Origin of the sequence: Zhongshania aliphaticivorans (assembly GCF_902705855.1) — a bacterium.
Classification (GTDB): Bacteria; Pseudomonadota; Gammaproteobacteria; order Pseudomonadales; family Spongiibacteraceae; genus Spongiibacter; species Spongiibacter aliphaticivorans_B.
Window position 1 is genome coordinate 122,844 of record NZ_CACSIJ010000015.1, and the last position, 115,343, is coordinate 238,186.

A 115,343-nucleotide genomic window follows, 5' to 3' on the forward strand; every position below is an offset into this window, starting at 1 on the left:
CCAAAGACGACATCGCCGGCCTCAGCGGTGACAAATGGATGGATTTCTTATACCAAAGCTGCGGCGACAAACCGGCATTTAGCGACACAACGTTAACAGCAATGTTAGCCGCAGCTTACCAGCCGCCTAACGATACCCTCCCTCGCGATGTACTCATTGCCGAAAGTAAGAACTGGATACGTCGTCACCGGAGTCGCCATGTTTGAGTTTCAATGGCCATTAATTTTTTTACTCGTGCCGCTGCCATTACTGGTGCGCTGGCTGTCAAAGCCCCAAAGCCAACACAGTGCCGCCGCATTGCGAGTACCTTTTTTTGCGCAGCTTCGCAGCCTTAGCGGCGAGCATAGCGGGCCAAATCGCAGCGGCAGTTTTTTCAATCTTATTTTACTATGCTTAGTGTGGTTGACACTGCTTGCCGGTGCCGCAAGACCAACTTGGATCGGCGAACCCGTCGCTATGCCCACTACCGGCAGAGATCTCATGCTCGCGGTCGACATTTCCGGTTCCATGAACCAAGAAGACATGGTCATTAAAGACCAAGGTTTGCCACGTATTGCCGTGGTAAAAGCAGTCGTCAATGAATTTGTTCGCCAACGCCAAGGCGACAAACTTGGCTTAATTTTATTTGGCTCTAACGCCTATATTCAATCGCCACTGTCTTTCGATTTAGATACCCTCAGCACCTTAATGAATGAAGCCCAAGTCGGTTTTGCTGGCAAACAAACCGCGATTGGCGACGCAATTGGCTTTGCCATTAAACGCCTTCGTCAACGCCCCGAAAATAGCCGCGTATTGATCTTACTCACTGACGGTGCCGACACCGCTAGCACCTTAAAACCATTAAAAGCAGCGGAGCTTGCCGCCGCTGAAAAAATTAAAATTTACACCATCGGCGTTGGCGCCACCGAAATGAAAGTTCCCGGTATTTTCGGCAGCAACTTTGGCGCCCGTACCGTCAATCCCTCCGCCGATCTTGACGAGGGCACTCTAGAAACCATCGCCACTAAAACCGGCGGCGAATATTTCCGCGCCCGCAATCCGGCCGAGCTGCAAGCAGCCTACGATGCAATTGCAGCACTGGAACCGGTAGAGCAAGAACAGGAAATGCTACGCCCAGAACGCTCCCTGCTGCACTGGCCATTACTACTCGCAGGCGCACTCATGTTGATATTGGCTCTGAGCCGCAACTGGCCCTTTGGCGGCGGCAACGCGAGTGAGGTGTCTGCATGAATATTGCCGGTATCGAACTCCACTGGATTCGCCCCGAGCTGTTGTGGACAGGTATTCCGCTTGTTATTTGTGCGCTTCTGCTTACCCGCCAAGGCTTTCAACAACGCAGCTGGCAAAAACACATTGACCCCAGCCTGCTACCTTATTTATTAGACGGTAAACCCAGCGGTAAGCCCCGCCGGTCTGCGCTGATGTTATTACTTGCCGCCGTACTAACATGGCTGGCCCTGCTCGGCCCAGCATGGGAGAAAGTCCCCTCGCCGCTGCATAAAAACACAGAAGGTTTAGTCGTCGTATTAGACCTATCGCCGTCAATGTTGGCTGAAGACATTCAACCTTCACGTATTCGGCAGGCGCGGTTTAAATTGCGAGATATTTTGCACTCCCGCCGCGACGGTCAAACCGGCCTTGTCGTTTTTGCCGGCGACGCCTTTGTAGTGACCCCCTTAACTGACGATGTGAACACCCTGCTAACCCTCATTCCTGGGCTTAACCCCAGCATGATGCCTATGCCCGGCAGCAACCCGCTTGCCGGCATTAGTCTTGCAAAAGAATTGCTAGATAATAGCGGCGGCAATGGCAGCATTCTGCTCATTAGCGACGGCATCAACAAACAACAACTAAGCAATTTAAAAGATGTGCTTAGCGACATCGACTACCCGCTGTCGGTGCTTGCAGTTGGCAGCGCCGACGGCGCGCCGATTCCACTGCCCGGTGGCGGCTTTGCCCGAGACAATAGCGGCAATATTATTGTGCCGAGCCTCACCATCAGTGAGTTGCAAGAATTGGCCTCGGCGGGTAAAGGCAAATACCGCGAACTCAGCCTTGATGACAGCGACATCAATGCGCTGGCGCTAGATACCGCATCGAGCTTGAACAATAGCGACACCGAAGATCGCAGCGAACGTCATTACGATCAATGGAAAGACGCCGGCCCATGGCTGGTATTGCTACTGCTTCCCCTTGCGCTATTCGGTTTTCGTAAAAGCTGGCTGCCCAGTCTATTGCCCTTGCTGCTCCCTGCCTTATTTGCGGTTCAGCCAAATACAGCCAACGCGTTTGAGTTTAATGATCTTTGGCAAACACCAGACCAACAAGCCGCCGCATTAATGCCAACAGATCCGCAGGCCGCCGCCGACAAATTTGAAGATCCAATGTGGAAAGCAGCTGCACAATACCGAGCAGGTGACTTTGCCGCAGCAGCAGAGTCTTATAGCCAATTTGATAGCGCCGACGCCGATTACAATCGCGGCAATGCGCTTGCCAAGGCGAATAAACTAGACGAAGCCATCGCTGCCTACGAGTCAGCTTTGCAAAAAGATCCTACGCTGAGTGACGCCAGAAAAAATAAAAAAATTCTTGAGGATGCAAAAAAATCCCAGGAGCAACAGCAGCAATCTGGCGATGACAAGGAAAATCAAAGCGGCGACCAGAGTCAGCAAAATCAGGACTCTCAAAACAATGAGTCACAGAGCGAGCAATCGCAGGATCAACAATCGCAAGATCAACAGTCCCAAGACCAGCAATCTCAAAACCAGAATGAGCAATCCCAGCAAGAAGACTCACAAAACCAAGAGCAATCAGATTCTCAAGAAAATCAAAATGCCGATCAAGATAGCTCGCAATCTGACGACAATCAGCAAAGCGAGGCTAACGAGGGCGAATCTGAGCAAGGCGACACAGAGCCGGAGAGCGAGCAAACGCAGGCTGAAAAAGAAGCCGCCGAACAGCGCGACGCCAAATTAGCCGAAGACTACGCGCGCCAAGCCGCTGAACAAAATGAAGCTATGCAAAAGGCAATGCAAGAAAAACAAGATGCCAAACAGCAAGACGGCGACACCAACGAACAAGCTACTGCCGTTATGCCAAGCGATGAACCGCTTAGTGAAGAAGATCAGGCCCGTGAACAATGGCTACGCAAAATTCCTGACAACCCAGGCAATCTGCTACGCAATAAATTCCGCTATCAACATCAGCAGCGAAGTGAACAACAAGGTACTAATGAAGACTATGCACCCTATTAATAACTCTGTTGATCGACCATTTAACGGGAGTGCCGTAATGGCAAATAAATCCCATAGCGTATTTGCTCACTTCACTACCCTGCTTGCGGTGCTCGTATTACTGATAGGCCAAATAAGCAGTGCACACGCAGAGACAAATGTGCGCGCCACCGTCGATCGCAATCAAGTTTCAAGTGAAGAATCTTTTACCCTTTCACTCAATGCAGACAGCATATTATTTTCTGGCGAACCCGATGTAACTGCACTCGAAAATGATTTTCATATTATTAATCGCCAACAGAGCAGTCGCACCAACATTATCAATGGCAAAGTAAATAGCAGCCGCCAGTGGGACTACACCCTAGTACCTAAGCGGGAAGGCATCCTGACCATCCCCGAATTGCCTATGGGTAAATACAAAACTCGCCCCATCACTATGACCGTGAGTAAGGCCGCGAAAGCCCAACAGTCCGGCAATGAAAGCCTTTACATGGAGTCCGACGTCACCCCGCGCACGGCTTATGTACAAGAAGAATTGCAATACACCGTAAAAATATTCACTTCCGTAAACATTTTGGACGCCTCGCTAGACGCCCCAGAACTAGATAACGCGGTGATCGAAGCCGACGGCGAAGAACGCTATCAAACCTTGATTAATGGCCGCTACTTTCAAGTAATTGAACGGCGCTATTCCATCTACCCGCAAACCAGCGGCACCCTCACTATTCCGGCCCTCACCTTACAAGCACGGGTTGAAGGGTATCGTCCGTCTATGCTCGACCCAGGCCGCTTAGTAGTAAAACGCAGCGGTGAACACCGCGTTAAAGTATTACCACCACCAACAGAGTTTAAGGGCTCGGTATGGCTGCCAGCCAAAGAGATCGCATTGGAAGAAAGCTGGAGTAAAAACCCAGACTCATTAAAAGTGGGCGATTCAATTACCCGCACCGTTAGTATTCAAGCCGAAGGGCTTCTCGGTTCACAGCTTCCTGCGCTGCCCACTATTACTTTAAACAATGCCAAGCTCTACCCAGATCAGGCAAAAATAGAAAAAGGCGACGACAAATCCCAGTGGACGGGCATTCGCAGCGAATCGCTGGCAATTATCCCGACTCGCGCAGGTGAGTTTGTATTACCAGAAGTTCGCATAGCGTGGTGGAACACCGACAGCAATAAGGCCGAGTTTGCAGTGTTACCTGAGCGCAAATTTACCGTTGCACCCGCTGTAGCCAACGGCGGCGACACACAAATTACCGCGATTGATTCACCTACCCTAAACGACACGGTGCAGCAAAGTGACGCCGTACTTAGTAGCGAACCAATAGCCAATAAACCCACTCAAGGGCCAAGTAGTGAGCTTGCCAATAATTCAGCGCTATGGGGAGTTATCGCCGTACTGGTACTCAGTAATATTGGCTTCGCCATAGCATGGTGGCGTGGACGGCATCGGATTTTAGCGGCCCCTGCAACACCGTCGAAAGACGACAACAACGAACAAAAAGCTTTTAAGTCTTTAGAAAAAAGCCTAAAAACCAAAGCTGATCACAACGAGTTACGTGCTGCCTTAAGCTACTGGGGACTCTGCTATTTTAAGCGTACGATGACATTGAGCGACTTGGGCAATGCTATTCCCGAATTAAGCCACTTCTGCCAACAGCTAGATGCACATTTGTATTCTGGACAGGGCTTTGCCATCGACGCCAGCGCGGTACTAGATGTACTGAAAAAATATCGCAGTAGTACCGGTAAGGAAAAGCCAGCGCAGCCCGCACTGGCACCGCTGTATCAACGTTAAATCTAAACCTGCCAGCGACTAACTACTTCGTCGCTGGTACTTCCTTATGTTTAAGTACCAAGACCCCGCCTAATACCACGCAGGCAATCCCTACAAGCGTTATCGTGTCGGGAATATGATCCCACACCAGCCAATCCAACAAGCCACTAAACACCACCCCAAAATAACTGATTGGCGCCAAAGCCGCCGCCGACACATAGCGGTAGGCCAAGGTATACATAACAAAACTTAAATAGATCACAACACCCATATACAACAAACCAGGCCAGGCGGACGTTGGTATCGGACTATAATTCCAAAGAAAAAATGGCAGGCTAAACAGCAAAGAAATACTAAAATAATAAAATAGAATACGACTTTGAGGTTCGTGTTGCGCCAATACTCGGGTGCTCACCATCGATATAGCCAACCCCAAACCTGACAGCAACGCCAGTAAATGCCATAAGCTTAGGCCCTCAAAATCCGGTTTAAGCACCAAAACTATGCCAACAAACCCAACGACAAGCGGTGGCCATGTTTCCTTGCGTACACGTTGACTAAACCACAAGAAAAGAATGAGAGGCACCATCAAGGGCGCAGATGAGCGTAGCAAGGTAGCTTCTACCAAAGTAATTTTACTAAGCGCGAGGTAATACAAGTAGAAACACGCGCAACCGCTCACACCCCGCACCAGATGCCATCGCGGACGTGACGTTGCTAAGCCTGAACGACCCGCCCGCAGAATCGACGGCAAGGAAAACAAAAAACTAATACCGTATTGCACAAGCACAATAGTGGAGACATGAACCTCCTGCGACACGTGCTTTCCCACCGCTGCTACCGTGCTTGAAAAGAACACCGTCACCAGAGACAGCAATAAGCCCATCAGTAATTGCTTTCTTTCTAGTGTTAATGGCAAGACAGTCACTCTCAATAGCGTAAATTCGAGGCAAAGTTCAGGCGTACCGCCATTGCTTTGCGCCGCGACACTATAATGAGCCTAATTGACATTGGCTAGTAAGTAAGCAAAAAATCAGAACAGGAGGGCGCAGATCCAAACCCCTTTACCGTAGCAAAGAGGCCGGACCTAACGGGGTCTAGCAGTTACTTCTTATCGGCGCCACATTTAGCTTCGCCGCACTTACCTTCTTTAGCTGCTTTGTCTGCTCCGCATTTCGCTTCGCCGCACTTACCTTCTTTTGCTGCTTTATCTGCGCCGCATTTCGCTTCGCCACACTTACCTTCAGTCGTTTTTTTCTCAGCACCACACTTCGCTTCGCCGCACTTTCCTTCTGCGTCTTTTGCGTAATCAGCAAGCTGATAGCCGCTGCTCATTACTTTCGCCGCAAAGGGGTTGGTATCTGCAACGGCAACGGAAGCCATTGAAGACGCTAGCATGGCCGCACCGAGGGCCGTCATCGCAGTATTTTTCATTGTGTCATCACCTTATTTATAAATTAAAAGATCAAATTGGCCGCTTTAGTGCGACGCTGCCTATAAGAGAATCAACAATCCAAACTGTTACATCACATAGAAAATAAATTTATTCCGCGTGATGTGTAACAAGATTTATCGCCACACGTCTTACAAGCATGAACATGCACCACGATTACCGTCAGCAAAGGGCAGTAGCGCAATCGTGACCTCTATACGGAGTAAACTCTATGGTAGATTTTTTCAATAAAATTCGTGGCATCCAGAATGCCCTTGGTCGGCTAGCGGAGCCCATTGACGGCCTACCGTCACTGGCGCTGCGCCTATATTTAGTACCGGTATTCTGGATGGCCGGCAGCAGTAAAGTGATGCATTTTTCTGATACCGTTGAATGGTTTGGTAATAGCGACTGGGGCCTTGGTTTGCCCTTCCCCTATCTAATGGCCTTTATGGCAACAGCGGCGGAGCTCGGCGGCGCCGTGTTGTTGTTACTGGGTTTGGCGACCCGCTGGATTTCTATTCCACTGGCGGTAACCATGATTGTTGCAGCGACCACTGTACATTGGCATAACGGCTGGCAAGCCATCGCCGACGCCAGCGCGCCCTTTGCGAATGAGCGCGTCGTCGATTCTGTTGAAAAGCTATCCGCCGCCCGCTCCCTATTGGAAGCCCACGGCAACTACGATTGGCTAAGCTCCAGCGGCAATTTTGTGGTGCTAAACAACGGGATTGAATTTGCCGTCACTTACTTAATTATGTTGTTGGCACTGGTGATGATGGGTGGCGGTAGATTTGTCAGTGCGGATTATTGGCTGAATCGCGCCTTAGCCAAGGCCAAATAAGCAATTAATTTGGACGCCAGTGCAGTGAATAGTTGCCTACAGGCAGGAGGATCAGGGACACTAAGTGCTTAATCATAGTTTGGATTAATCTGTGTCACTGCCCGTCGACGATCAACAGCTTATCGCCCGCCTAAAAGCGGGCGATAATTTGGCATTTAAAGCGCTTATTAGCAGCTACCATCAAAAGCTGCTCATCGTGGCGAGGGCCATCGCTGGTGACGTATTTGCAGAGGATGTCACCCAAGAAGCGTGGGCATCGATCTACAAAGCTATTGGCAAATTTGAAGGTCGTTCCAGTCTGTCTACGTGGATGATTCAGATTGTGAGCAATGAGGCAAAGTCGAGACTGCGCCGCGAAAAGCGTCACAGCAGTTTTGGCGACATCGACGAGGTGCGTCCAGAAATTGATTCGGAGTGTTTTAACAACAACGGCCACTGGGTGAACCCACCCTCGCACTGGGATATTAATACACCGGAACTGATGCTTCAGGAGGATCAATTAAGACACTGTATTGAACACACTTTGACGGTATTACCTGAGAACCAAAAAGCAGTATTTTTACTACGTGATGTTGAGCAAACCAGTTTGGATGAAATTGCCGACCTGCTGACGCTCAGCGAAGCCAATGTTCGAGTGATTCTGCACCGTGCGCGATTGCAACTTATGAAAATCATCAATCATTATCAGGAGACCGGAGAATGCTGAACTGCAAGCAATTTACCGATCTAGCCAGCGACCATATCGACCTCCAGCACACTGGTTGGAAGCGTGTTGAGATTCGTTTGCACCTGATGCTTTGTCGCCACTGCCGACGCTTTAATCGCCACCTCAACCGCAGCAGCCAAACTGGTGCGGCTATTGCTCAACAAATTTGGCACAGCGAAACAGCGGAGAGCGAGGCAATTTTTTCGAAAATTATTCAGTCACCGCCAAGTGACAAAACCCCGTAAAACCAACCCAAGAGTCGACACTAGGCAGCAGGCAAATACACTCTGAATTCAGCGCCTGCGCCTTCGTCACCAAGCAGCTTCACTCGACCTTCGTACTCGTCAAGAATACGCCGACAAATTGCCAAGCCTATGCCGTTACCCTCGTACTCCTGCTCATTATGCAGACGTTCAAAGACCCCAAAAATACGGTTGCTATACTGCCGCGCGATGCCAATGCCATTGTCTCGAATATAAAAGCCGACCTCACCACTGTCACAGTCAGCAAGACTACCAACCTCAATTTTAGGCTGCTCTTGATCACGACTAAATTTAATCGCATTTTCTAGCAACTCCGATATCAACTTACTCAAATGTCCAATTGGCACCCTAGCCATGGCATTAAATGTATCGTGCTGCAGAGCGACATTGTACTTTTTCAGTTCGGTTTCGTTTTGTGAAATCGCTTGCTCTAGGGCCTCGTCAAGTGATGCCGGAGTGACATCGGCGACGGTTTGCAGCAGAGAGTATTCACGCAAGTCATCAATCATCGACGTGGTGCGTTTCGCCGATGCCACCATCATGATCAGCCATTTTTCTTCATCTTCGGCCAATCGATCGTTTAAGCGGTCAGCCAATAACTCACCAAATACGGCAATGGAACGCAACGGTTCTTTAATATCCCGCGAAGTAACCATCGCGTACTGCTCCAAAGCGGTGTTTGATCGCTCCAACGAGGCATGATTCTGCTCCAATAGGGTTTTCATTACTCGCGTTTCTGCAAGTTCCTCAGTACGTTCGTCCACTACTTGGCGCAGATCGCGGGACAAACGTTCTACCTCAGCGCGCTGTTTAATATTGTCCGCCACCTCGTCGCGTAGCTTCTGATTCAAATCCAGTAATTGCTGATTGCTAGGTATCGCCAAAGCCTTTGGAATCAATGGCCACACCGCGATAGCCGTGCCGACCGAGGCAATTGCAGTAATTAATTTCACTATGCCGCTTAGCCAATAAGCACCGTGCCAAACATTAAAAATATTGATCAGGTGTGTCGCGCCGCAGGCAAAAATAAAAATCGCAAACATCACGAACATAAAATTAAATTTTAAGTCTTCTCGTTTACGAACCAGATACACCAAGGCAACAGGAATGGTGAAGTAGGCAATCGTAATGAGCACATCGCTGGTGACATGCAAACGGACTAAGTCATCATTCCACAAATAACAATGCCCATGTGGTGGCATTTCTGGGCCCAACAAGAAGTTCATAAAATCTGACATGTCATCAATCCATTGTTCTGTACACGAGTATTCGTGTCGCCTTCGAGTCTATGGCCTGCAAATCCAAATACACCGTTATAACAAGCCTAGCGGCATTACAACATTGTGTATTCCACTTAGCTTAGCTCTATGACTCACTACAGCAACTACTGTCTTGCTCTGGGTATTTTGCCGTTACGTCTTTATACGCCGACTGGATTTGTGACAAATCACTAGAAAAATCACCACTAGGAAGGTACTCGGGAGCCAGCACGACGGTTTTTTTGGCGTAATCCAGCTGTGCGGCCACAATCGGAACGTCAGCACCAACGGCAATGTGGTAAAAGCCGCCTTTCCACTCAGCGACTTTGCTCCGCGTACCCTCTGGCGCGATTATCAACACCATGTCATCGGTTTCATTAAACAAGCCCACCATCTGAGCAACAAAATTGTGATGACTACCACGCTCCACTGCCACACCGCCAAGCCAGCGTAACAGACGCCCTTGCAGGCCATTAAACAAGCTGTGTTTAGCCATAAATCGCGCCTGCCGGCCTAGAGCAGCACCAATGACAACCATCAGAAAAAAATCCCAATTACTGGTGTGTGGCGCAACAATCATGACGTATTTACGCGCCGCGGGTTGCTGACGTGCAAACCGCCACCCCCTCACTATAAACAAGCCCCCCACTGCACCTCGCACTAATTTGAGTAACAATGGGTGATGACAAATGGTTTTCCGCTGAGATACAGACATCACAGATACTCACGAATTTTTATTCTATTTACTGCGCCACTGTTTTGATGAGTTAGCAAGCAACGGCCGCGTCTTATTATTCCAGAAGATATTACACAAAAGATAGGCAATGCGCTTGCCGCCCCTGCTCTGCTCCACTATTCTGAAAAAATAACAACAAACGAATGAGTCCACTCTTGCAAATACGCCCGCACCACTTATTTAGTCTGCTCCTGCTTGCTGCGCAAGCCAACATTTCAACCGCCACCGAGCTTGCGCCCCCAGATGATGGCAGACTGCAGGTTCTGCACAGCCGCTACGCAGCTTTTCCAGCGCATAACCACTATTCAGACACATCCCTACAGGGCGATGGCTACGCTTTTATAAATGACAACGACGAGCTAATCGATACCCTTAAAAATATTTATGACGAAGGATTGGCGCTGCAAGGACGATCTCGAGGCCTATTAGTCATCCCAGGGGACGAAGTCGCGCTGGTGGAACAATTAAAAAATGCGGCAAATGACAAAACCAGCTTTGCCGCCGGCGGGCACTTTGCTTTACTCACCAAACATAAGAATTGGATTATTGTCGGCGGTTCAGAATTTACTGGCAGCGGTCGTTTTATCTACGATGAGGACGACGCCACCCGCTTACGATTTGCCACTGTTGTAGGCCTGTTTTCCTTTGGCCAACTACAATCCCATATGGACGTTTCTGCACTGTGGACTAACTACCTCGGTGTTAATCACCGCTTCAATTTTGAAGCCATGCCCAACACGCGTTTTGGCATTACCACCAAAATCCAGAACATCAGCGTTATCGAACGCAGTATTTCAGTTTCAGAATACGAAGAAGGTAAACTTTTTGACCGCAGCAGAGACGTCGAAAACAATATTCAACTCAACGCCGACTTAGGTATTGAACATCACCTAGGTCCTTGGACGCTTGGCCTACAAATTGACGATATATACCAGCAGAACATAAAAGGCGTCGAGGGCACACGCTACCAACAACGCAGCCGTATCAGTAGTAATATCATTTATACCAATAGCTGGAATAGCTTACGACTAAGCGCAGACCTCACACCGCAAAAGGGCTTTGGCGAACTTTCATCACGCCGACATTATGAGTTAAGCACCACGCTACCCGTAAGCAATAGAGTTGATATTCTGCTCGGATACCAGTGGTTTGACAGTGAAAATGATTCAAACTTGCCATCAGCGGGACTCCGCTACCGTCTCGGCGAGCTACTTAGAATCGACGCGCAATTTAGCTACGCGGGACCACGGGAGTTTGGCGGCGGCGTTAGTCTACAACTTCCGCTTTAGCCGCCTTCCTCGCTAGTGATCATCTTAAGTCGTTTTGTTTGGAATAAACGACATGGCGTGTTCACTGATAGCGGTAATAGTCAGCGACGGATTTACTCCCAAATTTGACGATAAGGTAGAGCCGTCGCACACCAGCATATTCTTATAGCCAAACACCCTACTTTGCACATCCACAACACCATCATCAGCACTGCGCCCCATCCCTGCGCCGCCCATACAATGAGCCGTCGCAGGAATATTAAATAACACCTCGGTAATCAAACTGCCCGCCATACCACCCAAGCGACGGGCCGCCTTTAAGGCAAATTCACTGGCCTCAGGAATATGCGCTGGAATTTTGGGGCCGACGCTCACCATGCCTTTATTAAAAGGCCAATACCAGCGGCGCTTATAAAGCATATCGATATGCCCATCCAAGGTTTGCATGCATAGCAAAATAATTGTCTGCTTAGCTAATCCAAAGGGAATTAATGCGCCCAGCGCCTTCTTAGGATTGCGCAGCAATAAACGGATCATGGTGGCGATCCAATTAAATATCCGACGCCAATCTGTATGCCCGCGCACCATCGCGGTAACCAACAAGCCCATCGCATCAGAACCACGGGGATAGCGCGTTGCCTCTATATGTGTTTTTTCATCAAGATAAATACCTGAACCAATCGCAATACCTTGATCCATATTGTCGACCATCGGTAAGCGCACACCAATCAAAGACTCTGCATTGGTTCTCACTCGACGACCCAATTGTGAGGAAATATTGGGGAGTGAGTTTTTATCTCTAAGTTTAAATAGCAAGGCCTGCGTTCCCAAAGACGAGCCCGCAAATACCACTGCTTTTACACGCCAACGGCGCTTTTTGCGAAACAAAAAAGACGTGCTACTTACCGTAGTCACTTCATAACCGTCTTCGCCATCCGCCTTACCATTTAAAGGTACAACGTCCACCACGCGGGTTTCGGCATGAACATCTGCACCCTGTTTTTCAGCCAAATATAAATAATTTTTATCAAGGCTGTTTTTTGCGTTGTAGCGACAACCCACCATGCAACCGCCACAAGCGATACAGCTATTACGGTCAGGACCCTCACCATCAAAATAGGGATCAGGATAAGATTTTCCCTGTACCTCGCCCTCGTCGCCAAAAAACACCCCAACTTGAGTTTTATAAAAGGTATCACCGCAGCCCCAATCTTCTGCGGCTTCTTTCAAAAGCTCATCTGCTGGGCCTAGAATACGATTCTCGGTCACCCCAAGCATTTTTTGCGCAGTAGCGTAATGCGCTGGCATATCTGCAGGCCAATCTTTTAAGCCCGCCCAACTCCCCTGCTGCCAAATTTCTGGCTTTGGCACTAACAAGGTATTTGCGTAAGTAATCGAGCCACCACCCACGGCGTTGCCGTGCAATACCAGCACATGTTTAAACCAGCTGATGTTAAAAAAGCCTTTAAGACCCAGCATCGGCTTCCACAACCAGCGATGAAAAGACCAGTTAGATCGAGGGTAGGTTTCTGCGCTCCAGCGTTTACCCATTTCCATTACCGCAACGCTATATCCCTTTTGCGTCAGACGATAGGCAGACACCGAGCCACCAAAGCCAGAGCCCACAACCAGATAATCGACATCGTATTCCACGTTCAGCACACCTCTACCGCTCGCAATTCAAGCCATCTAATTTGACAACACGTCATGTCACTTTACATCTGACATCAACTCATGTCAAAATTTCCAAATGCCAACATCCATCAAAAAATCCCGCAACGAATTCGACAAAAGCCCGCGCCGCTACCGAGGCAGCAGTGGCGACCAACGTCGCAATGAACGCTATGAGCAATTACTTAGCGCCGGCCTCAGTGTTATTGGCAGCCAAGGTTATGCTGCCGCTAGCGTTCGCAGTATTTGCGCAGAAGCAGGCTTAACCGAACGCTATTTTTACGAATCTTTCGCTAATCGCGAGGCGCTTTTAGCCGAGGTGTACAAAACGCAAACCCGCTTTTTGAAAGACCGAATGCTAGCTGCCTTTGAAAAATCTGAACGCAATAGCGCCGCATTTTCCCGAGCAGGTTTGCAGGCTTTTTTCGACACCCTGCACCAAAACCCCGATGTAGCGCGACTATTATTGTTCGAAATTTTGGGCGTTAGCGACACCATCGATTTGCTTTACTATGAAGCGATGGAAGAATTTGCAGTATTGATAAGAACCCTAACGGAATCCTTAGACTTGGCTGATATTTCAGGTATTCCCAACCAAGACATGATTTACGCAGGATTAGTCGGCGCCGTTTTACAAATCGCGCGCCGCTGGGCCTTAACCAATTATAGAGAACCTGTGTCCAGCGTTGTCGAAAGCGGCTTATTTTTATTTAGTGCCGCCACCAACTACACAGCGAATAACACCCCCTAAGCGGCGCTATTCGCGTACCAATCGCGCACCGACAGTTTCTAACACTTCTTTGTATTTTTGCCACTCGGGCATAGCTTCTGTCATTAAGGCGTAGAATCGCGGACTGTGATTAAATTCTTGCAGATGGCAAAGCTCATGAACAATCACGTAATCAATACACTGCAAATCGGCCTTTATCAGGTGCGTATTTAAGCAAATACGCCCATCCGCAGAACAACTTCCCCAGCGAGATCGCATACGCCTTAAACGAAGCTCAGGCACATCTGTCACCCACGGCAAGCGCGCCGACCAAAACCGTAGCCGCTGTGTAAATAGCTGTTGAGCCTGCCGTAAATACCACTGCTGCACAGCACGGGCTACTTGACTGGCATCGGCAACATCGCCACTAACAGACAAGGTATCATCGCCAAGTACTACATTTACTCGACCACCACCGGTGCAAACCCGCAGCGTTAGGGGCTGCCCTAAGTAATCGTGGTATTCGCCTGACTCATAACGCGGCGCAGTACCCTGCTGCTCTAACAATAACCTCTGGCGCTCGTAAATCCAGTCGCGGTTACGCCTTAACATCGCATCAACATCTGCATTTGGTGTTGCGAACGGTGCCCTTAACACCGCCCCCGCAGGGCCAACCTGCAGCGTCAGCTTGCGACGTCGCCGACGGCTGCGAATGATCGTCACAGGAATAGATTGATCGCGGCACAGCAGGTATTGCTGGCTGCGCAATTCTGTTACCGGCTTTGACTTTTTCGCTTTAAACATAGCAACCACTAAGCACAGCCAAGGTGCTCAATTTAGTCGCCACAATCACAAACATCTTATTGATGCACCGGAAATTCGCAGCTAAAAATAGCCCCACCATCGGGATTAGGCTGATAACGAATATCACCGCCGTGGGCCTGCATAATGGATTTAGACACCGATAAACCGATGCCCATGCCGCCTTCTTTCGAAGTCACAAAGGGGCTAAATAATTGCTCTTCAATCTCGGGCGCCAGCCCCGCGCCAAAATCTTTAACACGGAAATACACCATTCCCGCGTCTAGGTAGGTACTCACTTCCACCGCATGACTCTGCCCGGTATTGGCTGTCGACTCCATCGCATTGCGAATTAAATTCAAGGCGACTTGCTGCAACTGCACTTCATCGGCGAAAATTTTCGGAAGGCTCTCTGCCACGTCCAGCTCAATTGGTATTGCATTAACCCGAGAATCGACCTCGGCAAGTGCTAGCACATCGACAAGCACTTCGTTTATTTGTAACACTTCGCGCCCACCCGACGGCTTTTTAACGTAGCTGCGCATACGCTGAATAACCGCCGCCGCACGCTCAGCTTGTACCGCAATTTTAGACAATACTTCGTCCATTTTTTGTCGACGATCTTCCGGTAAATCAGCCAGCAGCCGCTGAGCTACCCGCGCATAATTTGTCACTGCAGTAAGCGGTTGATTTACTTCGTGAGCGATTCCCGCCGCCATTTCACCACCAGTACTTAGGCGTTCAATGTGGGCTAAGTGTTGGCGCTGGGTATCCATCTCCTCTCGGGCTTGCTCAAGGGCAAACTGGTCTTTTAACCATTCGCTAATGTCTCGCAATACCAATACTGCACCACCCTCTTTGCGCGGTGAGCCGCTCAAAGCTACGGGGGCAACATGCCCCGAGCGAGTACTAATACTAACGTGATCTTTACGAAGGCCAACTCCACCCTCACAGAGCAGCGAAAAAGATTGGCTAAGTGGTGCATCGTTGGGGAATAAATTCAGTTGTGAGAACAGCTCACCAATGCTGTCTGCAGCGGCCCACCCCGTAATCGCCGCCGCCTGTGCGTTCATAGAGGTAATTCGACCGGTAACATCCAAGCCAACAATACCTTCATCCACGGCATTTAAAATCTGCTGGTTCTCGTCTTCTAATTCCGTATTACGGCGGGCGAGCGCGCGCTCTAAACGCTGGATTTTAATGTGAGTTCGAACCCGTGCAAGCACTTCGTCGGTCTGAAATGGCTTGGCAATATAGTCCACACCACCGATAGCCAAGCCGTGAACTTTAGACTGGCTGTCGGTTAAAGCCGATAAAAAGATAACCGCAATATCCGCTGTTTCTGGATCTGCTTTAAGACGCTCACAAACTTCAAAGCCATCCATTCCTGGCATCATGACATCAAGTAAAATTAATGCCGGACGCGCGCGCTTTGCAGTATAAAGTGCGGCCTCACCATCTCGCGCGGCAAGTAATCGGTAGCCACTGCCTTCCAATGTTTTAAATAAGACTTGTAAATTTGTTGGATTATCATCAACCAACAAAACTTGTTCGCTACCGCGATCAGGCATCATTCACGCTAACCTCATGTGTTGCTTGAACGACGAGCCGAGCAAGTTTATCGAAATCAAATTCACTGAGGTAATCTTCGGCCTCACTAATAAAACCATCGCAATCTGGATTGTGTTGACGCAGCTGGCACAGTAGTTCTCGCAGTCCAGTAACGTCGCCAAGATTCACGGCCTCTTGCAACGCTAGCAAATCTTGTTCATTGGGTAACACCACATCCTGTAATCGGCTAGTCACCATCGCGACCGGCGCAACCACTTCTACGGTGTTTTTCGCCTGAACCCCGCAGGTAGACGCAACTACTTTTAATAAATCACCAATGCTGATCGGCTTGGGTAAAAATCCATCGCAGCCGACCTGCACAGCTTCTTCCATCATCTCTTCATCGGTTGTCGCGGAGGCCATAATAATCGCGACCTCACTCATGCCCATATCTTGCTTAATCACCCGCGTCGCTTCCATGCCATCCATGTCTGGCATACGCAAATCCATCAACACTAATTTCGCCGTGCGCTCTTTAAGTAGCTCAATGACCTCAAGACCATTTGCGGCCTCGCGCACATCGCTACTCACGTCCTCTAACATACTTAATAGAACATGACGGTTTACGGCGACATCATCCGCAACAATGATCGCTGGATCTGGTTCAACGCCCGCCAATAACTGCGGAGCCAAGTCGGCTTTATCTGCTGGGCGCTCTACGGGAAGAACATCTGAATTTATTTCCAGCAAAGGCACATCGAAATAGAAGCAGCTACCGCGACCAAATTCGCTACTAAGGTTTAAACTTCCGCCCATTGCTTCAACCAAGCGCCGACAAATAGACAAACCTAAACCGGTGCCCTTACCGTCCTGAGGATTCACTTGACGGAAGGGTTCAAACACATCGCGTAGCTTTTCGTTCGGAATCCCCATACCACTGTCGGTCACCGAAAACAGTAATTGCTTGGTTTCAAAATCAGCCTGAAGTTTTAACACCACCTTGCCAACGCTGGTAAATTTCACCGCATTGTCGAGTAAATTTACCAACACCTGCCGCAGCTTCACCTCATCAACTTGCACTTGTTCAGGTAGGTTTGTAGCCCGATCAACAATAAATTCAAGACCTTTAGACTGCGCCCTATGGGCAACAATATCGCTAACATTCGACACAATATCGTCGAGCTTATTAGGCCGACATACGATATCGATATTGCCACTTTCGATCTTGGCCAAATCCAGCACATCGTTAATCAAGGTAAGCAAATGCTTGCCGCAACTTTCTATTGCTCGCAAATACTCCTGGCTGCCCGCGGGGATACCGGTGTCGCGCTGCAGAAGCTGGGCATAACCCAACACCCCATTTAAGGGCGTGCGCAACTCATGGCTCACACTGGACAAAAATTGGCTTTTAGCATGCAGAGCATCTTCCGCAGCGATACGCGCATTCACTAACTCTTGCTCAATTCGTTTGCGATCCGTTACGTCGGTCATAATACCCATCGCACGAATCGGCTTATCGTTTTGATNGTTTTCAACCACGTCGCCACGGCTATAAATCCAGCGGAAATTACCCGCGCGATCCTTAACCCGAAACTCGACACTATTGCCCGTTGCCATTCCCAGCCAACTGTCCACCGCTGAGGCAATGATTTGCAAATCATCAGCGAAGGCAATATTTTTAAAAGCTCCAACGGGATAAGGTTTGACGGGGACGTCGTAACCCAACATCCGAAAGAAGCTCTCCCCAACGGTAACAAGGCCGGTCTGCAAGTCTAAATCCCACAGATGGTTTTGTGCCGCATCTAGCGCCAGTTGGAAACGACGTTCGCTTAGTTTTAAAGCGCGTTCGGTTTCGGTGCGTTTTGCTACCATAAAATTCGCGTCTTCAGCTAGGCGCTGAAATTCCGCAAAAGGTAGGCGCTTAATATCTATCGCCGTGGAACGTTTACTCGCGTCGGCAAAAAACTGCTGGAATATATGGAAGCCTGCAGCACTGCGCCTCGCCAACCAACGCGCCGCGATGGTTGAGAAAATCATTAAAATGAAAGCAATAATCACAATAAAACGGATATGCTCTTTGACCCGCTCTTGTAAAGCAGCGCGCTCGTCACTTAATTTATCGTTGAGTTCATCCAAGAATACACCCGAACCCAACACCCAACCCCAGGGTTCAAAGCGGCGAATATACGAAATAACGGGTTTCTTCTCACCGTCGCGATCAAGCCAATTAAGCTCAGTAAACAAGCTGTGTTCTTCACCGCCGACTCGCGTACTCACATCGACAATATCCGGCATTAACAAGCCGACATTACTGGGGTCGTATGCATTAACCAATTGCCGACCGTCTTTATCAACCACAAATAATATGGAGTTATCAGGATCGATGGGGACAGCTGCAATTCGCTCAATAACTTCGCGCTTAAGCCGGTTAAGTTCATCGCTCAAAAAAATACTCGCGCCAATATAAATACTCAGCGGTTTGTAATAGTAAACAAAGCTAAAATTACGTTCGGTAGCAACGTCACTGCTAGGATCGGTAAACCGGTATTCAAGAAAGTCGTATTTTTTATCTTGTAATGCGGCCCGAATCTGCGATGAAAACGCGTTAACCGTCGCTGTATCGGTCATTCGCGCTTCGGCGGCAGGGTTCATCGGCGGCAGCAAAGCCTGCCCACTGCTATCAAATAAGAAGAAAAAACCTTTGTTATTTAAAAAACGTAGCGACGCCATGGTCGCCCGCAGACGGGTTAATTGATCGGTTTTGCTCTCGCCAACAAACTCTTTGCGAGTGTCTTCTATTAGCGATATACCCACCGCGACCTGCTGTCGCAAATCATTGTATATCTGCCGGTTTAGCTGGGTATGTTTAAAATCTAAATACTCAACGGCCTTGCCAACTTCTCGGCGCAATAGCTCCCTGCGTGACTCAACATAGGTGTCTCGCCATGCTTCACTCTGCTGAGTGTAGCGCTCGTATTCTTTTGCAATCCAGATATAGCCGAATATCGCCAAAGGAATCGCAGACAATGCGACTAGGCTAAGGAGATAAATCTGTACTAAACTGCGCTTAGTTCGCATGCGCAACCCTTGTTGTTGTATAGCAATCGCTTTGTTGCGTTGCAGCTTATTAGGCAGAAGCTTATCCAGTCTTGGTGCTTCCCGCCAGTATCAATCAATTTATTCACTACTTAGGCATGCCCATAGTTTGTCATTTCATGGTAGCCTGAATACATTATAAAACGGTAACGGCAAGGACGTAATAATGACTATTGAAGCGACAGTGTACCTCGTTGAAGACGACGAAGCCGTGCGAGACTCACTGCAGATGGTATTGGAATCCGTTGGCCACAAAGTAGTTAGCTACTCCCGCGCCGACTCTTTTCTAGAGGATTACACCACCGAGATGGCCGGCTGCATGGTGTTAGACATTCGTATGCCAGGCATGAACGGCATGGAATTGCAGCGCCAACTTAATTCTCGCAACTCTATATTGCCTATTATTTTTGTGACCGGACACGGTGACGTGCCGATGGCAGTAGACGCCATGCAGCGAGGCGCGGTGGACTTTGTACAAAAGCCCTATCGCGAAGAAGAGCTGCTTGGCAAAATCCAGCAGGCTATTGCCGCCGACGCTGAAAACCGCGCCGACCTTGAAGAAAAGCATAAAATTCGCGCCAAATTAGCAGATCTAACGCCGCGTGAAAGTCAGGTTATGGAGTTAATGATTGAAGGTAAGGCCAATAAGGTTATTGCCTACGATCTTGATATCAGCCAGCGCACGGTAGAAATTCACCGTGCCCGCGTAATGGAAAAAATGGGTGTACGTTCATTAGCCCACTTGGTGCGTATGGTAATGGCTGCAGAAGACAGTAGCAGCAACTAAGCTCACTGACTGCCCAGCAAGGCGTCCATCGCCTGCAGGGCAGTCATCAAACCGTTCACCGGCAACTGTAAACCACTAAAATACTCTTCCGCCATCGGCGCAATCCCGCTAGCACGCGGTAAATCTTGCTGCTGATCTAGCAGAAACTGCATTCTGGGAATAAAGATAAACTGCAGCCACTGTGCAAAATTCAAGGTATCGATGGCAAAAGGCTGCTCGCTTCGCAGTGCTTCTGGCGGCGGCGATTCGGCCTGCCAACATCCTATTCGGCGCAGCTCTGCTTCAATATCCATTAAAGTCGCCGCTACTTCGTGATTCTCAGCCATCATCTCTACTATTACATTCCAAGCTTATTCTATGATCTGTCGATAGGGCGGCATCGACGCTAGCATTTTCCGGCCGTAGTGCCGAGTCACAATTCGTCTGTCTAAAATAGTAATTCGTCCAACATCAGATTCGCTGCGCAGTAAACGTCCGCTGGCCTGAATCAATTTTACCGCCGCATCTGGCACGGTAATATCCATAAAGGGATTGCCATTGTTGCGGCTAATCCACTCTGCCAATGCTTCTTCTACCGGATCTTCTGGCACCGCAAAGGGAATTTTGGCGATAAGGACATGGGAGCAATACTTGCCGGGTAAATCTACCCCTTCGGCAAAGCTCGCCAAACCGAAAATCACACTTCCTTCTCCGCCATCTAGGCGCTTGCGGTGCTGGCTGAGGATCTCGTGTTTTGGCAGATCGTCCTGCGCCAAGATACGGCTCTGCCACTGTGCCGGCATGGCTTCGCGAACTGCACGCAGTTGCTTGCGAGACGAAAACAATACCAAATTACCTTCAGAGGGCGACATCAACTCCGGCAACATCTCTATTAACGCGGCGGTGTGGGCCTCAGCATCACCCGCGTCGCAGTTCATGGCCGGTATATATAATTCACCCGCCTCGGCGTGAGCAAAGGGACTGGGCACCACCTCAAAGCTAGCATCAGTGTCGAGCCCCGCGCGCATACTAAAACGATTAAAGCTACCCAAGGCCGTCAAGGTCGCCGAGGTGAGCACCGCCGCATAACAACGCGACCACAGCGCCGACTTAAGCGCATTGGCGGCCAATATCGGGCTAGCATTTAATTCGATATCGAATAAGCCCTGCCCAGTTTCGACCAAGGCCATCCAGCGCGCATTTGGCGGCTTTTCTTTACTAGCGTCACTGGCGTAGGAGCGCCACAGCGCAACGGCGTTTTCCGCCCGAAAACGGGTAGATGACACAGTTGTTAACCACTGCTCCATTACCTCGCGGCTCGCTAGCAGCTGATTGCTGTCTAAGCTATCTTGCAAGGTATCGATAATGCGTTCAGCCTGCTGAATAATCCCGCTAAAGCCTTCGGCCATACTTCTAGCATGGGCGGCTAAGTCATCTGGCACAATACCGTCGGGGAAGCGCACACTCTTTGTTCCCTGCCGCTCTTCAGCGCCGTCTAATAAGTCTTCCAGTAAGGGCCGCAACGGAGCCAAACCACGTCGCACTGCAATAAGCTGAGCCAGTAAGCTCTCAAGCTGTCCCCGTGCCGTCATGTCCATCGCAGGCACTGCGATCATGGCGGTCAAGGCGCGCTCTATTTGCTCCATCCAGCGTTCAGTCGCCGCAAGACGGAAATTCGCACTGAAATGGTTTATGACTTTATCGGGCAGGTGATGAGCTTCATCAAATATATAGATGCACTCCTCCGGCGGCGGCAGTATAGCGCCGCCACCTAGGGCGAGGTCGGCCAGCACCAAGTCGTGATTCGCCACGATAACATCCGCTTGAGTCAGTGATTCGCGAGCCTTAAAAAAACTACATTGTTTAACGTGACTGCAGCGCCGCCCAGTGCACTGGGCATGATCGGTCGTGACCCGCGTCCACTTATCATCGGCAATCACCGTATCCCAGTCGTCACGGTCACCCGCCCACTTTCCGGTCGCCATTTTCTGCGCAAAATCGGTATACAAAGACAGGCTTTCAGCGTCGGGGGCCGCCATGTGCTCGTCGATATACAGCGGCAACACCTTAGCGTCTGCCCCCGACAATAATTGATCTAATTTAGATAAACAGATATAGCGCCGGCGGCCCTTAGACAAGCTAACAGTAAATTGCAGCCCGCTATTAGTAAGAATATCCGGCAGATCGCGGTAAATTATTTGCTCTTGGAGAGCCACAGTTGCGGTAGAAATAACGAGGGTTTTGTTAGTCTGCTGCGCAATCGGAATCGCCGCTACCGCATAGGCCAAGGTTTTACCCGTGCCTGTGCCGGCTTCCACCACACAGAGATGATCGCCACCACCACGCTGAAACTCTTGATTACGCTTTACACCGCCCAGCACTCTCGCAATATGGGCAATCATCAAGCGCTGACCGTAGCGAGGACGCAGCTGTTTTACATCTAGGAATTGTCGATATGCGTCCTGAATCGCTTTTTTCAGTGCATCTGTGAGCACTTAAACCGCCTCGTCGACGGCCCGCAGATCGCGACTACGCAACTGATTTCTCACGGGGTTAGCGTATATCTCCATCGCCTTAACGCGGAATTCCTGAGGCATTTTTGCAAAACGCTTTTCAAATTCGGCGACATCGGCATCGGTGATTTTTGGCACCTGCAGCTCGCGCCAGCGGTCATCGTTGTAAAGGCGCTTATAGGCGAGCACATTGCTGGCATGCAGACGATATTGATCAATAATTGCGTTATCCAGCACCGCCGCCACCGCTGAAGCGTCGGCAAACTCACCCTTTAGCGGTGCACCAAAACTAACGTGAACATCGCCCTTATTGCCCAAAACGCCGACGGCGATACTTTTTAAATCTTCGTGTTCGGCTTTTAAATACGCGCCATCGCGCTCTACATGCACTAGCTCTTGGGCCTTAGCGGCATCTAAGGGATCCCATTCGTAAGAAATAGACACCGGCACAATATTTAGCTTGTTGATATAGTCAGAGAAGCTCTCGTCTGGCTTTTGCTGCGCCATACCGATCATTTTTATCACCGCCGCCTCGGTGGCATCGTTGCCATCTTTAGCGCGGCCTTCACGCTGGGCTATCCAAATAGAACTGCGCTCTTCTAATAAAGAGAATCGAATATAGTTTGCCAATTGCCTAAATGCGGCCAGCATCTGGCGAGGGCCACGGGCTGAGCGACGCACAATAAAGCTTTTATTTAAGCGCATTAGGTCTGCAGCGAAGGGCTTTGACAGCAAATTGTCGCCAATGGCGATCCGCACAGTATCCCGTTCGTGATGATACAAGGCATAGTTAACAAAGGCGGGATCGAGGGCGATATCACGGTGGTTGCTAATAAATAAATAGGCCGCGTCCGAACCAAGCACATCTAGGCCCGACACATTAAAGCTACAGGTATGATCCTCGATCATCGCATCCATATAGCGTTTAATGATTAACTGAAAGTCCGCCACGCTGCTGACGCCCTTTAACTCGCGACGTAAATACCAAGTGATAAAGGGGCGAACCAACCACGGTAAATAGCGGTTTAGCTTGGGAATACGCAGATTGGCGACCACATTTAATAACTCGGGGTCGACCAGCAACTTGCCTAAAACCGGCACGACTTCATCGTCGTGGTATGGCCGGATCTCAGCGAAGTCATCCATCGGATTTTGCTCTCTACAATATGAAGGGGCGTACAATAAAGGATTCAAGCGCAGTCGTCATCTGCCTAGCGCAATCACCCGCTACTAAATACTCAATTTGTCGGTAAAACGCTCTTATTCGGGGCTCACACCCCCTCTCTCGCAAGCCCCAATCCTGCACCCCACCCCGTACCCAGCTTAGCTTTCAAGGTAAAAGCACTGGACTCTCGAGCTAATCCAATGCACAATTTAGTAAGCATGATTACATTTCGTATATGAACATAATTCTTAAATCTGAAGCAGGGAAAAATATGCCAATTAAATCAAGCACTAAAGGCCATGCCGTAGATAAACAAACGGCAGCTTTCTTCGATTTTGACGGCACCCTGATCGCCGGTTATTCCGCTTTTTATCTGCTAAAAGAGCAAATTAAACGCAAGCTCCTCGGGCGCCATCAGATCACCGAGGTCATTTTGGGCTTAGTGAATTACCGCGCTCACCTAATCGACGCCGATGAACTAATGAGTATTGGCAGCTCTCACCTCAAAGGCATGCTAGAAAGTGATTTTGCTGACCTAGGTAAACAGGTATACGAAAAGAACATTTTTAAACTGATATACCCTGAAGCCCGCGCACTAATCGAAAAGCATCGCCAGCAAGGTCACCAGATTGTCATTGTGTCCTCCGCCAGCCAGTACCAACTTACCGATGCCGCCAAGGAGCTGGGCATTGACCACATTCTATGCACCCAATACCAAGTAAAAGACGGCAGCTTCACCGGCGAAGTGATTTCCCCGGTGTGCTGGGGTGACGGAAAAGTACGGGCGGCAAACAATTTTGCCGCCGAACACGGTATCGACCTAGATCAAAGCTACTTTTATTCCGACAGCGATGAAGACCTTCCGCTGCTAGAAGCCGTCGGCCATCCCAGGCCGCTCAACCCCAATAAGCGCCTTACTAAAATTGCTAAAAAGAATAACTGGCCTTGCCAAACTTTCGGCAGCAGAAGCCGCGGCTTAAGCAAAACATTGCGCAGCGTTGGCGTATATACCTCACTCATCAGCGCCTATTTCGGCGGACTGGGTGTATCTAAGCTGAGCGGTTCGAGTATTACTGGTCGCAATTTTATGGTGTCGTCGTTTTCAGACTTTGTCTGCGCGCTGATCCAAATGGAGCTAAAGGTTCGCAATCCAGAACATATGGCGAATAGCGGCCCAGCGGTGGTGATATTCAATCATCAAAGCCAAGCCGATGGCTTCATTATTATGAAGCTGTTGCGCGACAATTTTGCAGGCATCGGCAAAAAGGAGTTCGGCAAATTCCGCCTGCTGGCCAATGCTTACGAATTTGCGGGCATCATTCCCATTGACCGCTCAGACAGCAAAAACACTATCGATCTCATGAAGCCATTGGTCGACACCTTGCAGATCGAAGGGCGCAGTGTCGCCATTGCCCCCGAAGGCACTCGCTCCAGCTCGATGAAACCGGGACCGTTCAAGAAAGGCGCTTTTCATTTAGCCATTGATGCCGGCGTACCGATTCTGCCCGTGGTTATTCACAACACCGCAGATGTTCAAGCCAAGGGCGATTTTCTATTTCACCCAGCGACGGTCACCGTCGAGATTTTACCCGCTGTGAATACCACCACGTGGCGTAAAGAGACTCTCGACGCGCACATCAATGAGGTGCGTAATCAATTCCTTACTGCCCTTGGGTTTCCGGCAGAGAACACTGTCGGCACAAAATCTGCTACACAAGAAATAGCCGCAAAAGCCAATGTCACGGCGGCAAAGCCTAAGCCCCGCACAAAAAAGGCCGCGCCGAAAAATAGCAGCGCTAAGGCGAGCGACAGCAGCACATCGCAAACTGACAAACAAACACAATAATTCATCACAGGGGTAAGCCGCGCCATGACTCAGTTAAAACCGCAGGACTCGCAGTTCTTATACATGGAAACAGCAAACAACCTGTCGAATGCGACCATGATCTGCGTGTATTCACCGCCCGCCGATGCCGAAAATTTTGACTGTTTTCTATCGATAAAAGAACATATTCAAAGTCGTTTACACGTCAGCCCTATTTTTACTCGCAAGCTCAAGCGGCTGCCGCTAAATCTGGACTATCCCTACTGGATTGACGACAACTATTTCGATATCGACAGCCATCTGTTCAATGCCAGCCTACCCACCCCCGGCAATTGGCAGCAGCTATGCGATCTGGCCGCAAGTATTCACTCCCGACCGATGGATATGAATCGCCCCTTGTGGGAAATCCATATTGTCAATAAACTCAATAATATTGACGAAACCGAATGCGCAGACGTACCCCCTGGCAGCTTTGCACTCATTACCAAAATCCATCACGTTGCCATTGACGGAACCTCAGCAATGCGTTTTTTCCAAGCGCTTAGCGATATTGACCCATACGGCACTCCCGCAGCAGATATCAGCAATATACAGGGAATACACGATGACGAACCCACAGTAGGAAAAATGCTGTACAACGCAATTCACAACCACATTCGTTCACCGCTGCAATTTATGAATACCGCAGCGCGCAGTATTCCAAGCATTGCACCCAGTGTAATGAAGTCGCTAATCAGCAAAGACAAGTCCGAGCGCAATACCGTCGTTCATAGCCGCTTTAACGGCGCTGTTGCACCGCAAAAGAACTTCTCGGCATGCAGCTTCCAACTGACAGACTTAAAATCTCTGCAAACACTGGTGCCCGAAAGCAAACTAAACGATGTGGTACTCGCCATTTGCAGCGGCGCCCTGCACCACTACTTACTTGCCCACCAAGACCTGCCAGCCACCCCGTTAATTGCTTGGGTGCCAATTAATGCCCGCACGCCAAAATCAGACAGCAGCAAAACCGACGGCAATGAAATTACCGCCATGTCGGCCAATTTATACACCCATATTGCCGACCCGGTAGCGCGCTTTAGCGCTATTACCAAGGCGACGAGATTATCGAAAGAAGCCAAATCTGGCGTTTCTGCCCGCTTAATGACCGACCTCAGCAAACACATGCCCGGCGCAACCATGGCACTTGCCAGCAAACTAATTCTGGCCACCAATGTGACGGCAAAGCTTTGTAATCTCGCGGTTTCTAATGTACCTGGCCCGCAGATCCCCCTGTACATAAAGGGCGCGCAATGCGTGCACCAATACGGTATGGTTCCATTAGCAGACGCCATGGGCTTATTTGTTGTCACCCTTAGCTATAACGGTAAAATGTCCTTCAGCATTACCAGTTCTGACAATATCATTCCCGACCTGCCATTTTTTACAGAGTGCCTATCGCTGGCCTTTAATGAATTAAGAGACCTAACAAACACCCCTTCAGCAAATGCTGACCGGAGCAAATAAGTAATGGCTAGACGTAAAGACGTTATCGATCACGAATTAGACCACGCGGAAACCTACGAGCAATGGAAAGCTGCAGCGATTTGCAGCGACGAAAAAACAGGGCTCGATTATTGGAAAAACGTTGATCGCAGTGGCCTATACGATTTCAAATCTATTCGCCAACGTCTAGAGCGGCTACGAGAACTACGGGCAAAGTCAGACAACCAAGGGCTTCTTTTTGCCCTTAATGAAGGCATACACGGCAATATGGGCGGCATGGGCCGCTCGATTCTCTACAAAAAGGCCCGCTTTGGCACCAAAAGCCTTATCGTCGAATACATCGAAGAAATCGGGTCGGCATTACTGCATTTGGCCAGCGACAAAGCTGACGATATTTCCTTAGAAGAAAAGTTTGAATTTTTCCAGCGCGCCAGCCACTGCTTTGGTCGCTCTGCACTTATGCTGAGTGGTTCTGGCACGCTCTTATACTTCCATCTCGGGGTTGTAAAAGCCCTGTGGGAACAGCAACTGCTACCGCCCATCATGTCAGGTTCCAGCGGCGGCGCTTTAATTTCTGCACTGGTGGGCACTCACTCACGTGCAGACTTAGCAAAAATTTTCGCACCAGAATACATCCGCTTTGAGGTAGAAAAAGAAGGCGGCATTCTTGCCGGTCTCAATATGTTTAAACGCGCCGCCATATCACCTGACGCGGTGGTAAAACTTTACGAGCGCTTAATTCCCGACCTGACATTCCAGGAGGCCTACCACCTTACCGGGCTACAAATTAATGTTTCGGTCGCACCGGCAGAGAAACATCAATCATCGCGCTTGCTCAATGCGGTTGCATCACCCAACGTCATGATCCGAGAAGCCGTCATGGCATCCTGCGCCTTTCCCGGCGCCTTCCCGGCAGTCACCCTAGCGGCCAAAAACCAGCGCGGCGAACGTCAGGCCTATCTCGCTTCGCGAAAATGGATAGACGGCTCGGTCAGCGACGACATGCCGATAAAGCGCGTCGCTCGCCTCTACGGCGTCAACCATTTCATCGTCAGCCAAACCAATCCTATTGCCCTGCCCTTTGTAACCGAATCAAAAGAGCAACATGGCTGGGGTATTATTAAGCACGCAATGCGTAACACGACCCGAGAGTGGCTGCTTGCCGGCACCAAACTCATAGCCAAACCTGTTGGACTCAATCCAACCTTGAGTAAAGTCGTCAATATGACCAGCTCTGTATTAGCGCAAACCTATACCGGCGACATCAACATTCTGCCTCCACGGCGCCTGCACAGCCCCATTGGTTTGCTGTCGGGCCGCAGTACCGAAGAGATCATGAATATGATTCGTGACGGTGAGCGTGCCTGCTGGCCGCATATAGAAACCATTCGCCTACAAACCAGCGTCAGCCATGTTCTAGACCGTATTTTGCGTGACATGGAACTGCGTTTGATTGCAGACTCACAACAAACCCGAACCGATGTTGCAATGGAAGCTAATAAATGACACACCAGCAAAGTACCTTAAGCAGCAACTCCGGTTGCCGTATCTACACTCAAAACTGGCAGCCGACTGGCACGCCAAAAGCGGTTTTAATATTGGTACATGGGCTCGCTGAGCACAGCAATCGCTATGTAGACATAGCAAATTATTTTACCGAACAAGGCTATGCGGTTTACGCCTTAGATCATGAAGGCCACGGTCACTCGCAGGGATTACGCGGCTATATAAATCGCTTCGACGATTTTTTAAGCACACTAGATCAATACTGCAACAAAATTGCCGAACTACACCCAGACCGCAAATTGTTTTTGGTGGGTCACAGTATGGGCGGCGTTATTTCAAGCGCCTATTTGTTAGAACACCAACAAAAGCTCGCTGGCTGCATATTGTCTGGGGCCGCACTGGCTACCGGCGATGTAGTTAGCCCTATTCAAAAAGCTGTGCTAAATACGCTTTCAAAAGTTTTACCGAAATTACCTGTTCTACAATTAGAAGCCAATGACGTTTGCCACGATCCTGCAGTCGTCGCAGCTTACAAAAATGACCCACTAGTCTTCAACGGGAAAATTAGGGCGCGACTGATAAGTGAAATTTTAAGCACAGCAGATCGCGTACTAAAAAATGCCGCCAGCATTTCTCTACCGATGCTTATCCTTCACGGTGGTGATGATAAGATGGCGTCGCCCACTGGCTCAGAAAAATTATACGCAGCTATCTCTTCAAACGATAAAACCCTGAACATTTACCCAGGCCTTTATCACGAAATTTTTCTCGAACCCGAAAAATTCGAAATCTATGCCACGATCCAAGCGTGGATTGAACAAAAAATATAATGACAAATGCGATATATAATTAGTTAGTATGTAATCTATACGAATGAAGTAATAAAAAAATCTATAACAATTTTCATAGTGGCATTCAGCGGTATCGCACTAAAGGAATAGCACAATGCAAGACACTCGTACCAACCCTTGGCCAGAAACTATCTCTGGCCCCGTAGTATTCATTGTCGACAGTATCAATCGCACTGAAAAACGCCTTTTAATAGATGCCATCCGCAAAAACCAACCCAAGGGTTCTACCTACCACGTTGTGCACAGGCAATTACGGCAAGTGAAGCAGAGCAGCTCACGCACCAACACTCAATTGCTTGAGCTTACAAAATCAAATGACAACCCTTACTTTGTACCGATACGAGTGTGCTGGCAAACCCGCGACGCTCAAGACATGAAAGGTGTGTCGCTGCGTGACTTAATCACCGGCAACCGCGAATACCCAGGCTGGATTCAACAACAGATTAGACTTCGTCAAGGCGGTGACAATCACAGCATTACCATCGGCAAGGGTGCTAGCTTAGAACAACTAAAAGAGAGTTGCAGCCTACATGCCGGCAAGCACGGCGGCACAGAAAATCTGATTAAATTTATTGATCGCTCAGCATTTTTGGCTCTCGAAAAAATTGAGCGCCAAACCAAAGGCGCGCGCTACAAAATTCCACAACTGCTTACCGACGAAGTTATACGCAAACCCTCGGTGATCAAAGCCTTAACAGAGCTAAGCCAGTCCACAGGCCGCTCTATGGACAGTCTGATCAAAGAAGCCAAGCTTTGCCTAGAAGAAATGTCGGCAAAACCGACCACGTTAGGCACCGATCTTTTCGCCGCACTTGGCCGGTTCATGTATACCCGAGGCTTCGACAAAAACATCGATTATGCCGACGGTGACATCGAGCGTATTCGCAAACTACTTGCTGAAAAGCCCGTCGCATTTTTATTTACACACAAATCTCATATCGATGGCTTTCTACTGATGACCATCTTTCACGACCAAAATTTAACGCCACTGCACTTGTTCGGTGGCATCAATATGAATATGCCAGGTGTAGGCCCACTAATGCGGAGATCTGGTGCGATCTTCATTCGACGCAGCTTCCAAAACGATGCAGTCTACAAAGTAGTATTTAAAAACTATATCGACTATTTAGGTGAAAAGCGCTTCCCATTGATGTGGGCACTAGAAGGCACTCGCTCCCGCACAGGTAAGCTCATGCCGCCACGCTACGGCCTGATCAACTATGTAGTGAGCGCCTATATGCGTGACGACGCTCCGGACTTAATACTCATGCCGGTGTCTATCACCTACGATCAAGTCCCCGAAGTGGCCGATTACGACGCGCTGCAAGCAGGCGGTAAAAAGCGCCCCGAGTCAGCCTCTTGGTTTATGGAATACGTGAGTGGCCTAAAAAACCCCCACGGCAAAATTCATGTGCGGTTTGGCGAAGGTGTACCTATCAGCGAACATCTGGATCGCAGCAGTCCAACACCGCAAACCCGAGACATTCAAAAAATTGCCTTTGAACTCGCGGTAGACACCAACAACGTCACCCCGATAACGGTTAACTCGCTCATCTGTTATGTCATTCTTGAGCACGGCCACAAGGCGATAACCTTTAGTGAGATGCATACCGACATTCAAGAGCTCATGCAGCTTATTAATATGCTGGGATTTTCCACCACCACTGACGTACAAAACCTTGACGAAGCTGGTATTAGAAAGTGCCTACTAGAGCTAGATACTACCGGCGTTATAAATACATTTAACGACGGCATTGAATCTGTTTACATGCTGCCGACCGACGCAGGACGCACAGCGGCTTATTATCGCAATGGCTTAATTCACTTTTTTATTACCAGCGCCATTGCCGATCTGGCTCTACTCGCCGTTAGCGAAACCGGTGACGATGCCATTGCCCAGTTCCATAACGAAGCACTGAAATTGCGCGACATGTTCAAGTACGAATTTTTCTTTGAAGGCTCAAGTGCCTTTATTGTACTACTGGAACGTGAGCTTGATCAGCGCGCGCCCAACTGGCGTGAGAGCGTTACCCAAGGCGCGAAAGCAACCCGTAAATTGCTCACAGGCATTGCACCTATATTGGGTCATGGCACGCTACGGCCCTTTATCGAGGCCTATCTTGTACTGGCGCGAGCTTTGCGCATGCAAGCCGTGGGGGAAATTAGTGATCAAAAACAACTCATCGACCACGCTCTAACGCTCGGCAAGCAACGGGTACTGCAAAAACGTATTCACTGCGAAGAATCGGTCTCCGGCAGTTATTTTGAAAATGCCATTAAAATTGCCGAAAACCAAGACCTGCTAAAAGCCGGTGACGACGCAGTGGCTGGACGCCAGCGCTGGTTAGAAGAACTAAGAGCCATTTCTGCCAACGTGCGGTTTTTGGCGTCTATATCTGATGCAAAGCGTTTGGCGCTGCGTACTCAGCTAGAGAAATAAGCTAATCCGACATTAACCGCAGTGCCGAAAGGCGCGGCGGTTTCTATCGTGGGTGTGGGCGGCGATGGCTTCAAAATTTTGCAGCAGCACTTCAGGTCCCCGGGCAGGCATCGCGCATTGGCTGCAGGCTAACAGCGACTTAGCATTTATTTCAACGCTATCAATAATCTCAAAAATACCTTCGCTGTATTCACGACCAGCATCGGACATATCCAGCGGTGGCGCGCCGATATAATCGATTTTAATTTTGCCTTTACTCACTTTGTAATGGGCAAAGCCAATCCCGACAAAACTCGCCTCTGACCAAATTTGGGTGCCGTCATCATCCAATAAACGAATCGACGCACCTCCAGTGCCCACCATCATTTGCACATAGCCCAGCGGATTTGGAAGTCCCAAGAACATCGGCGCCGAACGCTGGTAGATGTGATCATGACCAACAATAACAAGATCCACACCGTAGCGAAGGAATATATTTTCTTCTAAAGCCACCAGCGTGAAATTCGCCGGACTACGATCAAGCTGATCAGTCCATATCGTGAAATGCTGCATCACAATAATAAAATCTATTTCACCACGTAGACGACGAAAAGCGGCATTGGCAAGATCAACCTCAATATTCAGAAGCTCTTCTGGCAGCGTACCATCGCCGATTAAGGCACCAGCGGTAGTCACCAAAAAGTGCACGCGATTAAAATCGAAGGAATAAAAGGTGCTACCCGGATCGTTAGGCCCAAACGAAGACGTTAAAGGTTTGGGCGGATGGCTAAAACGATTTTTAAAGGTCTCGCCGCCAAAGTCTTTTTCCTCATGATTTCCTGGCGCCGCCATGGTAAGACGACGTGCCAATAGCGGCTGCATTTGCTCAAACCACACATCCCATATTTGCTGATCGCCATTGGCATACGACAAATCCCCCGCCAACATCAGTAAATCCGCCGGCGTCCGCATCACTTCTTCCGTTACTAATTTCGGGAGTTCGCCAATGCCGTGGTCGCCAAAGTGAATAAAGCTCCACTCATCACGCGGGCTTGGCATCACAACGTAAACCGCTGACCAGCCGCCCTCGTCAGAACCAACTCGGTAACGCAAGGGACGGTCAGGGTCGATACCCACGGCACTAGCGCGATGCGTAAAACTGTCGATACCCGTCGTTTCAGATGTGCTCGCCTCAACGCTAAACTCAAAGGCGTCGTCTTGAATCGAAAACTCATCCAGCCCCACATCAAATGACGAGAATTCCAGCCACGATACCGGCGCATCTCCACCGTCGGTAAACCATGTGATTGTTCGAGAGCTGTGGCTATCTCCCATAAAACTGCTGTGCAAACCACGCGGCATCATTGGACCAAGCACCTCAGTGTCGGGCATCGGTTCCGGCTGCGGAATAGGTTCCGGCATTGGCTCTGGCGTAATAAGCGCACCGTCAGTACTACGACTGCTCCCGCCCCCACAGGCAGTTAAGGCTAAACCCGCAACGCTTCCCGCCACAAAGCGTCGGCGTGTTAATGGCCGTAAAGGAGACGGGCGTGAAGTTGGATCGCGAGGTAAAGACATAGAGAACTCCGGAATTTATGCTCGCCAGAGTCTATGCCCACCCTATTAAGAAATGATGACACAACTGAAAACCTAAAAATACTGCGTAGATGACCCCATAAGATTCCGCGCTTGTTTATATCGGCACTGGAACAGCCACTTAAGAATGATAACGCAATGTATTGCGGAGTTAAGACTTAGAAAACCAAAGCTACCGGAGGAAACTATTTTTCATAATGGTAACGACAAGAAATAACAGTAAGCTGATTATCGTCCACCGCATAAACTAAGCGATTGCTATCATCAATACGCCGCGACCAAAAACCGACTAAATTTTCCTTTAGAGGCTCAGGCTTGCCAATACCTTCAAACGGAGATCGCTGCGTATCCTGAATAAGCCTATTGATACGCTTTAATGTTTTCTTGTCTTGAGTTTGCCAGTACAAGTAATCCGACCATGCCGCTCTAGTCCATGAAAGTACTTCAATCACTAGTCAGCTCATGCTGGCTTATTTTACCAGCCCGATATTGTTTAATGGATTTTGAAAGATGGGATGCATTAGCGGGACTCTTCAGTAAATGAACCGTTTCCATAAGACCATTAAACTGATCCAAAGACATTACAACCGCATCCTCAGAGTCCCGGCGAGTAATAATAGTGTAGTCAGCATCACTAACCACCTGATCTAAAACACTTTTTAACTTACTCCGAGCATCTGAAAAGCTAATAACTCTCATGGATCATCACCTTACTTGTACAGCAAATAGGTCAAGTATAACTTGTACGGTAATTTGTGCAAGTAGCGCACTAATTCGGAATGACGGCCTGCAACTGTTGATGGCTATTGCGCTGCCGCAATCGGGCGGCCGAGTTTTGGGTAAAACGATCATATGAAACGACGCTGCCGAGCCAAAGTCGCCCCCGCTGATCACAAGCTAATTCAGTTACGTAGCCAACTTTAGAGTGAAGCTACAATTAACACTATTGCCTAACGAGCTACAATTCCACGCAGTCGCATCAACATTTTTATTATATAAACTGAGGCTGTGGGTAACAGCCTTGCCAATATGTCTTGCGCACGGCCGTCACTGATAAATATGCGGGCGACATTTTTTTGTACGCCACGTAAAATGATCTTTGCTGCATCGGCAGGGTGGGTTCCACGTTGTAATTCTTCGTGAAATTGTTGGGTGCCGCTATTGTGATGATCTGCATTGAGGGTGATGTTGGTTGCTACCGCGCCGGGATGTACTGTGTGTAGTGTTACATTGCGGATGCCGCGAATGTGATGTTCTGCGCGCAGGCTGTCGGTAAAGCCCCGTACGGCAAATTTGGTGGTGCAATACGGCACGAGATACGGCAGCGCAAGAATACCTTGTGAGCTTGAAAGATTTACAATGGCGGCCTCTGGCCGAGTCCGTAAATGCGGATAACAACGCTGGGTGGTGTGAATGACGCCCCAGTAATTGATGTTGGTAATTTTTTCAAAGTCTTGCTCACTCGCTTCGCCAAAAGTGAGGTCGCCAAGGGCAATACCGGCGTTATTAATCAGCAGGTCGATGCAGCTAAAGCGAGCAAGCACATTGTCGATAAAGGCGTTAATAGCCAGTTTGTTGCCCATATCAACCGTTTCGCTGTAAAACTCTGCGCCCAGCGCCGTTAATTTTTCTTCTGTGGTATTTAACTTAGTGATATCGCAAAAGGCGATTTTGGCACCTTGACGCGCAAGCTCCATGACCAAGTGATGACCAATACCGTCGCCACCCCCGCCCGTCACGATGGCGACTTTATCTTTAAATGTTTTCATGCCCGATCTCTTATTTGATAGAAGCTGGATTTAATGATGTTTATTCAAAAACGCGAGCACATCGTCTGCGCTCTTACTCGGCGCTTCTAACATGGGCATGTGACCAAGCTCTGGATAGGTAATGAGTTCGGCATTCGGTATACCGCTCTGCCACACCGCTGCGGAGCTAATATGCAGCAGACGATCACGTTCGCCCCATAATATGAGTATGGGCACGTGGATTTCACTCAGATGCTCATCCAAAAAATCGGTATTGTGGAAGTCATTGAATATGCGGGTAAGTGACTCGCGACGAACAATATAGTCATCCGCCATATAGTCTAAAATCATTCTTGGCAGCCACGGTGGCTGGGCCATGGTCATGCCATAAAATTCAATAAATTCTTCACGACTACGAATTTCAAAAGGGTTGCGGCCCGAGGCCAGCATTTTGGCCATGTCACTTTCTTGCGGCGCAACAACACCGGCGGCATCAATCAGTACGGCGCTCTGCACGCGGTCTGGATTATGCAAAGCCAATTGCGCACTGATGAAACCGCCCATGGAATTACCCACAATATGAGCGCGCTGAATACCCAATACGTCCATCGCTTCTACCACCCGCTGCGCCTGACTCACGGTGTCGTATTTTATTGCAGGATCAAAGGCAGTTTCGCCGTGGCCAGGCAGATCAAGAATCAAGACCCGATACTTATCAGTGAAATGGCTGGCAAAGCGCATCCACACGGTTTTTTCTGAGCTATAGCCGTGAATCATAAGCACGGTTTCGTCGGCCGTTTGCGGGCCACCCTGCCAGCTCATCATGCGGCTATCGCTAATCTCGACTTCAGCGCGGTGTAAGCCATAAATACGTGTTTCAATACCGCTAACCAAGTGCAGCACGTCACCACCAATACGCGGGTAAGTAACCCCAGCCCAAATGGCGAAACTAGCAGCCAACGCGATAGCAACAATTAGGTACTTCTTCATCCTGCATTCCTTTCTTTAATCGGTGTAGTAAGAGGTTTACTAATAGTTGGCTGCAGCGGATAGTCGCTGCGGTCGATCACGTCGCGCATATCCCACCAAATAATTTTATTTAGCAGGCGCAGGGGTACAAAGTTCGCGCCGAACCACGTTTTAAATGAGTCTTTACCGTATACAATTTTCGGCGTGCCACGACGTATACCGCGAATCACGTGGCGCACAATTGCCTCCGGCGGGGTTGACAGATATTTGTCCGAGAAGGCTTGGTGCTGAGGCACATTGGCAATATTGGTCGCAATGCCACCCGGATGCACAAGGTGCACGCTGATTGGACTATCGAGTAACTCAACCATTAACGCTTCGGTAAAGCCGCGCACGGCAAATTTCGCTGCGCTGTAATCACTGTTATTTGGTGGGCCGATCAAACCAAAAACACTAGACACATTCACCACCGCGCCCTCGCCGTTCTCGATCAGCTGTGGCAAGAACACCTGGGTGCCGTGCACCACGCCATAAAAATTGATGCCCATAACCCGCTCGATTGAAGAGAGTGGCGTCGCCCACACCGGTTTGCCATCACCCGACACGCCGGCATTATTTATAATGACATGAGCATTGCCGAGCGCATTTTTTACATCGGCAGCAAATGTTTCCATTGCCGAGCGATCTGCAACATCGAAGGTAGCACTGTATATTTCGGTAGAACCGTTCTTCCGCACCATCTTAACGGTTTCAGAAAGCCCCTTGCTGTCGTAGTCATTCAGTGCCAGCCTTGCACCTAGCTTCGCAAATTCTAGGGCATAAGCACGCCCCATACCCGAACCAGCCCCCGTTATAACAATGAGCTTATTATTAAAATTCTTCATGTTAATGGCCTTAGCTAAACAAATGGTGCTTCGTCTTAAAGCGGCTGGCTAGCCTGCGAAACGTAAAGCTGAAGCCGGGGAACATGGCGATAACGTGGCCACTTTTGCTTTGATACCAACTGGTGCATCCGCCCGCTTTCCATACGGTTTTTTCCATTTCAGAGTGGACCATTTGAGTGTATTCATCTTCGGCGTCGGCACGGACTTCGATGGCTTGCTTACCGGATTTTTCAAGCTGCTGAATGCTGTTAGTGATGTATTTAATTTGCGACTCAATAACAAAAATCGCCGAGGTGTGACCAATGCCGGTATTTGGCCCGGTGACGATAAAGAGGTTGGGAAAACTGGGAATCGTCGTACCGAGGTAAGCCCGTGGAAATTCCTCCCAAACATTGGCTAGGCGCTTATTGCCTTTGCCCATTACGGGATAGGAGATCACGCCATCGGTGGCGTCATAGCCGGTAGACCAGATAATGAGATCAACATCAACTTGCTGCCCCTGCGCGGTGAGAATACCGGCCTCGTTTATGGCGGCTATACCGTCTTGCTTGTCATGCAAACTGACATTGGACCGAGACAAGGCAGGATACAAGGTGCTTGATAAAATGACGCGCTTACAGCCAATAGTGAAATCTGGGGTAAGCTTTTCACGCAGTACTGGGTCTGGCACCTGCTTTTTAAGGTGCTTCAAGGCCACCCGTCCGGCAGCGAGATTTAGCATCAGCTTAGAATACTTAAAACCGATCACACGAGTTTCAAGGCCCCAATAAATCGACCAGCGCAGCGCTTTATAAAACGGCTTAATACCAAGCAACTTACGCTGGAAAGATGAAAACTTACGGTCTGGCCGTGGTAACACCCAGTGCGGACTGCGCTGAAAAACGTGCAGCTCGGCGACATCCCCCGCAATAGCGGGAATAACCTGCGCGGCACTTGCTCCACTGCCAATAATCGCGACGCGTTTACCGTGATAGTCGTATGAATGATCCCAGCCGTTGGTGTGAAAGCTTTTTCCTTTGAAGGTATCGCTACCGGGAAAGTGAGGAATAACTGGCGTGCTCAGCGGGCCAGAGGCATTGATCAAGATTTGCGCCTCAAACGTCCCCGCGGCGTCGGTCTCTACAATCCAACGCTTGTCAGCCTCATTCCAGATCACCTGCTTCACATTGGCATTTAGCGTGGTTTTTTCACGCAAGCCATGTTTATCAATCACGTCGTTGGTGTATTGCTGTAGCTCTTCCTGTTCTACAAACATCTGCGACCACGCGCGGGGCTCGGACGAAATTGAATACAGCGGTGACTGCACATCTACCGCTGCACCGGGGTAACTATTTTGACACCACGTGCCACCCATAAAATCACGACGTTCGAGAAGTCGGATGTCCGTAATGCCCTGCTCCTGCAGGCGGATTGCCGCGCACTGACCGCCAATTCCGCTGCCAATAATGACAACCCGATAACACTGCCTAGTTTGCATGTATTAACTCTCCCGTGAGGGCTTTAGAATTTTTTATGTGATGACAAGCGACATCACTTTACTTCTGATGACACTTGTCGTCAAATACTAATATGCAAAAAATTGAACAAAACAACACATCAGGGCGAACCTACGGGGGCGAAAGCGCAGCCGAACGGCTGTCGCGGCAACGCCAGACCTTTATGGATGCCGGTTTAGAGCTCTTTGGCACTGTTGGCTACCGTGCCACCACAGTAAGAACGCTGTGCAAGCAAGCGGGACTGACTGATCGCTATTTTTACAAAACCTTCAGCGACACCGAAGATTTATTAGCGGCGGTCTATACCGAGTCGCTAGACCAAATCCAAGCCGAGGTAGTGGCCGCCATCAATACCGCAGCCAACCAACAATTAACAGCTGGCCAAATCGACGCTGGGCTTGAGGCATTTTTTAGTGCATTTGAAAACTCACGGATGGCGCGTGTGTGCTGGCTGGAAGTACTAGGCGTTAGCCCGCGCATCGACGCGCTATACACCCACCGCACTCAGCAGTTTGCCGAATTATTATTAGTTCTTGGTAGAGCCATGCAACCAAACTGGTCTATCGCAGAAGAGGAAACCCGTATCACGGGCATTGCTTTGGTCGGCGCCATCAGTCAGTCGGCGCTGCAATGGCTATTGGATGACTACCGCTCACCGAGAGCAATGCTGGTGAGCGCCAATGCTCGCTTAATTAGAGGGCTTATCAACACGCTCCCGCATTAGGCGCTGTATAGGGCTGCGGTTTTGTCGCTACAGCCCTAAGAAACATACCGAAGAAAGCGGCTTAAAAAATAACTTTAAAATCCACACCATAGGTTAATGGGTCAACAACACCAACATGGTAGGTACCAATATCAGTCCCTGTTAAACCACCGGGTTGCGACACCCGATCATTGCCCAGTAAATTTTTGCCCCACAATGCCATTTCATAGCCGCCACCTGGGGTATTCCACGCCACCCGTGCATTCAGCAATTGTGTATCGTCGCCATAACCGTTAACGGTATTAAAGAATGCTTGATGGTCTTCATTACCCGACTCGGTGTTTTCCTCATAAATATAATCAACATGAAATAACAACAAGCCGTAATTAATCTCTGGAGACCAATCCATCGTCAGGGTGTATTCCTGTGGCGACGACACATTGAGCTGATCAGCAACAATAAATTCTCCCTGCGCGTTGTAGTAGGCCTCTCGACTAGATTCCTGCTCCCGATAGGTATAAATAAGGCCGAAGCGCAGATTGTCACTTGCCAACCAATCAGCCGTTAGCTCTATGCCTTGAATATCTTCATCGGTATTGATAACTGTCGGCACCGCGCCATTACTCTCTGGGGTGCGCGACTCGATGGCTTCTTGCCGATCGTCAATAATCATTTTAAATAGGGCGACTTGGGTGCGAACGCGGGTGTCGAAAAAATCACCTTTAACACCAAATTCAAAATTGCTCACCACTTCTGGGTCTAGCGGCGCTTCGCGGGTGCCGGTATTTAATGAATCATAGCCGCCAGATTTATAACCGGTGGAATAACTCAAGAATGTCATCGCACCTTCTGTGATCTGATAATTTGCAACGACACGTCCGGTAATTTTATCCCAGCTTTCGGAAGCTGTTTCTAGCCCCTCGGAGTTAAAAAAGAAGTTCTCACCCAATGCCTGTGAGACTACAAAATCAGCTAGCGGCGCATCCCAGCTAAAAGACTTTTTGTCGTTGCTATAACGTAAACCGGTAATCACATTCAGGCGGTCGGTAATGGGAAAATCAAGGTCTGTAAAAAAGCCGTAGCTTTCAAAATCACCTTCGTTGGTCATGGTTTCGGTTACGTAATTGCCTGCCACCACACCGCCCAACAAGGTATTTAGTAAACCTTGAGGAATGCTCGCCATACCCGAGGCCAGCTCTAGCACCGTGCCATAGCCAAAGGTTAAAGCGGTTTGCTGGTAGGTGTCTTCCTTGCTGTAATTCGCGCCGAATACCGCGTCTACCCAATCTAGCGCAACATTAAATTGCATCTCGAAATAGGCGATATCTGAATCTTCAATATTATTGGTATCAACGTAGACCGACTCATCGGAGGTCGCATCTTCGTCCTGTAAATTATAAGTTTCGAAAGCGCGATAACTGCCGATCAAGGTCATGGTAGTTGCGTCGCTTAACTCATACCATAGCTTGCCGGTAAATCCCTGCATGTCTCTGGTTTCGCCGCCGCCAATCGCATCGGTCTCTAATTTTCGATCTGTCGGGTCGGGGTAATTTGAGAAATTCTCGCTAATACTAAGACGCGCCTGCGGGCCATTATCAACGCGATCAATATCGTAGGCGAACTGCATGCTCAATCTATCGCTGGCTTCCCAGCGTAGGGCCAAACGCGCAAATTGATTATCTTGCTCGCCGGGGTCAGGGCTAGCTGTACCTTTATTGTCGATAACCGCATCGCGCTGGTTGTGCAGCAAATTCACTCGCAGGGCTAGAGTGTCACTAAGCGGGACATTCCCCATGCCTTCGACACGAAACAAGTTGTAACTTCCCAACTTTGCCATTACAAAACCTTCGGTCTCTTCAAGGCTTGGCGCATTAGGAATAAAACTCACCACCCCCGCCGCCGCGTTGCGACCAAACAAGGTGCCCTGTGGGCCTTTTAAAACTTCTACACGCTCCATATCAGAAAACGGCACGGTAATCGCAGCACGCGGTAAATAAACACCATCTAAAAAAGTTGCAACCGAAGGGTCGCCTCCGGTACTGATATTTGAGCTATCGATACCACGAATCACAAACGAAGATTGGGTAGTACCGCCGCCCCGCACACCGTCACCTACCTTCAAGCCTGGGATATACGCTTGAATATCTTCCATATTCAGAGCGCCGGTATTTTCCAAATCCTGATTGGTAAAGGTGTCCACCGTGACCGGCACCGTCATCGCACTTTGTTCACGCTTTTGGGCGGTAACCACCACCTCCTCTAGCGCCAAGTTCTTCGCCGCGTAGGCCGAAGGTGCGCCTAGTACCGCAAGACCAACCGCGTAAGCTATGCGATTTCTATTCATGGATTTCATGCCCCCCCCTCTCTCGCAAACACTCGTAAACGCCTAATGCACCACACAGCGCATTAGGCGCTTTAATAAAATTTATTTGGTGACGTTCAACATAAATTCAGCGACTTCACGGCGTAAATCAGGTGATAAATGCCCCTGTGGTGGCATCGCTGGGTAATCTGTTCTTACCTTATGCGGTGCGGCAATATAGTCAGCAATCCCCTGCGGGTCATTGCGATACAAAGCCTGCACCGTTAGTGTTGGCGGGCCAATCATGCGCATATTGTAGGCGTGGCAGCCAGCACATATACCTTGGTAAAGTAATTTAGTGCGATTCTCTGTTGTCACAACTTCATTCGGAGCGCCACCCGGAATACGCATAGTTGTGATATCTGCCGTGTCTTTGCGCTCGCACTCGCTCCACTTTTTTACACCGAAGCTGGTGTAACGTTCACGATTAATAATGCAGTTATCTGGCTCTTGGGCAGAACCCAAGTTAGCGAGAATGTCTGGGCCGCTGCGACTAAACTGAGTCAGCATCAACGCCTTTACGTCCGCCACCGGATCGGCGCCGTTATCAAACATTAAGTTGTCTAGGAACACCATGCGATCTGGATTGGGCTCTGACTCTGGATCGCTAGAAATATCCGTAATAAACGCCAAATCAGTCACGACGATACCGGCGGTTTTATTACCTGACACAATATTGCCTTCCACCACCACGTCATCCGCAGCCATGACTACAATGCCAATACCTGCCGGAACCTTTGAAACAATGGAGCCAGGCGCACCAAAATTCGCAGTGTTGTTATTCACTACAAAGTTATTACGCAGGATGACATCAAAGGTGGTTTTGATCGGTAGGCCTGGGGTAATAAACACCAATAAACCCGCGGTATTATCGTGGGCATAGTTGTTCTCGACCAAGGCGTGACGGGTGTTTTCAATTTCGATACCGGCGACGTTATCGAAGACTTCGTTATGACGAACATCGACGTTGTCACACATGCCAACATAGATCGCTGCGTCTTCTATACCGCTTAATACGTTGTATTCAATGAGGCCATTTTTACCAAACTGGGGGAAGATTCCGTACACGCCGGTGTCGATGACTCGGTTGTAGCGAATCACAAAATTATTGCCGGCCTGCCCCATAATGGCATTGCCTTTATAGTGGGTGATGGTTAACCACTCCACGGTAAAATCATTACCGGAATACAAGATGGCATCATTGCGCTTGCCCTCGCCTTCCATCACCGGCCATTCGCCATCCTGAACAACACCGCGAATAGTAATGCCGTCTTTATCGACATACACACTTTCTTTATAAGTGCCGGGATAAACCAAAATGACATCACCCGTCTCGGCTTTATTCACCGCGCCCTGAATAGATTCGCCGTCTTTTACCGAGATTTCAGCCGCCATCAAACTCGGCGCGGCCACTAATAGGCTAAGCCACAACAGCCCTAGGGGGATTATTTTTGTCATTGTTGCGCTCCTTTATGTCCAGAGTCTGGATGGTTAATGCGTCAATATTTGGGTCGCCACCGGCGTTAAGCCAGAGGGCACTTTTGCCGGTAGAACCGGCATAAAACTTTGATCAGTTAAGGTCTTTAAAAATGCGACTAATAAATCTAATTCATGATCCGTCAGATCCGGCTCCCAGATATGCCAGTGCAAACTCAAATGCTCGCCCTTTGGCACAGCATGACCACGTCCGCCGGTATAAAACGCGACGGTTTCTCGCAGGGTTTTAAAACGGCCGGAATGCATATACGGCGCCGTTAATTCTATATTCCTCAGGGTCGGCACTCTAAAGCCACCGCGCTGCGAGGCGTCGCCGGTAATGGCTTGTACTCCAGGGTCTAAGGCCGCGCCCTCCGGCTCTGGCGTACCAATCACCGCAATTTGCTGATTGGTAAATGCCGGCGGGGTATGACATTCCGCACAGCGGGCCACAAAGGATCGAAATACATTCATGCCCTCAATTTCTGGCTGGGTAAGTACCTCGTGAAAGCCATTAGCGTATAAATCGTAGCGGCTACCTAAAGACACCAGCGATGATTGGAACGCCGCCAAGGCGGTGTAAACCTGCCCTAAGCTCAGCGGCTCATCATTAAAGGCCTGTTTAAATAATTCCTCATAATTGGCATTGTCTTGCAAACTTTTAAGCAGTTGGGCTGGGGTATTTGCCATTTCTTCTTGAGAAAATAGTGGCCCCTTCATTTGCTCTTCTAAAGACTTCGCCCGCGCATCCCAAAATAATTCTCGCAAAAAACCCACATTCCACAGCGTGGGCGCCGAACGATGCATGGCCTCACCGTGGCGACCAACACTGCCCGCCAAGCCATCAGTAAAACCCCGCGCAGGTTGATGACAGGATGAACAAGCCATATCCCCATCTACCGACAGCAGGGGATCAAAAAACAATAGACGACCAAGATCGATTTGCTGGGCAGTAAAGCCCTCTCGCAATGGCGGCATGCCCGTTTTTAAGCCGCCAACACCAGACTCCTGCAAGGAGGCGTAGCCACTGTAAAAACTTTGTAAATAACAGCCACCGTCGCGCGAATGGAATCCTGCAGGACAAATATCACTCAAGCGCCATTCAGCATCGGCAGCCAGCGGCAACGCCATTCCAATTACCCACAACAGCAGTGGGCGTAATCGTCGCTGCATCGTTAATCTGCCAAAGATTGGATATAGGCAATCACGTCTTTAGCGATTTCGTCGTCTGGTAGCGTCTTGCCCATCATGCCCATTTGATATCCGTAACGATCTGACTCATCCGCGCCACGAAGCCCGTCGCGGAAGTGGTTAAACTGTTTCAGTAAATACCAGTCCTCGACGCCGGCCAAGGCTGGCGCTTGAAGCTTCTCATTACCTTCGGCGGCGGGGCCATGGCAAGCACCGCACAAATTCGAGTAATAATCAGCACCTCGTTTAACATTCCCTTCCAGCGTTTTAGCTGCGGGCTTGGCTTTAAAACTAGCGATATGGCCAACAACCGCTTTAACAGCATTGTCGTCGGGCAAGGTTTTTGCGATCACCTGCATTTGTGCGCCGTAGCCATCTTTAGGGTCGTTACCACGTAGGCCACTTCTAAAGCCAAGTAGCTGGCGCTCTAAATACCAATCTTGCTGATTGACCAGTGACGGCGCATTTAAGGCCGCATTGCCCTCGCCCTCAGCACCATGACAAGCAGCGCAAGCTGCATACAGCGCTTTGCCGTCTGCCGCCGTCGAATGCTGCAAAGCCTGTAGTGCTTCTGCGGCCGCTTTTTCGCTACTCACATCTGGCGCGTTATCATTACTACACGCCACCAGCATTACACTTAGCAATAGCACCAATCGTTTCATTCTGACGATCCTTTTTCTGTTCTGTTTAATCAAAATTCTAGACCCAAAATCACCGCAACGGCGCCTTGCTCATCTAAGTATCTTAAACGCGAGACACCCGTAATGGCAGGTTATGTTTTTGTAACCTATCGAACAAAAGCACATTAAGCAATATATTAAAAATGGCAGATTACCGGAATTTTACGAATTTTGACGTCATTATTATTGTTGTTCGACTCATTTACCGCAAACACATTATTTGCACCAAAAGTGTCATTAGCTCATTGAATAGCGAATTTATTATGTTGTCAATGACAACACCAATCTTGTGCACGGCCTTGTTAATTTTTGACAGCTGATCATCGCGACGCCACAGAAAATACGAACTTCCGAGACATACCTATAATAGCGCATGCCGCCAACACCTCCCTCCTCGCACCAAAATCAAGGCAAAAAAAACGGCACCAAAAATGTGCCGTTTCTATAAAAACCGATATTAAGTCATAATTAATATCAGGGGTTTTCAGTATAAAGTACAAACTCACCACTGCCGCTATACGACTTAACCCGCCAGCGATATGTACCCGCACTTCCATTGTAAGTAATCGTCTCATCGGCGCTCAGAGATTCGCCCGCCGCCACTACCGACCAGCTTTGGAAAAGGAAGCCGCCGAATTTTTCCAAATACAAATCGAAATCGACACCGTCTGGCCCCTCCAAGAAGCCACGGAACTGACCGCCGCTGCTGCTAAATCCAGCGCTGTTAGGCGTATATTGCTGGGCATTCGCGCCGCTCAAGGTGCCGCTGGTCTGCTCACACTCAGGACAAGGACCACTGCCCGGCAATGTGACCTTCACAGTATTTACGTTCACTGTTTTCTGACCTGTCGTATCTGTTACCGACAACGCCACAGTGTACGTTCCCGAGCTATCAAACTCATGGCTCAGCGTCACACCACTTGCAGAGTCACCATCACCAAAGTCCCATTGATAGCTTGCAATACCGTTATCATCACGCGAATTAGAACCGTCAAAACTGCAGATCAAATCTGCGCAACTGTAGGTAAACGCCGCGCTGGGTGGAAAATCACTTGGCGTTCCGCCATTGGACTCCGACACCTGCAGCAGCAAATTTGGTGATCCTGTACCAATACTACTTAATTTACCCTCCACCCCTTCACTTACAAGCTGCGCGGCCACCGTAGCGGGACTAGCCGCAGGATTTTGACCCAAGATTAATGCGGCTGCGCCGGCGACATGCGGAGATGCCATCGATGTGCCGTTAAGCACGGCGGTATCACTATTGCTCTGATACCACGCTGAAGTAATTCCCGAACCGGGTGCAAAAATATCGACACAAGCACCTTTATTTGAATACGACGCGCGACTGTCGTTTGAGCTTATAGCCCCCACGGTAATAGCTTCCCCAACGCGGTTTGGCGAGCCTGAACACGCATCAATATTGTCGTTGCCCGCAGCCACCACAAACGTAACACCGGCCGAAATCGCGGCGCGAACTGCCTGATCTAAAGCCGTACTAGCGCTACCACCTAGGCTTATATTGGCGACAGCAGGTTTTATGTGATTGCCCGCCAGCCAATCAATACCGGCGATAACTGCAGAATTACTGCCTGACCCGCCACAGCCCAATACTCGAACCGGATGCACAGTCGCCGCTTTTGCCACACCCCATTTACTGCCCGCCGCAGTACCAGCTACGTGGGTACCGTGGCCATTGCAGTCATCTACGTTGGCAGGATCAACACTGCCAAATAAAAAACCACTCGACACAAAATTTCGGCCGTTACCGACTCGCCCGCTAAATTCTTGATGACTGGTACGTAAGCCGGTATCGACAACATATATATGCACGCCACTGCCGTCGCTGCCGTACTGATAGCTGCCATCTAAGGGCAGGTTAGGCTGGTCGATTCTGTCTAGCCCCCACGTTGCGCCAGTTTGTGTAGCCGCAATGGCGACCGTGCGGTCTTGCTCAACCAATGATACCAAGGGGTTTTGCGCCAGTAGCGCCGCTGCCTCAGGGCTAAGTTCTGCAACAAAACCGCGTAATACATGCTCAAAACTACCTAGCAAGACACCGCCGACATTGCCAAGCAGATCGTTGATCACATCTCCCAGTGGCAAAAGAGATAACAGTGGTATCTCTAATTTATTGAGCAAAACAATATATTGCCCTTCTATCGGCTCGCCGACGCTAAGGGCGTCAGACACCGAACTCTCTATAGCCGTGACTTGCAGGTCGTCGTTATCTATCGCTTCGGCAACGCCGCCGCCACTTCCACCACCACATGCTGACAAGGTCGCCAACATCACACCACCGAGCAACATCCGCCCACGCATCGCTAACACCATACCTTCGCCACCTTTAAATAATGTCGTTATCTTATTTTCGATTTTTAAATTCTGCCTAAAATGCAGCCAGCCGCTATTAAAGCCCATCACCGCGACTTCCAAACATAAGGGAAAATGCGCAAACAAATAGTCATCAAAACCTACCAACCATTTCTCTATTTTTATGTTTTAGCTACCAACGAGCATAGTGGTCCTCGGCAAAACCCCAGCAATTTTCGATAGCAATTAGCTCATCGGCCACGCGAATTTGCCCCTCAAGCACACCGAAGTGCTGCGTAAAATTAGAGGCTATAAGCAACGCATTAATTTTCTCTTTGCGCCGCCCCATGGGAGTAAATTGCAAATCGACAATGCCATCGGCAGATTGCATACGCCACGCGCTGTCGGGTCGGTAGCGATCAAACTGAAAATTCACCATATCTATTTTTATAAGCTTGCCGTCCAACCACAGCGCATTCTCAGTAAAACCAGTCTCATTCACGCCGGCAGCAAGGTTTAGCCCCAATCGACGGCCATCACCCAAGGTGGCCGACATACTTCCCCAGTTCCAAAAAGTTTCGCCACGCATATAGCCCGCCGTCCAGTCGACGGAGGCCAGCGCCTTGATCCCGCGCAAGTCATAACTTTTGCCAGCCCATGCAACACTGCCCTCACAGAACATGGCTGCGGTTTTACGGGTGTACACCCAGCCCTGATATCCGGCACGGCTGCATATTGCCAGCGGCGCCGCGCTGGACTCGTCAATATCTGCGCTAATCTGCACGCCGGATTGCAGCGACACCCTAAGCTGCCGACGCCCGCTTTTTACCTCGATTGAAATCGTATTCTTACCACTACGAAAATACGCCGCGCCATCATCTGGCCGCTGGTCTATTACGGTGTTACGAGCAAATGGCTGCAGAAAACTATACTCATCAAAGGCCTTTGTTTGCGGATCATATAAATAGACAAAAGCATTACTCACCAACTTCAAATCGACAATCGCCACACCCACAATGAGCTGTGGGCTAACTAGGGCGACAAATTGAAATTGATTAAATTTAAAGCGCTTAGCAAGGCCGCCTAATTTACGATCCATTGGTGAGCGCAGGTCATAGTCCAAATAATTGATCTGCGCCACGCCCTGCTCAAATAGACCAAACGTCGGCTGGCCGTCTGGGCCAATTAAGGTCGCTTTGTGATCCATATCACTGCTCTCATTATTTCAACCTTTGCACGCTAATTATTTTGCCCTGTGGTGGCGCCGTCTCCGGCACCAACTTCTGACTATAACCGCACATAGGCCTACACATTGGTAAACAAGTGTTCGCATTCTGTGACAACACAAAGACGGGGTCAAACGATCAAAACCAAAGATGTGACCCAACAAACATTGCGACACACATTACCCTAAGGCACACTTAGTCGCGTTTTGCTGCGCCAAGCGCTGCGCAAATTCATTCGTATAGCGGTAGAGAAAGCATGACTGACACCACACCAGCCGCCAGCCTTGACGATTTTATGCAAACCGATCACGACCGCCAATGCTACGCCCCTGCGGTGTTAGTGAGTGCAAACTTCAACAACTTTCAGTTTGAACCTGCACTTTACGACCAGCATTCGGTGTACTGCCCTCCAGCAATGGTTAAAGCCAGTCGCAAGCGCCAAGCTGAGTATTTCGCCGGACGTTATTTAGCCGCCAAGGCAATGGCAAGCCACGACATACACAACGTCAAACTCATTGCCGATGCCAACCGTTGCCCGCTGTGGCCAAGTACGCTAGTGGGAAGCATTACCCACACCAATAACTACGCAGCCTGTATTACCGCCAATAAAGCTGACATTTCCGCCATTGGTATCGACGCCCAAGACATTCTGAATGAGGAACGAGCGGAACGCCTGCAATCGCGGATTATCGACAGCGCTGAAGCGCGCTTAATTTCCCAAAATAATCTTTCGCCAGCATTGGGCCTAAGCCTGTGTTTTTCTGCCAAAGAGGCCATTTACAAAGCACTTTACCCCCGCATACAGCAATATTTTGGTTTTAACGCCGCAAAACTACACAGTATCGACACCGCGGCCAACACATTTAGCTTTCGTTTCGACCCCGCTTTGTGGGTACTACACAATGATAGAAACCTGCTGACACTTCGCTACCAGATCAACGAGCAACGGGTCCAAACCTGCTTAATATTGCCCGCTATGCAAAAATAAGCGCGCAATTGCCCATTATGGCCAATCAGAGTACGAAGAACGTGAAAAACAGTTGAACAATCGTGGCGATCCCTTACTCTAAGCCCCAATAGTTTTTACTTCAGATTTTCAGCGACGAACCGCGCAGCGTAAACACTATTCAGCGCGGCCTTGTCACCACTCCAATGTTAGGAAAGTAGCTTGCCACTTTTAAAATCCGTAGACAGTAAATCCTCTGCAGCATCCGTCGCTTTTCGCCTGAAAGGAGGCTTATTCCCCCTCACACTATTAGAAATTGCACATTATAATTGCGCGGAATTTGAGCAGCAGCTACAAAGCAAAGCCGCCGAGGCCCCGGTCTTTTTCCAACAAACGCCGGTCGTACTCAGTTTTGAAGAATTTAATGGCGATATTGGCGCGTTGCCACTAAGCGAGCTAGTCGCGATCTGTAAGTCCCACGGCCTACTGCCGGTGGCCTTACGTAATAGCAATACCGCGCTGCAGGCCCAAGCCAAACTTCTTGATTTAGCTATTATGCCCGTTGGCCGAGTAAAAGCCGCGCCAGAAGAGCAAGCTCCGGTAGCAGAAGAAGCCCCGCAAACAGCAGTACCGGTCACAGAGCAGCCCGCCGAGTTTAGCCATAGCCCCAGCCGCATTGTGACCACGCCGATTCGCTCAGGCCAGCAAGTTTACGCCCCTGGCGGCGACCTCATTATCATGGCCTCGGTATCTGCGGGTGCTGAAGTCCTCGCCGACGGCAATATCCATATCTACGGCGCACTGCGCGGTCGTGCACTAGCCGGCGTTCGCGGCGACACCTCAGCCCGTATTTTTTGCCAGAGTTTAGAGGCCGAGCTGGTTTCTATCGCTGGAAACTTTAAAGTAGATGAAGACCTTCGCAACAACCATTGGAAAGCCGCTGTTCAGGCAAGCCTCGACGAGCAAACTCTCTACATTACACCGCTCGTCTAAAGCAGACTGAACCACATTCATTAACACGCACCACGACCAAAAAAGGATTAGAGCCTTGGCCAAAATAATTGTAGTCACCTCAGGAAAAGGCGGTGTGGGTAAAACCACTACCAGCGCCGCCATTAGTAGCGGCATCGCCATGCGCGGCCATAAAACCGTCGTTATCGATTTTGATATTGGCTTGCGTAACCTAGACATCATCATGAACTGCGAACGCCGTGTGGTGTATGACTTTGTTAACGTCATTAATGGTGAAGCCAATCTTCGTCAGGCCTTAATTAAAGATAAGCGCGCAGAGAATCTCTATATTTTACCGGCCTCACAAACCCGTGATAAAGATGCACTCACCGTAGAGGGTGTAGAACGCATTTTAAATGAACTAGCTGCCGATGGTTTTGAGTACATTATTTGTGACTCACCCGCCGGCATTGAACACGGCGCCTTTATGGCAATGTACTTTGCGGACTTGGCCATTGTGGTTGCCAACCCAGAGGTGTCTTCGGTACGCGATTCTGACCGCATACTGGGCATACTCCAAAGCAAATCACGCCGCGCTGAAAAAGGCGAACGAGTTGAAGAATGCTTGCTGCTTACGCGTTACAACCCCGAGCGCGTTGCCAAAGGTGAAATGCTCGGCGTGACCGACGTGGAAGAAATTCTTGCCACTAAACTGCTTGGCGTTATCCCTGAGTCAGAAACGGTACTCAAGGCGTCTAACCAAGGTATTCCGGTCATTCACGACACCGAAAGCCCAGCAGGCCAAGCCTACTCCGACGCAGTTAGTCGCCTGCTAGGCGAAGAAGTTGAGCACCGGTTTATGAGCGTAGAGCAGAAAGGACTGTTTCAACGCCTGTTTCGGAGGAGCGCATGAGCATCTTCGATTATTTCCGCACTGCTAAAAAAGACACCGCATCGATTGCAAAAGAACGCCTGCAAATTATTGTGGCTCACGAACGCAATCAACGAAACAAACCAGACTATTTGCCGAAGCTACAGCAAGAATTATTAGAAGTTATTCGGAAATACGTTGACGTCGATCAGGATCAAGTTGAAGTTCAGCTCGACAATAACGGTAACTGCTCAGTACTAGAACTGAATATCACCCTACCCGAGCGCGCCTAATCTGGTATAGGCCGAAGACAGTGTCTTCGGCCTTTTTCATTGCACTCAAATCTAGGTATCACTTCTCAATAGGCCAGTCGCGCATTGCGTCGATTTCCGGTGGATTATTCTCCAACACAAATCGCATCGACTCTGCCAACACGCGCTGACGTGTGCTTTCTCGTGACAAAAAGTGGTCGGCACCATCAATTTCTATAAATTCATAGGGCTTTTTAGCTGAGCGTAATTTCTTCGCCATGCGTTCACTTTGCACTATCTCTACAACGGTATCGTCGCTGCCGTGAATTAACATAATGGGCGCGTCGGCACGCTTCGCCAACACATAGGGTGAAATTTCGTCCAGACTGTCATCACCCGTCCCCGTTACACCCATAAATTCTCTCCAATAGCGCAATGAATTACGCTTCCTATCAAATTCTTTATCACGTAAAAATAAGCTTAGATCTGTCACCGGCGCAATCGCCACTGCGCAGCGGTAAATACCCTGCTGAACCGTCACTCCTGCCAGCGCCGCATAGCCACCGTAACTGCCGCCCACAATACATGCTCGATTAGGGTCAATCACGCCCTCTGCCGCCAAGGCGGCTAGGCCGTCTGAAAGGTCGGTTTGCATTTTACGTCCCCACTCACCGAAACCTGCATTGCGGAATTTGTTTCCGTAACCTTTCGAGCCTCTAAAGTTAGGTTGCAAAACAGCGTATCCACGGCTTGCAAAGGCCTGCGCCAACCAATCAAACTGAGGGTAGTCTCGCGCTTCTGGGCCACCGTGGGGCAACACCACTAACGGTAAATTCTTGGCGCCACGGTGTGGCGGCAGGGTCAACACTGCGGGAATATCCAAGCCATCAGCAGCCTTGTAATGCCACATTTTCACCGGCCCGATTTGATCCGCTTTAATCCCAGGGTAGCGCCAACCAATTTCAACTGCGTCGCCAGAGGCGATATCAACCAGCCACCATGTACCGGCATCCGTTGCGCCATCGGTTCGTACAATCATACGGCCAAGGTCGTCTGTCATAGATTCAAAATGTACATTCAAATTAGGAAAGGCCTTGCGCGTCCCCCTGACCCTCGCTTCTAAATGGTCATCTATCATTTGCAATTGCGGCTGATCGCCGCTGACAACAAAACCGGCCAGCAAACCCGTCGCACCATTAAATATATATCGTTCAATCCCCAAATCAGGATACAACTCAAGCGGCTCAGCGCTGCCATCTAGTGGCATTTCCAGTAAGTGGCCAAGACCATTTTTGTCGTGGCTCACAAACAGTATTGTTCCCTCTGCTCTTCCCTGACCGATAACGCTATTTCTCCCAAATGGATCTTTAGATTTATATAGCCGGTCACCCCGCTTACCAGCGTATAGCTCCCAATCAGTACGCACATTATCGTGGGTTTCCCGTGCAATGATCTTAGGCCCGGCACCCACTGCCCAGCCACTGCCATCTTTACGCCCCGCGGCCAATAATTTCAATTTACGGGAATCTAGATCAATACAGCGTACCTCAATTTCAAAACCAGAGATCCACACAGAACCCGAGCGCATACTTGTCTTAAGCGGCAAAGTATTTACACACTGCAGCCACCCATCATCTGACTTGATCGGCATATACAAGCCAAATGCCGCGTTTAGCACCTTGCTAGATTTCGCCAAGGGCCAAAACACGTCTTTGGTTTTGGTATCGATAACGGCAATATTCTGAAATTCGTATTTATAACCGTAGACCATCCCCAAGTTCTGAGTGGAGCTAGTGATTAATATGACGTAGCGCTCCCCCGCCCAATACAGGTCTCGCGCTTTAATATCACCCAAACCAATTTTTAGCCTGAGGGTTTTTCCAGCTTCACCTACCACTAATAAACGTCGGTCATCCACTGATGCAACCATCGCCAACTGTTTGCCAGACTCCGAGAGAGCAGTGATATCAATTGTGGGTAAATGACCGTAACGGCGCAGGTCTGGCAGCTGATATGGCGCGGCGGTAACGGCGCCCCTGCTCGCGACCTCCTGAGCATAGGCCGCAAAGGATAAAAAGAATAACAAGCCAGCTAGTAAAAATTTATTTTTCATCATCCATGAATCTAAAAACACGCCCCAACACCTCTTCGCTACTCGAAAAACCGATGGCCATAAGCCAATATTCGAGGATACACTTTATGATCACGCAACCAAAGTTGATACTCAAATAACTCTTTGTGGGAGACGCCTTCGCGTAAGCACGACGACTACCTTGGGGAGAATTTTACGTTGCGATAATGGCAATATTACTACGCGGATAAACTTACCCCCATGACCTATGCCATGTCGATCAAAGATATCTTCAGCCTGCTAGCCGTCGCGCTCACTTTTATCGGTTTTGCGCCGTATATTCACGCCATTAATAAAGGGACGACGAGGCCCCATGTATTCTCCTGGATTATTTGGGGGCTAACGACGAGTGTGGTTTTCTTTGCTCAGCTAAGTGCCGAAGGCGGGCGTGGGGTGATTGCTATTGGCGTTTCTGGCGCGATTACCTTATATATTGCGGCACTTGCCTATCGCCATAAAGCAGATGTCACCATCACCAAAAGCGACTGGCTGTTTTTATTACTAGCGCTGTCGTCGCTACCAGCGTGGTATTTTGCAGCAGACCCCAGCATTGCCGTCATTATTCTCACCACGGTAGATTTACTCGGCTTTGGGCCTACCTTGCGCAAAGCGTATCTACACCCCTTTGAAGAAAATCTCAGCTTCTTCGCCCTTTTCACAGTGCGCAACGGCTTGGTGATTATCGCACTAAGCCACTACTCCCTCGCTACCGTGTTATTCCCACTTGCCGTTGGGATAAGCTGCCTATTATTGATAGTATTACTGCTGGTACGCCGACGTAGCGTAGCGACCACATAAGACATAGCCGTTGATCATTCGTTAATATCTGCTGTCCAACATTGCAATGTAAAATCCTAATCAAAGAGCCGTTTATGTATTCTCGTTTTATTCTCGCACTGATATTGATTCTGCCAACTCTCAGCTTCGCCGCCGACTGTGAAGACACCTACATTTTTAATGAAAAACTGCTCAGCACCGCCGTTACGCAACTCGTCAAAAATTATGGTAGCGACGCCACCAAACAAACCATTGCTAGCTGCGAAAGTGGGCCAGGAACACGCAGCATAAAGTTGAATGCCCACGAGCAAGACGAATACTTCACTTACTACCGTATGGTTAATTGCGTAATGGGAAATGCAGCCAGCGAAGTCAGTTGCGAAAGCAATGAAGGAAGACGCATTAAATATCGCGACACAACGATTGATACCGATAAAGCCACTGACGACAAAGAATTTAACGACAAACAAACTACAAACTATATAGCCGCATTGGACTGCTTTCATCAAGGCCTGCAGACTGGTACGGTTAAAGCTCGCAAATACAATCGCTTGCTAGACAGCACTTTAGATATTCCGCTGGCAGTCAATAGCGAAATAAACTCCATCAAAATTCTGCCTGGCTTTAAGCGTTATATCGTCAACGCCACGCCGGAGCGCTCACGGTTTAGTATTGAATTAGACAAGGAATACGGTTGCTTTATAGAGCCACTGAAGTAAGGTTTTAGTGTTGCCGCGCTAAATAGCGATCTAGCTGATTTGCAAAAGCCTGCTTGTCTGCCGAGCTATAAGCCGCTGCGCCGCCGCTATGTACCCCCGACGAGCGCATGGTATCCATAAAATCACGCATCATCAGCCTCCCTCGCACATTGTCGGCAGTCAGCAACTCTCCTCGTGGGCTCAGGGCCAACGCACCCTTCGCTATTACCTCTGCCGCCAAAGGAATGTCGCTGGTAATCACCAAATCACCCTGCATTGCCCTACGTACAATTTCATTATCTGCCACATCAAAACCACTGCTCACCTGTACCGCAGTGATATTCGGCAAGGGCGGCACACGCAACATTTGATTTGCGATGAGGGTCAACGTCACCTTGGTACGTGTTGCCGCCTTAAACAGAATTTCCCTTACCACCACCGGACACGCGTCCGCATCTACCCAAATCGTCACCGCCGCCCCACCATTCTCGCCACGCTTCAAACCTACATTGTATCTGTAAGGGATGCTAAATACTTAGCGCTACGCTCTAATCCCTCAATTCTCGCCCTAGGGAAAGTACGAATATCAGCCACCCCACCAACTCGCCTAGGATAAAGAGCTTAAAAGGAAAGTTGCGAGCGCATTCAAATGCAAAGAGTAAGTGCATGAACCACTTCATTGCGCGTTTAAAAAAGAAAAATGCACACAGTGAGTTGGTCGACGACCAACACAAAACATCACTTCGTCCCGACTTTAGTAAAATACAGTGGCTGCAAAAATCAATTTTACTCGCTTCCGCAATCATCATTATCGCTGGCAGTGTCTATATCGACCAAGTCAATAATCGCAACTTTAAAACCCACGCCCGCGACCTAACCGACAATGCCCTAAAAATTATTGCCGCGCGCCTTGAGGGAAATATATTAGGAAATTTACAAACCGCTAAAGCGATGGTATCTGCAATATATTCAAATCCCGCCCTTGACCAAGCAGGCTTTGAAAAATTTGCTAAACCATTATTCGATGGCAGCGCCCAACTAAGAAATATTAGCGCCACGCAAGACCTTACCCTGCAATATATGTACCCTATCGATGGCAATGAAAGTGCCATCGGCTTTGATTACCATAAACGCCCAGATCAATTAAAAGATCTACTCCGCGCCCGCCAAACTCAAGAAACCATTATTTCTGGTCCTTTTGAACTCATTCAAGGCGGCCAAGGTCTCATTGCCCGTATTCCGGTCACCCTAGACAGCCGAACGCAAGAAGCACCCGAATTGTGGGGAACCGTATCAGCGGTCATCGACTTACAACGCCTATATGAAGCCAGCGGCCTACTCAAAACCGAAGAAAATCTAAATATTGCCATTCGTAAAATTAGCGCAGACTCATCAAGCGTTTTCTTCGGCAATACAGATTCCTTTTCAAAAGCGCTCAACCCCGTCACAACTAAGATCGCCATGCCATCAGGCGAAGAATGGGAGCTTGCCGCCATCCCTCAACATGGCTGGCCAACGCTAGCCGGTAATGCCAGTACCATTCGACTCTACTTGTGTTTGGCTACGCTAATAATTTACTCAATGATTATTGTTATTTCACTGCAGATAAATCGTCGCCAACGCAATACGCTACTTCTGCAAAGCTTATTTGATTTATCCCCTATCGGCATTGCGCTCAGCGATTTTAATAGAGGTAATTTTCTTCAAGTAAATGACACCCTACTAGCAAGTACTGGATATACTCGCGATGAATTCACTGCCCTAAATTACTGGCAGCTAGGCGCAAGAAGCAGAGATGAAGCCGAGCAATATCAGCTGCGAGCTTTACAAAAAACGGGGCGCTACGGCCCCTATGAAAGAAACTATATACGTAAAGATGGCAATGAATTTCCGGTCAGGCTTAGTGGGTTATTAATCAAAGACGGATCCGGAAGGTCTTTCGTGTGGTCTATTATTGAAGATATTTCTGCGCAGAAAAAAACCGCAGAAATTATGCAGCGTCAACAATCACTTATGCGCTCAATGGGAGCTCAAGCACGCGTCGGTGCTTGGGAGTATATTGTTAATGCCGACAAAATGTACTGGTCAGAAATGACGAGAAAAATATTTAAGGTAAACGACAATTTCTCACCAACAAATGAAAGTATTAAGGAATTTTATTACACAAGCGATTCCCAACAGCGTCTCGACAAAGCCATTACAGAGGCAAAGGAAGACGGCGTCCCCTTCAGTGAAGAAATTAGAATCAGAACCGCCAATGGCCGGGAAACTTGGATACACATCACAGGGCAAGCTGAATTCCATAAAGACCGTTGCATTAGAGTTTATGGTTCAGTACAAGATATCGACAGCAGACGCAAAGTACGAGACGAGCTGATCGCCGCCAAGGAGACCGCCGAGGCTGCAGTGCATGCCAAAAGTGAATTTTTAGCCGTAATGAGCCATGAAATCCGCACGCCAATGAATGGGGTTTTAGGCATGCTAAATTTACTAGACGGCTCTCCGCTGAATGAGGATCAGAAAAAGAAAATACATATCGCCAAAACTAGCGCACAATCGCTGCTTAGTTTAATTAACGATATTCTCGATTTTTCTAAAGTCGACGCCGGAAAACTCGAGCTCGAAAATATTGTATTTAATATCCGAAAATTATTCGACGATATTGCTGCCAGCCAAGCTCTGTACGCCCACGAAAAAGGCCTTGAGCTAATTATTGACCAAACCGCGATCAAACAAACATGGGTGTCTGGCGACCCAGCTCGTCTACGCCAAATTGTGATCAATTTACTCGCAAATGCCATAAAATTTACGCTTAAAGGTAATATCATTCTGCGGGCAGGCTTACGCACCAGGAACGGGAAACTCATTTTAAGCTGCGCCATTACCGATACCGGCATTGGCATTCNAAACAGTGATATAAAACAGTTGTTTTCTCCTTTTACCCAAATCGACGCCAGCACCACTCGGAAATACGGTGGTTCAGGATTGGGCTTGTCTATATGTAAAAATCTGTGTGAACTTATGGGCGGAAACATTTCAGTTGCGAGCACTTATCAGGAAGGCAGCACATTCACTTTCACCGTTTGCCTACAAGATGCAAGCAGCCTTGACCACAAGGAGCAATTACTACCCAACGCCAGTAATCGACAGATCTTTATTGTTGATCAAAATGCAGAATTCAGAGCATCCCTTAGCCGTCAACTACAATTATGGGGGGCAAAAGTCGATACAATAATAGATCCCGAAAATCTCTTTAGTGAAACGCTCATTACCAAAATGGACTCGATTACGTCGAGCCTCATTATTTTTGACATTGGCCATCAAGACGCACAAGCCACAAACAATTTATGTAAGCGCCTTCGCCAACACAAAAGTTTTAACCAGTCCGTCATCGCCCTAACAAGCAACAATCACTTAACCACCAACGATAATTTAAATCTGAGTGACGTTAATGGCTTCTTCTTAAAACCACTATCTCACAGCGATATCACGTCTATACTTGCGTTGCAGACACGCGACACCGTCACGCAAAAAGAAAAGTCAAATAACATCATTAAACCTGAAGCTAACTCATACCCCACAGTCGAAAATACATTTAGCAAGTGCAAAGCTCTACTCGTTGAAGATAATCCTGTTAATCAAGAAGTGGGGCGCTGCACCCTAGATGAGATAGGGTTCAAAAACGACGTCGCTGCAAACGGGAAATTAGCATTGGAAATGCTAAAAGCCAATAACAGTGAGCAATACACTCTTATATTACTAGATTGCCAAATGCCGGAGATGGACGGCTACCAAGTGTGTAAAAGTATTAGAAATGGTCACGCCGGTGAAATTTATCGTAACATCCCCATCATTGCCTTAACCGCAAATGCGATGACGGGAGATAAAGAAAAATGTATTAGCGCCGGCATGAACGACTATCTTCCCAAACCGTTCACACCAACGGATTTAATTGCCAAGCTACAACACTGGCTACCACTTAAGCCAAACACAGTCGCTCAGACCGCTACAAAACCTATTGAAAATAGCAAGTCTGAAACTGAGACACCAATATGGATCAGCGCCAAAGCGCTAGAGAGCGCCATGGGGCGACCCGAGGTGCTCGAAAAATTACTCCAACTTTTCTGCGCACAAATAAACGAACAAGTTGACGCTCTAGATAAGGCCTTTATGACGTCGGATACTGTCGCTATCACGTCGATAGCCCACGCTGTAAAAGGCAGCTCGGGACAACTGCACGGCATGCAATTAAACCACTGCGCAAGAAATCTTGAACAAGCGGGAATTACCAACAACCAAATAGAAGTTAAAAAGCTTTATGGCGAGTTTAAGATTCATTGCCAAGATCTTAAAGATTGCTTTGAAAAGTACCTTACCAAGCGAGACAATATCGCAAACAACACTAAACTCGCCTAACAATCTCTCACCCATGCAGAGTCAATATTTGTTATCAACACCCTTTCAACGTCAATAAGTGATAAAAACCACTGCGACAATATGCCTCACGCCAAAATCTGATTTAACTGATAAATTCTCTGCGTTTTTCAACAAGGAGAAGAAATGTGCGACCATCATCAAAAGTAAAATATGGACTTATAGGAACTGCAGCCTTGTTTACTAGCGCAACTCAAGCCCATGTATCAGTTGTTTCTAGCACCGCCTATGCAAATAGCTACTATCAAGTCATTTTATCAATCCCGCACGGTTGTGATGGTGCCGACACCGAGCGAGTCGAGGTTGAAATTCCCTCTACAATGGTGTCTGTTAAGCCGCTTATCGATTTTAACAGCGCGAATATTCCTGTTGGTATTGAGGCTGAACAAGTCAACGGCGAAGTAAGTAAACTAATTTTTAATCGCGATAACGCCGCTGAAACGGATAACACCATTTATACAGTGAGCTTTCGAGGCAAGCTAAGTGATGCTCCATTTACCACCCAATATTTCCCTACCACCCAGTACTGTGTTGGCGGCGGTGTTGCGGCATGGACTGGCACCAATGGTGGCCATAATCATGACAGTAGCGCTGAAAGCACTGAGCTACCCGCACCATCAGTGTTTGTCTACCCAACTCGACACTTAGGCTGGAATCAATATACGGCGCCAGATCACCTTCACGATATGGGCATATTCAAAGATGCTGAAATTGTCTGGAAAGGCGGCGCAGGCTACAGCGCGAACCCAGTTACCATGGAGTTGATTGAGGCGGATGAAGACAGCTCAAGTCTGAGTGAAATTCATCCCGATGAAAGCTTTTGGGTGAAGTACTAATGTACCGCATATTACTTTCAGCCGTCATCACACTAGGGCTAATTGGCTGCGGCGGCTCCTCTGGTAAACCTGCTACTCGTCATGGTGGCGAAACACCGGAGCCAAGTATATTAAGCCAACTAGGCCTTTCGCCAAGCTCAGCTTCACTAGCTAAACCTACCGATGGACTAGCCTTGCTTCGTCCTCCAGCCAGCTAGGATTGAGCCAAATTTAATAGAACAAGCCCTCGTTTTACGCAGGCTTTATAGCCTGCTACCGAGACAGCCACTCCAAAAATGGGTGGCCAAAATGAATCGCCGCTATGGTCAGCACAAACCATAGCGCAGCAACAAATCCTCCCACCCTAAAGCAGTCACTACTATTACTAATTGCACTATATTCATAATCAAGCGTATTTACTCGTAATTGAAATTCATTACGGTGAATTGCATTCCCGTTTTTGACACTCTGATATTGCTCTAAGCTCTCAACAATATTACTCAATTCTGCGCTATCACCTACCGCCTTAGCAGCCGTCAAATCGCAAATTCGTTCGTGAAGACTAGACAGCCTACGTCGTATCATATCTTTGCGATGTTTAGGCCATACTACGGTAGCCCAATGAATAAGCCACTTACGTAAATTATCTCGTCGTATCGCATGGCTTAGCTCGTGTAACAATATCATACGCACCTGCTGCGCACTGAGGTCATTGAGCAGTCCTTGGGATAGATAAACAATGGGGCGCAAAAGCCCAGCACACCATGCAAGATGCTCCTTGCTATCAACTATGCGATATGAGGTAGAGCTTGTTACAGATAGCTGGCTCAAGGCAAGAAGTTGTCGCCGGCCACGAAATAATTGCGCGGCCATTAGAATAAAAATACCTGTTACAAATGTAATAGTAGCGGCGATAGTTACCACACCCTCAACGGTGTTGGTATGCATGTATAGAACATGAGGTTCACAAATTACATCATGACAATGATCGGCAATTAACGGAAATGCCAAGGCAGGCAATGATAGTATTACCAAGCTAATAGTCGCTGACGCTGGCGCAATGAGCCCGTAAATAAATGTGAATAGAGCGGCGTGATTGGTTTTTGCCTTGCTTGATGAGTAAACAAGAAAAGGGTAAGCCCCCGCAAGTATCCATGACAATAAAACCGCCATAATTGTCCAGGCAAAGAGCCCGTTCGCTAAAGAAATTAAAACATCAATCATCATTATCGGCAGGTACTTTTTGAATGGCATCTCTCATTTCAGTGGCGAATGACTCAGGTGCCTCTTGATCTATAAATGACATAAAACCAGAAATCATCGGCGCCATTTTACCATCGCCAATCTGCTCAGAGATCTCTCCTAACAATTGACTAATAATACCGCTCTGACTCACTACCGCATGATAAAGATAAAAACGTCCTGATTTTTCTCTCGCAATAAGCTGCTTTCTATTCAAGCGCTCCAACGTGCTTTGCATGGTGCTCAGGCTAATGTCGTCATGGCTGATCTCGCTCAGTACCGCTTGGGCAGAAAGCGGCGCGCCACGCCAGAGTATTTTCATCACCTCGAGCTCTCGCGCACCAAGTGTTGGGGGCTTTCGCCTTAAACCTCGCTGTTGCAGCAACCGACTAACGCCGTCGCGAATGTTTTTCATAAAGCCGATCCCTTATCGGTTTTTGAATAGGGCTGCAGAATACAGCATGGTTAGCTAACGGTCTGTTCTACGTGGCTTTTAATAATAAGGATTAGATAAAGAGATGAAAACATCAAATTGGCTTCTGCTGATGCTACTCAGCAATCAGGTACTTGCGGCAGAGGGCGATATTGAAACAGTCATCGTAGAGGGCAGACTAATTAACCTCGTCGGCGAGGCGGTATCGGCATCTGAGGGAATTGTAGGGCAAAAAGAAATTGCACTGCGACCTCTGCTACGTACTGGGGAAGTAATGGAATTAGTGCCTGGCATGGTCGTTACCCAGCACAGTGGCACCGGCAAAGCCAACCAGTACTTTTTGCGCGGCTTCAATTTAGACCATGGCTCAGACTTTGCCACCTCTATCGACGGCATGCCGGTCAATATGCGAACCCACGGTCACGGTCAGGGCTATACTGATCTCAACTTTCTCATCCCCGAAGCTATCTCACAACTCGCCTATAAAAAGGGCGCGTACTATGCGGACATAGGCGATTTCAGTGGCGCTGGCAGTGCCCAAATTACCACCGCAAACACCTTAGAACGCGGCCTTGTTGAGGCGACCTTCGGCGAAGACAACTACTCTCGACTGCTAGCAATGAACAGCGTGCAATCTAGCGCAGGCACAACACTCTTTGCACTTGAAGCGAATCGCTATGACGGGCCATGGTCAGATATTAAAGAAGACGTAGACAAGCTTAATCTATTGCTAAAGCAGACTGTGGCTTTGTCGGATGGCCAACTCAGCCTTGCGTTAATGGCCTATGATAATTCGTGGAACAGCGCCGACCAAATACCCTCAAGAGCTGTACAGCAAGGTATTATCGACGAATTGGGCTCTATCGACGACACCGTTGGAGGCCAATCCAGCCGCTATAGCGTGAATGTGAATTGGCAACAAGCAGGCTGGCAGGGCTCGGCCTACCTTATCGATTACGATTTAAACCTGTGGTCCAACTTCACCTATTTTTTGGATGACGAAGTGAATGGTGACCAATTTGAACAAGTAGATGATCGCCGCATTTATGGCGGACAACTTAGCTATATTGCAGCAAGTGAGCTAGCTGGACGAGCTATGACAAATCGCCTTGGCGTAGAATTGCGAGTCGACGACATCGACGAAGTCGGGCTTTACCATACCCAGGCGCGAAGCCGACTAGGAACAATACGCAGCGACCAAGTAGACGAACTCAGCGCCGGATTGTTTTGGGAAAACCGAGTAACGTGGAGTAGCCAGCTGCGTAGCGTTATTGGCGTTCGCTACGATTACTACGACTTTGAGGTCGATGATCGCGCAGGTATCAATACCAATGGCGTCAACCTCGCCCCGAATAGTGGTAGCGCAAATGACGACCTGTCGTCCGTAAAAGCAAGTTTGGTATATACCTTTAATGATGAATGGGAAGGTTATGTTTCTGCCGGCCAAGGATTTCATTCCAACGATGCGCGCGGTACCACCATTCAGATCGACCCCAGTGATGGCGGTGCGGTCAATTCGGTAGACCCCTTAGTGCGCTCGCTAGGTTATGAAGTGGGTGTTCGTGGTTTTATCAGTGACCGTATTAACACCTCTGTCGCTCTGTGGCGGCTAGAACTGGATAGCGAATTATTGTTCGTCGGCGATGCTGGCAACACTGAGGCGGCTCGAGGGTCTGAGCGCCAAGGTATAGAACTGACCAGCTACTACCACTTTTCTGAGCAATTCAGCCTTGATATTGAATACGCCTACACCGATACCCAATTTAGCGACTCCGCCCCAGAAGGAAATCATATTCCTGGCGCGATTGAGCATGTATTTCAAGCGGGCTTGAATGCGGACTTTAACAACGGCTGGTTCGGTAGTCTTAGGCTGCGGTATTTCGGCGAGCGACCTTTGGTTGAAGATGCCTCAGTAAAATCTGATCCCAGCGCTATTTGGAATTTACGAGTAGGTTACCGTGTCGCAGACTGGACCCTCAAAGCTGACGTATTAAATTTAAGCGACAGCAATGATCACGACATTGATTACTACTATGGTTCACGCTTAGCCAGTGAACCAACAACCATCGCCAGCGACGACACTCACTATCATGTCATTGAACCACGAACGGTTCGGCTATCTGTGGGCTATGCGTTTTAAATTCGCCAAGAAAATAGGAATGTGCATTGCGCAAAACCGTCTGCGTAGGTTTACTACGTCACTCTCGAATCTCAATAAAATGTAGCACATCTTGATTTTGTAGTGGCGTTGAAGGTTTATTACACGCATTGCAGTCTCCACAAGCACCGTTGGCATTGNGTGATTTTAATTGTTGAACAAGCCCCGTAAAGAGCTGATATTTTGCCAAGCGATGTAATATTTTGTCACAGCGATTAGGCGAGTAATAACGAACTGTTCGCCACAGGCTTATAACAGTCAGCGATCCGATGATAAAAAATTGCAGTATTGTAAATGCCATAAATCACCTCATCCAAACAGCAGTATGCCAATATGGTAGGCAGAGAAAGATGCGATATAAGCAAGCCCAAATAAATACACAATAGCAAAAGCCATTACTCGCCAAGAATTGGTTTCTTTGCGAATCACCACCAAGGTAGAGATACACTGGGGGGCAAAAACAAACCACGCCAGTAATGACAACGCAGTGGGTAAACTCCATTGTTGCGCGATTAGCTGACCAAGCTGTTGACTAACAGCCTCTTCAGTCCCCGACATGGCATACACCGTACCGAGCGCTGAAACCGCCACTTCCCGCGCTGCCATACCAGGAATTAAGGCGATTGAAATCTGCCAAGTAAAACCAATAGGCTCAAATATAAATGCGAGCAGCTGCCCTAGCTGACCGGCAAAACTGTAATTAATGACCGGGCCGCTAAATCCCTCCGGCGCCGCCGGGAACGTACAAAGTAACCAAAGCAATACCGTTAACGACAAAATAATACCGCCCACCCTGCGCAAAAATATTTGTGCTCGCTGCAGCAAGCCGATGGCGATGTCCCTAGGGTTGGGCAAACGATATGCCGGCAACTCCATCAATAGTGCGTGCTCATTTTTATCTCGGCGCACGGCTTTCATCACATAGGCAACCAACAAGGCACTGATAATTCCCGCAAAATACAGTGCAAATAGCACCAAGCCCTGCAAATTGAATAAGCCGGCAATCTGCTGCTGAGGAATAAAAGCAGCAATTAATAAGGTGTATACCGGCAACCTTGCCGAGCAGGTCATCAGCGGAGCAACCAGAATAGTTGTTAGGCGGTCTCTGGGATCTTGAATACTGCGCGTAGCCATAATACCAGGGATGGCACAGGCAAAACTTGATAACAATGGAATAAACGCGCGACCGGTGAGCCCTGCACGGAACATCAATTTATCGAGTAGATAAGCTGCCCTAGGGAGATACCCCGACTCTTCTAATAGTAAAATAAATAAAAACAAAATTAAGATTTGCGGCAAAAAAATCAAGACATTCCCTAAACCCGCAATAATGCCATCGTTAACAAGACTAAACAGTGCGGAATCTTTTGGAATAGATGCCGTAAGCAACTTGCCGACGGCTTCTATCACAAAGCTAATACCGTCCATCAACGGTGCTGCCCACGCGAACACCGCCTGAAACATAAAAAATAATACGCCTGCCAACACAAGCATACCGAGAACGGGGTGTAACAGCAGTGAATCTAACTGATCATCTAAATTGCGATGTTGCCGTGTATGGGTAACGCAGCGATCCAATATCGTTTGCACTCGTTGATAGCGCGCTTCTGGATCGGGGTAATCGAGTGGCGCACGTTACCCAAGCTTGTTGCTGTAACTGCTCACGCAATGCCATAGCACCTTGCTGTTGCACGGCAATGGTTTCAACTACGGGCATGCCCATCTCTTCAGACAGGCTAGCAATATCTATATGTAGACCTTGACGTCGCGCGCTGTCCATCATATTTACGGCGACAATCATCGGCAGGCCGAGAACCGTTAACTCTAGTGCAAACCGTAAATGCAAACGTAAATTAGTGGCGTCCACAACACAAATAATGGCTTCGGGCTGAGGCTCGCCTCGGTACTCCCCCCGCAACACATCTCGTGTTACAGCTTCGTCGGGGCTGGTGGAGTCGAGACTGTACGCCCCAGGCAGGTCAAGAATTTGTACGCTAGTCTGACTGTCGATAGGACACAGACCCTCTTTGCGCTCCACGGTCACACCCGCGTAGTTCGCAACTTTTTGCCTGCTACCCGTTAGTAAATTAAACAGCGCCGTTTTACCGCAATTGGGATTACCAACCAGCGCAATACGATGCATCTTTGGCTGTGCGCGGCTCATTTATTTTCCACCACCTGAATTCGCTGTGCTTCTTCTTTTCGCAATGCGAAACGAGTATTGCCGACCCGCACAACCAAGGGGTTTCCCCCCCAAAGGCCTTTAGCAATGACACGCACATTTGCACCCGCGACAAAACCAAGCTCGCGAATACGCAACGCGATGGGGTCGTCCGAGCTACTGTTTATAACAGCCTGCACGGTAGCGTGGCCGCCTTTAGGCAGTTCGGACAGGTTCATAACTCACTCAGATGGAAATGATAATTAGTCGCATTATACTCGCTTAAGGAGCTTATCTCCACGCCAACTTGAATGTCGTGGCAAGTTAATTGACGTAGCTCAAGACCGAGCTATTGGAAAATTCCGCGCAACACAAAACCCGCAACCCAGCGCTGCTGATCAATATTGCCAAAGGCCTCATCTACCCACTCCGTGCGAAGCGTCAGATTAGAATTGTAATGAAAGCGGTAACTGACCGTTGTCCGCTTAGGATCAATGCCCTGGGGATTATCTAAGCTGGTCGCACGCCCTACTAATATGGCGGCAGAACCGCTCAAGCTATTGTCTAATGACAAGCTTTCATAACGAGAGCTAGCCTCATGGCGACCGCGCCGCCACGTAACGCCTAACTGAGTCGATTGATATTCGCTATTCAGCGATGCTTGACGTTGCGAATCGACAACTACGCCATCGTTCTCTAACTGTGTAATGCTAAGGTCGAGCTGTAGAGTGTCTTGATGGCCGACGGCAATATCCAGCTGCGCGTCTAACCCACCGGCTAAAATGTCACCAGAAAAATAGGCGTCATTGCTACTGACCACCACGTTGCCGTGGCTATGCCCGCCAAAGTAGCGGGTGTCTCTACGTTTTTCTGCCTCGGCACTAAGCAGCCAACCGCCTAGTGTGAATTTAAGGCTGCGGTATTTACCGCTATACCGAGCGAAAACATCGCCGGCATGGCCGTTGTCGGCAAGCCAGCTATCACCCCGCCAAAGCTCTGCGCCGTAATGCCATGCGCCGCTTTGTAGGCTGCCACGAATACCTGTATCGACTAGACTGCGGCCCCAAAAAATGTCTCCGCTTAAGCTTGCTTCGCTATACGCATCTTGGCTGGCGTGCCAATTCGCATGGGGAGCGAATGCCGCAAACATTTTCCCCACCTCCAGTCGCAGCTTGCTGTCGTCGAATCGCCACTGATACATATACCAGTAATGGGCAAATTTAAATTCTGTTTCGCCGTGACCACCATGCGCTTCTGCGCTGAGCTGAATGCCGTTGTCGGGACTAAAAGCATAGCGATAATCCGCCGTTGCATCATCTAATGCGGCATCGTCTTCCACGGGTAGCGCTTCGCCCCCCATTAAAGCGCCAGGAATTTGCCAATCACTATTTGGCGCCACATAGTTTTTGTCGCGATAGCTATAAGACAAATATACCGCCAATCCCGTTTCGATTAAGGGAGTGTCGTCAGTGTTAAGCTCATGACCAAAAGCCGCTTGACTGAGTGCCAAAGCAACAAGAAAGAATGTGTAATTCTTCATTACTTAATTTTCCCAAGGATTAGCAAAGCGAGGATTGTTGATGAGCTCAAAATCCGTGAGACTTTCCAAAAAGGCAATCAGGTTTTGAATATCGTCTTCGCTAATGTCAAAACCAGACACAAAGCCATCGCGAAACGGGTTTGCTCTCCCATCCCCTGTATTCGGCCCATTACTGATATTACGACCTCCCGCTGCGTAGGTGCGAATAACCTCCTCAAGCGTCGCTATACTGCCGTCGTGCATATACGGCGCAGTAAGGGCTACATTGCGCAAACTCGGCGCTTTGAATCTACCCATGTCGCTAGCTTTACCCGTAATTTCAATAATCCCTTGGCTTATTTCAGGGTAAGCACCTTGGTCGTCAAGATTGTAAAGACCCGTATTATGGAAAGGCGTGTCAACAAATAACTGGCTGCTATCGGCAGTGGCATCAGTAAAGTTATACCCACCGTGGCAGTGGAAGCACTCCAAATCCTCACTAAAAAACAATTCTCTCCCTTTGAGCGCCGCATTTGAGATTACATTCGCCTCACCATTCTCGTAGCGATCAGTGTCACTACTAAAGGAGTTGATGCCGCGCACAAACGTCGCCAGGGCTTTAACAATAATATTAAAGTTCAGCACGTCGTTATCACCACCACTATCTAACTCACCAACGAGTTGTTGATATATGGGGTCGGCGTCTAGCTCGGCCAATACAGCGTTTTTGTTATCTTCGTTAAGGCCTTGCTCAACAGGAAACTCACCAAATAACGGCACTAAAATTTGCTGTTCTAATGTGACTAACGCCGGATTCGCCCATGTGTAAGTGGTGTTAAACGCCACATTTACCAAGCTTTGGGCATTGCGTGGATGCAGCTCGCCAGTGGAGCCAATAGAGCGTTCCAAGGACTCGGCAAACGCCATATTTTGATGATGGCAAGACTCGCATGACTGGCTACCATTGCCGGACAACCGCTGTTCGTAAAACAAGTGGCGACCTAGTTCAAACATCGCTTCATTAACCGGGTTCTCGCTAGGAACAATCGGCAAAGGAATATGCGCAGGAAGATTCCAGTCAAACTGACGCTCAGCTGAGCTGCCACCAGTTTGATATCGGGTTTCACTACCGCCGCCACATGCAGACAATCCTGAAACGAAAATGGCCGCAAACGCGGCCAAAGCAAAATATTTTGTCATACTATGCTCTAAAGTGACTCAACGCTAAACACGGTTTGGCCTTCGGTTGGATCGCTATTGTCGCCAAGGCCCATACCGAGTGCGTCAAAAATAGCTGGACAATCTAAATCTGTCGGGCCAGACATACACCCAGGCGCACCACCTTGATCGCTCATTAATGCACTATTCTCAACAAGCTTGCCGTAATCAATAACAATCTGTTGATTAGCAATATCGCTAATATCTAATTCAATAGTCGGGCGGTTATTTGCACTACAACTCACGGTTTCACCAGTTTGCGGATTTCCCTCGCAACCGGTGCTGCCTAAATGAATATTCCATGTTGTAGTTGTTGAATTATCCGGCTTTATCACACCGCCATCTGGGGCGACATCCATACGTAAATGCTTGTAACCAGACTGCCACGACCAAAACAGATCCGTACGATTTAACGGCGTCACTGCAGCAGATGCGTCCTCGTGATTCAATTCGCTAGGCACGCCAACGGTGAAACGTATACGATCTACATTTATGAGTTCGCCTTGCACACTGCCTATAAGCTTATTATTAATCGGCTTCGCAGTATCACTCCCACAGCTATCCAGCTTGTCTTGATAATCCAACAACGCCACACCACTGCTCTGCCAATCGTTATCGTCCAGTGTAAATGGCAGCTCTGTGCCATCGCTATTAATCAACACAACATTATGAATATACAAAGCAAAGCCACGAATAGTTCCTGATGCGGAATCACTACCTAAGCCACTAAGCTGCGCACCGCATTTTATTTCAGTGCCATTGGCACGCGCAGTAAAAGGAATACTGATCTCACTTGTCGCCGCACCGGTTCCGCCACCGCCGCTTGAACCGCCACCACAAGCCAAAATCGCCAATGATGTAGAGGTAATCAATCCTAGCTTTGCTAATAAATTCATTTATGTGCCCTCAGAAAGTCGTCGCTATATTAGCTGCAATACTACGCGGCGAGAATGCGACTATTTGTCGCAGCTAGCCTTGCAACGAATAGAAAGCGTGATTTCATCGCAAGATTAAGACTCGAAAATTATCTAACTAGAGCGCAGTAAAGAGCTTAAGGAGCATTTTTAAATCGATTACACTGAGCTCCATGAACTTCTCACACAGCGCACTGCAGCTCAACGCCCTATTGAAACAGCACCAAGCGCTGTGGCGTTACAACGCCTATAACAATATTACTGCGCGCTCATTTGACGACTACCCGGAACTACTCACTTTTTTGTTTGGCCTTACCGATGACAAACTTAACCACCTACAGTCAAATGATCGAGATTTACTGACTGCGTTAGCACCCTATTTTCCACCCGCCACTGAGCTACTCCACCTTATCTCACTCACCCCGTCACCAGAACATCATGCATGTGAACCACCAGCGGGTATTCCCGGCAGGAAGTGGCAGCAAATCCAAGCATTTATAAACGCGCACCCGCTGTCCGAATTCTCAGATCAGCAAGAAGAACCAACACGCCCTGCGCGTATCAATAACACGCCATTGATTGAATGGTGTAGTGGCAAAGGCTATTTGAGCGAAGCCTTAACGATGCGTTACGGACTAGACGCCACCGGCCTAGAAATCGACGAAGCGCTAGTATCAGAGGGTAATCAGCGGGCAGAAAACACCAAACTCAAACGCAAGGTCGTCATCTGTGACGTACTGAGCGATAAGGTATTTGCCTACCTAAACCCATCAATGCAAGTACTGGCACTGCATGCCTGCGGCGCTCTTCACCAACGACTATTAACAACTGCCGTAGCCAGCAACAGCCGACGCCTCAGCTTTTCACCGTGCTGTTACCATCGCTTTAACGACGGCAAATATCACAATCTCTCGCCACAAATGCAAAACAGCGGCCTTCGCTTTAGCAACGACGATTTGCGCACCGCAGTAAGACAAACCCATACCGCGCGCGCCGGTGAAACCGCAGCTCGAAGACAATTACAAGCGCGTTATTTAGCCTTGCGTGTGATACTAGATAAGCAGGGTATTTCCGCCAACACGCCCCTACCCTCAACGGCACAGCACTGGAGCAAAGCCAGTTTTGGTGATTGGTTAGCTACCGTGCTTAAGCTCAAGCCGCTAAGCATTAATATCCCCAGCCATCTTGCTGACTATGAAAAAGTAGGCTGGCAATTACTGAAAACCGCAGAGCGTATTGATCTTGTTCGCATGGCGTTTCGGCGCGCCATCGAATTGCACTGCGTCTTAGACAGTGTGCTGTTTCTACAAGAACACCAATATCACTGCACCCTCAGCGAATTTTGCTCTACCTCACTCACTCCTAGAAACCTGTTAATTCAAGCCGAGAAAGCATAGGCATTTTGAGCCAACCAGTAATTGTCATACGTAAACCTGTAATGTATTTCACCCCACGCGCCAATCAGGGATAATGCCCGCTTTAGCCCCACCGCCATCGAGATTCCAATATGACTCTGCAACGCCTCCGCCTAGCCAAAAACGAAGACAAACGTCTGCGCAGCGGTCATCTTTGGATTTACAGCAATGAAATCGACAGTAATGCCACTCCGCTGCGCAATTTTGCCGCCGGTGAGCACGTTATCGTAGAAAATCAGCAAGGCAAGGACCTTGGCCTAGCCTACGTGAACCCACAGTCACTAATTTGCGCTCGACTATTAAGCAATGACGAGCGCGCCATCGATGTTAACTTTTTCAAAAAACGCATCAAGTCGGCACTCGCGCTGCGTGAAACACTTTATGAGCACCCCTGCTACCGTTTAATTTACGGCGAAAGCGATTTACTACCCGGTCTCGTTGTTGACCGCTTTGGTGATCATTTATCTGTGCAGCTTAACACCGCCGGCATGGATGCCATGCGCGACATTATTATTGAAGCCTTGGTACGTATGCTACAACCGCAATCGATTCTACTGCGCAACGATTCGCCAGTTCGCAAATTAGAAGGCTTGGAGCTAGAAGTGGTTACCGCCTATGGCGAGGTACCCGATGAAGTTGAGCTTATTGAAAATGGCGTACGCTTTTTAGCGCCGTTGGCGGCAGGCCAAAAAACCGGCTGGTTCTACGACCAACGCCCCAACCGTGAATGGCTGCGTGCCCTTGCCCCAGGTAAGCGCGTACTCGACGTTTTTAGTTATGTGGGCAGCTTTGGCGTGCAGGCTGCAGTCTTTGGTGCAAGCGATGTATGGTGCGCTGACATATCCGAAACCGCATTAGATATGGTGCATAAGAACGCCGAGCTCAATGGCGTCGCCGACAAACTCAGTACCGTTCAAGGTGATGCCTTCACCACACTTAAGTCTCTAAAAGAAGCCGACGAGCGCTTCGATATCATTATTGTAGATCCGCCGGCATTTATAAAACGCAAAAAAGATCAGAAGGAAGGGATTCTGGCTTACCGCCGTATCAATGAGATGGCGATGCGTCTACTAAACCACGATGGGTTTCTCATCTCTGGTTCATGTTCAATGCATATGCCGCGGGAAGAAATGCTAGATTTAGTGCGCGCGTCTGCTCGCCATATTGATCGTCATGCGCAAATTCTTGCAGAAGGTATGCAGGGGGCCGACCACCCAGTACATTCAGCAATACCGGAAACCCGCTATCTGAAAGCTGTGTTAAGTCGAATTTCCCGCGTGTAATTACAGAGGTTCTACTAGCCTAAATTTAGAGCGGAACGCTACGATTATCTGGCCGTAAATATACTAACTACGGCCTTCTTTTTTGCGACGTTTGACTTCATACATGTGCTGATCAGCATGTTTAAGCAATGCTTCATGATCTCGTCCATGCATCGGATAAATTGACCAACCAATGCTCGCCCTCAAAGTATAGCTACTCTCGTTCAGCGACATGGGTTCCTGAATAATAGCCTCAAAACGCTGCTCGCCACACTTTGCATCATCTTCTGTTTTCATGTCGCGACTAATAACGCAAAACTCATCACCGCCGATACGGGCCACCGTATCAGTGGCTCGCGTCCGATGACGCAGCCTACGAGAAAATATCTCTAAAATTTGATCGCCAAAATGATGCCCATAATCATCATTTGCCTTTTTAAAATCATTAAGATCGATGAAAAAAAGGCAAAATGAATCGCCGCTTTTCTCATATTTATTAATTTCCGACTTTAATATTTCTAGGAAATGGCGTCGATTGATCACGCCAGTATGTGCGTCGTGATTTGCCAAGTAATGATATTCGCGCCTCTCTTTGAGCAAATTCTGCCGCAAGGTCTTAGAGGTACCTTCATAGTAAAATGCTACAAAAGCAATAAAGACGTGAGTCGTTAAAATGCTGACATAAAATCCGAGACTGTCATCCACACTTGGCATTGTCTTCTTCATTTCAAAACCAAGTTGCGGAGCATAAAATAATAAAGACCATGTCACAAATGCTAAAACACCCCAAATTTTTCCTGCAAAAGAATCAATACTGAGTGTCGCAATGACCGGAATAATAATAAGACATATCGACGCCGGCGATAAAATCCCACCGGTCATTACCGCCAGATAAATTAATGCCAACCCTACAAATGAAATAAAAATGTTAGTAGCTAGAACGCGCTGATCTAGGGCTCGCAGGACGTAAATTGACAACAAGGCACCCAAGCCTACAAATACAAACAACACCCTTACGATGTGTAAGCCTTGATCTCCGTGAGGAAGAAAATAACTAGCTACAATTACAATCGCTGCGAGGCAAACCATCGCACTAAGAATTAAACCCGCTGTAAAGCGATGGCGATATAACTTCGCATCGCCCTCGCTGTAAGTTTTAGAGTGCAAGGGGTCAATAATGGAAAATATATTGGATCGCCGAAATTTAGTCATCCTAACCTTAGTATTCCTCTTGCTATGGCCGCTAACGATACAATATGTACGCGGCGCATGGTTTCCCTAGCAGTCACTCAACATCCTTGTCTTTTATACATACCTGAGTGTACATTCTATGCATCTGCTATCTTATAACTCAAACACAAATTATGAGGCAGCAGCAACACACCCGCAACGAATTCGAATGTTAATAAGGCAGCCTATTCAACTACCTCACACCTTCATTTATTTGAAATCCGCCGCGCTATGCCTCTCTAGGACACGCTCCGCTTCCGGCCCCCACGCTTTATTCACCCTGCGCCCGCGCCTAACAGCCGGCCGCTCCGAAATCTGATTAGCCCAGCGCAGCACATTTGTATACGTGGCAACATCAAGAAACTCAGCTGCGTCGTAGAGAAGTCCCTGCACAAGTGCGCCATACCAAGGGAACGTAGTAATATCCGCAATGGTATAGTCATCACCACATAGATAAGTGTTATGCGACAAATGTTTATTTAGCACGTCTAATTGCCGCTTCACCTCCATACTATAACGGTCAATAGGGTACTGATATTTTTCTGGCGCGTAAGCATAAAAATGCCCAAAACCACCACCCAAAAACGGCGCACTACCCTGCTGCCACATTAGCCATGATTGACAAGCCGCGCGCGTGACAGCGTCTTTAGGATAAAGGGCATCAAACTTCTCAGCCAAATACAGCACGATCGCCGCCGACTCAAAAATACGAATAGGTGGGTTGACGCTACGATCTTGCAAGGCAGGAATCTTGGAATTGGGGTTAATATCCACAAAGCCACTACCGAACTGCTCACCTTCACCAATATTGATGGTGTAAGCGTCATACTCTGCCGCGCTAATACCCAGCTCCAACAGCTCTTCTAACATCACGGTGACTTTCACGCCGTTTGGTGTTGCCAATGAATGCAGTTGTAAATGGTGCTTACCTACCGGCAGCGCCTTGTCATGGGTTACACCCGATATCGGCCGATTAATATTGCTGAATTTACCACCACTTTGATTATCCCACTTCCACACCGTTGGCGGCGTATAGCTATTCGAATCTGACATTAATAAGCACTCCTGATATTTCAACATTAACTCAATTAATAGGCTGCAATCTGCTCGCACCCAAGCATCACTAAGACGCCGCTTGGCTACGGCTGTTACATTTTCAGCTAAGCCTTGCGATAGACACCGCACAACATATCATCACTCCGCCGCACTAGCCGCAGGCAAAACCTCAAGCGCTTTATTTTTCCGCCAAAACCCCTGATGAATTGCCAGCGCCAATAGAATGAGTCCGGCTCCCACCAACATTGCCACAGAAACAACTTCATCTGCCAGCATAACACCCAAGAGTATTGCCATAATTGGGGTGATAAACGGAATCAGCGATACCGTCTCCACCGCCATATGTTTCAGTATCGAATAATAGGCAACAAATCCGACTAAGGACGCAAAAAGCGACAGGTATAACAACGACCCCAGCGACAGCGGACTAATATGGACAGGCTCGATCCCGAATATAAACACCCAGCTCAAGCCCAGCCCCGGCAATGCGAAGGCCATCGCGCCTAAAGCCTGTTCTAAGGGATCTACCGACATAGTCGCATTGAGCTTTTTCACCCACAGTGCACTCGCCGAGAACAATATATTTGATAGCAACATAAGGCCAACACCGATATAGCTCTCGCCCGTCACCGTCACGTCGTCCAGCACAATACAAACCAAGCCCAAACTTGCCAGCACTATCGCAAACACCTTACGCGGTTGTAATAGGCTCTCACCGAGAATAGGTCTTGCAAGCACCGCGGTAAAAAAGGGCGTCAAACCAAACAACAGGGCTATCAAGCCCGAAGACAAGTATCCCGCCGCGAAGTAGACCAAGGCCATATTTGGAAACAGGCTGATCGAAGCTGCAAAATACAATTTCCAATGACGACGAATGGACAGCCCCGCAAAACCGCCAAGCGTACAAATAACACTACCCACTGCAAACGCCAGCGCAATCCGCAGGGTAAGACCCGCAATAGGCGCGAGGGAATCGCCGCCCAGCTTTATAGCCAGTGGCGTGGTGGCCCAAATAAATATGACCAACACATAGGTCAACCGTACAAGCATGATCGTCTACCTGAATACTTGCCGAGACAGTTATCTGTGGTCTTTAACGAAAAAGGCCGCAGAGGGTGGGTCTGCGGCCTTTGAGAAATTTTGCGTTTTTACATCAATGCATCATTTTTCTGCCGCGCGCCACACCACCCAGCGCAATGCGATATTGCGTTTGGCTGCGGCAAACATGACAGAACAAATAGAATACATAGTAATTAGCTTTTCATTTTTAAACGTGAATACCGCTCGACTATAGGAGAAGAGCAAGTCACTGCGCAAGCTTTTCTTAAGCAAAAAAATCGGTATAAATCGGCAAGCCAGAAATTCTAGTACCGGAAACAGCACTACGCAGGCCGAAAAATACGCCTCAGGTTAGCTTTATCTCGGTCCACTAAATTATATTAAAGGTCTTCAAGACGGTTAGCCGAATGCGCCATTAACATTAATTGATGTTCTTCCAACTCCACTAGCTGTTCCAGCATATCGGCCGCAGGTGTCGCGCCGCAGCGGCTTAGTAGATGGCTAAACAGCGCAATCAATTGTCCATGAATTTCCCGCACCTCATCCATGAGTTCAATTGCACTAAAGCTCGCCCAGCGCTCATCTTTAGTTGACGTATCCGGCAAAGGTTGTTGATTCAAAAACTCAGTACACCACGTACCCAATGCATTATCGCTCTCCACATGATCAAAAGCCGCCACCGTTTTAGCAAGCTGACGCTCATGATCGGCAATATAACCACTAAGCATTTTGGCGCGTTCATCCGTAGATGACGCTACGCTAGCTTCAATAAAACCAGCTAAGTTACTATGAAATTTACTTGACCACGCAACGACGTCACCAATTGTTTCAATATTCATATTCGCTTCCCTCTTGATTGCTAATTCGTCGTTCAATGAGTATTGCTGCTAATTGTGACAGGCAAATATGCCCAGATACTCACCAGAATTATTTATGCGCAGCTAAGATCCGCTGATAAGCAGAGAGCCAGTGTTTTTCAGGAGGGATAATTTTTTTGATAGGTCGCAGGCCCCATGGCCTCAATCTGCAGATCAATCATTTTGTAAAATGCCTGCAGAATGGCTGAATAGTCTTGCTCCGGCGACACACCATTAAGCACCGCTACCGCCGCCTCAATAGTCGACAAGCCATCCTCTCTTGGCGATTTTCTGATTTTATATTGCGAGGCCATTTCTGGCTGAATCGCCATACACGGCAACTCGCTCAGCCACGGATTCAAGTGTATCAACCGCGCAACCTTGCGCCACGTGCCATCTAACAAAATAATATTTTTGAAATTTCTACATATTACTTGTTCAATCGTGAGTGCATCTTCAGAGGGAAAGACCAACAAAGTATCTTCTCGCCATGCTGCGCCAAAAAGTTCATCTGGGTCAAAGTGCTCACCCACAACACGAACGGCCCCTTCAATCGATTTTTCCAATATTGGTGCCGAAGACAATGCGTGTTTGGCTTCTTTTACATCTTGTAAAATAACTATTCGATAGGGGCAACTCATTGTCACTATCACATCACATAAGCAGGTTTTTAAGGGTCGCTCGCAGCGCGAGCACACAGCGCGCTTTACCATGCCGCAGATCCATTTATCTTAGACGAAATAAAAAGACGAATACTGAGAGACAAACCTAAGACGGACACTATTTTTTCCGCGCGGCTTTTTTAGCTTTCTTTGCGGGCTTAGCTGGCTCTGGTCGTTCCGCCGCGCGTTCAATCCAGAACAGAGCGTCCAAGTAATTGACGTAGCGATTTAAATATTGCGGTGACAAATCGCGCATCGCGGTTAGCGATTTTAATGCCAGCATCTGCGGGTTTAGCGGCCCTGGACTTTCTGGCCCTTGCTGAATGGCTATTTCAACCCGCCTTTCTATAGCGCGGCGTTGCTGAAACACCTGCATTTTTTGACTGGCTTTTAAAGGCTTTTGGCCTGTTGCTGTCACTTCTTGATCTTGCCCAGCCAAAGCGTCAACAGAATACACCGCAGCCGCCAAGCTCTGGTTTTCTTGTTCCTGTAACTGACGCTCTAAGGTCGATGCCGTCGAATTAAAAGCAGGTTGTTTTTGATCTAATACTTGCCGCAATTCAAGGAGCTTGGCAACAGTGCTTTCATATCTGTCGGCAGTTTTAAGCGCTACCTTCTTTTCAGCGGATTGTTGATCAGCACAGTAGGCACTCAAGGCCGCATTGGCTTTGTTCTGCAGAATATCTTGTACCGGCGCGCGAGCATGCGCGGCCCGCTCAAGCAGAGACTCAATAAACCGAAAACGAGCGGGATCAAAGCGATGTGCATTCGCTTCTCGCAAGGCCGTTAAATCTTGCTGTAGCTCCGGCAGCATCGCCTACGGCACCTGTGCTTCTGAGTTTTGTACACGCGGCACCGGCGCCATTTCTACCCGTCGATTTTGCGAGCGACTATCGCTATCACTGTTTTCTATCACCGGTTGCTGGGCGCCAAAAGCAGCGGCAAACACCATATCGGCAGGCATGCCCTCGTCGATCAGTGCCCGGGTAACGGTAAGCGCACGCTGTGCAGACAGCTCCCAATTGTCACGGAAGTGTAAATTGCCTTTTTGAATCGGCAGATCATCGGTAAAACCACTCACCATGAGCAGCTGCTCGTTGTCGCCAAGATAGACTTGCAGCGGCGCCCTTAAGGTATGTAATAACTCACGGCCTTCGTCCTGCAACTCGGCAGAATTCAATGAGAATAAAACGCTACCGCTAATACCAATTTTACCGTCGCGCAAGGTAACTCTGCCGGCAGCTAAAGGATCAGCAAGCGCTTCCTCTAAAGCCTGACGACGCTGCTCCGCCACCTCACGCTTTTGTATTTCTTTTTCTAAGCTTTGCGACAACTCAAGCTGAAAGCCCAAGGCCCACACCAGTAACAAAACAAACACGCCAACAAGGCCGGTCATCAGGTCGCCGAAGATGGCCCAAATTGGCGGCTCTTGATCTAAGCCATTATCTATTTCAGATATGCTCACGCCTGCGCTTCCTCGTTGGCCGCAACTGCGCCATTACTTAAAGTTTGCAGCTGATTGATTATCTCTTGGTGGGCCAACATATTGTGGTCAATAATTTCCCGCGCTTGCGCAACATAGTATGCCATTTGCTCGTCGCTGCGTTCACCGCTGCCCTGCAAGCCCGCTTCAACTTTTAAGAGCGTATCGATCAGCCCGCCATTGGCGTCACTAAACTGCGTCACCGCTGTTGCAAAGGCATCGCCCAAGCTCGCCAGCTCGGCGCTACTGCCTTCAAAGTGGGCCACAATATCGGATAACTTGCTTGACTCTTTCTCTACATTGTCACCAAAACGCTGACTGATATCGGCGAGTAAACCCGATGAATTATTTAGAATAGTTTCCACCGCTTCGCGCTGCCCTGCTGCCGAGCTTTGCAACGACTCAGACAAGCCATTCAGCTGAATCATCAACTCGCGACGTTCGTCTAATAAGCTGTTATCACGCTCAATATTCTCGTTCATTTCTGCGCGTAATTTGGTCATTATTTCCGCTGCGATACGCGGGGTTTCAGACGCGGATTCAATCAAGCGTCCCATGGGCTCCTCAAGCGCATTCGCCAAACCTGCTAAATGTTCAGCCACCGCCGCTTGCAGTTCGTCTAAACGATTCACCGCCGCATCACCGCGCTGCTCTTCCAACACCTGCAAGCTTTGCAACTCTGTCTTTATCGCGGCGGTCATATCGCCCATTCGCTGCTGATAGCTTGCCAGCCAATCACTTTCGTTTTGAGTGCGCGCTACGACCAGCTCTTCTGAGGCTGATAACAACTTGGTAAATTCGGCCATTACCTCCTGTGTGCCAGTGCGAGCGTTAACACTTAATGCTTCGGCATTGCTGCGCAGTAAATCGGCGCTTTGATCAAATACCGCTGACCAGTTAGCTAAGCGCTCCTGCTCGGCAGACTGCTGCCTTGCCACCCAGTCTTCGCTGACGGTGCTAAAGCTGCCAACCAAAGACTGCGAGCTGGTTTCGAATTGTTCGGCAAGCTTTGCAAAGCGTTGATCCATCGTCGCTAACAAAGACTCGCTGCCTGCTTGCTGCGCCGTCACCGCCTGCTGCCATGCTTGCTTAAAATCATTGGAGGTATTTGCGTAGCGCTCACCCAAACTCTGCAAATGGCTTTCGGCTGTGGCATGTAGCTGCTGCTGGCTGTTCTTTAAGTCATCACGAATATCGCTCACGAAAGTCGAAATAACCGGCGCGATATTCTCCCCCGCAATACGGCCGCTGTCGGCAAGGCTTTGTTTTAGCGAGGCATCCACCGAATTGGCGAGCTCTTTATATTGGCTCTGCGCGGCGGCATGAAATTGCTCTTGATTACGCGTTAAGGTCGCCGCCAGCTCATCACCCATTTGCCCGAGGCGATCAGCCAAAACCGACAATTGCTGCGCCACCGCCGGTAACGCATCCGCCTGTGATTGCATGGCTTGATAGCTTTGGCGACGCTGCTGGTTCAATGAAAACGGTTTAAATACCGTGCTCATACTGGTGTCCAATTGCCGTGACACCTGCAAGCGCTCGCGACGGCTTAAGGTCGATATCAGACCCAACATCGCCGACGCGCACACCCCCGCCACCGAGGTCGCAAAAGCCATACCCAAGCCTTTAATCGGCGCGGCTAAACCTGCGCGAACGGCTTCTAATTCATTGGTGCCCTCAAGCGCCACCACGGCGCCTTTTAAGGTCGCGACCATACCAATAAAGGTGCCTAACAAACCGAGCATCACCAGCAGGCCAATAATATACGGGCTGAGCACTGGCGCCGGTAAGCCGACATATTCCCCTTGAACCCGCTGGCGAACCGCATTGCGCAGTGAGTCTGGAATATTTGCCAACCATGCGTCTAAGTCTTGTAGCGAATCATCAACACTTGATAAGGCTCCGCTCAAAGCCGCGCTAGCTTGCTGATAGCGCACTAACTCTGCAAAGCCGACCGTATAAGCCGCTGCAATCAGTATGGTTACGCCCAGCGCCAGCACATTGCTGCTCACAAACGCCGACGCCATCCACACCACCACTACAGCGCCTATGGCAAACGCAGCTATCGATATCATTCTTGTCATTGTGTCTTCTCTACTTCAAATTCTACTGCTTCTAACATGCCGATCACCGGCATCAGTCGCAATTCTAGCTCGGCGAGTAAAACCGCCTGCATCTCGCGGATAAAACGATCTAGCCAACCGTCTTTTTGCAGCCAACAGCTGGCGTCATCGGCTACTAATTTTGTCGATTCATTCTCAGCTCGATCTTGGCGATATTGCTGATTTAAATAGTAAAAACGTTTTGCCAGCAAATGTGGAATACCAGCGAAAACACGGCGGCTAAAATCCGCCATGGTATCAGCCATACTGCTATCTAGCGCGGCCAACTGGGCAAGCTCAGGCGAGCGCCCCGTCATAATCTGCTGCAATTGCCGCCGCAAAGTCACCACGCGATGATCCATTTCGCTTTGGTGCAGCGAGTAAAAACGCTGGTAGGCGACAAAACCGGCGTTGGGATCATCTAAGGTGTCACGATTTGGTCTTGGCAATATAAAGGGCGAGGCACCTACTTGCGCCTCATCGCCCTCTAGCACAAAGCTATTAACGATAAACCCCAGCATCTCCGCACGGGCTTGCAAAAACACCGTATTGGCATCGTCGCTGCTATCTACAGCCGTAAACGGCTTTTTCTTTAAACCCCGCAAGGACTCAGCCAAGACAATAGCGTCGGATAAGCTAATCAGCTCCCCCAGCTTGTCCGCAAACTGGATATGACTCAGCTCACCGTCCACCACCGCCAAATCAAGCAAGACGCGCTGTAGCCGAGAGCTTGTTACCGGAATGGGCTTCATAACATCCTTAACGAGGGCAAAACCACGTTGCCAACGCGACGCGAGAATAGATCAACGTAAATCTTTGCACTGCCAGACGGGAAAATCTGATTAGCGGAAATAACTACGGTCAAATAGAGGTTTTGCCAAACCAATATGGCACACCTACTTTTTGCGCTCAATTATCGCTATTTTACCGGTAACTTCAAGGATTAGCGGCCAGATAGCGGCGCAGAGCGCCGCGCCAGCCTTTGCTCACTTACTCCCGTAGGTGTCTTTTAGATACACCATGATATCTACTGACTCAAACATGCTCACGCCGGTATTGGGGTCAATAAGATACGGCACCTGTGAGCGGCCGGTTAGCTCACGCATCCGCAGCCGGTTTGGGCTGGTAATGGGTGCATCAGGAAACCAACGCGAGCGCACGACCGGCGGGCCCATTTCCTGCCAGCGCGACTTGGCAAAATTACGTAGACGGTAGGGAATTTCTAGCTCGGTCAGCAGCTCTCGCACCGGCCGTGAATAGGGACTAGCCTCAAAACTAAACAGTTCTAAAGGTTGTTGAGCTGAGATCGACGGCGTCGCATTCATACCACGCACACCGCCAACCGAACGCGCAGCGGTGGCCGCCATGGAAGTAGATACCGCGAGCTGACGTCGCAACCCCCTAGATGCGCTGCGACTCGCATTACCGTAATGTTTATAGAGGTGATCGATAATATCAGCCGACTCTAAAAGTTGATCACCGGTATTAAGATCGAGCAATAAGGGAAACTGACTAACACCACTAATATCCAAAGCATCTGGCCGAAAGCGCATGCCGCCCACTGGGCAGGGATAAATGAGCGCATCCAAATCTAACTCACTCAGGACCTCTCTAACCAAGCGGCAGTATGGGCAGGCCTCAATATCGTAGAGCACCAACATTTGCTCAGGCTGTTTAGTTTTTGCACCACTGAATGCAGCCGCACCACGCCAAGCACGCGCCGAACTCGCCACCACCGAACTGAGTAAATCAAACATTGCCATACATCCTCTTCATTAAAACCGTGTATATATCGGCAGCATACGCAAATTATGGCGCAGTAGGGCAATATTAATTTCTCAATACTCGCTACTGTGCCCCAACGCGCCACCCCTGCAATACATGGCTTTATAATAACAATCCCTAGGACAAACTCTCTCAATGCCAAGCCTAAACGATCCATTAACATTACCCTGCGGCGCGGTATTGCCAAATCGCCTGTTAAAATCTGCAATGACCGAAGGCCTCGCCAACCTCAACGACCAAGCCACACCGCGCTTATCGAATTTGTATAAACGCTGGGCCGAAGGCGGAACTGGCACCTTGGTGACCGGCAATGTGATGGTTGACCGTCGTTTTCTTGAGCGCCCCGGCAACGTCGTGATTGACGGCAATGGCGGCGAAGCGGCTCTACAAGACTGGGCAAAGGCCGGCACATCGGCAAATAATCAGCTATGGATGCAAATAAATCATCCTGGACGCCAGTGCCAACGGCAGGTATCAACTAGGCCGCTTGCACCTTCAGACGTTGGCATCGACCTGATCGGTATGTTTGGCAGGCCCCAGCCAATGACCGAAATCGATATTAAGCAAACCATCAACCGCTACGCCAAAGTGGCCGCCAGCGCAAAAGTAGCAGGATTTACCGGCGTTCAAATACACGCCGCCCACGGCTACCTCATCAGTCAATTTTTATCTCCCCTCGCCAATACTCGCAGCGATCAATGGGGTGGTAGCCTTGAAAACCGTGCACGCTTCCTTCTTGAGACCGTCGCGGCAGTGCGCGAAGCCATCGGCCCCCACCTCGCCATCTCGGTAAAGCTAAACTCTGCAGATTTTTCTAAAGGCGGGTTTAGTCACGAAGACAGTTTGCAGGTCACTCAATGGCTGTCTGAAGCGGGTATCGATTTATTGGAAATATCCGGCGGCACCTACGAGAAACTAGCACTAATGGGCGACGAAACAGATAAGGCGAGTGCCGAATCTAGCCAACATCGCGAAGCCTATTTCCTCAAATACGCTGAAGGTATTCGCAAAGTAACCAACATCCCACTAGCCATTACCGGCGGCTTTCGCAGTCACGCTGCGATGCAAGCTGCTCTAGACAGTGGTGCATTAGATGTCATCGGTATTGGTCGGCCACTATGTTCACAGCCAGATATACGAGCACTGCTCGAAGGTCAACAAGCTAGCCTACCCAATTGGGAGAAAGAACTACGTCTTGGCACAGGATGGTTCGGCCCAAAAAGCAGTAATCAAAAAATTCGCACGCTTAATTTTGGCGCCGCCACTCAATGGTATTACCGACAAATAATTGATCTTGCAGAAGGACGCGAACCAAACACCCACACAGGGCTATTGCGCGTTATGCTTAAACATATGGCTTTAGAAAGGCGTATGGCGACGAAGCGGGCGAAACTGCAGAACAAGATGTAATCGAATTTTTAAAGGCGTCAGAATAAGGTTATTTCTTTGCGCCTAGCAGAAAAGTGCCGCTAGCCTCTCAAATAATCAGCCACGATTACACCAAAATCCTTGCGTTTCTGGTAATCTCCTCCAATTAATAGCTAGAGCGAAAAGTGGATTTTCCTCACACTAGCTTGAAGGAGATTTTGCATGGATAAGTGGACTAAAGGCGAGCAAGTGAATAACAGCGAGCCGATACCCGCAAGAAAACTACTGAATCTCTATGCGGCATTCATTGCTTATACCGCCTACCTCAAAATCGACGCGATCATCGCATCTGGGGAGGCAGGCACTACAGACCTTAACTCTTTGCTCTATGCCCTCACCTTAATCATTACGGCTACGGGAATATTCCTTTTCGGGAATTCATTAACGATCGTTGTCCGACTTTTCTGGAAATTATTTTCACTGTGGTTCGCCATTGCCGGCGCATATTGGCTATTTGATAACTATGTCGATTGCCAGTGTGCTTTAGAGAGCGTGTTTACATTATCTATCAATATATTCGTCGGCTATCTCGGGGTTTTATGTGTTTTATACTTTTATATAAAGTCTGAAGATATTTGGCGCAAAGACTCGAATATTGTTAAGCCCGTATTAATCGACGCCAAATTTATTGCTATTACATTATGCTGTATTGGGCTACTGGCACTACTCCGAGCCGTCGACAACAGCGGCCTGTTTATTCGCGACCAAATAATGTCTGTGAAAGCTTCATGGATGCAAGAACCTATCACTATTCACTACCCAGGCAGTGCAAGACAAAAGAAAATCGAGGGCTCGTCCATTTTTGATCTTCAGTTTGATAACAGCGGCCAGCTTACAAGCTGGAAAATAATACAGTCCGCCACAGAAGTATTAGACAATGCCGCATTAGATGGTTTGAAAAAAACCACATTGCTGGAGGGAAAAGAGAGTAATCAAAAAATCAAAATCACCTTCAAACTAGAGTAATCACAATTGCGGCATAACTGACGGCACTTCTAGTTTAAAGGTGACCTTCCACTGCTGAACTAGCTCTTTATTGGGGAGTAACTTCGCCGCCGCCACAGCAGTCAACACCGACTCATCTAAGGCTTGGCTACCGGAAGATTGTAATAATTTAGCGCCAATATAATCACAGCTTTTATTAAATTCAATTTCAACGATAACCGAACCCTCGATTTTCTTTTGTCTTGCACTGCCCGGATACTTCATTGTAATGGGAGCCGCCATCCACGACGCCTGACCATCCATATACTCATCGCCACAATTAAACCGTTTAACTTTTAGATATCTTTTTACCATCGGCACAATGAAAAACAACAGCAAAATAGCAAACCACAAGTAAAGCAGCACTTTATCGGTATTCAAAAACACAGCTTCCAGCTACCTAAATCAATTACAAAACAGCTACTCAGAAAAATCAGGCGTTAAGGTATAAGGCCTAGACTCGGGGCTATCATCCTGTGGAGTGTTTTGCGGGACTTCAGCAACCGGCGCAGGGGCAACACGCGGTGCAGTAATTTGCGGCGCGCCTGCAGTAAGCGCTTGCTGCCGGTCGGCATTAATGGCGGTGGCGACCGATCTCATTACCAACAGAAAAACATCTTCGCGGTCACCTTTATCAAACAAATCACCTTTTTCGCTAGACCCCATATTCGCCACGGTACGCCCAGTGATGTAGTCCTGAAACGCGACACCCATGACGATACGATCGCTGTCACCACTCATCGACACCCGCGCACCCAATACCCGCTTCTTTTGGGCATACGGCAGATTGTCGTATTCTTTAGAGCCCATCACTGCTAAGTGATAATCTGAAATCACATTGCCAAACTTCACATCTAAACCGTAGGCGGCGCTGTTGTCATCGCGTTCGATTACAACGTAATCGTATTTCGCAAAACTGAAACCGTTGGAATAAACCACCGTTTCATTGCCCGCACAGGCAATTAAAAACACAGTTACCACTAATATAAATACCGACTTCATCGCCCACTCCGTAGCTTTTTTAAAATACACATTTATAGAAACAGCACATTCCGCGCCAATTACCTAATCGCACTAATATCCATTTTACAGACTTGGGAGTCAACGCCTTCCACAATACAGGAAGACTCCTAGCGCGTAGCAATATACCGCTGCTGCCACTGTCGCGGTGACAAACCCGTCCACTGTTTAAAATGACGGCTGAATACGGCAACTTCGGCATAGCCCAGATTCAAGGCTAAATCCGTTACTGACATGGCGTTGTTTGCTAAGTATTGCTCGGCGATTTGCTGACGTGTTTCTCGTAGCAACTGCGAGTAGCCAGCCCCTTGGGCGGCAAGTCGCTTTTGTAATACCCGTGGCTGAACGCCTAAGACTGCCGCCACCCTCGCCAAGCTGCAATCCCCGCTACGCAATAATTGCCCAAGCACGCTTTTAATTCTATCTGTCACGCTATCGGGATAGCTCTGCTCAAGGTTATTTACATAATGACGAAAATGCTCGGCCAGTGACGCCGTATCGACATGCGGTTTGCGTGCCCCCCACCGCACAGGCACCTTCACAAAATTATCAACGCCATCAAATACTAATCTCGATGCATAGCGTGGCAGCAGAGAAACAAGGTCTTGCTTACCCGCCGATTGATGCAACGACAGCTGTAATTCGCGGCTATCCGCGCCGACCAATTCGTCAATAAAATTACATAAATGGCCGTAACTTAACTGAATAAGCTGCTGAATACCGAGACTACCGCCCACCATAAATGCAAACTCGAATCTCAGCATGTCGCCTTCCACTCGCTGCTGCAGCTCCAAGCCTCGCACATGCAAATAAAGCTGCTGGCAGGCCTTATCGATTGCCGCCTGCATGGTCGGCTGTTGCGACCAGCCTAGGGCAATATCACCCAATACCGTTGAGGTTTGACGCTGGGCCAGCTGTAGGCCAAATAACATTTGCTGACACGATTCCGCCGCCAGTTCCAATAAGTCGGCCACCTGACTATAGGCAATATAATTATTAGGATCGCGCAGCTGCGCGCTCGTCAAACCGACACCTGCCAATAAGCCCACCGGATTCGCGCCGTAACTATTTACCAGCTCAGAAAATCCAGCAATTGCACCGCTACGAATCAGCGACATACCAAGGCAGCCCCAAAAAATGATCTTCGCAAAACATCAACTATTGTTCGTAATAAGTCAAGCAAGTGGCCCGGCCCCCGCCTATATTGTAGCCATCGCTTAATCACATAATAATGCGGAGACGCCCATGAGCCTGCCAACCTCGGTAAACCACCAAGATACCCTGCTAACCATCGACACCAACACGCAACCGCCCGTGAGCGACGCAATTCCCGGATTAACGATTAACCCATTATTTCTCGATACCGAAAATGGCCTATGGGTTCTGCGGGTTAAATTTGCTCCAGGCGTCACCCTACCCATGCATTTCCATACGGGCACCGTGCACTTCTATACCTTGGCTGGCTGCTGGCACTACGTGGAATACCCCGACCAAAAACAAACCGCAGGTAGCTACTTATATGAGCCGGGCGGTTCTATACATACCTTCCATTGCCCCGAAGACGGCGGTGGCGCAGATGGCTTTATGGTTGTGTCAGGCGCGAATATCAACTTTGACGGTGAGGGTAATTTCCTCAATATTATGGATGCGGGATGGATCGAACAAACCTTGCATGAGACCTGCGCTGCCCAAGGCGTACAAACGCCACGCTATATTAAACCTAAACAAAGTGCAGGGTATTCCGACGAATAAGTGCATTATAGCTAAGCGAGTAAACAAGACTTTGCATAATTAAGCAGCCGCATTGCAGTACGGCTGCCGCAGTAAAACCATACTATGCAAGTCCTCAAATAATAATTAGGGATGGAGAGGCAATATGGCAACACACAGCACCCCCACACGTTTTGACGTGGAATTTGACAGTGACGGCACGCGCTGTAGCGCATGGCATTACCCTAGCCAGTCAGACCAAACAAGCAGCGCCTGCATTGTTATGGCCCATGGTTTGGGTGGCACCCGCGAATGCGGCCTTGCTCCCTACGCAGAATGCTTCGCGGCCGAAGGCTATCATGTCGTAGTTTTTGATTATCGCTACTTTGGCGATAGCGATGGTCAGCCCCGGCAATTATTAAAAGTCAGCTATCAACTTGACGACTGGCGCGCCGCTATCGGCTTTGCGCGCCAATTAGACGGTGTGAACCCAGAACAGATTATTTTATGGGGGACCTCGTTCTCGGGCGGTCATGTCCTCAGTATCGCCGCCGAAGATAAACGCCTTGTGGCGGTGTCTGCCCAAGGGCCAATGGTTGACGGCCGCGCCGCAAGTTTAGAAATTTTAAAATACGCCGGCCCAGTCCACTTAAGTAAACTCAGCAGTTGTGGACTCATTGATCAAGCACGCGCCACTGTCGGAATGAGCCCACTTTATATTCCACTTATCGCGAAACCCGGCGAACTTGCCGCCATGACAAGCCACGACGCGCTCAGCGGCTATCACGCTATCACCAATCCCGGTTGGCGCAATGAAATGAGCGCCCGCACGGTATTGGTATTGTCTTTATATCGCCCCATTAGCAAAGCCAAAAAAATCTGCTGCCCTGCCCTCATCCAAGTCTGCAACAAAGACACAGTCGCACCGGCTAAATCAGCAATCAAAATGGCCAAGCGCATGAAAAATACCGCAACACTGAAACAGTATGACATCGGCCACTTTGACATTTACACCGGCAAAGACTTCGACCTCGGCATTGCCGACCAATTAGCGTTCTACCAAGATGCTCTGCAAAACGCGCGCGGGCTTAAGCTGTGAGCAAGTACCCACTAACCGATAAAGTCATCGCCATTACGGGCGCCAGCGGCGGCTTTGGTGACGCGCTATGTAAGGCACTGTATCAACGCGGCGCCAAGCTCGCCCTTTTCGACATTGACCACACCGCCCTCGCCGCACAACTTGAGTACTACCCAGACACGCTGCGAGCAAAAACGTGGCACGCCAATGTTTGTGACGTTGATAGTTTGCGAAGCGCCATGAACTCAGCGGCAGAGTATTTTGGCCACATAGATGTGGTCATTGCCAACGCGGGGGTCGATTTAATTGAACCACTCAGCGCTGAAGGTGGCGATAATTTTGAACGCGTGATTGATATCAATCTGAATGGTGTGTGGCGCACGTTTCGCGCAGCCCTACCCCATGTAAAAGCCAGTCGCGGTTATTTATTTGCGGTGTCGTCTATGGCTGCATTTGTGCATTCACCACTGCAAGCGTCTTATACCGCCAGCAAAGCCGGTGTATGGGCGCTTTGTAATAGCGTGCGCCTTGAAGTTCGCCAACACGGTGTCGACGTTGGCACCTTGCATCCCACGTTTTTCAAAACACCTTTGCTAGATAATATTTCTGACAATGCCGCTGGCAGCGCGTTATGGGGAAGCCACCAAAAATTCCCCTTTAAAACGGTGGGCTTAGACGATGTAGTTGCCGCTGCAGTCAATGCCATCGAGAGCCGCGCCGAAATTGTCACCGTGCCACGAGTCAATCGACTCATCGCGAACGCCCCCGGGCTGCTGCGCAAGTTTATTGAAAGTATCGGCTTTAAAGACGAAAACGTGCGCAAGGCCATGGCCTTTGCCAACAAAAAATAATCGCACTGTTATTTGATTTAAATAGTCCACATACACCGCAATCGCGGCGACGGAATATCATCATGACAAACTTCGATTTTAATAAAAAAGTTGTTTTTATTACCGGTGCGGCTGGCGGTATTGGCGCAGCCTGCGCTAGAGAATTTTATCGTCGCGGAGCTAGTGTGGTACTTGCCGACCTTGGCGCCGACGCACTTGAAAAACTAGCCTCAGAGTTCGACGCAGATCGAGTCCTGCTTCAAATCCTCGATGTAACAGACATGGACGCGACCAAACAGGTCGTCGCCAACATCATCAAAAAATTTGGTCGCATTGATATTGTATTTGCCAATGCCGGCGTAGCGTGGCAAACACCCAAAACCATTGCCACCGCAGACGAAATAGAGTTTGAACGTATTATTGAAATTGACCTGCTCGGTGTGTGGCGGACAGTGCGGGCGGCATTACCAGAAGTGATCAAAGCCGAGGGGCAGGTATTAGTGACTTCATCGCTTTACGCCTTTGCCAATGGCGTAATCAACGCACCCTATGCCATGTCTAAAGCCGGTGTTGAAAGTTTTGGCCGCAGCCTGCGAGCCGAACTGGCTGGCACTGGCGCCACTGCCAGCGTGCTATATCCGGGATGGATAAAAACCCCAATGACCCGTGTTGCCTTTGGCGCTAACGCCAATGCGTCTGAGTTAATTGAAAAAGCATTCCCCGCTCCGCTGCGACAGTTAATCACGCCAGAAGTCGTTGCCTCCGCCGTTGCTCGGGGATTAGGCAAACGCGCACCACGCATTATTGTACCAAATCGTTGGGCGCCGCTGGCGGCCCTACGCGGCCTGCTCAATATGTACACCGACCGCATGTTTGATCGCCGCAGCGACTTACAAACCATTGTTAGGCGAGTAGAAACCGATGCAGCAAACGACTAATCAGCAAAACTTACTTTGCTGCGTTTAACTCCTTATCAAACAAATAAACGGCTAAGGCTTCCCGCTGCTCTGCGTTCAGCGGGAAAGCCGGCATAGGTGGCGTAGGCGCGCTAAAGAAATCCGTCAAACTCGCGGCATTGTAACGCTCATGCAATGCCGTCAGCGCATTCCCCGCCTGCTCCTCATGGCAGCCTGCACAATGAAATTGCTGATAAAGCGCCTTACCTTGCAAGGCTAACGCTGCTCGTTTTTTTACATCGTAAGCATCCAACACGCCCACATTCTCATCTGGCGCACTCACAGCGACGGGCAGCGTAAATGAAGACGCTAGACCGTCAGCAGGTGTTACACGATAGATTGAACCAGAGTAATCATCTGAAATATAAATACTGCCATCGCTGGCCTCAGTAACATCAACCGGACGCCCCAGTAATTTTCCGTTTTGTAAAAAGCCAGTGACGAAATCGCTTTCTATAATAGTGCCGTCTGGCTGCCATTGCAGCGCCACCACTTTATAACCATCTGGCACACTGCGGTTCCACGAACCGTGCAGGGCAACTAATGCGCTACGCTCATAACCCGCTAACTTGCTGTGCCGTAAAAAGCGAATACCCAAGGGCGCGTTGTGAGCCTTAAATTCATGTGCTGGTGGCCGATTCGCAGGCAAGTCACTCGGCAGCTTTGCACCAAAATCAGGATCGGGAGTCGATGCATTAATATAGGGCCAACCGTAAAAACCACCGTCCACAACCTTATTCAACTCACAGGGCGGAAAATCATCACCCAGCAAATCCCGACCATTATCCGTCGCAAACAGTGCATTGCTCCACGGCGCCCAATCCATTCCAACGCTATTGCGTAAGCCCCTTGCATATACGGCTAGCTCACTACCATCCGGCTTAAAACGCATAATGCTAGCGCGTTGAATATCCTCTTCCTCACAGACATTACACGTTGAGCCAGAGCTTAAATACAACCACCCATCAGCACCGGCGCGTATCGTCTTCGTCCAATGGTTGCCTTTATCACCCAGCCCCGTCAAAACCCTCGTGTAATCACCGCTGACCTCGCCAGACTCAACATCAAAGGCAACTTTACCGACCCCATCGGACTCTGCGATATACAGCCAGCCATCAACATAATCCATACCGTGGGGCCGCGTCAGCCCACTTAACAACACATGAATATCATCTGGCGATCCATCACCGTTGCCGTCGGCCTTTAAGATCAACACCTCGCCACTGCGAGGGCGGCTAAGCAAAATATCGCCCGCCGCGGTCAAATGCATGAACCGAATCTTACCAAGACCAGTCGCATACAAATCCACGCGAAACCCATCGGCAACGCTTAACTGCTGACGAACAATGTCTGCATCTGGCTCGTCGCCGCCATATCCGACCAAAGCATGCAGCGCGACCTTTGACGTCGTCGCGACACCAGGCGGCCCGTAATTCACCAGTAAAAATGGCGTCACTAGTAACACAATCAATACATAGATAAAGAAACGCAGAATCTTCATTGCGATATTGCACCCGCCCGCTGATTTAAGGGTATAGACTAGCTTGATATAACGGCAATTTATAGCGCTGTAACTCGCGTAGAATGGACTACGCAGCAAGCGAATAGAACAGGAGCACCGGCCATTAAAGCAGGGAGCCAATATTAAGGGTAACCGTTTGGGTTACTGGTAAGCTTGAAAACGCTGCAGCATATTCACGAAGGATCCCACGGCTTTACATACCAACTATGCACTAGCCGCAAGGTTACCTATCGGCACACTGCTGAGAAGGGAGGTCGCTCATCGCGCAATATCGTTAATTGCAGCCCCAAAAACACTGCAGTCAAACCACCTCAACGCCATAAAGATGGGCTATACGCGCATTATCTATTGCTGCCTATCGCCGCGCTCGCTGGCCCAAAACACACCTTTTAACTTCGCCACACCGGCCTTGCGTGCATCAATAGCGAGTTTACGCGCCTTCTTCTCACCGTACTCTTGAAAAGAAAACGTTGCCTTGCCAAAACTACCAGGCTTCTCTCCAGGCCAGTGCGCCTCCCAGTACCAGAGCTCCTTTATGCTGTTGTTCTTTAATTTGTATCGCTTCGCGTAGCTATAAACGCCAGTAATTCCAGACTTATTGTTACTACGCTGAATATTGCACATAGCCTGACGTGTGGTCGGCGGGTACTTTTCAATGATCTCGTCACGATAGCTCTTAGCAGCAGCAAGCGCTTTACGCTTTCCCTTATAGGTTTTATCAGGGAAATTTTTGACGTGCATCTTATTCTGGCGACGAAGACTAACCCGCCACGCATGTGTACGGTGGCAGTCATCATCAATTCGCGTTATGCCATACATGGCTTTACTTTTGGGCATGGGCATCTATATTACGCAACTCATCAATATCAACTTGAATTATATCAAAAAAATGTGGCGAAATTAGCAAGTTAGTCATATACATCACTTTTAAATCTGCAGTGGTACATAAAGTTTCGACACTCGGAACGTATAAAATGCACTATATGCCCTCACACAGCTAACGAATCACTGCTCGAAAATGCTCAAGCATTGCCTGTGTTGCGGGTATGCCTTTGAACTCTGGCGACAGCAGCTCTGCTATGACTCGCAAGTCCTCACCCATAATTGCCGAGCAAAAAAACGAGTAGATATGGGTTTTCGCATTTATGTTGGGCTTATATTGGGTCAATAAATCTACAACATAAGAAAATGGTCTTAACAAGGCGAACTCTGCGACCACTGCAAGATCCACGCCTTTTGAATCAATTAATAGGCGCTGCAATAGCCGGCGCAACACCACATCATCCTGTAAACGAGTAAGGAAGCGCTCCAAAAAGCTAAACAACTTTGCTTCCGCACTACTATCATCAGTCAAACTTTGACTAAAAATATCGCTTATCGCCCCTTCCACATAGTGCGATACGCACTGGGTATAAACATCCTCTTTGCCATTAAAGTGGTCATATAGCGCCCCTTTGGTTAAGCGACAAGCCTTAGCTAAACCGTCCATACTGACGCCACTGAAGCCGGAATCTGAAAATAGAGTCGCCGCCGCCTGCAAAATGTGCGCCCTAGTTCGCTCCCGCTTTGTTACTCTACTGCCTTCTGACATAAGCCTCTCGAGCTGTCCCTTCATTCGAATCCACCCTGACACTAATTATTGCCATATTGCATTGTAAAGCAACATACCTATTGGTATATTTTTTAAAATACCCAAACGGTATAATTTTGAGCTCACTCAATGAAGCACAAGATCAGCCACTGCAGCCTACTTTTCTTCACCTGTCTAAATAAGTGATATGAACAGCCCCGTGAATATAGCCATAACGGAAAACCCTTGGGCTTGCCGCAGAACCTAACACTATGGGTAGTACTGATATGGCGTATTCAAATACGCCATCTGACACCAATAGCAATTCCGCCAGTATCGCACGAGCACGTCGTTCTAAAATTGAGCTCGCCCTAGAACCACATATCTTAATGGGCATACGTCACAAGGATTGATTAGGTAACGATGACGATCCGACCACGACCGCGCTTATCTGTTAAGCGGTGACTGGCTGTCGCCACTAGACAGCCAAGCCCGATGTAGCTGTTGGCGTACGCGTAGTAACTCAAGGAGGCATGGGCTTCGTATGTAGCCCCGTTAACAAACTTTGGTAACCGCGATAATATCTCGGCTTTATTTGGTGTATTCCGCGCTGCCCCAGCAATAGCCTGCAACGTTAACGGCAAGCTCCGAGTGGGGCTCACCGCGCCCATAAACTACGTAAAAGATAAGTAATAACTTTTCCCGAACATCTCCTCAATGTTCCGGTAACTTAGTGAATAGGCGCAGTACCATCGGACGCACTGGAGGATAATGCATTTGGGAGTGTGCCGACCTTTGAAAGTGATCATACATGGCTCATATGGATATTTTGGAAATTCAATTCTAGCAAATAAGGTACGGCTTCTGTTTTATGCGACAGAACCATTTGAATTGTGATTTCAAGGCTGGTGTGTATAGTGGGCAGCCCGCATGCAATAAAGAGCAACTCAAGCAGAAGGTATCGAAGCACATGCGTATGCTGCAACGGAAGGCACATCGTGTCAGTAAATATTTCAAGCACGAGAAAATTCGTTATGCCGCATAACAAATACCAAAATTCGCTGGGTTAATAATACGCGGTTTCAAATCTGAAGTGCATCATCTGACGCAGTAGAAGAAAGGGTCAGCTGAAGGTAAGCTCATCACTTTTTTCTCCGGCAAGAGATGAAATCACGATGAGTTATTACCAACAGCTGACTTATGAGCAACGATGCCAGATATCGGCCCTGAAGAAAACAGGTTGCTCACAAAGAGAGATCGCTAAGAACATCGGTACAAGCCAATCAACGATCAGTAGAGAGTTGGCTCGCAATACAGGTGGTCGAGGTTATCGGCATAAGCAGGCCCAAGCCAAGTCGTCCTTACGTCGCAAGTCGGCAGCAAGGCGCTCTAAAATGACGTTAGCTATGATTGCGCTGATTGAGAGCAAGCTTCGGCAGGAGTGGAGTCCGGAGCAAATATCCGGATGGTTGCTTGATGATCAGGCGCTTCTGATTAGCCATGAAACGATCTATCTACATGTTTGGTCGGATAAGCGATCTAACGGAGATTTGTATAAGCACCTGCGGCGACAAGGCAAGAAATACGACAAGCGCCGTAACGGAAAATCAACGCGCGGGCATATTAAGAACCGTGTAAGCATTGATGATCGCCCTGAGGTAGTGGATAACAAGTCCCGCATTGGCGATTGGGAAATAGACACAATGATAGGGAAAGGCCATAGCGGCGCGTTGGTCACCATAGTGGAGAGGGTCACCAAGTTCACCTTGTCAGCACAAGTGGATAACAAAAGTGCTTCGGCTGTTACTGAAGCTACGATCACTTTGTTAAAGCCATTTAAGGATGTGGTTCACAGTATTACGGCGGACAATGGGAAAGAGTTTGCTTATCATGCGAAGATTAGCAAAGCGCTATCAACGGATATTTATTTTGCCCATCCGTACAGCTCATGGGAGCGCGGCTTAAATGAAAATACGAATGGGCTACTGAGGCAGTATTTCCCAAAGAGCACGAATTTGAAATTGGTGTCTAAGGCTGAAGTAAATAACGCCGTACATCGACTAAATGCCCGCCCAAGAAGAGATTTAGGTTTTAAAACACCTGATCAATTAATGGGTGATTACCGGGCTGAAATTGCAGCCTAAACTTTGATGCACTTCGGATTTGAAGCCGCGATATGAAAAATAATATTTTCCCTCCCTTAACTAGTATATCGTTTACCATCAATACTGGATATCTTCATTCACTTCATATCGAAACAAGCGGAAACGCCACCGGAATTCCAGTAGTGTTTCTTCACGGCGGCCCGGGTTCGAGCTGCAACGAAAATCATCGTCGTTACTTTAATCCCGAGCAATATTTTATTATTACCTTTGATCAGCGCGGTTGCGGTCTCTCCACACCAAAGGGCGAACTTGCCGATAACACTAGTCAGCATCTAATAAATGACTTAGAACAGATACGTAAGCATTTAAATATAGGGCAATGGTTAATATTTGGTGGTTCTTGGGGCGCATGCCTTGGGCTACTTTATGCTCAAGCTTTTCCTGAAAGAGTCAACGGCATGATTTTACGCGGCTGTTTTCTGGCAAGAGAGCAGGACTTATTTTGGTTTTCCCAGCATGGCGCTAGCGAGGTTTTCCCCGAGGAGTGGCAATTATTCATTCAAGATATTCCGGTGAACGAAAGAGCAGACTTAGTAGCGGCATTCTACCAGCGCCTTCATCATGGCGATCATGCCACCCAGCTTAAATACGCCGCAATTTGGGCTGACTGGTCAAGTAAAGTTGCCACCCACAATTTAAGTTCTAGCTCGTCAAAACGAAAACCCGACGAGACACTAATTTTAAAAGTGAAAATAGAAACTCACTACGCCTTCCATCGCTACTTCATCGAAGAAAACCAAATACTCAACAATATCACTGCGCTGCCTAAAGTCCCTGTCACCATTATTCACGGTGAATTAGATCGAACCTGTTTATTAAGTGCATCGCGGCAACTTGCGGCAAGTATTCCAAATAGTGAGCTTATCGTGCTCACCAATACTGGCCACTTGATCGAAGAATCCAATATGATTGACGCACTCGTTGCCGCCACGGACCAATTCATCACCACGTATGAGCACAACACTACTAAGTGACAGTAAAGCCGCGACGTTTGACGAATATCCTCTCGCATTACTCGTTGATAAGCTTCGCGCAAAACTTTCAGCGAGATGCCCAATATGGAAAATATCGTTATTGTCGGCGGCGGCGCCGGTGGCTTAGCACTAGCCACTCAGCTAGGAAATAAATTCAAGCGCAGTAAAAAAGTCCAAGTTATTTTAGTAGACAAAAATCCTAGCCATATTTGGAAGCCCCTTCTTCACGAAGTAGCGGCGGGGTCGATCGACTCAGCCTTCGACGAATTAAATTATCGCTACCATGGCAAGAAAAAACACTTCAACTTTATCCTCGGTAGCTTAGAAACCATTGACCGCGACCAAAAGACATTAGTGTTAGCCGAACGTCGCGACGACGCTGGCGAACTCATTACACCGAAGCAACACTTACATTACGACTACGCCGTTATAGCCATCGGCGGTGTCAGCAATGACTTTGGCGTGCCCGGTGCAAAAGAGCACTGTTATTTTTTAGACGACAAAGACCAAGCAGAGCGCTTCCATCAACATTTGCTAAATCAGACTGATCGCCTCAGCTGCGAGTCTTTAAATTCAACTGCAGATACTAACAACAGTGCACCTCCAGTATTGCGTATTGGCATTGTCGGTGGCGGCGCCACAGGGGTAGAGCTAGCGGCAGAGCTGCAACACACGGCTCAAGGTTTGTCTGGTTATCAGCGGAACGTGGCAGGCAAAGTTGATTACAAAATCACTCTAATAGAAGCCGGACCGCGCATACTTCCTGCGCTTTCAGAAAAGCTATCCAATGCAGCCCAGCGCACCTTAGAAAAAATTGGTATCGACGTGCACTGCAACACCGGCGTTAAATCATGTTCTGCGGAGGGTTTCATTACGCCCGACGACACCATAGCCTGCAATATCCGCGTTTGGGCAGCGGGGATAAAAGCACCATCACAACTCGCAAGTATTGCAGGATTAGAATGCAATAATCGCAATCAGTTATTGGTTAAACCAACGCTGCAATCCAGTAACGACGAACGGATTTTTGTCATTGGAGACTGCGCCAGCTGCGTATTACCAAGTGGAGGCTTTGTTCCACCCAGAGCGCAGGCTGCACACCAAATGGCGACTCTCGTTTATAAAAACATTCTGCGTAGCCACCGCAACAAACCACTTAGGGAATTTCGTTATCGCGACTACGGCTCACTGGTATCACTAAGCAACTTCAACACGGTAGGTGGTTTAATAAGCGGATTTGTCGGCAGTGAAATGCGCATAGGTGGCCCCATTGCTCGCCTTGCTTACCTGTCGCTATATCGCATGCACTTGCTGGCGATACACGGCATTTACAACTCCCTGCTTATCGCTCTTGCCGGCAGAATACATAGGGCGATTAAGCCGAAGTTGAAGCTACATTAAGAATAAAACGGGGTTAGAAAGTAAGCGAGTAAATAATTTTTACTTTGATCGCGAATCTTTCTGACCCTGAATCTTTGACTGATTTTAAAAACATCGCATAGCACTTCTATCTACTAGCGATCATTTGGTTATTTTCACTTTTTCGGTCGCGGCAACCAACCCTCTGAGGAAGCGAATTCCTTTTTCTAGCTCCTCGCGCTTTACTTGATGAGGCTCTGCACTTCGGTGCTCAGATGTATTGGCTTGATGAGCGGCATCACCACGCTTTGCAATTAGCGCATCAAGCGTTTTCTTAGCCGAGGCAGCGTCAAAATTTTGCCAAGCCCATTCCTTGGTAATATCTATTTCAAAATAGTCTATAAATAGCCGGCGGGTTCTTTCTGAGTTTGGGTTAAAAAACCGCTTAAGATCTTGCTCAAGTCGCTTACGCACAAATTTCCCGATAGGACTCCCTTCTACCGACTGGAGCCATATATCGAACTCATCTGTGACGCGATCCTTAACGTATGTTTCCCAGGCTGCTAACGCCATTACGAGCCCGGCACGCTTAAGAACTTCACCACTTTTTCCATTCGATAAGGTTTTCTCAGCGTCAAAACGAGCAAGAAGGTCTTCTGCATCAAGAATGGATCGATCAAATGCGTCAGCTGCTTTAGTCATTTTCCCTTACGTCCATTTAATACAAGCCCATATCCGTACAAACCAGAGCATTACGGTAATTTAAAAAATGGAGCATGGAAAGCGTCTTTTAAACACCTCACCCAAAAAAAGCCCCACTTGGATACCAAGCGGGGCTTTTATCTTACTGCCGCCTATTACCGGCGCTATTCTCTTACTTAGCTTTTAGGAATTTTAAAGGTCCACACGCTGCCACCTTGGTTCAGGTTTTTAATGCGCTTGGCCACTTCGCCCCCCCATAATGGAATTGCACCACCCCAACCGGATACGATGGTGACGTATTGCTCGCCATCTTTATCCCATGTGATGGGTGAGCTTACGATGCCGGAGCCGGTGTTGAATTTGTAAAGCACTTCACCGGTTTTCGCGTCAAAAGCCATTAGGTAACCTTCTGGGTTGCCCATAAATACCAAGTTACCTGCGGTTGCAAGAACCCCACCCCATAGCGGCGCGTTGTTTTTAAACTCCCACTTTACCGTACCAGATACTGGATCAATCGCTTTCAAAGAACCTATATGATCGTCAAAGATAGGACGAATGGTAAAGCCGGAACCGAGGTAAGCCGCGCCTTTTTTATAGCTAACTGGCTCGTTCCAGATATCCATACCCCATTCATTAGACGGTACATAGAAGTAGCCCGTATCTTGGCTGTATGCCATTGGCATCCAGTTTTTACCACCAAGGAAAGACGGAACCGCAAAGACAGATTTACCTTTTTTACCATCAGTGCCTGTAGTAGCAGGATTACCTGGACGCATTTCTTCGTCGAAGATTGGCGTGCCATCTTTATTCAGGCCCTTCGCCCACGTCATTTGTTTAATGAAGGGAAGTCCGCGAATAAATTTGCCGTTGGTACGATCAAGCACGTAGAAGAAACCATTACGGTCGGCAGTTGCCGCAGCCTGAATCGTTTTTCCACCTTGCTTGTAGTTAAAGGAAACCAGCTCATTTACACCGTCAAAATCCCAACCATCATGCGGAGTAGTTTGGAAATGCCAAACGATTTTTCCGGTATCCGGATCGATAGCAAGACGCGATGCGCTGTAAAGGTTGTCACCTGGACGAAGATGCGAGTTCCACGGTGCGGGGTTACCCGTACCAAAGAATAGCAAATCAACCTCTGGATCGTAGGTGCCGCCTAACCATGTTGCTGCACCGCCTGTTTTCCACATATCACCGGGCCAGGTTTTACCTGCTTTGCCACCCGTAATGCCGTTTTCTTTGCCACGTAGGTAACCCATGTGGCCTTCAACGGTTGGACGACTCCAGATCATTTCGCCGGTTTTCGCGTCACGCGCTTCTACTTTACCAACAATACCAAATTCACCACCAGACACCCCGGTAATGACCATGCCTTTCACAATGAGAGGCGCAGCGGTCATTGAATAACCGGCTTGATAATCGCCCACGGTTTTGCGCCAGACTGGCTTGCCCGTTTTAATATCTAGCGCAACTAGCTTGGCGTCCAGTGTACCGAAAATTACAAGATCGCCGTAAAGTGCGGCGCCACGGTTTACTACGTCGCAGCAAGGCATAATGCCATCAGGTAGACGTGCATCGTACTGCCAAAGCTCTTCGCCAGTGGCGATGTCTACGGCATAGATACGTGAATATGAGGCGGTAACATACATTACGCCATCTTTAATTAGCGGCTGAGACTCTTGACCCCGCTGCTTTTCTCCACCAAAAGAGAAAGACCATATTGGCGATAAAGATTTTACGTTTTTGGTATTAACAATTTTTAAAGGGCTGTAGCGTTGTCCCTGCGGCCCTAAACCGTAAGAAACAACATCGCCAGTAGTTGTAGCGTCATTCAAAATATCTTTATCAGTGACACCCGCATTAAGTAGCGAACTGAAACTGATAGTAGCCACAGCGGCTGCTATAGAGACAGATCTTGCCATGCACGTTATTTTCATTGGAACTCTNCTTCCTAACACTTAGATTTTATTTTCAAACACCCAGTATCTTCTGTTCTATCGCATAAGCGTGTGCGCGAAAAAGTTAGAACTCTTCGCGATCATGTTAGTGCGATCTGAGTCTGAGTATGTGACGACGACGACATGCTCACAATTGATCTAGAGGCGTGCAGTTACTATCCATTGGTATTGGTTTGGTAGTAAAAATAAAGAGTATAAGCAAGACAACAAACGATAATATTTAATTCACGCGGTCGTGGTTTAAATCGTATTTTAAGATTCGACGTCGTACATAGATGGGCGCTCGTAAGAAACGCGGTAGTGCGAGAATATTTTTTCCATTTCACCATTTTCCACCATACTCGATATGACCGCATCTACGGCATAAGCTAGTTGGCGATAACTATCTTTTATCGCAATACCAATATCCCAGCTTTTATGCCCAAGTGCCTCTAGGCCGTCGTCGTCAATATCGAAGTTACTTGGCTTGTTATCCAAGCCCCACTCTAATTGACTACGCATACCCGCAACGGCACTTAGCTTTCCAGCCTTAAGGTCGGTAAGTGCAGCAAATACTGTTGAATAATGATGCACATTCTCGCGCAGGCGACCTTGAAGAGTTCCCACAAGAAAAAAATCTGGCAGACTGTCTATTTCAACACCGATAGCTTGGTATTGAAAAATAGCGAGATTTCGGACTTTGCCAGTTTTGCTTATATCTCTAACTAACTTCCAAGACTCTTTGTGATACGGGGCCAACATCACCACCATATCATTACGTGGCAAACCGTAACCGTCTTGCGCGTACGAATATTCGCGATCGTAGGGCACGCGCAACATAACATCTGCGACCTTCCGATCAACTACACTGCCCTTCCAAACCGCATTGCGCAGATCATCGTCGACAGTTTCATCGGCGGTCATCCAAAGCCAACGAGGCTCTACGCCCATTTCACTGGCGATATGCTTACCAATTTCGACATCAATTCCCGCTGGCTGACCGTCCTTTATAAATGAGTACGGCGGAAAATCCCGATACACCGCAAACTCAATATACTGAGATTTAATAACATCATCATATTTACGCGCATGCGCCGTGTTGGCAATGGCAAAAGCCATCACCAAACACAGTGCGTGCAACCACAATGACATGCGTATAAAGCTCATTACTCAGATCTCATTCGCCTAGCTTTCTGGTATCTAAATATGAGCGAATTGCCCACATCGCTTCTTGGCTTAAAATTCCTTCAAACGGCGGCATATATACTCGACCGTCGATCACTGCGCCGTGGCGAATTCTGGTCATAAACCACTGATCAGACTCTTCGATGTCGATGTATTCATCGGGATCATTTAGTTTTCTAAGGNCTGGTGTCATGCCACCAGAAATTGCCTGCAGACCGTGACAGCGAGCGCAGTTCTGATTGTAGGCCGAATCACCAACTCGTATCGCCTCGGCGTCACCGCGGTAGGGATTAACATCGCGCCACTCTTCACCCAACTGCGGCAATGTATCTGTGTTCACTGCCTGCGGCGTCACATCGCCATGGGCAAAAACCCAAGCAGCCTGAAAGCCTAGAAGTAAAATTGCGCCGCTACGCAGAGCAAGCTTAACCGTTAAATTACGCATAGTATTCCTCAACCAATCTGAAATTATTTTCTAACTTGACGGCACCGCGCTCAGCCAAATCGTATTGTGCTGATAGCCTAACAAACAGGTTATTTATGGCAATTGTGCTTTGGTGTCAGGAATTGTGGCGTGAACTACACCCTAAGTAGTAGTCGCGAAAAATCGGATCAGGAAGAAGTAAACCGAAATTACCTTGCTAATAATCTACTACTTTAGTCGCACATCATTACGACCTTTTGCATATATCAATAGCCATGCGCTCCACATAGCATGAACGATAGACTAAATAAGTAGTAAAAATGATCGCCCGCAGCATCATTATAAAAATAGAGATCTAAAGGTATGAAAATTAACAATTCACGATCTGCCCTTAAGTGTATATCGCTAAGTACACCACCATGTCACCACCGCGCCTTGCCTAAGTGAAAGACTTAAGGCTCATGCACCTTCGTCTGCATATAGCGATTTTATTCCTAGCTAGCTCAGCACCGCTTGCTACTGCGCTCACCACCGAGCAGCGCAATATTCCAGTGCTATTCCTTGAACAAAGCCAAATAGATACGCCGGTCTTATCCAATATCCGTAAAACACCCCAAACCTCAGGTTTAGACGGTGCTCATGTTGGCATTAGCGACAACAACACTACCGGACGCTTTACGGGCGACCGCTACCAACTCAGCGCGTCATTGGTTAAGGACAGCAACGAGGCCATTGCCGCTGCCCAAGCGTGGGTAGAAAGCGGCAATACCCTTATTGTCGCGAAGCTGCCCGCCGCGACCTTACTCAAGGTAAGCCGCGATGAGCACATCAGTCAAAAGGCTATTATTTTTAATATTTCGGCCAAAGACGATGCGCTTCGTAGCAGCCAATGTCGCCCGAGATTGCTTCACACCATTCCAAGTCGCGCCATGCTCACCGATGGGCTAGCCCAATTTTTAATATCCAAACGTTGGAAAAAATGGCTATTACTACGTGGCCAGCATGATGAGGACACGTTATTTAGCGCCGCAATTAAACGCTCGGCCCATAAATTTGGGGCAAACATTATTGACGAACGCGAGTGGCAATTTAACGCAGATTTACGCCGCTCTGCGCAAAGCGAAATTCGTTTATTCAGCCAATCGAAAGACTATGACGTGACCTTAATCGCCGATGAAATAGGCGATATCGGTGAATATATTCCCTATAACACCTGGCTAGCTAGACCCGCCGCTGGCACACAGGGCTTAACGCCAACAGGGTGGCATTGGAGTATTGAACAATGGGGCGCGGCCCAACTTCAAAATCGATTTAGCGAATACGCTAAGCGCGATATGAACGATATAGATTACGCCGGATGGTTAGCAGTGCGTGCTATTGGCGAAGCCGTAACACGTACCAAAGCCCTTGGCGGTGACACGGTGTATCAATATTTAATAAGCGATGATTTTCAGCTCAGTGCGTTCAAAGGTCGCAGCTTAAGTTTTCGAAAATGGAATGGCCAGCTTCGCCAACCGATCCCCCTAGTTCAACCGAATGCACTGATCAGTCAATCGCCCCAAGAGGGTTATCTACACCCCCACTCGGAAATGGACACGCTGGGTTACGATCGCCCAGAGGTGAGCTGTGCATTCGAGGCATCAACACTGTGAGAGCACTATGAAAAATCCCCGCCCTTTCCGCATTGCCGGCGCAAGCGTATTGCTTATCTTAACGAGCCTAGCAATGCCGATTATGGCCGAACAAGTGTATGTCTCTAATGAGAAGGACAACACGCTGTCGGTCATCGATTTAGACAGCCTCAAAGTTATTGCAACGATAGAGGTTGGCTTACGCCCCCGAGGCATTACGTTCAACAAAGACTTTAGTCAGCTTTATATTTGCGCCAGCGACTCCGACAGCGTGCAAGTGATGGATGTTAAAAGCCAAAAGATTATTGCGAATTTACCGTCAGGTGAAGATCCCGAACAGTTTGCTCTACATCCCAACAATAAAGACCTTTATATCGCTAATGAAGACAACGCAGTGGTCACGGTAGTCGACACGGAAAAACGCGAGGTAATTAGCCAAATAGATGTGGGCCTAGAACCAGAAGGCATGGCCGTTAGCCCAGATGGTAAATGGGTGGTCAATACCTCTGAAACCAGCAATATGCTGCACTGGATAGACAGTAGCAGCCACGAACTTGTCGACAACACCTTGGTAGGCCAAAGACCGAGGCACGTCGAGTTCAGCGACGACGGTAAAACGCTATGGGCGTCGTCCGAAATTGGCGGCACGGTCAGCGTTATTGATGTGGCAACGAGAACTATTAGCCACGAATATTCTTTTCAAATTCCCGGTGTGTATAAAGATAAAATTCAGCCGGTAGGCATTACCCTCACCCACGACAATCGTTTCGCCTTTATCGCACTCGGCCCCGCCAATCATGTGGCCGTTATCGACATAGCGCAGCAAAAAGTCATCAAGTACTTACTCGTTGGTCGCCGCGTCTGGCATTTAGCGCTTAATTCTGATGAAACTCGACTAATAAGCAGCAACGGTATTAGCGGCGATGTATCGGTAATCGATGTTAAATCCCTTACCGTCTTAAAGAGCATTAAGGTCGGCCGGTTTCCCTGGGGGGTTGCGGTAAAGCCGTAATATCAAAACTATGAGTAATAATGCACTGCACATTAGGGACCTCAGCTATCGCTACGGCGAGCGCCATGCACTGAACAAGCTAAATTTAGATATCGCCGAGGGCGTATTCTTTGGCTTGCTCGGCCCCAATGGTGCAGGTAAAACCACACTCATGTCCTTGCTCACTCGACTGCTGAAGCCGGCCAGCGGAGAGATTAGCGTCTTTGATTATTCTTTAAACAAACACGCAAATGAGGCCATGCGTCATATCGGCGTGGTGTTTCAACAGAGTACGCTTGATCTCGACTTGAGCGTAGCGCAAAACCTTGAATATCACGGTGCGCTACACGGCATTGCGCCAAGAGAAGTACGCAGCCGTATACAGCAAGAGTTAACACGCTTTGCGCTTTCAGATCGTCAGCACGACCGGGTACGCGATTTAAACGGCGGCCACCGACGGCGGGTGGAGCTAGCCCGCGCTCTACTTCATCGTCCTAAATTGCTTCTGTTAGATGAAGCCTCTGCCGGCCTAGATATAGACACTAGAGCTAATCTCAATAGCCACGTTAGAGCGCTATGTAAACAAGACGGCATTGCCGCACTATGGACAACGCATTTAATTGAAGAACTGCACAATGAGGATCAGATATTAATTTTACATAAGGGCCAATGCCTTGCCCAAGGCCAAGCGCAAACCCTACAAAATAACCACAATGTAAAAGATTTACCCGCGCTGTTTTCGCAACTTACAAGGCCAGCAGCATGAATGCCTCCGCTTATTACTACTGTTTTGTGGGCATACTCAAAAGAGAGATGTACCGATTTTTACAACAGCGTTCGCGCTTTTTGTCATCACTTGTCCGCCCGCTATTATGGCTGGCCGTTTTCGCAGCAGGCTTTCGATCGGCCCTCGGCATTGCCATTATCCCACCCTATGAAACCTATATAAGCTACGAGGTCTACATCGCACCGGGTTTAATAGGCATTATCTTGCTGTTTAACGGCATGCAAAGTTCACTGTCTATGGTCTATGACCGCGAAATGGGCAGCATGCGCGTACTGCTTACCAGCCCGATTTCTCGCGCCTATTTACTGGCCTGCAAATTATTGGCTACCTCCTTGGTATCGCTGTTTCAAGTCTATGCCTTTGTTGCCATTGCTCGGCTCTTTGACATTACTCCACCGTTGATTGGCTATGTCTACCTGCTACCCGCCGCTCTGCTGCCTGCGCTTATGTTAAGCGCGTTAGGCTTATTTTTATCGTCGGTGATACGGCAGCTTGAGAACTTCGCTGGGGTGATGAATTTTATTGTATTTCCCATGTTCTTTTTGTCTTCTGCGCTTTACCCACTATGGAAAATGCGCGAGTCTAATGAACTCATTTATCAAATCTGCGCCTTTAATCCCTTCACCCACGGCATAGAATTAATTCGTTTTGCGCTTTATGGGCAGTTCAATCTATTAGCGTTTTCGGTTTGTGCTATGACGACCTTGGTATTTTTAGCACTGGCAATTCTTGGTTACGACCCAAAACATGGTCTACTGAAGCGAAAAGCGGGAGCCAGCTGATTCCATGAAAGCACCTAATATGAGAAGTTACTCGACATTAAGCATCAACAAGCTGTTCGCATTGCGTTATATTAGAACTGCGTGCGCCACCATAACTATAAATAGTCTATCTCAGCACGAGGTATAGAAATCATGATTCATATTATTATTGCCGATGACCACCCCCTATTTCGCGAGGCAATTCGCAATGCCACTCAGCAGCGCTTCCCCGATGCCTTAATTGCCGAGACCGCATCGCTGGATGAAACCTTGGCGTATATCGAACAACATTCCGATGTCGACCTAGTACTACTTGATTTAAACATGCCAGGAATGGATGGCTTAAACGGCATCGTGAATCTGCGCAGCACTTATCCCGACGTGCCGGTTGTTATATTGTCAGCGGAAGAGGACAAAAATATTGTTCTACAGTCAATGACTTATGGTGCGGTGGGTTTTATTACGAAATCCATGCCCCGTGAAAAAATTATCGCCGCCATTGAACAGATACTCGACGGCCAGGCCTTTCTTCCGCCCGATATCATTCGTCGCGCCGCTAGCAATAGCCACAGCCGCCGGCAAGATAATACCGGCATACCGACAGAAATTATTTCTTCCCTCACCCGCCGCCAATTGCTGGTATTTGAGCGTATGGCGAAAGGGGAATCGAATAAGCAGATTGGCTACGAGCTAAGTATTGCGGAAACCACGGTTAAAGCTCATGTATCCGCTATTTTGAGAAAGCTAAAAGTTCAAAACCGTATGAAGGCGGTACTCTGCGCATCGGCGATTGATTTCGATCACTACCTGCATCGCTCACACTAGTAGTTGTCTAACATTTGAAATTTACATCAACATAAAATAATTATTTTTCTGATAAAAGATAAACCAATACCGATTTGAGCTTTAAGGGCTTGATCGGTTTATTCAAAAGATGAAAGCCTAGTTCCTTAACCTGCTGACGCAGCTCATTACTATAGTTGGCAGTAATCATCACCGTTGGCAATGAAGTAGACAGTCGCTCTCTAACAATAAGCTCTGCCTCCAAGCCCGTGGTGTCATCATCAAGATGATAGTCTAATACCAAGGCATCTGGTGCTGAGGCTAATAACTCGGGTTTATTGCGCAAGTCATCCAGAGACTGCGCACTGACTACCTCACAGCCCCAATTCGCCAATACCAATGCCATTCCTTCACATATCGCCCAGTCGTTATCGACGACCAAAATCCGCTTTCCGGTAAGCGGGTCCTGCTGTGATTCGGGCCGCACATCTTCTTCAACAAAGGTATATTCGGTTTCTCCTGCATAAGGAACACAGACCGAGAATACCGATCCCTTACCCAGTATCGACTGCAATTTAATTTCGTGATTTAAAACAGTAGACAATTTATCTACAATCGCTAACCCCAGACCTAGCCCTTTGTCTTCTCGCTGTTTTTTTGCATTAACTCGCTTAAATTCTAGAAAAATTTCTTTAAGCTGATCGCTAGGCACACCCACACCGGTATCCCACACTTGAATTTCAAGACAATCCTCTCGGCGGCGACAACCTAAGAGGATTCGGCCCTTATCCGTGTAACGAATAGCGTTGCTCAAAAAGTTACGCAAAATTCTCGCTAGTAGCTGACTATCTGAATAGACCGAAATATTGCACGGCACAAAGCTGAATTCTAAACCTGCTCTGGCAGCCTGCTTCTCAAATTCATTAGCGAGGTTTCGCATTAATTCATTTACGGGGAAATAATCTAGAATTGGCTCAACAATGCCCGCTTCCAATTTAGAAATATCTACCAAGGTGCCAAGTAAAGACTCCACATCGCTCAATGAATAACTCAATGAATTAACCAACTTCACCATACTCTCCGGCAAGTCGTAATCCATTAAAGCAGTGGCAAAAAGTCTGGCTGCATTCAGGGGCTGCAATAAATCGTGGCTCGCCGCCGTCATAAATTTGGTCTTGGAAATATTGGCGTCTTCGGCCTCCCGCTTGGCTTCTAGCAATGACTGCTCTGCTAGGGCCCGCTCATCAATCTCGATACGCAGCTGATGATTTAGCGCCGACAGCTCAACCGTGCGTTCATGAACACGTTGTTCCATATGTTTATAGGCATTTTTAAGTGCTTCAGCAGTCCGACGCTGCTCGGTGACATCTTGATAGGTGTTTACATTGCCGCCGCCGGGAATCAAATGGCTTTTAATGGCAATAACACGGCCATCTTCCAGCAATTGCTCAGCCTCGAAAAGTGCACGCTGGCCGCGATTAATTGTGGAATCGGGTGAGTATTTGAAGCCCTTCAAGGGCGAATCGGCAAACAAGGCATCGAAGTCTGTACCGCGAGACACCTTCGCGGGTTCTAAACCAACTAAGTTAGTAAAGCGATTATTCCAAGCCTCGACATTGCGTTCGCCATTCACTAGCACCACACCCAGAGGCAAGTTCGCAATGAGCGATTGTAAAATACGGTTTTGCTCAGCAAGGACTTTTTCCTGCCTGGCAATTTCACTTTCTTTTACTTGTGTAATATCGCTATAGGCTACCACCAAGCCATCATCAGCAGTGGGCCGCTCAGACACCTGCAGCCAGCGGCCGTCGGCGAGGCGAATTACAGTGTCGCGAAAAATATCCCCACGCTGCACTAATTTTTCAAACGGCTTGCCTTCGGGATCATAAATACCGTGCTCAAGTGCCATTGGCGTGAGCTCTTTAAAGGTGGTGACCCCAACTTCTATTTTCGCATCGGTATGGCGCCAAAATTCATAGAAGTGGCTATTCGCCAATACCAAACGCCGGTTCTTGTCGAATAGTACAATCGCGTCAGAAATGCTTTCTATCGTGTCGAGTAGACGCTGCTGAGAATGCGCCGATTCCAACCGGGTTTCCGACAGGCTTTGATTAGCTTCTTCGAGCTTATAAAGGGTTTTACGCAGCTTGATAGTGCGATCTTTAACTTTGTCTGCAAGTAGGGCTGCGTTCTGAAACGAGCGATAGGCATCGCCGTAATTAGCCCATCCCTGTTCAACTCTTTCGATAAGAACTTGGTTGGTTTTTTTTAATTTTTCGTTCTCATAGCGCAAGGCTTCCAGCACACTTTCGACGCCTTCACTTTGCGCTACATTGCTTTCCATTGTCCGGTCCCGTTTACAATAAATTAACGATGTCTTAAGCAGAGAACGCGCTGGCTTCGCCAATCACTACGCCGGTAAAGGTATGATTCACATGCATGGCATCGCAGTGCTCGCCGTAGGTGTTAAACCCCACCACTTTATAGCGCTGGTATAGTGCCGACAATTCTTCGTAAATACCTTTTTCTTCAGCCTCGATTCTACGGTGAATGCAATCGTAACCAACAACCAGCTGTGGCTCTCCAATCTCTGCAACTACCTCTTCCATACGTCGCTCAAACTCGGCGACTAAGCCGCCGTCACGCATTTTGGTTAGTACAATGCCAGTGTCAATCGCGCAGAAGAAGGTCAAACTCATGTCATCATTAACTTGCTGAATAGAGCGAGCAAAGAAATTTTCACCAACCTGTACAGACAATGGATGCAGGGCATAAGATTCCGAATTAAGCTCATCTAATGAAATATCCATCACTCGGCAATATTCCAAAGCAGCAGGCTCTGCATTTAATTCATGGGCAATGCGCTTGGCGGGATCCGCTTTCGTCACCACCATTTTTTCCTTCTCGGCAACAAGATGATGACCACTCAATACCGAAAATGGGCAGGTGGTATTTACTAAAATAATCGCCGCCGCATTACTAAAAAATTGTTTGTCGTAGTAAACGTGAGTATCACGAAAATGCAGATTATCGCCAGCCGAGCCGCCCACCAAGGGAATACCCGATAGCGCCTCGTTTAATGCGCTTAACACCAACTCTTCTCGAATCGACATGCCGTCAAGCAAAGAGAGTGCAAAACTGTTGTAGGCCATGGGGGCAATAGTGCGACTCTCTAACCGCTGCATCATTTCTTTTACGGTGTCGTAGGCCCCGCGCTCTGAGAAGGTGGCTAAATTCTGTAGTAACGTGGTTTCGACCACGAAGTGATCTGCAGATAAACAGAATCCTGTGATCGAGCCCGGCGCCAGACCCATAGGTGAAATTTCACCGGCGGTCGTACAGCCTAAAACAGGAATCTCGCCAAATAACTCAGCCAAGGTGTCGCCTAATTCTTCTCGGTCATAATCAACACAGCAGAAAAATACCACACAAGCTGGTCGCGCCATCGCCAAAGATTCATACAACTCTTGCGCCGCTGTCACTGCATTTGAATTATCGGAACCGCCATAGGTTACAGCAGGACTAAATGCACTTACTTGCTGTTTTTCTACTGCGCTCATGTAAACACCCTCGATGCGTATCGTTATTTTTATATAGATTTATTCTTCTTACCAAAACCAAACTAAATCAGCTCACGCTATGCCAAGCGACCACTCAATAAACCTACCCGTTCACACAAGTTTAATCTCAATGCGTCAACGTCCTGCGACTGACGCGGGCGTGGCAAATTGATGTATTCTTCCCTGATAATTTTAGTTGGCGAGGTAGACAAAAATAAAATCCTATCCGCCATGGTAATCGCTTCATCTAGCTGATGGGTAACGTAAACAATTGTAAACTTGTGCTCTCGCCACACCTTAAGTAGTAACTGCCGTAGCTCCATTGCAGCAGGCTGGTCTAATGACACCAGGGGCTCATCTAGCAATAAGATATCTGGCTCTGACATCAGCGCCCTAGCCAATGCCACTCTGCGCTGCATACCACCAGAAAGCTGACCTGGATACTGGGCAGAAGAAGCGGTAATACCTACTGTTTCTAACAGGGCCGTGGCCTTTGCAATAGCCAGTGTACTCTTTGGCGAATCGGACACCAAGCAGACATTTTCCAGCAGTGTAAGCCACGGCATTAAACGGGGTTCTTGGAACATAATTCCCAGATTTTGAGGCCCTGTACCGCCAATACTGGTGGTAATGTGACCATCAAATTTAGTATCCACGCCAGCAATGAGGTTAAGCAAGGTACTCTTCCCAGCCCCAGAGGGGCCGACAATAGCCAAAAACTCCCCGGCTTTTACGTCAAAATCGAGATCTTGGATAACTGACGTGCCGCCCTTGCAATAGCTTTTGTTTGCAATATGCACCTGCATCATGGCCGCCACCGCATTACCGAATTTTCCCAACGCCGAATAAATCCTGCCTCCAGTATTAAGACGATGCCAACAAAGGCGAAGGTGTAAGCCAGAATACCCGGTATGTCGAAGTACTGAAAATAGATACCCAGCTGGAATCCAACGCCATCACTGCAACCGATAAGCTCGGCTACCAACACTATCTTCCAGACCAAAGCCAAGCCGGCGCGGGTCGCGGCCAATAGGTAGGGGTAGAGCTGCGGGAAGTACACATCAATAAGCGTGCGCCGACGGGATATATTAAAAGCCTTAGCCACCGCCATCAGCTTAAAATCAATCGCTTTCCCGCCCTCACGCATGGTCACCACAATGACGGGGATTTTATTAATAACAACCGCGGCCACCGCCGCCATTTCGTTTAAACCAAGCCATAAAAAACAGAGAATAATCACAACTAATGCCGGGATATTCATAAATATTGTATTAATGCCGTCTAGCAACAAGTCTGCTCGACGCGAGTAGGCCATCCACAAGCCAAGTGGCACGCCCAGCAACATGGCAAATAGAAAGCTTAATCCTACCCTCTGCATAGTCGCCTGCAGATTCGCTAATAAACTCCCGCTAATTCCTTCCAGCCAAACTCGCGCAGCAATCTCGGTGGGGCTTGGCAGCAACTCTGGCTGACAATACATGACGATGACCTGCCAGCACGCTAGCAAACCTATAAATGATATTAATCGCCACTTTGCCGCTGCCAATTAGCTCACATTAGGACTCCTGGTGCCGCAAAAACTGCCACCAGAACATCCCCTCGTCGAACTTATTATTGTTGTTACGCTTATTGGGCTCTGAGTTTTTTACACGCATCATGACCGGCGTATCGGACTCAGCCGCTACGCCCTGATTCATGGGCGGATATAAAATATCGTAGATTTTGCGTATCGCCGCGGCGTCATCATGACTCAAGGGATCAGGAACACCTGCACGATACGCGTCTCTTAGCGCTAGAAAAACTTGATCGTTGTCAGCCTTTAATAAACGCCGAATGGTCTCCCACTCCGTATCTGAACTTGTTAGCAAGGCCTTCGCCTCGAAGGAGGCCGCAAAAAATGCGTTCATTAATTTAGGCCGACTCTCGGCTTGGCGCCGGTCAAATACCCAACCGAGCATAGGTACTTTTTTATCAAATCCTAAGGCACTTAAAAGCTGCTCTGTACTCACTAAGCTACGCATTCCCTCGCCCAATAAGCGGGCGTTGTAATGCCAATAATTTATAACCGCGTCTAGCTGGCCGTTTAATAAGAGATGATTTAACAAGGGCGGCGCCGCATATTTCACGTTATTTATGTCAGCAAGATCGACGCCGAGTTTTTCTGTGGCATAGGCCCGAAATAACAACCATCCCTTATCTACTGGGCCGCCTGCTACACCAATACGCTTGCCGCGCAAATCAGCTAATGAATGTATATCTGAATCAGCCGCGACTACCATGCCGCCAATCTCCGTTGAGTACGGGGAATAGCCATAGTCACGTTGGGTATTTTTTTGCTTATTCACCCATACCCAATCATTCACAATTAGGTCTACGCGACCGCCTTGTAGGGCCACGACCGTTGCGTGCGGCGAACCCAGCTCAAGCACCTCTAATTGGAAGCCGTGTTTTTTATCTAAGCCATGACGCTTGATAACATCTAGTTCCCAGTTCACCGTGCCATATTTCAACGCACCCACCCGCAACACCTCTGCCGAGCTGATACTAGAAAAACTAATTAAAGTCATACCGAACAACAACACAGAGATTTTTATACTAAAAACCCGAGACATTATTGCCTTAATGAGGCGCGGATATATCAACATCATCGTTCCGCCAATTGTTTAGAATTTTTAGTATTTCGGAACAGCAACGGCTGAACATCCCCTTCACGATGCTGGGCCCGCATCACCGCCGCTTGAATCACATGATGATGAGGAGACTTATCACATACCGGGTCTGCATTCTCTGCTTGCCCAGTCAGTAAATACGCCTGACACCGGCAGCCACCAAAGTCTTTTTCTTTCTCTGGGCAGCTTCGGCAGGGCTCGGCCATCCATTCATCGCCACGGTAGCGATTAAAGCCGTCTGAGCCATACCAAATGTCTCTTAAGGCTGTGGTTTTCACATTGGGGAAGGTGATAGGTAGATCTCTGGCGCTATGGCAGGGCAGCGCCAAACCATCTGGTGCTACAGTGAGAAACACTGAGCCCCAACCATTCATGCAGCCTTTTGGCCGTGTTTCATAATAATCTGGCACCACAAAAATGAGCTGCATTTTATTTTGATACTGCTTGCGGTAGCGCTGGGTGACTTCCTCAGCATGACAGAGTTGTTCCGCCGACGGCATTAAATCGTCTCGGTTGTGCAAACCCCAACCGTAATATTGCACATTGGCCAATTCGACGTAGTCAGCACCGAGTTGTAAACAGAGATCCAGTATTGATTCTATATGGTCAATATTATGTCGATGTAGCACAAAATTAATGACCATGGGGTAATCAAATTCTTTTACCACTTGCGCCATTTCCAATTTTTTATCAAAGGCTTTGTGACTACCGGCGATTTGGTCGTTGAGTTCTTTTTCACTGTCTTGAAAACTTAACTGAATATGATCTAGTCCCGCCGTTTTTAATGCGCTAACTCGATCATAATTTAAGCCCATTCCCGAGGTAATCAAATTACTGTAATAGCCCAATCCGCGAGCTTCGCCCGCTAGCTCTTCTAGGTCTTGCCGTAATAATGGTTCACCGCCAGAAAACCCCAACTGCGCCGCTCCAAGCTCACGACCTTGTCGTAATACCTGCAGCCATTCGTCGGTGCTTAATTCGTTTTTAATCTGCGCGAACTCAAGGGGATTCGAGCAGTAGGGACACTGCAAAGGGCAACGATAGGTTAGCTCGGCAAGCAACCATAGCGGTGGTCCAATCCGGCTAGACAAAATGTGTCCAGCCTTTATCTTCTGCTGCCGAAAAAAAATCTATTACATCGCCGGAAATACCGTCAGCATCGGGATATTTGTTTTCAAGAAATTCACTGATTTCAATTACTGATCTTTTACCATCACAGGCATTTAAAATTTCACCCGCGCTGGCATTTAGCTTTACCATACCCTCTGGATACAGCAACACAAAGCAGTCTTGCACAGGCTCCCACTGCAGACGAAAGTGACGACTCAATATCGGTACTACACTAGTAACTCTATCTGCGTGCATCATAC

103 protein-coding genes and 1 pseudogene (2 of these 104 cut by a window edge) are annotated in these 115,343 nt (G+C 48.5%); 41 read left to right on the forward strand and 63 right to left on the reverse strand.

Annotated features, from left to right (window positions below; all coding sequences use genetic code 11):
- The 4 genes in view from GVJ32_RS14690 to GVJ32_RS14705 are tightly spaced (at most 37 nt apart) and all read left to right on the forward strand, a layout consistent with a single transcriptional unit that may run on beyond the window.
- On the forward strand, positions 1-206 hold the 3' portion of the coding sequence (locus GVJ32_RS14690) for a DUF4381 domain-containing protein (RefSeq protein ID WP_159240838.1). Its footprint begins 295 nt before the window's first position; 206 of the gene's 501 nt are visible here — the last part of the coding sequence; its start codon lies beyond the left edge, outside the window; its stop codon occupies positions 204-206.
- The gene (locus tag GVJ32_RS14695) at positions 199-1,230 is read left to right on the forward strand and encodes a VWA domain-containing protein (protein ID WP_159240839.1); all 1,032 of its coding nucleotides are present in this window, start codon (positions 199-201) and stop codon (positions 1,228-1,230) included. The genes GVJ32_RS14690 and GVJ32_RS14695 overlap by 8 nt, the downstream gene beginning before the upstream one ends.
- Positions 1,227-3,254, forward strand: a complete 2,028-nt coding sequence (locus GVJ32_RS14700) for a vWA domain-containing protein (protein WP_159240840.1) — start codon at positions 1,227-1,229, stop codon at positions 3,252-3,254. Before GVJ32_RS14695 ends, GVJ32_RS14700 begins: the two co-directional genes overlap by 4 nt.
- A 37-nt stretch (positions 3,255-3,291) precedes the next feature.
- Positions 3,292-5,028: a BatD family protein gene (locus GVJ32_RS14705; RefSeq protein WP_159240841.1), complete on the forward strand. Its 1,737-nt coding sequence runs from the start codon at positions 3,292-3,294 to the stop codon at positions 5,026-5,028.
- A gap of 22 nt (positions 5,029-5,050) precedes the next feature.
- Here GVJ32_RS14705 and GVJ32_RS14710 read toward each other — a convergent pair whose 3' ends face one another.
- Entirely contained in the window at positions 5,051-5,926 is an 876-nt protein-coding gene (locus tag GVJ32_RS14710; protein ID WP_435808090.1) for a DMT family transporter, read from the reverse strand.
- A 185-nt stretch (positions 5,927-6,111) separates the two neighbouring features.
- The gene (locus GVJ32_RS14715; protein WP_159240842.1) at positions 6,112-6,441 is read right to left on the reverse strand and encodes an HvfA family oxazolone/thioamide-modified RiPP metallophore; all 330 of its coding nucleotides are present in this window, start codon (positions 6,439-6,441) and stop codon (positions 6,112-6,114) included.
- 230 nt (positions 6,442-6,671) lie between these two features.
- Between GVJ32_RS14715 and GVJ32_RS14720 the strand changes: the two genes are divergently transcribed.
- The 3 genes from GVJ32_RS14720 (at position 6,672) to GVJ32_RS14730 (ending at position 8,234) form a co-directional block, all read left to right on the forward strand.
- Entirely contained in the window at positions 6,672-7,283 is a 612-nt protein-coding gene (locus GVJ32_RS14720) for an HvfX family Cu-binding RiPP maturation protein (protein ID WP_159240843.1), read from the forward strand.
- A gap of 91 nt (positions 7,284-7,374) precedes the next feature.
- Positions 7,375-7,989 (forward strand): sigma-70 family RNA polymerase sigma factor, encoded by a 615-nt coding sequence (locus GVJ32_RS14725; RefSeq protein WP_159240844.1) that lies wholly within the window; start codon positions 7,375-7,377, stop codon positions 7,987-7,989.
- Positions 7,983-8,234: a zf-HC2 domain-containing protein gene (locus tag GVJ32_RS14730; RefSeq protein WP_159240845.1), complete on the forward strand. Its 252-nt coding sequence runs from the start codon at positions 7,983-7,985 to the stop codon at positions 8,232-8,234. The genes GVJ32_RS14725 and GVJ32_RS14730 overlap by 7 nt, the downstream gene beginning before the upstream one ends.
- A gap of 20 nt (positions 8,235-8,254) precedes the next feature.
- Here the strand turns inward: GVJ32_RS14730 and GVJ32_RS14735 are convergent, their stop codons facing one another.
- The gene (locus tag GVJ32_RS14735; RefSeq protein WP_159240846.1) at positions 8,255-9,490 is read right to left on the reverse strand and encodes a sensor histidine kinase; all 1,236 of its coding nucleotides are present in this window, start codon (positions 9,488-9,490) and stop codon (positions 8,255-8,257) included.
- A gap of 127 nt (positions 9,491-9,617) precedes the next feature.
- Positions 9,618-10,226, reverse strand: a complete 609-nt coding sequence (locus GVJ32_RS14740) for a 1-acyl-sn-glycerol-3-phosphate acyltransferase (protein WP_159240847.1) — start codon at positions 10,224-10,226, stop codon at positions 9,618-9,620.
- Between the two features lie 164 nt (positions 10,227-10,390).
- Between GVJ32_RS14740 and traF the strand changes: the two genes are divergently transcribed.
- Entirely contained in the window at positions 10,391-11,536 is a 1,146-nt protein-coding gene (traF, locus tag GVJ32_RS14745; RefSeq protein WP_159240848.1) for a conjugal transfer protein TraF, read from the forward strand.
- Positions 11,537-11,560: 24 nt separating this feature from the next.
- Here the strand turns inward: traF and GVJ32_RS14750 are convergent, their stop codons facing one another.
- Positions 11,561-13,168, reverse strand: a complete 1,608-nt coding sequence (locus tag GVJ32_RS14750) for a GMC family oxidoreductase (RefSeq protein WP_159240849.1) — start codon at positions 13,166-13,168, stop codon at positions 11,561-11,563.
- Positions 13,169-13,265: 97 nt separating this feature from the next.
- On the opposite strand from GVJ32_RS14750, the gene GVJ32_RS14755 reads away from it, so the two are divergent.
- A complete protein-coding gene (locus GVJ32_RS14755) occupies positions 13,266-13,937 on the forward strand; it encodes a TetR/AcrR family transcriptional regulator (RefSeq protein ID WP_159240850.1) in 672 nt (223 codons plus the stop codon).
- Between the two features lie 6 nt (positions 13,938-13,943).
- On the opposite strand, the gene GVJ32_RS14760 is transcribed toward GVJ32_RS14755, so the two are convergent.
- From GVJ32_RS14760 to GVJ32_RS14770, 3 genes are read right to left on the reverse strand one after another with little or no spacing between them, the layout of a single operon-like run.
- Positions 13,944-14,699 (reverse strand): M48 family metallopeptidase, encoded by a 756-nt coding sequence (locus GVJ32_RS14760; RefSeq protein WP_159240851.1) that lies wholly within the window; start codon positions 14,697-14,699, stop codon positions 13,944-13,946.
- Positions 14,700-14,755: 56 nt separating this feature from the next.
- Positions 14,756-16,270 (reverse strand): response regulator, encoded by a 1,515-nt coding sequence (locus GVJ32_RS14765; protein ID WP_159240852.1) that lies wholly within the window; start codon positions 16,268-16,270, stop codon positions 14,756-14,758.
- On the reverse strand, positions 16,260-19,325 hold the full coding sequence (locus GVJ32_RS14770) for a cache domain-containing protein (RefSeq protein ID WP_159240853.1): 3,066 nt from the start codon (positions 19,323-19,325) through the stop codon (positions 16,260-16,262). Before GVJ32_RS14770 ends, GVJ32_RS14765 begins: the two co-directional genes overlap by 11 nt.
- 184 nt (positions 19,326-19,509) lie before the next feature.
- Between GVJ32_RS14770 and GVJ32_RS14775 the strand changes: the two genes are divergently transcribed.
- A complete protein-coding gene (locus GVJ32_RS14775) occupies positions 19,510-20,130 on the forward strand; it encodes a response regulator transcription factor (RefSeq protein WP_200841437.1) in 621 nt (206 codons plus the stop codon).
- A 2-nt stretch (positions 20,131-20,132) separates the two neighbouring features.
- Here the strand turns inward: GVJ32_RS14775 and GVJ32_RS14780 are convergent, their stop codons facing one another.
- Genes GVJ32_RS14780 through GVJ32_RS14790 form a run of 3 tightly spaced genes read right to left on the reverse strand, consistent with a single transcriptional unit; the run spans position 20,133 to position 23,768 of the window.
- A complete protein-coding gene (locus GVJ32_RS14780) occupies positions 20,133-20,456 on the reverse strand; it encodes a YqcC family protein (protein WP_159240854.1) in 324 nt (107 codons plus the stop codon).
- Positions 20,457-20,480: 24 nt separating this feature from the next.
- Positions 20,481-22,604, reverse strand: coding sequence for an ATP-dependent DNA helicase DinG (gene dinG / locus GVJ32_RS14785; protein WP_159240855.1), 2,124 nt, complete (start codon positions 22,602-22,604; stop codon positions 20,481-20,483).
- The gene (locus GVJ32_RS14790) at positions 22,605-23,768 is read right to left on the reverse strand and encodes a 1-acyl-sn-glycerol-3-phosphate acyltransferase (protein ID WP_159240856.1); all 1,164 of its coding nucleotides are present in this window, start codon (positions 23,766-23,768) and stop codon (positions 22,605-22,607) included. It abuts the gene before it with no gap.
- A 290-nt stretch (positions 23,769-24,058) separates the two neighbouring features.
- On the opposite strand from GVJ32_RS14790, the gene GVJ32_RS14795 reads away from it, so the two are divergent.
- From GVJ32_RS14795 to GVJ32_RS14815, 5 genes are all read left to right on the forward strand, one after another.
- Positions 24,059-25,633, forward strand: coding sequence for an HAD-IB family hydrolase (locus GVJ32_RS14795; RefSeq protein WP_159240857.1), 1,575 nt, complete (start codon positions 24,059-24,061; stop codon positions 25,631-25,633).
- Positions 25,634-25,657: 24 nt separating this feature from the next.
- Positions 25,658-27,118: a wax ester/triacylglycerol synthase family O-acyltransferase gene (locus GVJ32_RS14800; protein ID WP_159240858.1), complete on the forward strand. Its 1,461-nt coding sequence runs from the start codon at positions 25,658-25,660 to the stop codon at positions 27,116-27,118.
- Positions 27,119-27,121: 3 nt separating this feature from the next.
- Positions 27,122-28,603 (forward strand): DUF3336 domain-containing protein, encoded by a 1,482-nt coding sequence (locus tag GVJ32_RS14805; protein WP_159240859.1) that lies wholly within the window; start codon positions 27,122-27,124, stop codon positions 28,601-28,603.
- The gene (locus GVJ32_RS14810; protein WP_159240860.1) at positions 28,600-29,433 is read left to right on the forward strand and encodes an alpha/beta hydrolase; all 834 of its coding nucleotides are present in this window, start codon (positions 28,600-28,602) and stop codon (positions 29,431-29,433) included. The genes GVJ32_RS14805 and GVJ32_RS14810 overlap by 4 nt, the downstream gene beginning before the upstream one ends.
- Positions 29,434-29,548: 115 nt before the next feature.
- A complete protein-coding gene (locus tag GVJ32_RS14815; RefSeq protein ID WP_159240861.1) occupies positions 29,549-31,894 on the forward strand; it encodes a 1-acyl-sn-glycerol-3-phosphate acyltransferase in 2,346 nt (781 codons plus the stop codon).
- Between the two features lie 12 nt (positions 31,895-31,906).
- Here the strand turns inward: GVJ32_RS14815 and GVJ32_RS14820 are convergent, their stop codons facing one another.
- From GVJ32_RS14820 to GVJ32_RS14850, 7 genes are all read right to left on the reverse strand, one after another.
- Positions 31,907-33,451 (reverse strand): purple acid phosphatase family protein, encoded by a 1,545-nt coding sequence (locus tag GVJ32_RS14820; protein WP_159240862.1) that lies wholly within the window; start codon positions 33,449-33,451, stop codon positions 31,907-31,909.
- 203 nt (positions 33,452-33,654) lie between these two features.
- Positions 33,655-33,921 carry a Txe/YoeB family addiction module toxin gene (locus GVJ32_RS14825; RefSeq protein WP_159240863.1) on the reverse strand — a complete coding sequence of 89 codons (267 nt, stop codon included), beginning with the start codon at positions 33,919-33,921 and terminating at the stop codon, positions 33,655-33,657.
- Positions 33,914-34,168: a type II toxin-antitoxin system Phd/YefM family antitoxin gene (locus GVJ32_RS14830; protein WP_159240864.1), complete on the reverse strand. Its 255-nt coding sequence runs from the start codon at positions 34,166-34,168 to the stop codon at positions 33,914-33,916. Before GVJ32_RS14830 ends, GVJ32_RS14825 begins: the two co-directional genes overlap by 8 nt.
- A 251-nt stretch (positions 34,169-34,419) precedes the next feature.
- Positions 34,420-35,238: an SDR family NAD(P)-dependent oxidoreductase gene (locus GVJ32_RS14835; protein ID WP_159240865.1), complete on the reverse strand. Its 819-nt coding sequence runs from the start codon at positions 35,236-35,238 to the stop codon at positions 34,420-34,422.
- Positions 35,239-35,268: 30 nt separating this feature from the next.
- Positions 35,269-36,207: an alpha/beta fold hydrolase gene (locus GVJ32_RS14840; RefSeq protein WP_159240866.1), complete on the reverse strand. Its 939-nt coding sequence runs from the start codon at positions 36,205-36,207 to the stop codon at positions 35,269-35,271.
- Positions 36,204-37,070 carry an SDR family NAD(P)-dependent oxidoreductase gene (locus tag GVJ32_RS14845; protein WP_159240867.1) on the reverse strand — a complete coding sequence of 289 codons (867 nt, stop codon included), beginning with the start codon at positions 37,068-37,070 and terminating at the stop codon, positions 36,204-36,206. Before GVJ32_RS14845 ends, GVJ32_RS14840 begins: the two co-directional genes overlap by 4 nt.
- Positions 37,071-37,080: 10 nt before the next feature.
- Entirely contained in the window at positions 37,081-38,547 is a 1,467-nt protein-coding gene (locus GVJ32_RS14850) for a flavin-containing monooxygenase (protein WP_159240868.1), read from the reverse strand.
- Between the two features lie 92 nt (positions 38,548-38,639).
- On the opposite strand from GVJ32_RS14850, the gene GVJ32_RS14855 reads away from it, so the two are divergent.
- Positions 38,640-39,290: a TetR/AcrR family transcriptional regulator gene (locus GVJ32_RS14855; RefSeq protein ID WP_159240869.1), complete on the forward strand. Its 651-nt coding sequence runs from the start codon at positions 38,640-38,642 to the stop codon at positions 39,288-39,290.
- A 61-nt stretch (positions 39,291-39,351) separates the two neighbouring features.
- Here the strand turns inward: GVJ32_RS14855 and GVJ32_RS14860 are convergent, their stop codons facing one another.
- The 6 genes from GVJ32_RS14860 to GVJ32_RS14885 form a co-directional block, all read right to left on the reverse strand.
- Positions 39,352-41,622, reverse strand: coding sequence for a TonB-dependent receptor (locus GVJ32_RS14860; RefSeq protein ID WP_159240870.1), 2,271 nt, complete (start codon positions 41,620-41,622; stop codon positions 39,352-39,354).
- Positions 41,623-41,694: 72 nt separating this feature from the next.
- Positions 41,695-43,089: a parallel beta-helix domain-containing protein gene (locus GVJ32_RS14865; protein ID WP_159240871.1), complete on the reverse strand. Its 1,395-nt coding sequence runs from the start codon at positions 43,087-43,089 to the stop codon at positions 41,695-41,697.
- 33 nt (positions 43,090-43,122) lie between these two features.
- The gene (locus tag GVJ32_RS14870) at positions 43,123-44,280 is read right to left on the reverse strand and encodes a cytochrome-c peroxidase (RefSeq protein WP_159240872.1); all 1,158 of its coding nucleotides are present in this window, start codon (positions 44,278-44,280) and stop codon (positions 43,123-43,125) included.
- Positions 44,281-44,282: 2 nt separating this feature from the next.
- The gene (locus GVJ32_RS14875) at positions 44,283-44,960 is read right to left on the reverse strand and encodes a c-type cytochrome (RefSeq protein WP_159240873.1); all 678 of its coding nucleotides are present in this window, start codon (positions 44,958-44,960) and stop codon (positions 44,283-44,285) included.
- A 492-nt stretch (positions 44,961-45,452) separates the two neighbouring features.
- A complete protein-coding gene (locus GVJ32_RS14880) occupies positions 45,453-47,459 on the reverse strand; it encodes a S8 family serine peptidase (RefSeq protein ID WP_159240874.1) in 2,007 nt (668 codons plus the stop codon).
- Between the two features lie 25 nt (positions 47,460-47,484).
- Complete coding sequence (locus GVJ32_RS14885) at positions 47,485-48,498, reverse strand: DUF2804 domain-containing protein (protein WP_159240875.1); 1,014 nt, start codon at positions 48,496-48,498, stop codon at positions 47,485-47,487.
- 275 nt (positions 48,499-48,773) lie between these two features.
- On the opposite strand from GVJ32_RS14885, the gene GVJ32_RS14890 reads away from it, so the two are divergent.
- From GVJ32_RS14890 to minE, 4 genes are all read left to right on the forward strand, one after another.
- Positions 48,774-49,505 (forward strand): 4'-phosphopantetheinyl transferase family protein, encoded by a 732-nt coding sequence (locus tag GVJ32_RS14890; RefSeq protein ID WP_159240876.1) that lies wholly within the window; start codon positions 48,774-48,776, stop codon positions 49,503-49,505.
- A 180-nt stretch (positions 49,506-49,685) separates the two neighbouring features.
- Positions 49,686-50,456 (forward strand): septum site-determining protein MinC, encoded by a 771-nt coding sequence (minC, locus tag GVJ32_RS14895; RefSeq protein WP_159240877.1) that lies wholly within the window; start codon positions 49,686-49,688, stop codon positions 50,454-50,456.
- A 55-nt stretch (positions 50,457-50,511) separates the two neighbouring features.
- Positions 50,512-51,327 (forward strand): septum site-determining protein MinD, encoded by an 816-nt coding sequence (gene minD, locus GVJ32_RS14900; RefSeq protein WP_159240878.1) that lies wholly within the window; start codon positions 50,512-50,514, stop codon positions 51,325-51,327.
- On the forward strand, positions 51,324-51,578 hold the full coding sequence (gene minE, locus GVJ32_RS14905; protein ID WP_159240879.1) for a cell division topological specificity factor MinE: 255 nt from the start codon (positions 51,324-51,326) through the stop codon (positions 51,576-51,578). Before minD ends, minE begins: the two co-directional genes overlap by 4 nt.
- Positions 51,579-51,636: 58 nt before the next feature.
- Here minE and GVJ32_RS14910 read toward each other — a convergent pair whose 3' ends face one another.
- Complete coding sequence (locus GVJ32_RS14910) at positions 51,637-53,670, reverse strand: alpha/beta hydrolase family protein (RefSeq protein WP_159240880.1); 2,034 nt, start codon at positions 53,668-53,670, stop codon at positions 51,637-51,639.
- Between the two features lie 210 nt (positions 53,671-53,880).
- On the opposite strand from GVJ32_RS14910, the gene GVJ32_RS14915 reads away from it, so the two are divergent.
- Together GVJ32_RS14915 and GVJ32_RS14920 are read left to right on the forward strand one after the other, a co-directional pair.
- Positions 53,881-54,465, forward strand: a complete 585-nt coding sequence (locus GVJ32_RS14915) for a hypothetical protein (protein ID WP_159240881.1) — start codon at positions 53,881-53,883, stop codon at positions 54,463-54,465.
- Between the two features lie 74 nt (positions 54,466-54,539).
- Positions 54,540-55,163, forward strand: coding sequence for a hypothetical protein (locus GVJ32_RS14920; protein ID WP_159240882.1), 624 nt, complete (start codon positions 54,540-54,542; stop codon positions 55,161-55,163).
- A gap of 4 nt (positions 55,164-55,167) precedes the next feature.
- Here GVJ32_RS14920 and GVJ32_RS14925 read toward each other — a convergent pair whose 3' ends face one another.
- Positions 55,168-55,614, reverse strand: coding sequence for a YaiI/YqxD family protein (locus GVJ32_RS14925; protein ID WP_159240883.1), 447 nt, complete (start codon positions 55,612-55,614; stop codon positions 55,168-55,170).
- 608 nt (positions 55,615-56,222) lie between these two features.
- On the opposite strand from GVJ32_RS14925, the gene GVJ32_RS14930 reads away from it, so the two are divergent.
- The gene (locus tag GVJ32_RS14930; protein WP_435808091.1) at positions 56,223-59,558 is read left to right on the forward strand and encodes a response regulator; all 3,336 of its coding nucleotides are present in this window, start codon (positions 56,223-56,225) and stop codon (positions 59,556-59,558) included.
- A 146-nt stretch (positions 59,559-59,704) separates the two neighbouring features.
- Positions 59,705-60,412 (forward strand): YcnI family protein, encoded by a 708-nt coding sequence (locus GVJ32_RS14935; RefSeq protein WP_159240885.1) that lies wholly within the window; start codon positions 59,705-59,707, stop codon positions 60,410-60,412.
- A gap of 252 nt (positions 60,413-60,664) precedes the next feature.
- Here GVJ32_RS14935 and GVJ32_RS14940 read toward each other — a convergent pair whose 3' ends face one another.
- Together GVJ32_RS14940 and GVJ32_RS14945 are read right to left on the reverse strand one after the other, a co-directional pair.
- On the reverse strand, positions 60,665-61,564 hold the full coding sequence (locus GVJ32_RS14940) for a M48 family metalloprotease (protein ID WP_159240886.1): 900 nt from the start codon (positions 61,562-61,564) through the stop codon (positions 60,665-60,667).
- Between the two features lie 43 nt (positions 61,565-61,607).
- Positions 61,608-62,048: a BlaI/MecI/CopY family transcriptional regulator gene (locus GVJ32_RS14945; protein ID WP_159240887.1), complete on the reverse strand. Its 441-nt coding sequence runs from the start codon at positions 62,046-62,048 to the stop codon at positions 61,608-61,610.
- Positions 62,049-62,151: 103 nt separating this feature from the next.
- Between GVJ32_RS14945 and GVJ32_RS14950 the strand changes: the two genes are divergently transcribed.
- The gene (locus GVJ32_RS14950) at positions 62,152-64,206 is read left to right on the forward strand and encodes a TonB-dependent receptor (protein ID WP_159240888.1); all 2,055 of its coding nucleotides are present in this window, start codon (positions 62,152-62,154) and stop codon (positions 64,204-64,206) included.
- Between the two features lie 327 nt (positions 64,207-64,533).
- On the opposite strand, the gene feoB is transcribed toward GVJ32_RS14950, so the two are convergent.
- The 6 genes from feoB to GVJ32_RS14975 form a co-directional block, all read right to left on the reverse strand.
- Entirely contained in the window at positions 64,534-65,814 is a 1,281-nt protein-coding gene (feoB, locus tag GVJ32_RS14955; protein ID WP_200841438.1) for a ferrous iron transporter B, read from the reverse strand.
- Positions 65,756-66,388, reverse strand: a complete 633-nt coding sequence (locus GVJ32_RS18255) for a FeoB small GTPase domain-containing protein (RefSeq protein WP_200841439.1) — start codon at positions 66,386-66,388, stop codon at positions 65,756-65,758. Before GVJ32_RS18255 ends, feoB begins: the two co-directional genes overlap by 59 nt.
- Complete coding sequence (locus GVJ32_RS14960; protein WP_159240889.1) at positions 66,385-66,624, reverse strand: FeoA family protein; 240 nt, start codon at positions 66,622-66,624, stop codon at positions 66,385-66,387. Before GVJ32_RS14960 ends, GVJ32_RS18255 begins: the two co-directional genes overlap by 4 nt.
- Positions 66,625-66,734: 110 nt before the next feature.
- Positions 66,735-67,925 carry a hypothetical protein gene (locus GVJ32_RS14965; RefSeq protein ID WP_159240890.1) on the reverse strand — a complete coding sequence of 397 codons (1,191 nt, stop codon included), beginning with the start codon at positions 67,923-67,925 and terminating at the stop codon, positions 66,735-66,737.
- A 3-nt stretch (positions 67,926-67,928) separates the two neighbouring features.
- A complete protein-coding gene (locus GVJ32_RS14970) occupies positions 67,929-69,104 on the reverse strand; it encodes a methanobactin export MATE transporter MbnM (protein ID WP_159240891.1) in 1,176 nt (391 codons plus the stop codon).
- An 8-nt stretch (positions 69,105-69,112) separates the two neighbouring features.
- Entirely contained in the window at positions 69,113-70,018 is a 906-nt protein-coding gene (locus GVJ32_RS14975) for an MbnP family copper-binding protein (RefSeq protein ID WP_159240892.1), read from the reverse strand.
- 191 nt (positions 70,019-70,209) lie between these two features.
- Here GVJ32_RS14975 and GVJ32_RS14980 point away from each other — a divergent pair, with 191 nt between their 5' ends.
- Complete coding sequence (locus tag GVJ32_RS14980; protein WP_159240893.1) at positions 70,210-71,433, forward strand: methyltransferase; 1,224 nt, start codon at positions 70,210-70,212, stop codon at positions 71,431-71,433.
- A gap of 110 nt (positions 71,434-71,543) precedes the next feature.
- Positions 71,544-72,734 carry a class I SAM-dependent rRNA methyltransferase gene (locus GVJ32_RS14985; protein ID WP_159240894.1) on the forward strand — a complete coding sequence of 397 codons (1,191 nt, stop codon included), beginning with the start codon at positions 71,544-71,546 and terminating at the stop codon, positions 72,732-72,734.
- A gap of 63 nt (positions 72,735-72,797) precedes the next feature.
- On the opposite strand, the gene GVJ32_RS14990 is transcribed toward GVJ32_RS14985, so the two are convergent.
- The 10 genes from GVJ32_RS14990 to GVJ32_RS15035 form a co-directional block, all read right to left on the reverse strand.
- Positions 72,798-73,925: a diguanylate cyclase gene (locus GVJ32_RS14990; protein WP_159240895.1), complete on the reverse strand. Its 1,128-nt coding sequence runs from the start codon at positions 73,923-73,925 to the stop codon at positions 72,798-72,800.
- Between the two features lie 228 nt (positions 73,926-74,153).
- Positions 74,154-74,996: a glutathione-dependent disulfide-bond oxidoreductase gene (yghU, locus tag GVJ32_RS14995; protein WP_159240896.1), complete on the reverse strand. Its 843-nt coding sequence runs from the start codon at positions 74,994-74,996 to the stop codon at positions 74,154-74,156.
- Between the two features lie 141 nt (positions 74,997-75,137).
- The gene (locus GVJ32_RS15000) at positions 75,138-76,049 is read right to left on the reverse strand and encodes a DMT family transporter (RefSeq protein ID WP_159240897.1); all 912 of its coding nucleotides are present in this window, start codon (positions 76,047-76,049) and stop codon (positions 75,138-75,140) included.
- Positions 76,050-76,438: 389 nt separating this feature from the next.
- Positions 76,439-76,897 carry a hypothetical protein gene (locus GVJ32_RS15005; protein ID WP_159240898.1) on the reverse strand — a complete coding sequence of 153 codons (459 nt, stop codon included), beginning with the start codon at positions 76,895-76,897 and terminating at the stop codon, positions 76,439-76,441.
- A gap of 137 nt (positions 76,898-77,034) precedes the next feature.
- Positions 77,035-77,628 carry a tRNA-uridine aminocarboxypropyltransferase gene (locus GVJ32_RS15010; protein ID WP_159240899.1) on the reverse strand — a complete coding sequence of 198 codons (594 nt, stop codon included), beginning with the start codon at positions 77,626-77,628 and terminating at the stop codon, positions 77,035-77,037.
- 67 nt (positions 77,629-77,695) lie between these two features.
- Positions 77,696-78,391: a DUF2894 domain-containing protein gene (locus GVJ32_RS15015; protein ID WP_159240900.1), complete on the reverse strand. Its 696-nt coding sequence runs from the start codon at positions 78,389-78,391 to the stop codon at positions 77,696-77,698.
- Between the two features lie 3 nt (positions 78,392-78,394).
- Positions 78,395-79,042 carry an OmpA family protein gene (locus GVJ32_RS15020; protein ID WP_235035164.1) on the reverse strand — a complete coding sequence of 216 codons (648 nt, stop codon included), beginning with the start codon at positions 79,040-79,042 and terminating at the stop codon, positions 78,395-78,397.
- A complete protein-coding gene (locus GVJ32_RS15025) occupies positions 79,039-81,144 on the reverse strand; it encodes a DUF802 domain-containing protein (RefSeq protein ID WP_159240901.1) in 2,106 nt (701 codons plus the stop codon). Before GVJ32_RS15025 ends, GVJ32_RS15020 begins: the two co-directional genes overlap by 4 nt.
- Entirely contained in the window at positions 81,141-81,914 is a 774-nt protein-coding gene (locus tag GVJ32_RS15030) for a DUF3348 family protein (protein WP_159240902.1), read from the reverse strand. Before GVJ32_RS15030 ends, GVJ32_RS15025 begins: the two co-directional genes overlap by 4 nt.
- Positions 81,915-82,148: 234 nt before the next feature.
- A complete protein-coding gene (locus GVJ32_RS15035; protein ID WP_200841440.1) occupies positions 82,149-82,925 on the reverse strand; it encodes a glutathione S-transferase N-terminal domain-containing protein in 777 nt (258 codons plus the stop codon).
- Positions 82,926-83,082: 157 nt separating this feature from the next.
- On the opposite strand from GVJ32_RS15035, the gene GVJ32_RS15040 reads away from it, so the two are divergent.
- Complete coding sequence (locus GVJ32_RS15040; protein ID WP_159240903.1) at positions 83,083-84,357, forward strand: NADH:flavin oxidoreductase/NADH oxidase family protein; 1,275 nt, start codon at positions 83,083-83,085, stop codon at positions 84,355-84,357.
- 180 nt (positions 84,358-84,537) lie between these two features.
- Entirely contained in the window at positions 84,538-85,341 is an 804-nt protein-coding gene (locus GVJ32_RS15045) for a TonB family protein (RefSeq protein WP_159240904.1), read from the forward strand.
- Here the strand turns inward: GVJ32_RS15045 and GVJ32_RS15050 are convergent, their stop codons facing one another.
- The 3 genes from GVJ32_RS15050 to GVJ32_RS15060 all read right to left on the reverse strand — a co-directional run bounded on the left by GVJ32_RS15050 (position 85,342) and on the right by GVJ32_RS15060 (position 87,497).
- A complete protein-coding gene (locus GVJ32_RS15050; protein ID WP_159240905.1) occupies positions 85,342-85,740 on the reverse strand; it encodes an energy transducer TonB family protein in 399 nt (132 codons plus the stop codon).
- A gap of 39 nt (positions 85,741-85,779) precedes the next feature.
- The gene (locus GVJ32_RS15055; protein WP_159240906.1) at positions 85,780-86,361 is read right to left on the reverse strand and encodes a hypothetical protein; all 582 of its coding nucleotides are present in this window, start codon (positions 86,359-86,361) and stop codon (positions 85,780-85,782) included.
- Between the two features lie 128 nt (positions 86,362-86,489).
- Complete coding sequence (locus GVJ32_RS15060; protein WP_159240907.1) at positions 86,490-87,497, reverse strand: AraC family transcriptional regulator; 1,008 nt, start codon at positions 87,495-87,497, stop codon at positions 86,490-86,492.
- A 127-nt stretch (positions 87,498-87,624) separates the two neighbouring features.
- On the opposite strand from GVJ32_RS15060, the gene GVJ32_RS15065 reads away from it, so the two are divergent.
- The 4 genes from GVJ32_RS15065 to GVJ32_RS15080 all read left to right on the forward strand — a co-directional run bounded on the left by GVJ32_RS15065 (position 87,625) and on the right by GVJ32_RS15080 (position 90,935).
- Positions 87,625-88,131 carry a 2,4'-dihydroxyacetophenone dioxygenase family protein gene (locus tag GVJ32_RS15065; protein ID WP_159240908.1) on the forward strand — a complete coding sequence of 169 codons (507 nt, stop codon included), beginning with the start codon at positions 87,625-87,627 and terminating at the stop codon, positions 88,129-88,131.
- 124 nt (positions 88,132-88,255) lie between these two features.
- Positions 88,256-89,188 carry an alpha/beta hydrolase gene (locus GVJ32_RS15070; RefSeq protein WP_159240909.1) on the forward strand — a complete coding sequence of 311 codons (933 nt, stop codon included), beginning with the start codon at positions 88,256-88,258 and terminating at the stop codon, positions 89,186-89,188.
- Positions 89,185-90,018 (forward strand): SDR family NAD(P)-dependent oxidoreductase, encoded by an 834-nt coding sequence (locus GVJ32_RS15075; protein ID WP_159240910.1) that lies wholly within the window; start codon positions 89,185-89,187, stop codon positions 90,016-90,018. The genes GVJ32_RS15070 and GVJ32_RS15075 overlap by 4 nt, the downstream gene beginning before the upstream one ends.
- A gap of 62 nt (positions 90,019-90,080) precedes the next feature.
- Positions 90,081-90,935 carry an SDR family NAD(P)-dependent oxidoreductase gene (locus tag GVJ32_RS15080; RefSeq protein ID WP_159240911.1) on the forward strand — a complete coding sequence of 285 codons (855 nt, stop codon included), beginning with the start codon at positions 90,081-90,083 and terminating at the stop codon, positions 90,933-90,935.
- A gap of 10 nt (positions 90,936-90,945) precedes the next feature.
- On the opposite strand, the gene GVJ32_RS15085 is transcribed toward GVJ32_RS15080, so the two are convergent.
- The 4 genes and pseudogenes from GVJ32_RS15085 to GVJ32_RS18380 form a co-directional block, all read right to left on the reverse strand.
- Positions 90,946-92,454 carry a PQQ-dependent sugar dehydrogenase gene (locus GVJ32_RS15085; protein WP_159240912.1) on the reverse strand — a complete coding sequence of 503 codons (1,509 nt, stop codon included), beginning with the start codon at positions 92,452-92,454 and terminating at the stop codon, positions 90,946-90,948.
- Positions 92,455-92,820: 366 nt separating this feature from the next.
- On the reverse strand, positions 92,821-93,312 hold the full coding sequence (locus GVJ32_RS15090; protein WP_159240913.1) for an AP2 domain-containing protein: 492 nt from the start codon (positions 93,310-93,312) through the stop codon (positions 92,821-92,823).
- A gap of 160 nt (positions 93,313-93,472) precedes the next feature.
- Complete coding sequence (locus tag GVJ32_RS15095) at positions 93,473-94,066, reverse strand: TetR/AcrR family transcriptional regulator (protein ID WP_159240914.1); 594 nt, start codon at positions 94,064-94,066, stop codon at positions 93,473-93,475.
- A 677-nt stretch (positions 94,067-94,743) separates the two neighbouring features.
- A pseudogene (locus GVJ32_RS18380) lies at positions 94,744-94,854 on the reverse strand (IS6 family transposase); the annotation flags it as partial.
- Between the two features lie 366 nt (positions 94,855-95,220).
- On the opposite strand from GVJ32_RS18380, the gene GVJ32_RS15100 reads away from it, so the two are divergent.
- From GVJ32_RS15100 to GVJ32_RS15110, 3 genes are all read left to right on the forward strand, one after another.
- Positions 95,221-96,189: an IS30 family transposase gene (locus tag GVJ32_RS15100; RefSeq protein WP_159240915.1), complete on the forward strand. Its 969-nt coding sequence runs from the start codon at positions 95,221-95,223 to the stop codon at positions 96,187-96,189.
- A gap of 32 nt (positions 96,190-96,221) precedes the next feature.
- A complete protein-coding gene (gene pip, locus GVJ32_RS15105; RefSeq protein WP_159240916.1) occupies positions 96,222-97,184 on the forward strand; it encodes a prolyl aminopeptidase in 963 nt (320 codons plus the stop codon).
- 84 nt (positions 97,185-97,268) lie between these two features.
- A complete protein-coding gene (locus GVJ32_RS15110; protein ID WP_159240917.1) occupies positions 97,269-98,585 on the forward strand; it encodes an NAD(P)/FAD-dependent oxidoreductase in 1,317 nt (438 codons plus the stop codon).
- Between the two features lie 120 nt (positions 98,586-98,705).
- Here the strand turns inward: GVJ32_RS15110 and GVJ32_RS15115 are convergent, their stop codons facing one another.
- From GVJ32_RS15115 to pedF, 4 genes are all read right to left on the reverse strand, one after another.
- The gene (locus tag GVJ32_RS15115; RefSeq protein ID WP_159240918.1) at positions 98,706-99,245 is read right to left on the reverse strand and encodes a HEPN domain-containing protein; all 540 of its coding nucleotides are present in this window, start codon (positions 99,243-99,245) and stop codon (positions 98,706-98,708) included.
- Between the two features lie 176 nt (positions 99,246-99,421).
- Entirely contained in the window at positions 99,422-101,137 is a 1,716-nt protein-coding gene (locus GVJ32_RS15120; RefSeq protein WP_200841441.1) for a methanol/ethanol family PQQ-dependent dehydrogenase, read from the reverse strand.
- A gap of 318 nt (positions 101,138-101,455) precedes the next feature.
- Entirely contained in the window at positions 101,456-102,349 is an 894-nt protein-coding gene (locus tag GVJ32_RS15125; RefSeq protein ID WP_159240920.1) for a substrate-binding periplasmic protein, read from the reverse strand.
- A gap of 10 nt (positions 102,350-102,359) precedes the next feature.
- Complete coding sequence (gene pedF / locus GVJ32_RS15130) at positions 102,360-102,812, reverse strand: cytochrome c-550 PedF (RefSeq protein WP_159240921.1); 453 nt, start codon at positions 102,810-102,812, stop codon at positions 102,360-102,362.
- A 440-nt stretch (positions 102,813-103,252) separates the two neighbouring features.
- Between pedF and GVJ32_RS15135 the strand changes: the two genes are divergently transcribed.
- The 5 genes from GVJ32_RS15135 (at position 103,253) to GVJ32_RS15155 (ending at position 107,786) form a co-directional block, all read left to right on the forward strand.
- Positions 103,253-104,443, forward strand: coding sequence for an ABC transporter substrate-binding protein (locus GVJ32_RS15135; protein ID WP_159240922.1), 1,191 nt, complete (start codon positions 103,253-103,255; stop codon positions 104,441-104,443).
- A gap of 7 nt (positions 104,444-104,450) precedes the next feature.
- Positions 104,451-105,434, forward strand: a complete 984-nt coding sequence (locus tag GVJ32_RS15140; protein WP_200841442.1) for a YVTN family beta-propeller repeat protein — start codon at positions 104,451-104,453, stop codon at positions 105,432-105,434.
- 10 nt (positions 105,435-105,444) lie between these two features.
- Positions 105,445-106,179, forward strand: a complete 735-nt coding sequence (locus GVJ32_RS15145; RefSeq protein ID WP_159240923.1) for an ATP-binding cassette domain-containing protein — start codon at positions 105,445-105,447, stop codon at positions 106,177-106,179.
- Entirely contained in the window at positions 106,176-106,982 is an 807-nt protein-coding gene (locus tag GVJ32_RS15150) for an ABC transporter permease (protein ID WP_159240924.1), read from the forward strand. Before GVJ32_RS15145 ends, GVJ32_RS15150 begins: the two co-directional genes overlap by 4 nt.
- A gap of 132 nt (positions 106,983-107,114) precedes the next feature.
- Complete coding sequence (locus tag GVJ32_RS15155) at positions 107,115-107,786, forward strand: response regulator transcription factor (RefSeq protein ID WP_159240925.1); 672 nt, start codon at positions 107,115-107,117, stop codon at positions 107,784-107,786.
- A 40-nt stretch (positions 107,787-107,826) separates the two neighbouring features.
- Here GVJ32_RS15155 and GVJ32_RS15160 read toward each other — a convergent pair whose 3' ends face one another.
- From GVJ32_RS15160 to pqqC, 8 genes are all read right to left on the reverse strand, one after another.
- On the reverse strand, positions 107,827-110,088 hold the full coding sequence (locus tag GVJ32_RS15160; RefSeq protein WP_159240926.1) for a PAS domain-containing hybrid sensor histidine kinase/response regulator: 2,262 nt from the start codon (positions 110,086-110,088) through the stop codon (positions 107,827-107,829).
- Positions 110,089-110,122: 34 nt separating this feature from the next.
- Complete coding sequence (gene nosP / locus GVJ32_RS15165; protein ID WP_159240927.1) at positions 110,123-111,304, reverse strand: nitric oxide-sensing protein NosP; 1,182 nt, start codon at positions 111,302-111,304, stop codon at positions 110,123-110,125.
- A 77-nt stretch (positions 111,305-111,381) separates the two neighbouring features.
- Positions 111,382-112,143: an ABC transporter ATP-binding protein gene (locus GVJ32_RS15170; RefSeq protein ID WP_159240928.1), complete on the reverse strand. Its 762-nt coding sequence runs from the start codon at positions 112,141-112,143 to the stop codon at positions 111,382-111,384.
- Positions 112,110-112,850, reverse strand: a complete 741-nt coding sequence (locus tag GVJ32_RS15175) for an ABC transporter permease (protein ID WP_159240929.1) — start codon at positions 112,848-112,850, stop codon at positions 112,110-112,112. Before GVJ32_RS15175 ends, GVJ32_RS15170 begins: the two co-directional genes overlap by 34 nt.
- 10 nt (positions 112,851-112,860) lie before the next feature.
- Complete coding sequence (locus tag GVJ32_RS15180; protein WP_159240930.1) at positions 112,861-113,871, reverse strand: ABC transporter substrate-binding protein; 1,011 nt, start codon at positions 113,869-113,871, stop codon at positions 112,861-112,863.
- A gap of 77 nt (positions 113,872-113,948) precedes the next feature.
- Positions 113,949-115,064 carry a pyrroloquinoline quinone biosynthesis protein PqqE gene (pqqE, locus tag GVJ32_RS15185; RefSeq protein ID WP_159240931.1) on the reverse strand — a complete coding sequence of 372 codons (1,116 nt, stop codon included), beginning with the start codon at positions 115,062-115,064 and terminating at the stop codon, positions 113,949-113,951.
- Complete coding sequence (pqqD, locus tag GVJ32_RS15190; RefSeq protein WP_159240932.1) at positions 115,057-115,341, reverse strand: pyrroloquinoline quinone biosynthesis peptide chaperone PqqD; 285 nt, start codon at positions 115,339-115,341, stop codon at positions 115,057-115,059. The genes pqqE and pqqD overlap by 8 nt, the downstream gene beginning before the upstream one ends.
- A protein-coding gene (gene pqqC / locus GVJ32_RS15195; RefSeq protein WP_235035165.1) for a pyrroloquinoline-quinone synthase PqqC crosses the window boundary here: on the reverse strand, positions 115,338-115,343 show its final stretch. Its footprint extends 765 nt past the window's final position; 6 of the gene's 771 nt are visible here — the last part of the coding sequence; the start codon falls outside the window, past its right edge — the gene reads right to left on this strand; it ends in the stop codon at positions 115,338-115,340. The genes pqqD and pqqC overlap by 4 nt, the downstream gene beginning before the upstream one ends.

Bases quoted from the DNA above. Each gene is read 5' to 3' on its own strand.
- traF (WP_159240848.1), top strand. From the start codon at position 10,391: ATGAGTCCACTCTTGCAAATACGCCCGCACCACTTATTTAGTCTGCTC.
- GVJ32_RS15115 (WP_159240918.1), bottom strand. From the start codon at position 99,245: ATGACTAAAGCAGCTGACGCATTTGATCGATCCATTCTTGATGCAGAA.
- GVJ32_RS14860 (WP_159240870.1), bottom strand. From the start codon at position 41,622: ATGAAATCCATGAATAGAAATCGCATAGCTTACGCGGTTGGTCTTGCG.
- GVJ32_RS14805 (WP_159240859.1), top strand. From the start codon at position 27,122: ATGGCTAGACGTAAAGACGTTATCGATCACGAATTAGACCACGCGGAA.
- GVJ32_RS15110 (WP_159240917.1), top strand. From the start codon at position 97,269: ATGGAAAATATCGTTATTGTCGGCGGCGGCGCCGGTGGCTTAGCACTA.
- GVJ32_RS14730 (WP_159240845.1), top strand. From the start codon at position 7,983: ATGCTGAACTGCAAGCAATTTACCGATCTAGCCAGCGACCATATCGAC.
- GVJ32_RS15085 (WP_159240912.1), bottom strand. From the start codon at position 92,454: ATGAAGATTCTGCGTTTCTTTATCTATGTATTGATTGTGTTACTAGTG.
- GVJ32_RS15035 (WP_200841440.1), bottom strand. From the start codon at position 82,925: ATGGCAATGTTTGATTTACTCAGTTCGGTGGTGGCGAGTTCGGCGCGT.
- GVJ32_RS14875 (WP_159240873.1), bottom strand. From the start codon at position 44,960: ATGAAACGATTGGTGCTATTGCTAAGTGTAATGCTGGTGGCGTGTAGT.
- GVJ32_RS15095 (WP_159240914.1), bottom strand. From the start codon at position 94,066: ATGTCAGAAGGCAGTAGAGTAACAAAGCGGGAGCGAACTAGGGCGCAC.
- GVJ32_RS14890 (WP_159240876.1), top strand. From the start codon at position 48,774: ATGACTGACACCACACCAGCCGCCAGCCTTGACGATTTTATGCAAACC.
- GVJ32_RS14980 (WP_159240893.1), top strand. From the start codon at position 70,210: ATGAACTTCTCACACAGCGCACTGCAGCTCAACGCCCTATTGAAACAG.
- GVJ32_RS14850 (WP_159240868.1), bottom strand. From the start codon at position 38,547: ATGCAAACTAGGCAGTGTTATCGGGTTGTCATTATTGGCAGCGGAATT.
- GVJ32_RS15005 (WP_159240898.1), bottom strand. From the start codon at position 76,897: ATGAATATTGAAACAATTGGTGACGTCGTTGCGTGGTCAAGTAAATTT.
- GVJ32_RS14775 (WP_200841437.1), top strand. From the start codon at position 19,510: ATGACTATTGAAGCGACAGTGTACCTCGTTGAAGACGACGAAGCCGTG.
- GVJ32_RS15150 (WP_159240924.1), top strand. From the start codon at position 106,176: ATGAATGCCTCCGCTTATTACTACTGTTTTGTGGGCATACTCAAAAGA.
- GVJ32_RS18255 (WP_200841439.1), bottom strand. From the start codon at position 66,388: ATGAGCCGCGCACAGCCAAAGATGCATCGTATTGCGCTGGTTGGTAAT.
- GVJ32_RS14830 (WP_159240864.1), bottom strand. From the start codon at position 34,168: ATGAGAGTTATTAGCTTTTCAGATGCTCGGAGTAAGTTAAAAAGTGTT.
- GVJ32_RS14815 (WP_159240861.1), top strand. From the start codon at position 29,549: ATGCAAGACACTCGTACCAACCCTTGGCCAGAAACTATCTCTGGCCCC.
- GVJ32_RS14970 (WP_159240891.1), bottom strand. From the start codon at position 69,104: ATGACAAAATATTTTGCTTTGGCCGCGTTTGCGGCCATTTTCGTTTCA.
- GVJ32_RS14760 (WP_159240851.1), bottom strand. From the start codon at position 14,699: ATGTTTAAAGCGAAAAAGTCAAAGCCGGTAACAGAATTGCGCAGCCAG.
- GVJ32_RS14960 (WP_159240889.1), bottom strand. From the start codon at position 66,624: ATGAACCTGTCCGAACTGCCTAAAGGCGGCCACGCTACCGTGCAGGCT.
- nosP (WP_159240927.1), bottom strand. From the start codon at position 111,304: ATGAGCGCAGTAGAAAAACAGCAAGTAAGTGCATTTAGTCCTGCTGTA.
- GVJ32_RS14845 (WP_159240867.1), bottom strand. From the start codon at position 37,070: ATGAAGAATTTTAATAATAAGCTCATTGTTATAACGGGGGCTGGTTCG.
- GVJ32_RS14820 (WP_159240862.1), bottom strand. From the start codon at position 33,451: ATGTCTTTACCTCGCGATCCAACTTCACGCCCGTCTCCTTTACGGCCA.
- GVJ32_RS15180 (WP_159240930.1), bottom strand. From the start codon at position 113,871: ATGACTTTAATTAGTTTTTCTAGTATCAGCTCGGCAGAGGTGTTGCGG.
- pip (WP_159240916.1), top strand. From the start codon at position 96,222: ATGAAAAATAATATTTTCCCTCCCTTAACTAGTATATCGTTTACCATC.
- GVJ32_RS15055 (WP_159240906.1), bottom strand. From the start codon at position 86,361: ATGAAGTCGGTATTTATATTAGTGGTAACTGTGTTTTTAATTGCCTGT.
- GVJ32_RS14885 (WP_159240875.1), bottom strand. From the start codon at position 48,498: ATGGATCACAAAGCGACCTTAATTGGCCCAGACGGCCAGCCGACGTTT.
- GVJ32_RS15125 (WP_159240920.1), bottom strand. From the start codon at position 102,349: ATGAGCTTTATACGCATGTCATTGTGGTTGCACGCACTGTGTTTGGTG.
- GVJ32_RS15160 (WP_159240926.1), bottom strand. From the start codon at position 110,088: ATGGAAAGCAATGTAGCGCAAAGTGAAGGCGTCGAAAGTGTGCTGGAA.
- yghU (WP_159240896.1), bottom strand. From the start codon at position 74,996: ATGTCAGATTCGAATAGCTATACGCCGCCAACGGTGTGGAAGTGGGAT.
- GVJ32_RS15145 (WP_159240923.1), top strand. From the start codon at position 105,445: ATGAGTAATAATGCACTGCACATTAGGGACCTCAGCTATCGCTACGGC.
- GVJ32_RS14695 (WP_159240839.1), top strand. From the start codon at position 199: ATGTTTGAGTTTCAATGGCCATTAATTTTTTTACTCGTGCCGCTGCCA.
- GVJ32_RS15060 (WP_159240907.1), bottom strand. From the start codon at position 87,497: ATGTCGCTGATTCGTAGCGGTGCAATTGCTGGATTTTCTGAGCTGGTA.
- GVJ32_RS14765 (WP_159240852.1), bottom strand. From the start codon at position 16,270: ATGATGCCTGATCGCGGTAGCGAACAAGTTTTGTTGGTTGATGATAAT.
- GVJ32_RS14855 (WP_159240869.1), top strand. From the start codon at position 38,640: ATGCAAAAAATTGAACAAAACAACACATCAGGGCGAACCTACGGGGGC.
- GVJ32_RS15015 (WP_159240900.1), bottom strand. From the start codon at position 78,391: ATGCTGCCGGAGCTACAGCAAGATTTAACGGCCTTGCGAGAAGCGAAT.
- GVJ32_RS14870 (WP_159240872.1), bottom strand. From the start codon at position 44,280: ATGCAGCGACGATTACGCCCACTGCTGTTGTGGGTAATTGGAATGGCG.
- GVJ32_RS14965 (WP_159240890.1), bottom strand. From the start codon at position 67,925: ATGAAGAATTACACATTCTTTCTTGTTGCTTTGGCACTCAGTCAAGCG.
- GVJ32_RS14715 (WP_159240842.1), bottom strand. From the start codon at position 6,441: ATGAAAAATACTGCGATGACGGCCCTCGGTGCGGCCATGCTAGCGTCT.
- GVJ32_RS15135 (WP_159240922.1), top strand. From the start codon at position 103,253: ATGCACCTTCGTCTGCATATAGCGATTTTATTCCTAGCTAGCTCAGCA.
- GVJ32_RS14810 (WP_159240860.1), top strand. From the start codon at position 28,600: ATGACACACCAGCAAAGTACCTTAAGCAGCAACTCCGGTTGCCGTATC.
- GVJ32_RS14915 (WP_159240881.1), top strand. From the start codon at position 53,881: ATGTCGATCAAAGATATCTTCAGCCTGCTAGCCGTCGCGCTCACTTTT.
- GVJ32_RS14945 (WP_159240887.1), bottom strand. From the start codon at position 62,048: ATGAAAAACATTCGCGACGGCGTTAGTCGGTTGCTGCAACAGCGAGGT.
- GVJ32_RS14940 (WP_159240886.1), bottom strand. From the start codon at position 61,564: ATGGCGGTTTTATTGTCATGGATACTTGCGGGGGCTTACCCTTTTCTT.
- GVJ32_RS15045 (WP_159240904.1), top strand. From the start codon at position 84,538: ATGGATAAGTGGACTAAAGGCGAGCAAGTGAATAACAGCGAGCCGATA.
- GVJ32_RS15025 (WP_159240901.1), bottom strand. From the start codon at position 81,144: ATGACAAGAATGATATCGATAGCTGCGTTTGCCATAGGCGCTGTAGTG.
- GVJ32_RS15040 (WP_159240903.1), top strand. From the start codon at position 83,083: ATGCCAAGCCTAAACGATCCATTAACATTACCCTGCGGCGCGGTATTG.
- GVJ32_RS14840 (WP_159240866.1), bottom strand. From the start codon at position 36,207: ATGAAGAAGTACCTAATTGTTGCTATCGCGTTGGCTGCTAGTTTCGCC.
- pqqD (WP_159240932.1), bottom strand. From the start codon at position 115,341: ATGATGCACGCAGATAGAGTTACTAGTGTAGTACCGATATTGAGTCGT.
- GVJ32_RS14795 (WP_159240857.1), top strand. From the start codon at position 24,059: ATGCCAATTAAATCAAGCACTAAAGGCCATGCCGTAGATAAACAAACG.
- GVJ32_RS14950 (WP_159240888.1), top strand. From the start codon at position 62,152: ATGAAAACATCAAATTGGCTTCTGCTGATGCTACTCAGCAATCAGGTA.
- GVJ32_RS15030 (WP_159240902.1), bottom strand. From the start codon at position 81,914: ATGAAGCCCATTCCGGTAACAAGCTCTCGGCTACAGCGCGTCTTGCTT.
- GVJ32_RS14780 (WP_159240854.1), bottom strand. From the start codon at position 20,456: ATGGCTGAGAATCACGAAGTAGCGGCGACTTTAATGGATATTGAAGCA.
- GVJ32_RS14865 (WP_159240871.1), bottom strand. From the start codon at position 43,089: ATGACAAAAATAATCCCCCTAGGGCTGTTGTGGCTTAGCCTATTAGTG.
- GVJ32_RS15100 (WP_159240915.1), top strand. From the start codon at position 95,221: ATGAGTTATTACCAACAGCTGACTTATGAGCAACGATGCCAGATATCG.
- GVJ32_RS14705 (WP_159240841.1), top strand. From the start codon at position 3,292: ATGGCAAATAAATCCCATAGCGTATTTGCTCACTTCACTACCCTGCTT.
- GVJ32_RS14990 (WP_159240895.1), bottom strand. From the start codon at position 73,925: ATGACTAAATTTCGGCGATCCAATATATTTTCCATTATTGACCCCTTG.
- GVJ32_RS15080 (WP_159240911.1), top strand. From the start codon at position 90,081: ATGACAAACTTCGATTTTAATAAAAAAGTTGTTTTTATTACCGGTGCG.
- GVJ32_RS14720 (WP_159240843.1), top strand. From the start codon at position 6,672: ATGGTAGATTTTTTCAATAAAATTCGTGGCATCCAGAATGCCCTTGGT.
- GVJ32_RS14755 (WP_159240850.1), top strand. From the start codon at position 13,266: ATGCCAACATCCATCAAAAAATCCCGCAACGAATTCGACAAAAGCCCG.
- GVJ32_RS14985 (WP_159240894.1), top strand. From the start codon at position 71,544: ATGACTCTGCAACGCCTCCGCCTAGCCAAAAACGAAGACAAACGTCTG.
- GVJ32_RS15155 (WP_159240925.1), top strand. From the start codon at position 107,115: ATGATTCATATTATTATTGCCGATGACCACCCCCTATTTCGCGAGGCA.
- GVJ32_RS15070 (WP_159240909.1), top strand. From the start codon at position 88,256: ATGGCAACACACAGCACCCCCACACGTTTTGACGTGGAATTTGACAGT.
- GVJ32_RS14740 (WP_159240847.1), bottom strand. From the start codon at position 10,226: ATGTCTGTATCTCAGCGGAAAACCATTTGTCATCACCCATTGTTACTC.
- GVJ32_RS15010 (WP_159240899.1), bottom strand. From the start codon at position 77,628: ATGGTAAAGCGCGCTGTGTGCTCGCGCTGCGAGCGACCCTTAAAAACC.
- GVJ32_RS14835 (WP_159240865.1), bottom strand. From the start codon at position 35,238: ATGAAAACATTTAAAGATAAAGTCGCCATCGTGACGGGCGGGGGTGGC.
- GVJ32_RS14790 (WP_159240856.1), bottom strand. From the start codon at position 23,768: ATGGATGACTTCGCTGAGATCCGGCCATACCACGACGATGAAGTCGTG.
- GVJ32_RS15000 (WP_159240897.1), bottom strand. From the start codon at position 76,049: ATGCTTGTACGGTTGACCTATGTGTTGGTCATATTTATTTGGGCCACC.
- GVJ32_RS14800 (WP_159240858.1), top strand. From the start codon at position 25,658: ATGACTCAGTTAAAACCGCAGGACTCGCAGTTCTTATACATGGAAACA.
- GVJ32_RS15065 (WP_159240908.1), top strand. From the start codon at position 87,625: ATGAGCCTGCCAACCTCGGTAAACCACCAAGATACCCTGCTAACCATC.
- GVJ32_RS14700 (WP_159240840.1), top strand. From the start codon at position 1,227: ATGAATATTGCCGGTATCGAACTCCACTGGATTCGCCCCGAGCTGTTG.
- GVJ32_RS14735 (WP_159240846.1), bottom strand. From the start codon at position 9,490: ATGTCAGATTTTATGAACTTCTTGTTGGGCCCAGAAATGCCACCACAT.
- GVJ32_RS14920 (WP_159240882.1), top strand. From the start codon at position 54,540: ATGTATTCTCGTTTTATTCTCGCACTGATATTGATTCTGCCAACTCTC.
- GVJ32_RS15090 (WP_159240913.1), bottom strand. From the start codon at position 93,312: ATGCCCAAAAGTAAAGCCATGTATGGCATAACGCGAATTGATGATGAC.
- GVJ32_RS15140 (WP_200841442.1), top strand. From the start codon at position 104,451: ATGAAAAATCCCCGCCCTTTCCGCATTGCCGGCGCAAGCGTATTGCTT.
- GVJ32_RS14975 (WP_159240892.1), bottom strand. From the start codon at position 70,018: ATGAATTTATTAGCAAAGCTAGGATTGATTACCTCTACATCATTGGCG.
- minE (WP_159240879.1), top strand. From the start codon at position 51,324: ATGAGCATCTTCGATTATTTCCGCACTGCTAAAAAAGACACCGCATCG.